The sequence below is a fragment of the Nitrospira sp. genome (assembly GCA_024760525.1).
Taxonomy (GTDB): Bacteria; Nitrospirota; Nitrospiria; order Nitrospirales; family Nitrospiraceae; genus Nitrospira_D.
In genome coordinates this window covers 3,491,207-3,606,549 of record CP060499.1, presented here as the reverse complement: position 1 = coordinate 3,606,549, position 115,343 = coordinate 3,491,207, and the positions used below count along the sequence as shown (strand labels likewise).

The 115,343-nt window shown below is 56.0% G+C and carries 91 protein-coding genes and 2 pseudogenes (2 of these 93 running past the window's edge); 46 read left to right on the top strand and 47 right to left on the bottom strand.

Annotated elements, in window-relative coordinates; all coding sequences use genetic code 11:
- The 6 genes from phoU to H8K04_16900 all read left to right on the top strand — a co-directional run.
- Nucleotides 1-189, top strand: partial view of a phosphate signaling complex protein PhoU gene (phoU, locus tag H8K04_16925; GenBank protein UVT15470.1) — the 3' portion only. Its footprint begins 483 nt before the window's first position; the window shows 189 of its 672 coding nt (coding positions 484-672); the start codon falls outside the window, past its left edge; its stop codon occupies nucleotides 187-189.
- Nucleotides 190-292: 103 nt separating this feature from the next.
- Nucleotides 293-2,713, top strand: coding sequence for a DNA translocase FtsK (locus H8K04_16920; protein UVT15469.1), 2,421 nt, complete (start codon nucleotides 293-295; stop codon nucleotides 2,711-2,713).
- Complete coding sequence (locus H8K04_16915; protein ID UVT15468.1) at nucleotides 2,710-3,417, top strand: outer membrane lipoprotein carrier protein LolA; 708 nt, start codon at nucleotides 2,710-2,712, stop codon at nucleotides 3,415-3,417. The genes H8K04_16920 and H8K04_16915 overlap by 4 nt, the downstream gene beginning before the upstream one ends.
- A gap of 106 nt (nucleotides 3,418-3,523) precedes the next feature.
- Nucleotides 3,524-4,282 carry a 2OG-Fe(II) oxygenase gene (locus tag H8K04_16910; GenBank protein ID UVT15467.1) on the top strand — a complete coding sequence of 253 codons (759 nt, stop codon included), beginning with the start codon at nucleotides 3,524-3,526 and terminating at the stop codon, nucleotides 4,280-4,282.
- 335 nt (nucleotides 4,283-4,617) lie between these two features.
- Entirely contained in the window at nucleotides 4,618-5,637 is a 1,020-nt protein-coding gene (locus tag H8K04_16905) for a hypothetical protein (GenBank protein UVT15466.1), read from the top strand.
- Nucleotides 5,638-5,885: 248 nt separating this feature from the next.
- Nucleotides 5,886-6,851 carry a hypothetical protein gene (locus H8K04_16900; protein ID UVT15465.1) on the top strand — a complete coding sequence of 322 codons (966 nt, stop codon included), beginning with the start codon at nucleotides 5,886-5,888 and terminating at the stop codon, nucleotides 6,849-6,851.
- Nucleotides 6,852-6,866: 15 nt separating this feature from the next.
- Here H8K04_16900 and H8K04_16895 read toward each other — a convergent pair whose 3' ends face one another.
- Entirely contained in the window at nucleotides 6,867-7,322 is a 456-nt protein-coding gene (locus tag H8K04_16895; GenBank protein UVT15464.1) for a hypothetical protein, read from the bottom strand.
- Between the two features lie 150 nt (nucleotides 7,323-7,472).
- Between H8K04_16895 and H8K04_16890 the strand changes: the two genes are divergently transcribed.
- Nucleotides 7,473-8,603, top strand: a complete 1,131-nt coding sequence (locus tag H8K04_16890) for a beta-propeller fold lactonase family protein (protein UVT15463.1) — start codon at nucleotides 7,473-7,475, stop codon at nucleotides 8,601-8,603.
- Nucleotides 8,604-8,755: 152 nt separating this feature from the next.
- On the opposite strand, the gene H8K04_16885 is transcribed toward H8K04_16890, so the two are convergent.
- The 5 genes from H8K04_16885 to ubiE form a co-directional block, all read right to left on the bottom strand.
- Entirely contained in the window at nucleotides 8,756-9,265 is a 510-nt protein-coding gene (locus tag H8K04_16885) for a hypothetical protein (GenBank protein UVT15462.1), read from the bottom strand.
- 44 nt (nucleotides 9,266-9,309) lie between these two features.
- Nucleotides 9,310-10,695, bottom strand: coding sequence for a radical SAM protein (locus tag H8K04_16880; protein ID UVT15461.1), 1,386 nt, complete (start codon nucleotides 10,693-10,695; stop codon nucleotides 9,310-9,312).
- A 75-nt stretch (nucleotides 10,696-10,770) separates the two neighbouring features.
- Nucleotides 10,771-12,837, bottom strand: coding sequence for a universal stress protein (locus tag H8K04_16875; GenBank protein ID UVT15460.1), 2,067 nt, complete (start codon nucleotides 12,835-12,837; stop codon nucleotides 10,771-10,773).
- Nucleotides 12,838-13,031: 194 nt separating this feature from the next.
- Entirely contained in the window at nucleotides 13,032-14,657 is a 1,626-nt protein-coding gene (locus tag H8K04_16870; protein UVT15459.1) for a radical SAM protein, read from the bottom strand.
- Between the two features lie 10 nt (nucleotides 14,658-14,667).
- Nucleotides 14,668-15,444: a bifunctional demethylmenaquinone methyltransferase/2-methoxy-6-polyprenyl-1,4-benzoquinol methylase UbiE gene (gene ubiE, locus H8K04_16865; GenBank protein ID UVT15458.1), complete on the bottom strand. Its 777-nt coding sequence runs from the start codon at nucleotides 15,442-15,444 to the stop codon at nucleotides 14,668-14,670.
- A 156-nt stretch (nucleotides 15,445-15,600) separates the two neighbouring features.
- On the opposite strand from ubiE, the pseudogene H8K04_16860 reads away from it, so the two are divergent.
- The 12 genes and pseudogenes from H8K04_16860 to H8K04_16805 all read left to right on the top strand — a co-directional run bounded on the left by H8K04_16860 (nucleotide 15,601) and on the right by H8K04_16805 (nucleotide 36,456).
- A pseudogene (locus H8K04_16860) lies at nucleotides 15,601-17,959 on the top strand (DEAD/DEAH box helicase family protein).
- A 2-nt stretch (nucleotides 17,960-17,961) separates the two neighbouring features.
- A pseudogene (locus tag H8K04_16855) lies at nucleotides 17,962-19,427 on the top strand (putative DNA binding domain-containing protein).
- Nucleotides 19,428-19,526: 99 nt separating this feature from the next.
- The gene (locus H8K04_16850) at nucleotides 19,527-21,773 is read left to right on the top strand and encodes a site-specific DNA-methyltransferase (protein ID UVT15457.1); all 2,247 of its coding nucleotides are present in this window, start codon (nucleotides 19,527-19,529) and stop codon (nucleotides 21,771-21,773) included.
- A 64-nt stretch (nucleotides 21,774-21,837) separates the two neighbouring features.
- Nucleotides 21,838-22,752, top strand: a complete 915-nt coding sequence (locus tag H8K04_16845) for a hypothetical protein (protein ID UVT15456.1) — start codon at nucleotides 21,838-21,840, stop codon at nucleotides 22,750-22,752.
- A gap of 110 nt (nucleotides 22,753-22,862) precedes the next feature.
- Nucleotides 22,863-25,370 carry an excinuclease ABC subunit UvrA gene (gene uvrA, locus H8K04_16840; protein UVT15455.1) on the top strand — a complete coding sequence of 836 codons (2,508 nt, stop codon included), beginning with the start codon at nucleotides 22,863-22,865 and terminating at the stop codon, nucleotides 25,368-25,370.
- 619 nt (nucleotides 25,371-25,989) lie between these two features.
- On the top strand, nucleotides 25,990-26,250 hold the full coding sequence (locus H8K04_16835) for a CsbD family protein (protein ID UVT18025.1): 261 nt from the start codon (nucleotides 25,990-25,992) through the stop codon (nucleotides 26,248-26,250).
- Nucleotides 26,251-26,574: 324 nt separating this feature from the next.
- Nucleotides 26,575-26,742: a DUF1328 domain-containing protein gene (locus H8K04_16830; protein ID UVT15454.1), complete on the top strand. Its 168-nt coding sequence runs from the start codon at nucleotides 26,575-26,577 to the stop codon at nucleotides 26,740-26,742.
- 342 nt (nucleotides 26,743-27,084) lie between these two features.
- Nucleotides 27,085-27,414, top strand: coding sequence for a DMT family protein (locus H8K04_16825; protein UVT15453.1), 330 nt, complete (start codon nucleotides 27,085-27,087; stop codon nucleotides 27,412-27,414).
- Between the two features lie 279 nt (nucleotides 27,415-27,693).
- Nucleotides 27,694-30,129: an ATP-binding protein gene (locus H8K04_16820; GenBank protein ID UVT18024.1), complete on the top strand. Its 2,436-nt coding sequence runs from the start codon at nucleotides 27,694-27,696 to the stop codon at nucleotides 30,127-30,129.
- A gap of 382 nt (nucleotides 30,130-30,511) precedes the next feature.
- The gene (locus H8K04_16815; GenBank protein UVT15452.1) at nucleotides 30,512-31,654 is read left to right on the top strand and encodes an FIST C-terminal domain-containing protein; all 1,143 of its coding nucleotides are present in this window, start codon (nucleotides 30,512-30,514) and stop codon (nucleotides 31,652-31,654) included.
- 6 nt (nucleotides 31,655-31,660) lie between these two features.
- Entirely contained in the window at nucleotides 31,661-34,885 is a 3,225-nt protein-coding gene (locus tag H8K04_16810; GenBank protein UVT15451.1) for a PAS domain S-box protein, read from the top strand.
- Nucleotides 34,882-36,456, top strand: a complete 1,575-nt coding sequence (locus H8K04_16805; GenBank protein UVT15450.1) for a response regulator — start codon at nucleotides 34,882-34,884, stop codon at nucleotides 36,454-36,456. The genes H8K04_16810 and H8K04_16805 overlap by 4 nt, the downstream gene beginning before the upstream one ends.
- A 109-nt stretch (nucleotides 36,457-36,565) precedes the next feature.
- Here the strand turns inward: H8K04_16805 and H8K04_16800 are convergent, their stop codons facing one another.
- From H8K04_16800 to H8K04_16780, 5 genes are all read right to left on the bottom strand, one after another.
- Nucleotides 36,566-37,141 carry a TIGR00645 family protein gene (locus tag H8K04_16800; protein ID UVT15449.1) on the bottom strand — a complete coding sequence of 192 codons (576 nt, stop codon included), beginning with the start codon at nucleotides 37,139-37,141 and terminating at the stop codon, nucleotides 36,566-36,568.
- 157 nt (nucleotides 37,142-37,298) lie between these two features.
- A complete protein-coding gene (locus H8K04_16795; GenBank protein ID UVT15448.1) occupies nucleotides 37,299-37,982 on the bottom strand; it encodes a response regulator transcription factor in 684 nt (227 codons plus the stop codon).
- Nucleotides 37,975-42,663 (bottom strand): PAS domain S-box protein, encoded by a 4,689-nt coding sequence (locus H8K04_16790; protein ID UVT15447.1) that lies wholly within the window; start codon nucleotides 42,661-42,663, stop codon nucleotides 37,975-37,977. The genes H8K04_16795 and H8K04_16790 overlap by 8 nt, the downstream gene beginning before the upstream one ends.
- 186 nt (nucleotides 42,664-42,849) lie before the next feature.
- Nucleotides 42,850-43,530, bottom strand: a complete 681-nt coding sequence (locus tag H8K04_16785) for a response regulator transcription factor (protein ID UVT15446.1) — start codon at nucleotides 43,528-43,530, stop codon at nucleotides 42,850-42,852.
- Nucleotides 43,527-44,330 carry a sensor histidine kinase gene (locus tag H8K04_16780; protein ID UVT15445.1) on the bottom strand — a complete coding sequence of 268 codons (804 nt, stop codon included), beginning with the start codon at nucleotides 44,328-44,330 and terminating at the stop codon, nucleotides 43,527-43,529. The genes H8K04_16785 and H8K04_16780 overlap by 4 nt, the downstream gene beginning before the upstream one ends.
- Before the next feature lie 220 nt (nucleotides 44,331-44,550).
- On the opposite strand from H8K04_16780, the gene H8K04_16775 reads away from it, so the two are divergent.
- Nucleotides 44,551-45,306: a GNAT family N-acetyltransferase gene (locus H8K04_16775; protein ID UVT15444.1), complete on the top strand. Its 756-nt coding sequence runs from the start codon at nucleotides 44,551-44,553 to the stop codon at nucleotides 45,304-45,306.
- A 52-nt stretch (nucleotides 45,307-45,358) separates the two neighbouring features.
- Here the strand turns inward: H8K04_16775 and H8K04_16770 are convergent, their stop codons facing one another.
- On the bottom strand, nucleotides 45,359-46,177 hold the full coding sequence (locus tag H8K04_16770; GenBank protein UVT15443.1) for an autoinducer binding domain-containing protein: 819 nt from the start codon (nucleotides 46,175-46,177) through the stop codon (nucleotides 45,359-45,361).
- Nucleotides 46,178-46,414: 237 nt separating this feature from the next.
- Here H8K04_16770 and H8K04_16765 point away from each other — a divergent pair, with 237 nt between their 5' ends.
- Entirely contained in the window at nucleotides 46,415-47,785 is a 1,371-nt protein-coding gene (locus H8K04_16765) for an outer membrane protein transport protein (GenBank protein ID UVT15442.1), read from the top strand.
- A gap of 14 nt (nucleotides 47,786-47,799) precedes the next feature.
- On the opposite strand, the gene uvrC is transcribed toward H8K04_16765, so the two are convergent.
- The 5 genes from uvrC to H8K04_16740 all read right to left on the bottom strand — a co-directional run bounded on the left by uvrC (nucleotide 47,800) and on the right by H8K04_16740 (nucleotide 52,359).
- A complete protein-coding gene (uvrC, locus tag H8K04_16760; GenBank protein UVT15441.1) occupies nucleotides 47,800-49,602 on the bottom strand; it encodes an excinuclease ABC subunit UvrC in 1,803 nt (600 codons plus the stop codon).
- A gap of 129 nt (nucleotides 49,603-49,731) precedes the next feature.
- On the bottom strand, nucleotides 49,732-50,601 hold the full coding sequence (locus H8K04_16755) for a diaminopimelate epimerase (protein UVT15440.1): 870 nt from the start codon (nucleotides 50,599-50,601) through the stop codon (nucleotides 49,732-49,734).
- Nucleotides 50,602-50,735: 134 nt separating this feature from the next.
- Nucleotides 50,736-51,134, bottom strand: a complete 399-nt coding sequence (locus H8K04_16750) for a VOC family protein (protein UVT15439.1) — start codon at nucleotides 51,132-51,134, stop codon at nucleotides 50,736-50,738.
- Nucleotides 51,135-51,169: 35 nt separating this feature from the next.
- Nucleotides 51,170-51,622 carry a GNAT family N-acetyltransferase gene (locus H8K04_16745; GenBank protein ID UVT15438.1) on the bottom strand — a complete coding sequence of 151 codons (453 nt, stop codon included), beginning with the start codon at nucleotides 51,620-51,622 and terminating at the stop codon, nucleotides 51,170-51,172.
- A gap of 20 nt (nucleotides 51,623-51,642) precedes the next feature.
- Nucleotides 51,643-52,359: a polysaccharide deacetylase family protein gene (locus H8K04_16740; protein ID UVT15437.1), complete on the bottom strand. Its 717-nt coding sequence runs from the start codon at nucleotides 52,357-52,359 to the stop codon at nucleotides 51,643-51,645.
- A 70-nt stretch (nucleotides 52,360-52,429) separates the two neighbouring features.
- Between H8K04_16740 and H8K04_16735 the strand changes: the two genes are divergently transcribed.
- Complete coding sequence (locus tag H8K04_16735; GenBank protein UVT15436.1) at nucleotides 52,430-53,593, top strand: site-2 protease family protein; 1,164 nt, start codon at nucleotides 52,430-52,432, stop codon at nucleotides 53,591-53,593.
- 35 nt (nucleotides 53,594-53,628) lie between these two features.
- Here the strand turns inward: H8K04_16735 and H8K04_16730 are convergent, their stop codons facing one another.
- The 16 genes from H8K04_16730 to H8K04_16655 form a co-directional block, all read right to left on the bottom strand.
- Nucleotides 53,629-54,984, bottom strand: a complete 1,356-nt coding sequence (locus tag H8K04_16730; GenBank protein UVT15435.1) for a hypothetical protein — start codon at nucleotides 54,982-54,984, stop codon at nucleotides 53,629-53,631.
- A 156-nt stretch (nucleotides 54,985-55,140) separates the two neighbouring features.
- The gene (locus tag H8K04_16725; protein ID UVT15434.1) at nucleotides 55,141-55,989 is read right to left on the bottom strand and encodes a YihY/virulence factor BrkB family protein; all 849 of its coding nucleotides are present in this window, start codon (nucleotides 55,987-55,989) and stop codon (nucleotides 55,141-55,143) included.
- A gap of 36 nt (nucleotides 55,990-56,025) precedes the next feature.
- Nucleotides 56,026-57,495, bottom strand: a complete 1,470-nt coding sequence (locus H8K04_16720) for an NADH-quinone oxidoreductase subunit N (GenBank protein ID UVT15433.1) — start codon at nucleotides 57,493-57,495, stop codon at nucleotides 56,026-56,028.
- Nucleotides 57,492-59,102, bottom strand: coding sequence for an NADH-quinone oxidoreductase subunit M (locus tag H8K04_16715; GenBank protein UVT15432.1), 1,611 nt, complete (start codon nucleotides 59,100-59,102; stop codon nucleotides 57,492-57,494). The genes H8K04_16720 and H8K04_16715 overlap by 4 nt, the downstream gene beginning before the upstream one ends.
- Nucleotides 59,103-59,192: 90 nt before the next feature.
- Nucleotides 59,193-61,088, bottom strand: a complete 1,896-nt coding sequence (gene nuoL, locus H8K04_16710) for an NADH-quinone oxidoreductase subunit L (GenBank protein UVT15431.1) — start codon at nucleotides 61,086-61,088, stop codon at nucleotides 59,193-59,195.
- Nucleotides 61,089-61,200: 112 nt separating this feature from the next.
- Nucleotides 61,201-61,506, bottom strand: a complete 306-nt coding sequence (gene nuoK, locus H8K04_16705; GenBank protein UVT15430.1) for an NADH-quinone oxidoreductase subunit NuoK — start codon at nucleotides 61,504-61,506, stop codon at nucleotides 61,201-61,203.
- 26 nt (nucleotides 61,507-61,532) lie between these two features.
- Complete coding sequence (locus H8K04_16700) at nucleotides 61,533-62,057, bottom strand: NADH-quinone oxidoreductase subunit J (protein ID UVT15429.1); 525 nt, start codon at nucleotides 62,055-62,057, stop codon at nucleotides 61,533-61,535.
- A gap of 88 nt (nucleotides 62,058-62,145) precedes the next feature.
- Nucleotides 62,146-62,712, bottom strand: a complete 567-nt coding sequence (gene nuoI, locus H8K04_16695) for an NADH-quinone oxidoreductase subunit NuoI (protein UVT15428.1) — start codon at nucleotides 62,710-62,712, stop codon at nucleotides 62,146-62,148.
- A gap of 14 nt (nucleotides 62,713-62,726) precedes the next feature.
- Complete coding sequence (gene nuoH, locus H8K04_16690) at nucleotides 62,727-63,803, bottom strand: NADH-quinone oxidoreductase subunit NuoH (protein ID UVT15427.1); 1,077 nt, start codon at nucleotides 63,801-63,803, stop codon at nucleotides 62,727-62,729.
- A 42-nt stretch (nucleotides 63,804-63,845) separates the two neighbouring features.
- Nucleotides 63,846-66,512 carry an NADH-quinone oxidoreductase subunit NuoG gene (gene nuoG / locus H8K04_16685; GenBank protein ID UVT15426.1) on the bottom strand — a complete coding sequence of 889 codons (2,667 nt, stop codon included), beginning with the start codon at nucleotides 66,510-66,512 and terminating at the stop codon, nucleotides 63,846-63,848.
- A gap of 18 nt (nucleotides 66,513-66,530) precedes the next feature.
- On the bottom strand, nucleotides 66,531-67,832 hold the full coding sequence (gene nuoF / locus H8K04_16680; protein UVT15425.1) for an NADH-quinone oxidoreductase subunit NuoF: 1,302 nt from the start codon (nucleotides 67,830-67,832) through the stop codon (nucleotides 66,531-66,533).
- Between the two features lie 69 nt (nucleotides 67,833-67,901).
- Nucleotides 67,902-68,441 (bottom strand): NAD(P)H-dependent oxidoreductase subunit E, encoded by a 540-nt coding sequence (locus tag H8K04_16675; GenBank protein ID UVT15424.1) that lies wholly within the window; start codon nucleotides 68,439-68,441, stop codon nucleotides 67,902-67,904.
- Between the two features lie 97 nt (nucleotides 68,442-68,538).
- Nucleotides 68,539-70,290 carry an NADH dehydrogenase (quinone) subunit D gene (gene nuoD / locus H8K04_16670; protein UVT15423.1) on the bottom strand — a complete coding sequence of 584 codons (1,752 nt, stop codon included), beginning with the start codon at nucleotides 70,288-70,290 and terminating at the stop codon, nucleotides 68,539-68,541.
- A 67-nt stretch (nucleotides 70,291-70,357) separates the two neighbouring features.
- The gene (locus H8K04_16665; GenBank protein ID UVT15422.1) at nucleotides 70,358-70,837 is read right to left on the bottom strand and encodes an NADH-quinone oxidoreductase subunit B; all 480 of its coding nucleotides are present in this window, start codon (nucleotides 70,835-70,837) and stop codon (nucleotides 70,358-70,360) included.
- A gap of 139 nt (nucleotides 70,838-70,976) precedes the next feature.
- Nucleotides 70,977-71,348, bottom strand: coding sequence for an NADH-quinone oxidoreductase subunit A (ndhC, locus tag H8K04_16660; protein ID UVT15421.1), 372 nt, complete (start codon nucleotides 71,346-71,348; stop codon nucleotides 70,977-70,979).
- A gap of 75 nt (nucleotides 71,349-71,423) precedes the next feature.
- Nucleotides 71,424-72,593, bottom strand: a complete 1,170-nt coding sequence (locus H8K04_16655; protein ID UVT15420.1) for an SAM-dependent methyltransferase — start codon at nucleotides 72,591-72,593, stop codon at nucleotides 71,424-71,426.
- Nucleotides 72,594-72,896: 303 nt separating this feature from the next.
- On the opposite strand from H8K04_16655, the gene H8K04_16650 reads away from it, so the two are divergent.
- From H8K04_16650 to H8K04_16640, 3 genes are all read left to right on the top strand, one after another.
- A complete protein-coding gene (locus H8K04_16650) occupies nucleotides 72,897-73,544 on the top strand; it encodes a sigma-70 family RNA polymerase sigma factor (protein UVT15419.1) in 648 nt (215 codons plus the stop codon).
- Nucleotides 73,545-73,657: 113 nt separating this feature from the next.
- The gene (locus H8K04_16645; protein UVT15418.1) at nucleotides 73,658-74,695 is read left to right on the top strand and encodes a FecR family protein; all 1,038 of its coding nucleotides are present in this window, start codon (nucleotides 73,658-73,660) and stop codon (nucleotides 74,693-74,695) included.
- Nucleotides 74,696-74,798: 103 nt separating this feature from the next.
- Nucleotides 74,799-77,348 carry a TonB-dependent receptor gene (locus tag H8K04_16640; GenBank protein UVT15417.1) on the top strand — a complete coding sequence of 850 codons (2,550 nt, stop codon included), beginning with the start codon at nucleotides 74,799-74,801 and terminating at the stop codon, nucleotides 77,346-77,348.
- A 246-nt stretch (nucleotides 77,349-77,594) separates the two neighbouring features.
- Here H8K04_16640 and secA read toward each other — a convergent pair whose 3' ends face one another.
- Nucleotides 77,595-80,315, bottom strand: a complete 2,721-nt coding sequence (secA, locus tag H8K04_16635; GenBank protein ID UVT15416.1) for a preprotein translocase subunit SecA — start codon at nucleotides 80,313-80,315, stop codon at nucleotides 77,595-77,597.
- 222 nt (nucleotides 80,316-80,537) lie between these two features.
- On the opposite strand from secA, the gene H8K04_16630 reads away from it, so the two are divergent.
- From H8K04_16630 to H8K04_16570, 13 genes are all read left to right on the top strand, one after another.
- Nucleotides 80,538-80,843, top strand: a complete 306-nt coding sequence (locus H8K04_16630; protein ID UVT15415.1) for a hypothetical protein — start codon at nucleotides 80,538-80,540, stop codon at nucleotides 80,841-80,843.
- A gap of 136 nt (nucleotides 80,844-80,979) precedes the next feature.
- A complete protein-coding gene (locus H8K04_16625) occupies nucleotides 80,980-81,534 on the top strand; it encodes a TlpA family protein disulfide reductase (protein ID UVT15414.1) in 555 nt (184 codons plus the stop codon).
- 9 nt (nucleotides 81,535-81,543) lie between these two features.
- On the top strand, nucleotides 81,544-81,849 hold the full coding sequence (locus H8K04_16620; GenBank protein ID UVT15413.1) for a hypothetical protein: 306 nt from the start codon (nucleotides 81,544-81,546) through the stop codon (nucleotides 81,847-81,849).
- 97 nt (nucleotides 81,850-81,946) lie between these two features.
- Entirely contained in the window at nucleotides 81,947-83,020 is a 1,074-nt protein-coding gene (locus H8K04_16615) for a transporter (protein UVT15412.1), read from the top strand.
- Nucleotides 83,021-83,066: 46 nt separating this feature from the next.
- Nucleotides 83,067-83,411 carry a hypothetical protein gene (locus H8K04_16610; protein UVT15411.1) on the top strand — a complete coding sequence of 115 codons (345 nt, stop codon included), beginning with the start codon at nucleotides 83,067-83,069 and terminating at the stop codon, nucleotides 83,409-83,411.
- Nucleotides 83,412-83,477: 66 nt separating this feature from the next.
- Nucleotides 83,478-84,959, top strand: coding sequence for a hypothetical protein (locus H8K04_16605; protein UVT15410.1), 1,482 nt, complete (start codon nucleotides 83,478-83,480; stop codon nucleotides 84,957-84,959).
- A gap of 219 nt (nucleotides 84,960-85,178) precedes the next feature.
- Nucleotides 85,179-86,117 (top strand): energy transducer TonB, encoded by a 939-nt coding sequence (locus H8K04_16600; protein ID UVT15409.1) that lies wholly within the window; start codon nucleotides 85,179-85,181, stop codon nucleotides 86,115-86,117.
- Between the two features lie 102 nt (nucleotides 86,118-86,219).
- Nucleotides 86,220-87,437 carry an exo-alpha-sialidase gene (locus H8K04_16595; protein ID UVT15408.1) on the top strand — a complete coding sequence of 406 codons (1,218 nt, stop codon included), beginning with the start codon at nucleotides 86,220-86,222 and terminating at the stop codon, nucleotides 87,435-87,437.
- Between the two features lie 11 nt (nucleotides 87,438-87,448).
- Entirely contained in the window at nucleotides 87,449-87,976 is a 528-nt protein-coding gene (locus H8K04_16590; GenBank protein ID UVT15407.1) for a TlpA family protein disulfide reductase, read from the top strand.
- A 199-nt stretch (nucleotides 87,977-88,175) separates the two neighbouring features.
- A complete protein-coding gene (locus tag H8K04_16585) occupies nucleotides 88,176-88,385 on the top strand; it encodes a helix-turn-helix domain-containing protein (GenBank protein UVT15406.1) in 210 nt (69 codons plus the stop codon).
- 90 nt (nucleotides 88,386-88,475) lie between these two features.
- On the top strand, nucleotides 88,476-88,826 hold the full coding sequence (locus H8K04_16580) for a hypothetical protein (GenBank protein UVT15405.1): 351 nt from the start codon (nucleotides 88,476-88,478) through the stop codon (nucleotides 88,824-88,826).
- A gap of 268 nt (nucleotides 88,827-89,094) precedes the next feature.
- A complete protein-coding gene (locus tag H8K04_16575) occupies nucleotides 89,095-91,374 on the top strand; it encodes a TonB-dependent receptor (protein ID UVT15404.1) in 2,280 nt (759 codons plus the stop codon).
- 191 nt (nucleotides 91,375-91,565) lie between these two features.
- Complete coding sequence (locus tag H8K04_16570) at nucleotides 91,566-92,714, top strand: tetratricopeptide repeat protein (GenBank protein UVT15403.1); 1,149 nt, start codon at nucleotides 91,566-91,568, stop codon at nucleotides 92,712-92,714.
- Nucleotides 92,715-92,807: 93 nt separating this feature from the next.
- Here H8K04_16570 and H8K04_16565 read toward each other — a convergent pair whose 3' ends face one another.
- The 13 genes from H8K04_16565 to H8K04_16505 form a co-directional block, all read right to left on the bottom strand.
- Complete coding sequence (locus H8K04_16565; GenBank protein ID UVT18023.1) at nucleotides 92,808-93,170, bottom strand: glutamyl-tRNA amidotransferase; 363 nt, start codon at nucleotides 93,168-93,170, stop codon at nucleotides 92,808-92,810.
- Between the two features lie 231 nt (nucleotides 93,171-93,401).
- A complete protein-coding gene (locus tag H8K04_16560) occupies nucleotides 93,402-94,091 on the bottom strand; it encodes a cysteine hydrolase (protein UVT15402.1) in 690 nt (229 codons plus the stop codon).
- Nucleotides 94,088-95,611 (bottom strand): ABC transporter ATP-binding protein, encoded by a 1,524-nt coding sequence (locus tag H8K04_16555; GenBank protein UVT15401.1) that lies wholly within the window; start codon nucleotides 95,609-95,611, stop codon nucleotides 94,088-94,090. Before H8K04_16555 ends, H8K04_16560 begins: the two co-directional genes overlap by 4 nt.
- Entirely contained in the window at nucleotides 95,608-96,288 is a 681-nt protein-coding gene (locus H8K04_16550) for a cysteine hydrolase (GenBank protein UVT15400.1), read from the bottom strand. The genes H8K04_16555 and H8K04_16550 overlap by 4 nt, the downstream gene beginning before the upstream one ends.
- A 55-nt stretch (nucleotides 96,289-96,343) precedes the next feature.
- Entirely contained in the window at nucleotides 96,344-97,261 is a 918-nt protein-coding gene (locus tag H8K04_16545; protein UVT15399.1) for an ABC transporter permease, read from the bottom strand.
- Nucleotides 97,261-98,253: an ABC transporter permease gene (locus H8K04_16540; protein ID UVT18022.1), complete on the bottom strand. Its 993-nt coding sequence runs from the start codon at nucleotides 98,251-98,253 to the stop codon at nucleotides 97,261-97,263. Before H8K04_16540 ends, H8K04_16545 begins: the two co-directional genes overlap by 1 nt.
- 65 nt (nucleotides 98,254-98,318) lie before the next feature.
- On the bottom strand, nucleotides 98,319-99,455 hold the full coding sequence (locus H8K04_16535; GenBank protein ID UVT15398.1) for a BMP family ABC transporter substrate-binding protein: 1,137 nt from the start codon (nucleotides 99,453-99,455) through the stop codon (nucleotides 98,319-98,321).
- Nucleotides 99,456-99,669: 214 nt separating this feature from the next.
- Nucleotides 99,670-100,620, bottom strand: coding sequence for a carbamate kinase (arcC, locus tag H8K04_16530; protein ID UVT15397.1), 951 nt, complete (start codon nucleotides 100,618-100,620; stop codon nucleotides 99,670-99,672).
- Between the two features lie 12 nt (nucleotides 100,621-100,632).
- Nucleotides 100,633-102,045, bottom strand: a complete 1,413-nt coding sequence (locus H8K04_16525; protein UVT18021.1) for a DUF1116 domain-containing protein — start codon at nucleotides 102,043-102,045, stop codon at nucleotides 100,633-100,635.
- Nucleotides 102,045-103,604, bottom strand: coding sequence for an acyl-CoA synthetase FdrA (fdrA, locus tag H8K04_16520; GenBank protein UVT15396.1), 1,560 nt, complete (start codon nucleotides 103,602-103,604; stop codon nucleotides 102,045-102,047). Before fdrA ends, H8K04_16525 begins: the two co-directional genes overlap by 1 nt.
- A gap of 127 nt (nucleotides 103,605-103,731) precedes the next feature.
- Complete coding sequence (locus tag H8K04_16515; protein UVT15395.1) at nucleotides 103,732-104,712, bottom strand: DUF2877 domain-containing protein; 981 nt, start codon at nucleotides 104,710-104,712, stop codon at nucleotides 103,732-103,734.
- Nucleotides 104,713-104,752: 40 nt separating this feature from the next.
- Nucleotides 104,753-105,466 (bottom strand): GntR family transcriptional regulator, encoded by a 714-nt coding sequence (locus H8K04_16510; GenBank protein UVT15394.1) that lies wholly within the window; start codon nucleotides 105,464-105,466, stop codon nucleotides 104,753-104,755.
- 199 nt (nucleotides 105,467-105,665) lie between these two features.
- Nucleotides 105,666-106,217: a Slp family lipoprotein gene (locus H8K04_16505; protein UVT15393.1), complete on the bottom strand. Its 552-nt coding sequence runs from the start codon at nucleotides 106,215-106,217 to the stop codon at nucleotides 105,666-105,668.
- 81 nt (nucleotides 106,218-106,298) lie between these two features.
- Between H8K04_16505 and H8K04_16500 the strand changes: the two genes are divergently transcribed.
- The 8 genes from H8K04_16500 to H8K04_16465 form a co-directional block, all read left to right on the top strand.
- Nucleotides 106,299-106,955, top strand: a complete 657-nt coding sequence (locus H8K04_16500; GenBank protein ID UVT15392.1) for a thioredoxin domain-containing protein — start codon at nucleotides 106,299-106,301, stop codon at nucleotides 106,953-106,955.
- Nucleotides 106,956-106,979: 24 nt separating this feature from the next.
- The gene (locus H8K04_16495; protein UVT15391.1) at nucleotides 106,980-107,537 is read left to right on the top strand and encodes a sigma-70 family RNA polymerase sigma factor; all 558 of its coding nucleotides are present in this window, start codon (nucleotides 106,980-106,982) and stop codon (nucleotides 107,535-107,537) included.
- Between the two features lie 216 nt (nucleotides 107,538-107,753).
- The gene (gene cadA / locus H8K04_16490; GenBank protein ID UVT18020.1) at nucleotides 107,754-110,432 is read left to right on the top strand and encodes a cadmium-translocating P-type ATPase; all 2,679 of its coding nucleotides are present in this window, start codon (nucleotides 107,754-107,756) and stop codon (nucleotides 110,430-110,432) included.
- Between the two features lie 37 nt (nucleotides 110,433-110,469).
- Nucleotides 110,470-112,290 (top strand): copper resistance system multicopper oxidase, encoded by a 1,821-nt coding sequence (locus tag H8K04_16485; protein ID UVT15390.1) that lies wholly within the window; start codon nucleotides 110,470-110,472, stop codon nucleotides 112,288-112,290.
- A gap of 80 nt (nucleotides 112,291-112,370) precedes the next feature.
- A complete protein-coding gene (locus H8K04_16480; GenBank protein UVT18019.1) occupies nucleotides 112,371-113,174 on the top strand; it encodes a copper resistance protein B in 804 nt (267 codons plus the stop codon).
- Nucleotides 113,175-113,341: 167 nt separating this feature from the next.
- Nucleotides 113,342-113,758: a hypothetical protein gene (locus H8K04_16475; protein UVT15389.1), complete on the top strand. Its 417-nt coding sequence runs from the start codon at nucleotides 113,342-113,344 to the stop codon at nucleotides 113,756-113,758.
- 102 nt (nucleotides 113,759-113,860) lie between these two features.
- The gene (locus H8K04_16470) at nucleotides 113,861-115,114 is read left to right on the top strand and encodes a TolC family protein (protein ID UVT15388.1); all 1,254 of its coding nucleotides are present in this window, start codon (nucleotides 113,861-113,863) and stop codon (nucleotides 115,112-115,114) included.
- A protein-coding gene (locus tag H8K04_16465) for an efflux RND transporter periplasmic adaptor subunit (GenBank protein ID UVT15387.1) crosses the window boundary here: on the top strand, nucleotides 115,111-115,343 show its start. Its footprint extends 988 nt past the window's final position; 233 of the gene's 1,221 nt are visible here — the first part of the coding sequence; the start codon lies at nucleotides 115,111-115,113; its stop codon lies off the right edge, out of view. Before H8K04_16470 ends, H8K04_16465 begins: the two co-directional genes overlap by 4 nt.

Below are 115,343 nucleotides of genomic sequence, written 5' to 3'. Positions count from 1 at the left end.
CAGTTATTTCGTGAGCTGCTCTCCTTTATGATCGAGGACCCACGCACGATTACCCGTGCCATCCGGTTGAGCTTTATCGCAAAATATCTTGAGCGGATAGCCGACCATGCCACCAATATCGCTGAACTGGTGGTCTATTTGGTGGAAGGCAAGATTATTCGGCACACATCACCTCCCGTTTCGTTGTGATGCCGAGAATCGTCTTTCGTTCAAAAAGTACAGCCCCCCGGGGGTGGTGATGCAGACGCGTGTTCGTTTGAAATGACCCTCCCCCTGTGCTAGCATCCGCTCCATGGGTGCCACCACCTCGGCTAAGCGGGGCGAAACCCGCCGTGCCCCTTCTCCCCCTTCTCATATTCAGCGGGAAGTGATCGGCGTGATCTTGATCGCATTGAGCTTGCTCATGCTGTTGAGCCTTCTGTCGTTTGTGCCCGGGGAAGCGCAGATTGTGGCATCCGGAACGCCGGCTGCAAGACCGCCTCAGAATCTCATTGGTTCCTTTGGCGCGTTATTGGCCGGTGGGTTCTTTTATAGCATCGGTGGAGCGGCCTACCTCTTTCCCTTGCTTTTAGGCCGGTTAGGCTTTCGCTGCTTCTCTCAGGCACCGGTGAGTATCAGATTCCGGACGGCTGCGAGTTCCTTGGCCGCAGTCTTCTTTCTGAGTGCATTTCTGCATCTTGAAATGACGGGGGTTCCGACACTGACCAGCGGAATGATTTCCCGTGGGGTGGCCGGTGGGATCGTCGGTCAGACGATCGCCGAAGGCCTTCGCGCGGTGTTTGCCGGGACCGGTGCACATATTCTTATTATTGCGGGATTCCTTGTGTCGCTCTTGCTGACAACACCTCTGTCGTTAGCCGAAGTCGTGCGTCGCATGCCGGAACGGTGGGGTTCTTTGCGTGAAGGGATGTCCGCCATGATGCCCGAGCGATCGGTTGAGGCTGAGAAAGAGGTCGGCAATCGCAGACAACGGGTCAAAACCCCTAAACCCGTCCCGACGGCGCAGGAGGAGCCGTTTGCTGAAAGCCTGGAGGAGGCAAGACCGACTCCGGCTCCTGCACCTCCAATTATTCAGCCGTTCCCTATTTCAACTCCGCCGGTACAATCAGAAGCGGCTGAGCCGGATGTGGTTGTTCCACAGACGGAGTCCGGAGCGTATCAATTACCGGATCCTGAAATTCTGTTAAGCGATCCGTCCGGGCCGATGGATCGGATGTCAGATGAAGAGCTCAAAGCGCAATCCGAGATCTTATCACGAGCCCTGATGAGCTTCGGCATTGAAGGCACCGTGACGGAAGTGAGGCCCGGCCCCGTCGTCACGATGTATGAATTCGAGCCGGCGCCCGGGACGAAGGTCGCTCGTATTGTGAATTTGGCCGATGACCTTGCGTTGGCGCTCAAGGCGACCAGTCTGCGAATCGTCGCGCCGTTGCCGGGCAAATCAGTGGTTGGGATCGAAGTGCCGAATCGGTCCCGGGAGACGGTGTCCCTGAAAGAAGTCGTCATGAGCGAAGCCTTCAGTCGGGCAAGATCCAGGCTGACACTCGCGTTAGGCAAGGATATTTTCGGTGCCCCGATCACAGCCGACCTGAAGACGATGCCGCATCTTTTGGTGGCCGGTGCGACCGGTGCGGGGAAGAGCGTCAGTTTGAACACGATGTTGCTCAGTATCCTCTTCTCCGCCAAGCCCAGTGAAGTGAAACTCCTGCTCATTGACCCGAAGATGCTCGAGTTTCAATCGTATGAGGGTATTCCCCATCTGTTGCGACCGGTGATTACGGAGCCAAAATCAGCCGCGAGAGGACTGGGCTGGGTCGTCGCCGAAATGGAGCGGCGGTACAAGCTGTTGGCTGAGGCCGGAGTACGGAATATCGATGCGTACAATCGAAAGGTCGCCGGGTTGCATGAGACCTTTGCTGAAAACAACGCCCCAGGCGTCGAACAGCCTGAGCTTCCGATGCAGTTCCTCTCTGAAGAGGATCGCCTCTCTGCCGGCGAAACCTCGATTGCCGAGGGAGAGCAAGGGTGCATGCAACCGAAACCGACGCCGCCGGAACCGTTACCCTTTATCGTCGTCATGATCGACGAATTGGCGGATCTGATGATGGTCGCTCCCAAGGATGTCGAAGATAAGATCGCCCGGCTCGCTCAGATGGCCAGAGCGTCCGGGATTCATCTGGTGCTGGCCACCCAGCGCCCATCCGTGGATGTCCTCACAGGCTTGATTAAGGCGAATTTCCCCGCACGCATCGCGTTCCAAGTATCCTCGAAGACCGACTCGCGCACCATTCTGGATGCGAACGGAGCCGAGGCTCTCCTGGGCCGAGGCGATATGCTGTATCTGGCCTCCGGTACGGGCCGCCTCGCTCGTCTGCATGGGTCCTTTGTGTCGGATGACGATGTCCGATCGGTTGTTGAGTTCGTGAAGAAGCAAGCACTCCCGATCTACAACCAGGAATTGCAATCGCTGAAGTCGGAAGAAGCGGCGGAGGAGGAGGCCAAAGACGAGGTGTATGAACAGGCCAAAGATCTGGTACTGTCGACCGGCCAAGCTTCGGCTTCTTTGATTCAGCGCCGCCTGCGGGTAGGCTATCCTCGAGCAGCGCGTATGATTGAACAAATGGAATCGGAAGGCATTGTGGGAGCGGCGGGGCGGGACGGGCGACGTGAAGTCCTTGGACGGCGCGGACCGGTTGGTGCGACGGAAGCATGATACACTGGTGGCTGGCGGCATCGTTGAGCGTGGTGTTTGTCTTGCCGGTTTGGGCCGCAGACGGACCAATTGATGAGAAGGCCTTGCAGGAAGTCCGTGGGGTCGTCAAGCAGTTGCAAACACGGTATGAAAAAACAAAAGATCTGCAGGCCGACTTTTCTCAAAAAACCAAGATCGAGGGGTTTGAACGGCCTGTGACGTCGGCCGGCAAGGTGTATATCAAAAAGCCTGGTCGTTTGAGGTGGGACTACCTTGATCCGGCCAGCGAGCAAATTTATGTGAACCAGGACGATGTGAAGGTGTACGTCCCCGAACATAAGCAGGTCTTGGTCGGGAAACTGACGCAAATGGCCGCCTCACAAGCGCCATTGGAACTGCTGCGGGGAGCGGCAAGATTGGATGAGTCGTATGAGATTGAACCCACCACCGGAACGGAGCGTGGAGTGGGTGGCATCCCGCTGATTACGCTTATTCCCAAAGGCAAGGAACATGACTCTGCCCAGGGTCTTCAGAAGATCGTCGTCGAGGTGTTCCCCAAAACCTATTTCATCCGTACCGTGGCCCTTCATGAAATCAGCGGCAATGTGGCCGTCTTTGAATTTTCGAACTTGAAACCCAACCTCGGATTAGGTAATGAGGTGTTCGACTTTAAAACACCGCCGGATGCCGAAGTGGTGAGGGCTCCGGTATTGAATGGGCCGTAGGGAGCCGGCGCCATTCATCGGGTCAATCTCAATTGTAAAAGGTTGAAAGTCTCTTGCGATTGAGGAATGCGGGCGTAACGGGTCGAGACAGAAGGTGCACCGAGTCATGATCGTTCACGAGAACATGGTAATGGAAGCTGTCGACCAGGCGGTCACTGCATTGGATTTCGCTCGTCTCCGCCAAGAGTATTGGGAGCAAGACGAGTTCTTAGTTATCAAGCAATTCTTGCCCCGCGCCTTTGTAGAGGAAGTGCTCGTTCCCCAGGCCCAGGGTGTCAAAGGGGAACTCAATCGCAATTACATTCCCGGTCATAAGAAAGGCGGGAGCGTCAGTTACTATACCGTGCAGGAGAAGGCTCCACGCTTTCTCGATCTCTACCGTGCCGAATCGTTCAGAGAGTTCTTAAATCGGCTCGTTGATGCGAAGCTCATGTTTTGCCCCGACAACGATCCCCATTCATGCGCCCTCTACTACTACACCGAACCGGGTGACCATATCGGTTTCCACTACGACACGTCCTATTATAAAGGCGCGCGTTATACGATCCTGATGGGGCTTGTCGATCGGTCTACTCATTGCAAACTTGTGTGCGAGCTCTTCAAGGACCACCCGACCAAGCAGCCGCAGCATCTTGAACTGGTCACTGAACCTGGTGATATGGTGATTTTCAACGGTGACAAGCTTTGGCATGCGGTCACGCCTCTCGGAGAGGGGGAGGAGCGGATCGCCTTGACGATGGAGTACGTCACCAATCCGGATATGGGCACCGTGAAACGGCTCTATTCCAACCTCAAAGATTCCTTCGGCTACTTCGGCTTCAAATCGGTCTTCAAGCGCGCTCTGGGCCTGAACCGCTCCAGGTGACGACTGCAGTAGGCATTTCGTCAACATCACGCCATCGACAAATCTGAAGTGCCAGTCTCTTCTCAAAAGCCATCCGGTAAGACTTGTAACTCCAAATCGCCAAGTCGAGAAGCTCGGCCACTTGATCGATCCTCTGATTGATTAGCATGGGATCTTCCGCAGTAGCGCCTCGATCCCTACTTCCATAGGTAGAGCTATTCAGCTCTATCGAGAGAATTCGGCACTATTGACAGAATCAAGCGCATAACATAATTAAGCTACAGTACTACCAAGTACTTACCTACATAACGATACGCACCATTTAATTGTAAGTAAATCACGCAAGGAGGTGCTATATGCGGCGACTATTCCTGTTGATGCTTATGCTTGGCGTTACGTTTGGAAGTGCTGCGTTTGTTTTTGCAAACAATAATTTCATTGCAGGAGGGACTGGGGGCGGTCAAGGAGGATTCTGGGAGAGACGCAATAGCAGTGGGGGGTTCCTCAATTCCGGAACCCTGTGGGCGACACGGGCCCACCACTGTACGGTCAAACTCGCCAACGGCAACATGTTCCTCGCGGGAGGAACGGCATCCGGAGGAACATGGGAAATTCACAATACAACTGGAGGTCTTGTCAGTAACGGAACGTTATGGGCAACTCGCAATTTTTCATTTACATGTACCGTGCTCAATAATGGCAACGTTTTCATAGTGGGAGGAGAGTCTTCGTCGGGAACTTGGGAGATTCGCAACAGTGCCGGTGGATTCGTGAGCAACGGAACATTGTGGGCAAACAGGCTTGCTCACAATGCGACGTTACTTTCCAATGGGAACGTCTTGATCACTGGGGGCAATTTTTCTTCTGGAACCTGGGAAATCCGAAGCGCAACAGGAAGTCTCGTGTCCGGGACGAGTACAACGGGAATCTATTTGTGGTCTGGTCGCTATGGGCACTGTGCCATTCAATTATCCAATGGCAATATTATGATGATAGGTGGTGGACCAGGCTATAACAGTTGGGAACTTCGTACCAGTAGCATGACGCTCATTAGTGCGAATTATCTCTGGGTCCAGCGTGATGAACATACATGTAACAAACTCCCGAATGGCAACATTTTCATAGCTGGTGGTGCCTGGGGTCCTGGGTCGTGGGAGATTCGAAACTCCACAGGGGCGCTTGTCTCTACTGGGACTCTGTGGGCCAGTCGTAACGGGCACAATGCAGAATTGCAAAGTAATACGGGAAATGTGTTGATCACGGGCGGCTCGGTGAGTCAAGGAACCTGGGAACTTCGTTCAGGCACCGGTGCACTAGTCAGCAGCGGGAATATGAACGGATTGCATGATCCGGGACACTCAACCACTGAGTACTAACTCAGGAGGAGCTGTTAGGGGTGAAGCGGGGCAGTGGAGTTCGGACTGCCCCGCACGGGTACCTTTATCGAGGTCTCTATGCTCTTGGAGTGATCATGCAAGCACTACGTCTTTCACCAAGATCAGGTTTCTGGTGTATAGCACTCTGTCTGTCATTCATCCAGGCCGCGTGTACCCCGGATTCGAGTTCCTTGTCAGTGTCTTCCACGGCCAATGAAAGCTCATCGGCTTCAAGCAGTGACGCAGCGATGCGCGATCCTCATTCTGATACCAGTGCGCCAAATGATCGTCTTGAAACCAATCGGAAGCGTCCAGAGTTTGCCTTGATCATCGGAGAAACAAACGATGACGGCCTGCAAGAAGAGATCTCAGCTTGTGAGTTCAATAAGATTTGCGTCACGACGCTCGAAACGAAGTCCAAGCGTGTGTACCAGAACAGCGCATGGCAGAGTGTGAGTCTCATTGCGGTACAGGATACCGATGGAGATCCCGGGGCGGAAATCGTTCTGTTAGCCTATACGCGTGAAGGGTTGCTCGCTTGTGTCTGCGTCATTCATGACAAGACCACGTCGATTGAATTCTATGGTGGTCTTGGGTGGGGTTCAGTTGACGTGAAAACCCTGGCGAATACGGATGCGATAGACGGAGATGAAATTCTTGTTCACGTCAAAACTGAGGAGGGAACATTACGCTGTTTATGTATCATTCGTGATCGTGATCGGACCGTAAGGGAATATGGTGACGAGTCGTGGGCGACCATACAGATCAAAGAAGTTGTCGATACCGATGGAGAGTCGGGGAAAGAAGTCATTTTTGAAAGTCGAGATGCGACAGATCAGCTCGTATGCGTCTGTATTCTGCGAGACCGACAACACGAAATAGGAACCTACGCCGATTCCCGATGGAGGATGGGTGAAGTCAAACTGTTCGTAGACACGGATGGCCAACCCGGTCTTGAAATCGTAGTTGCGTTTATGAATGTTGCGGATAGTGGAATTACGATCATCCACGATGTCTCGCGGACATCCAAAACCTATCTATTTGAAGGAGGTCACACGATTCAGCAGGTCCGAAATTATGATCGGTCTCAAGGGGAAGAAATTTGTGTGCTCTTGCTGAGCCGTGAAGAGTTCGTGTTAATTTCAGACCGTGTGCAGGAGCAGGAAGTCGTAGAATCATGCGGAGACGTAAGAAAGTCAACGGGTCGTAGCTAATGCACCTACGCTTACTTAAGGAATTCGTTTAACCCATCGGAGTGCTCCTTCTAATGTATGGGAGTCGAAGTTGGGAGAATAGATGACGGACACATCAATGACGACTTCGATATGTTCTCCTGCTGAAAATTCCGTCATCAGAGGTTTGACCGCTTGTCGCCTAATCCTAGGACCGAGACACTTCCCACGGTCAATAATTGGGAGTTCCCCCGTGTGGTCATCAAGGAGAAACACATAGGCATCATATGCTCCTTGCGTTTGACAGCCTCCGCCGTCCGGAATCACTTGTAACGACTTGATCGTTCCCTGAAGCCGCACTGCCCGCATGTTAAAGGCTTGAGGGTTATCAATAATCGCTCGGATTGGGATGGACTCTTCACGCACTAATTCAGTAGCCAACAATAGAGGCACGTGAAGTGACAGGACTAAGCCATAACAGATTAACGCAGCGGTTTGGCGTTTAGGTCTCATACAAGAGAATTATACCGCTAGATCTTGGCAAGTCTATACAACACTTAAATAGAAATATGGCAGTGCTTAAACTCAATCAAAGCAAGATTTAGAAGAACACCATTTAGATAGGCTTAGGTTGTCGTGGCAGGCATTTTACAGGAGGCGATCATGAAGAAACCTAGGCGCGTGCTTCTGCTATTGCCGACGGTGCTAGCTCTCACCGGGTGTCCAGACGGTGGCGGTGGTAACGGGGGATTTCAGGGTACGCCCGGCGTGATTTATACGGCAAATGGCGGATCCAACAATCTCTCAGGTTTTACCATTGGCGCAGGAGGTCTGTTGACTGCGACGACCCCAGCCACTTTCGTTACAGGTACGAATACTGAATGGGTTGCAGTTTCTCCGAATGGTCAGTTTCTATACTCGTCAAACCAGAATTCCACGAATATATCTGGTTTCACGATCAACGCGGCGACCGGAAACTTGACACCGACCCTTCCGGCCACGTTTTCAACCGGTGCGGGATCCTCTCCACGCGGGATCATCGTCACACCGAACGGGCAATTTGCCTATGTCGCCAATAGCGCCTCAAACACCGTTGCCGGTTTCTCAATCGGATCGGGAGGAGTATTAACATCGAGCACCCCGGCGACCTTTGCGACGAGTGGAACGCTAGCCAGAGGTATTGCTGTATCACCCAATGGACAGTTTCTCTATGTCGCGAATTCCGGTACTCACAACGTATCGGGCTTTAGGATTGGTGCTGGTGGGGTGCTGACCGCAACGAGCCCCACAACATTTTCAACTGGTGCCGGCTCTCCAGCCCCGGAGGGACTCGCAATCTCGCCTAACAGCGCATTCTTGTATGTTGCGAATAGTGGAACGAATGCGATCGCAGTCTTTTCTATTGGAGCAGGAGGCGTTCTCACGCCAACAGTCCCACCGACATTCTCCACCGGGGTGCTGGGATCGAGCCCTGAGAGGATGGCCATTTCACCGAACGGGTCGTTCTTGTATGTCACGAATAGCGGCATGAATGAAGTGGCAGCGTTTGCCATTGGGGCGGGAGGACTATTGACACCGACGACTCCGACGGCATTTTCCACTGGAGCGACTTCCTCACCGGTAGGGATTACGATCAATCCCACAGGACAATTCCTCTATGTGGCCAATTCAGGGTCCACCAGTATAGCTGGATTTGCGATCGGCGCCGGTGGGGTCCTAATCCCTATGAATCCTGCCACGTTTTCGACAGCTCCACATGGTCCAATTGGAATCGCCTCTCCAGGCCGACCATAGTTCCTTTCTTATCCAACCGCTACATCGTCATGTGCTCGAGAGGCCTTCCGCAATTCAATGTCGAGTGGACCGACGAGTGGGACCTATCGGATTCAGCAGACAAGCTATCGAATTGCCCCAAGGAATGTCAGGGACAACAGCGGTAACAGCTGTTACTGGTGCAGATGCTTCATGGCGGCGGCGCACAGAATGATGAAGAACCCCATCCAAAGAGCCGCGCGCTGGAAGGGAATCGCCTCATACGATTCCGTGTCGTCGGCTTCGTCTTCGGATTTGAAAATGACGGTATAGAGAAACAGCGTGAGAAGCCCCAACACGAGGAGAAGCTTAATCATGAAGACCATCAGGTACTTGGAGTGGTGCTGAACGCCGGCGCCGGTTTGCGAGATCAGGACCTGATTGACGTAGTGGAGGTTCACACCCCCGGTGAACAGCAGAACGACCAAGAGGCCACCGGCGACCTTTTTGTAGTGCTGATAAAACACGTCCGTGATGGGTTTGATCTGATCCTTCGAAACCGCCTTCTTCAATCCCGGTGTGACCGCCATGACGAGAAATGCCAGGCCGCCGATCCAAATGATTGCTGAAAGCAGGTGAAACCAGTGGTTGACGATGGGGATCAGGATGTTGAGATCAGTGGTGATGCTTTGAAGGGTATCCATAGGTGAGGGTTATGCGTGAAGGGTGAAGCGGACGAAATCCACGGCTAGAACTTAAAGACAGGCGCGTCGTTGCCGAATCGCTTCTTGCGCAGTTCCTCCATCAATTCGACGGTGATGAGCGGGATATTGTTCTCACGGGCATGCTTCTCCACACCCTTCTTGACCATGGCGCGTAGAAAGTAGGGAATACGGCTCAACCTGAGCGCTGACGCGTCATCCCAAGCCATTTCAGACTCTTCGGAAACATTGAACGCCACCTTGATTTTCTCTCCACCCTTTGGCGTGTACAGGCACCACTGATCTTCATCCAACCAGTCCCCATGGTCGACATAGGGGCGGGCGCGGCAGCCCCCGCAGATGTCACTGTATTCGCAGTCGCCGCATTTCCCCTTGAGCTGAGGGTACCGGAACGAGTTGAAGATGTCCGATCGCTCCCAGAGATCGACAAAACTGTGTTGACGCAAATTTCCGGCGGACAGCGGCATATAGGGACAGGGCGTCAATTCACCGTTGGGTGTCACCCTGGCGTAGTTCGTGCCGGCGAGGCACCCTCCCCCCATGTATCCGGTTGCCTTGGTAATCGGGGAGTTGGGGTCCTTTTCATAGGCCAGCCGTTTGAAGTGCGGCGCACACCGGGCACGCACTAACATGCCCTTGTAATTATCTTGGCATTCAACGAGATACCCGAGCACTTCTTCATACTGAGCGGGCGTGATATCCGTCAGTTCCTCGCCTCGTCCCGTACACACCATGAAAAAGACGTTCAACACGCGGGCTCCGAGCCGGTGTGCCCAGTCGATAACGTCGGGCAGTTCTTTATAATTCATCGGCTGCGCGCTGAAATGCACTTGAAATTGGAGACCGTTCCGCTTGCTGGCCTCAATACCCGCCACCGCGGCTTCCCAGGCTCCCGGCACGCCCCGGAAGGCGTCGTGTTTGGCTGCCTGCAATGAGTCAATACTGATGCCGACGCCCATCACACCGATCTCCACGAGGGTTTTGGCCAGGTGGTCGTCGATCAGCATGCCGTTTGTGCCAAAGACCACCATGAAACCGAGCTTGACGGCGTAACGGGCGATGTCGAGGATATCCGGCCGGACCAACGGTTCGCCGCCCGTGATCACGAGGAGGCACCCCTTATTCACTTCCGCGATCTGATCGATCAGCCGGTAGCATTCTTCGGTGCTTAGCTCGTCCTCTCCACCCGCAGCTTTAGTTGTCGCATCAAGATAGCAGTGGTTGCATTTGAGATTACAACGCTTGGTCAAGTTCAGCGCGACGAGATAGGGCTTGAAGTCGTCAACCGTCCGACCGTCGAATGGCCCTTCCCCCTTCGGAGCGGGGGTGAAAAACTGAGCAATTTGCTGTTGCAGTGAACTCAGGGCGCTCTGAGACGAAGGACCGTTGAAGATGGGAAGAGATTTGCCCATGGTGTCTAGTGCTGAGTGCCGAGGGTTCAATTCTGAGTTATATGTTAAGGCACACTCAGCACCACGTCTTCAGGACTAGGTACTGGTCTTACCGGTGAGGTTGGCGATCATGTCCTTGAGATTACCGGTCTTCATGGCTTCCGCCATGTATCCCTTGGCCTGTTCGATACCTTCATTCGCGACCTCAATCGTAATCACGGTCGCTCCAATTTTTTCAGCATGCTTCAGAATCAGCGCTTTGGTGCAATCACGCATGAAACCTTCCGGAGCCCGATCCAATCTGGCCTGTGCGTCCTCCGTCCAGGAATACCGTGACGCCGCTTCACTGTGGCCATTTGCGCCGTTCTCATTTGCGGCTGTAAGCGTGGCTTCCGCGGCAGGCGATGTGCCGGTGCCCTTGTTGGAAAAAATGGGGGTATAGTCTTCGGCAGCCGCGTCCTTGATCATCGGCGCTGCATATTCAAGCGTGATCGTCGTCATGCCCAGCTTCCGCGCGCTCTTCTCAATTCTGGCCTTGGCGCGCCTCCGTTGAAAGCCGGCCGGTACCGCGCGGATGGCCTCTTTCGCGTCCTTGGTCCATTGCATCGGCACGTCATCGTAGGCGACATCTGTCTCCAGATCGCCTTCAGCCGACGCGGCTACTTCGAAGATCTTCTTATCGACCTGTTTGAATTTCGTCCCATCCGCACTGCACACGGGACATCTCACCGGCGCGTCGCCCTTCCCGATGTATCCGCAGCCGTCACAGACAAAATAGTTTTGACCCATGCGGTCCAAGTAGGCCTGGGTGGAGGCATCGATCTGTTTCGGCTTCTCCTCAACGATCTGGGTCATGATCCCGCTCAAGGTCGGGCCCATGAGATCTTTCGTGACAGCCTCGTCGGCTTGCATCTTGTCGCGGTCGATACCCGCCGCATCCAGGCTCCCACCGAGGGCCCGCATGGCATCCATCGCGCCTTTGGGCAAGATGTGCCCAACCGCGGCATCCACCACGGTGTTACTGATGATCGTATGGCCTTTCTCAATGGCATATCGATGAATGGCTGTCTTGGCAACCCCTCGTGCAAACACGGGGATCTTTTCCATCCGCCGTAGAGCCTCTTCGGTCCAGGCGATCGTGTACTCGGCTTGCGTATCGATCGGTGGAACATACTTGCGGTTGGAGATCAACACGTTACAAGGCGCACTGCGGAGCAGGTTTTCCGTGTTGCTGCCGACGTCCATGTCCTCGTCGCTATGGACCCCGATGCGCCCGACAATCAGCAAGGCTGGGACATCCTTGCGGACATACTGAATGATTTTTTCGAAGGCCTTGCCGTCGAGCAACGTCGTTTTTACATCGGTTTGTTCGGCTTGGGCTATTTCACGGGAAATGTCCAGATGGGACTGATAGATCTTGGCCAAGCCGCTATCGATAATTTCTTCGTGCAGCTTTTCCTGCTCTTTGAAACGAAATACCTTGCCGGCTTCTTCGTTTAAGACTCCGGAAATGCTGTGGAACGCGGCATAGTGGAAATACGGGTCGAATGCTGAAATTGCCTCAACCGGCATGTTGAACGCTTTGCCGAGAGCGAGACCCGTCATCAGTCCGCCGAACGAGTAGGGACTGCCGTCGACAGCCACCACGATTTTGCCGCCATTCAAGGGCTGAATGTTCTTGATGATGAGCATGTCGGAGTTTCGGACTCGGCGGACAACGCGTTCGGTATTGCTGCCGATCACACTGTCTTTGACCGCTCCGACCCCCAGTGCTCCCATGATGACGAGGTCATAGCCGTTGGTATTGATATCCTCAGCCAACACCTTCCAATTTCGCCCCTCGAGCGATCGCCGCTCGATCGGGAGATTTGCCTCGGTACATTTCTTATCAACGTAGTCGAGATAGGAATCGGTGATGATTTGGAGTCCGCGGGTGATCAGCGAATCATGAATCTGGCGCTGGCGGTCGAGTTCTTTTTCATCGTGATATTCTTCCGGTAAGCCGGCTTCCATCTGTTTGAAGCGTTTGTCATGCATTTTTGCCGCATAGACATGGCTTCCCACAATCTTCGAGCCGAAGGTTTTGGCCAGGTGAACGCCGACATCCACTGCTGAATTGGAATGGTCGGAATTGTCGACCGGAATATAGATGGTCTTATACATTGCAGCGCCTCCTTAAGGCGCGATCTTGATCAGGCGAACGCGTGTAATTGTATGAAAATCCAAACGATTAACGTGCCACTCCACTCTATAAAGAAGGCAAATGATAGCACCGGCTGAAACTGGAATGCAAGGCACCGCGGATGGACAAGAGACAAGCTAAACAGTGAAATCCGACAATGGTGTCCGACGAAAGATCAACCGGCTGAGCTGGCCCGTGGTTCGGCTGACTGTGAAGGGGAGGGAACCGGTCGACGGGAGCGGAGGATCTCCTCAAGCGAGAGGAGGGCGTCGCGACCCGAATTGCCCTCAATGCCCTTGCTGAGGTTCTGATCGGCATAGGTAGGTGATTCACCGGGGGACTGAGAGAGAGATCCTGTCCATCGACGGGGGTCGCGGCTACCTTGCTTACGTTCCCAGGCTCGAAGACAAGCCTTGGCAATGATCTTGTTGAGAGGGGCGGGATTGTAGAGCAGCTTTCTGATGCTGGTCGGGGTCAACATCAAGGGATTATAGCCCGCCGACAAGTATCCCTCTTCCAACAGTCGCTGTTCCAGATCGGTATTCGGCTGGATGCCAAGGAAAAACATCAATGGAAAGACACGCTCTTCCCCGAGGATTGAGGCGACTTTCTTGTAGGCCTCGACGCTCTGGAGCAGACTCTCTTCTGTTTCCTTGGGACTGTTGAGTGAATAGTTCAGGATGACCTTGCCCTTAAAGCCGGCCTCTGCCAGGTATCGACAACCGTCGTACAGGCGTTCCAGCTTGAATCCCATGTGCAGATTGTTCAGCACCTCTTGTGAGCCTGAGGTGATCGCCACTTCCAGGTCACCCACGCCTGATCGGACCATCAGCTTGGCAAGCTCCGGGGTAATCAACGACGTTCGGATGTAGCCGGACCACTCGATCTCGAGTTTTTCAGCGACGATCCGTTCGAGGATTTCGGTGCATTGAGGATAGGCTTCCTTCCCCGTGATGAACTGGGCATCAGTGAACCAGAATCGACGGGCACCCCACTGATGGTAATGTTGGGCGATGTCCTTGACGACCATGTCGGGCGGCCGGTAGCGGACTCGTTTGCCCTCAATGTAGGGGTAGAGGCAGAAGGCGCAATCATAGGGACAGCCTCGTTTGGACTGCACTCCGATCGACTCACCGATGTATTCACCGTACTGAGGAAAGATCGAGGTGAGATAGGGTAAATCGACCGTCAGGGCATCAAGAAGCGCGGGTGAGCCCTGCCGGCCTTTCCGGATCTGTTTCCCTTCTTTGACGATATATCGTTCATCCTCAATCGAACGGCCTTCGATGACCTTGAGGATGGCGTCCTCTCCCTCACCGAGAATCCCGATCGTCCCTTCCGGGAGCTTTTCGATCAATTGATCGGCAAAGGCTGTAAACGCGCCGCCCCCGATCATGATCTGGGACTTTGGAAACTCTTTGCGGATCAGCCAAGGGTACGACAGGATCGTATAGATGTGACTGTAATAGCGATAGAGCTGCTTGACGCCTGCGATCGACGCCGTGATTCGCTTGAGTGGGTTGCTGGCAAAATAGAAGTTAAACGCGTGTTCCAGTGAGGAATCACCTTCATGCGGGGAAAAGATCTGAATGTCGCGCCAAGAAAAGCAAACCAGATCCGGCTTGAACTCCGTGGCGGCATCCCGGATGGCTTGACTCCGTTGCGAGACGGGAAACAGCGAGAGATCCAGAATTCGCTGTCTGACCTCCGGTTTCCGCCGATGGATAAAGTCCGCCAAGTAGGTGATCCCGATGGGATAGACCTTTTTGCAAGGGAGAAAAATATACAGAATCGAGTCCACTACTCAGTACTCATTTCGTCGCGACATGAATGGCGACGATTCCACCGCTGAGGTTTTTGTACGACACCTGACTGAAGCCGGCTTCACGGAGGATCTGGCACAGCCGTTCCTGATCGGGGAATGTTCGGATCGACGCAGGAAGGTACTCATAGACACCGGTGGTGTCCCGAGCGACCTTCGTGCCGACCCAGGGCAGGAGTGTAAAGGAGTACCAATCATACAGAGCCCGCAGCCAGCCGAACACCGGACGTGAAAACTCAAGACACACGAAGCGGCCTCCGGATTTCATCACCCGGCGGATTTCTCTTACGGCTTGCGGCAAATCCCCGACATTCCGCATGCAAAAGCCGGTTGTGACCGCATCGAACGTATTGTCGGCGAATCCCAAATGTTCCGCGCTTGCTTGTAGGCACGAGATCTTATCTGCCAGACCCCTGCTCCCCACCTTCTTACTGCCTTCAGCCAGCATCGCATAATTGAGATCGGACGCAATCACACGCCCCTTGCTGCCCATGCGTGGCTGGAGGAGCAGGGCGAGATCCGCCGTGCCGGACCCTACATCAAGCCCTACGCCTTGTTCGACCGGGGCAACATAGGAAGCCGTCATTTTCTTCCATCGGTAGTGCAGGCCGAAGCTCAAGAGGGTGTTGTTCAGGTCATACACGCCCGCGATGGCCGTGAACATTCGCTGCACGGCATCCTCGCGGGCTTGTCCGGACCAGGTCGAGACAACTTTTGCCGGGGCCTGAGAGTCTTGTGCCAGGGGAGGATGATCGGTTTTTACCATGCGACGGTGGTAGCACCCGGTTCAAGTCACTGTCAAGCCGCCTAAAATGGAATCTCGTTTGGCTAAAGGCGTCTGAATGGTCATTCAAGAGAGATGATTTCCCCCACAGAACCGAGTATCCTCCTCCGGCTAGATTCCTAATTGGCTGTAGGAGCTATGGCTCTTCACCCTGATTTTCCGGTATCCCCCTACGCTCCGCTTATTCCATCGCAACGCTGGTTTCCTGCTGATGAAACACTCCGCACCACGGCCTATGAGAAGCTACTGCCGCCTCTCGTAGCCAATGTTCGTGAAGAAGTTTACGACTGGCGAACTGCGCAATATCCTGGCGTGTCCGCTACTTCTGCAGCCCTGCTCAGGCATTGGTTTGAAAGCGAACATCTAATCGAAAATGCGGACGGCTCACTCTCTCCGTTCCGATACTATTTTGCCCAACGCGAAGCGGTAGAGACTGTGATCTGGTTGTTCGAGGTTCGGCGTGCACGCGATAAGTATGATTTGCTTCGGTTCGACGCGTCAGGCGCGGTCTCCTCAGGCATGTTCGACGAAGAGTGGCCTCGTTATGTGCTAAAAATGGCGACGGGAGCGGGAAAGACCAAGGTTCTGTCTCTCCTCATCGCCTGGAGCTTCTTCCACAGACTATACGAAACAGACTCTGTTCTCGCACGCAACTTTCTTGTCATTGCGCCGAACATCATCGTGCTCGACCGTCTGCGGACCGACTTTGATGGACTTAGGATTTTCTTCAACGATCCGATCCTGCCGGCCAATGGCCATGAAGGTCGAAATTGGCGGGATGATTTTCAACTTACTTTGCATATTCAGGACGATGTAGGTGTCGTTCGCGATACCGGCAATCTGTTCCTAACCAACATCCATCGTGTCTTTCTCGGCGATGTCAGCGACCCGTCGTTGGAAGATGACGACCTGCGCGACTATTTTCTCGCGCCCTTCGGTCCCAAACCTGTCGGCAAAACCACCGACAGCCAGACGGACCTCGGCGAGATTGTCAGAGAGATCGATGAGTTGGCCGTCTTCAACGACGAAGCGCATCACATTCACGATCCGAAGATGGCCTGGTTCAAGTCCATCCAGGATATTCACCATAAGCTGCTTCAGAAAGATCGTCGCTTGACTCTGCAGGTGGATGTGACCGCAACCCCGCGGCATAACAACGGTGCGATCTTTGTACAAACAGTGTCTGACTATCCCCTTGTCGAAGCGATTCATCAAAACGTGGTGAAGCATCCTATTCTCCCGGATGCTGGCAGTCGTGCGAGATTAACGGACCGAACGAGCGCCCTATTCACGGAGAAATACGACGATTACCTGAAATTGGGCATTGAGGAATGGAGAAAGAGCTTCTCTGAACACCAGACACTCGGCAAGAAAGCCGTCCTGTTCGTCATGGTGGACGATACTCGCAATTGTGACGAGGTGGGCGCCTATCTTGAAAAGATCTGTCCGGAACTACAAGGTGCGGTTCTTGTCATTCATACGAAGAATAATGGTGAGATTTCCGAGGCGGCGTCAGGGAAAAAGGAGGAGGAACTCAAGAAGCTCCGTAAGGATGCCAATGAGATAGATACCTGGCGCAGTCCTTACAAGGCGATCGTCTCCGTCCTTATGCTCAAAGAGGGATGGGACGTACGGAACGTGACGGTGATTTGCGGCCTGCGGGCCTATGCCGCACAGAGCAATATCTTGCCGGAACAGACACTAGGACGAGGTCTGCGGCGAATGTATTTCGGTTCTGATGCGAGAGAGACGGTTTCTGTTATGGGAACGCCCGCGTTCATGGAATTCGTCGAGTCCATCCAGACGGAAGGTGTCAGCTTCGAACGTGTGCCGATGGGGGGTGGTGCATTACGTGAAGACTCCCTGATCGTCGAAGTAGACAAGGAGAATCCCGCCAAAGACCTCGATAAATTAGACATTGCCCTTCCCAAACTCAGCCGACGCTTTCAGCGCGACTTCAAGGATCTGGACGCGCTCGATCCATCGGTCTTGCACAATGCACGTCTCTCTCTTAAGCCATTTACTCCGGACGAAACGCGGGAGATTGTGTTCAAAACGATGCTTGATGCCGAAGTGCATCACACCATCCAGCTTGATGGAGCCGGCCCAGCCGACTACCGATCCGTCGTCGCCTTCTTTGCACGGCAGCTGATGAAGGACTTGCGTCTTGTCGGTGGGTACGACGTGCTCTATGGAAAGGTCAAAACCTTTATGCACGAGCATCTGTTCGCGGGATCACCAATGAACCTTGAAGATCCCGGATTTCATTGTACGCACGACCGATGGAGTTGTGTGGATCGTGGAGACAAAAGGCCGCGAGGAATTGGACCTTCCCCAAAAGATGGCCAGGCTTGGGCAATGGTGCACCGACGCGACTGACGCTGAGGAAAATGGACAACGATACGATTTTGTGTTCGTGGATCAGACTGGTTTCGAAACTCACACACCTGGAACATTTGCCGCTCTAGTTTCAGGTTTCGCTGAATACAAAGGCTGATCATGCAGGGGAACCCCGCTCAGGAGTATCTATGCAGTTTAGTCGCCGAACTGTGCAAACTTCCGCGCGAGGCAGGGTGGGTGGAGTTCAAAGAAAACAATGCCAAGCCTGAGGATATCGGCGAATACTTGTCAGCCTTGAGCAATACCGCGGCCTTGCAAGGCCAGGCCAATGGGTACGTGGTCTGGGGCGTAAAGGATGAGGATCGTGAAGTAGTAGGCACAACGTTTCGTCCAGGAACAAGCAAGGTCGGGAATGAGGACCTGGAAAACTGGTTGACCCGACTCCTCAATCCAAAGCTGCCCTTTCAGTTCCATGAACTGTGTCATCAGGGAAAACCGGTTGTCATTCTGGAAATTCCTCGAGCACCTGGCCGGCCTATACAGTTTCAAGGTATGGAGTTCATCCGTGTCGGCTCCTACCGGCAAAAGCTCAAGGATCACCCCCAAATTGAACAAAGGCTCTGGCGCATATTCGACACCACGCCGTTTGAAGAAGTACCTGTGCTTCGCCATGTCGATTCGGCGGATGTATTGTCCTTGCTGGACTATCCAGCTTTCTTTGAACTGCTGGAACAACCGTTGCCAACTGATCGTGAAAACATCCTCACTCGGCTTACCGCTGATCGCATGATTGTCCAGGATGCGGCTGGGAAATGGGACATCACGAATCTGGGAGCCATTCTCTTTGCCCGCAACCTTGATGAGTTCAAGTCGCTCGCCAGGAAAGCGGTGCGCATCGTGGTTTATGAAGGCAAGGGGCGGGTGAAGACGGTTCGCGAGCAGGGGGTCCGTAAAGGCTACGCCTCAGGCTTTAAGACCGTGCTGGATCATCTCAATGCGCTGCTTCCTCGCAACGAAGTGTCGATCACGGAATCAGGCGGGAAGTTCCATTGTACCCGGAGCCGGCCATCCGTGAACTAATCCCCAATGCCCTCATCCACCAAGACTTTTCAATCACGGGCAGTGGACCGATGATCGAAATATTTTCTGACCGCTTGGAGATCACAAATCCCGGTGAGCCGTTAGTCAAAACCGAGCGGTTCCTGGACAGTCCGCCACAATCGCGAAACGAAAGCCTTGCGTCCTTCATGCGTCGACTCGGAGTATGTGAAGAGCGTGGTAGCGGTGTGGACAAGGTGGTGTCGGAAACGGAGCGGCATCAACTACCGGCACCGTTGTTTGAAAGTCCCGATGGCTTCACGCGGGCAGTCCTCTTTACACATCGTCCATTGCGGCAGATGAATCGTGCCGACCGTACTCGCGCGTGTTATCTGCACGCCTGCCTGAGATATGTGGAACGCGACCCGATGACAAATTCCAGCCTGCGGGCACGTCTGGGAATATCTGAACCCAACAAGGCGATGGCTTCCCGCATTATCGGGGATGCCTTCAAAGATGGCCTCATCAAGCCGGAAGACCCACGGCAGGGGAAAAAGTATGCTAAGTACGTCCCCTTTTGGGCGTGACTGCTTAATTGACGGGAAGGCTGAGGGATGAGAACAGACGCAGCTAACTCCTCATGTTTTCAGTCAAATCTTAATTGACGGCTAATTGACTGGAGTTATATGGCCCGTGAAACCACGCACTACGACCTCTCCGACGCCGAGAAGCGAGACCTCGTCAAGCTGATCGAACAGGGCAAGCCGCTGCCGGAGAAGTATCGCTTTCTGCTCTTTGCCGATAAGCGCGAAGTTGAGCTGGTATGGAACGGCAAGACTCGCGAAGTCTGCACGGCCGTGCTGCCGTTTCAGACGCTGGAACACATCGACGAGCCGCGGAAGGAAGAGCGTGAACAAGAAGAACTGGCCTTTGACAGCGGCGGGCGACAGATCAAGGGCTGGACTAATAAGCTCATCTGGGGCGACAACAAGCTGATTCTTTCGTCGCTCAAAGCCGGTGCACTCCGCCGCCAGATCGAGGATGCCGGCGGCCTCAAGCTCATTTACATCGACCCGCCGTTCGATGTCGGCGCAGACTTCAGCATGGACATCGAGATCGGTGGCGAGACCTTCCACAAGGAGCCAAATCTTCTGGAGCAGATCGCTTACCGCGATACGTGGGGACGCGGCGCGGATTCTTTCATCGCTATGATTTACGAACGTCTAATCCTTATGCGCGATTTGATGTCGAATTCTGGTTCCATAATCGTCCACTGTGACTGGCGGGTATCAGGCTTTATTCGCGCGGTTCTCGATGAGATTTTTGGCAAAGATAAGATCGTTGGTGAACTCATTTGGAAACACCAAATAATGGGAGGGGCACATGGAAGGCGGTTGCCTAAAGCACATGAAACATTGTTTTGGTTCAAAAAAACGGATGAATTTAAAATCAATGAAAGTGCTGCTGAGATCAGAGTGCCCTTCAGTGAATATGTACGTTCAACAATGCAACAGGATGCTGAGGGAAGATGGTTTTATACTAGGCGACGAATGAGCAGAAAGACGACGGATGCAGAGCAAGAAGCTAAGGCACACACTATAACCTACGTTGACAATCCTGAATTAGGAACCCTAGCGTCGGATGTTTGGGACGATTTTCCTTCTTACCAACCAAAGCCTGCTGACAATACGAAGTACCCGACACAGAAGCCAAATGAATTGTTGGAGCGTGTGATTGGAGGTGCAAGTAATGAAGGCGATTTGGTGGCGGACTTTTTCGTGGACAGCGGTACTACCGCCGCTGTGGCAGAAAAACTTGGGCGCAAATGGATCGCTACCGACCTCGGTAAGTTCGGCATTCACACCACACGCAAGCGGCTCATTCAAGTGCAGCGGGAGCTGAAAGCTTCCGGTAAGCCTTTCCGTGCTTTTGAAGTGCTCAATCTGGGTCGCTACGAACGCCAAGCGTATCTCAACGTCTCGGGACGGCTCACCGGTAAGCACAGGGAAGAGGCGCTGGCCCAAAAGGAAGCAGAATTCCGTGAACTGATCTTGAAGGCCTATCGCGCGGAACCTCTACCGGAAACAGGCTTTTTTCATGGCAAGTTGGCGAGCCGTCTGGTGGTCGTCGGTCCGATCAATCTTCCCGTCGGGCGACTCTTCATCGAGGAAGTCATCACCGAATGCCGTAAGCGGGGGGCTTCGCGTGTGGACGTGTTGGCCTTCGAGTTCGAAATGGGCCTATTCCCTGCCGTGCTCGATGAAGCCAAGCAGAAGGGGATCGACCTCGCGCCGAGGACGATCCCGCCGGAAGTCTTCGACAAGCGCGCCGTGGAAAAAGGCCAAGTCCGCTTCCATGATGTGGCGTATATCGAAGTCACCCCGCGCTTCGACAAGAAAGACAAGCTGACTCTGGCCATCGAATTGACGGATTTCTCCGTCTACTACTCCCAGGGCATTGCCAAGTCTATCGAAGCTGAGCTGAAAGAAGGCAAGAGCGAGGTCGTCTGCGAATCCGGCCAGCTCATCAAGATCAGCAAAGACAAGCAGGGTGTTGTCATTCGCGAAGTACTCACCAAGAAATGGACCGACTGGGTGGACTACTGGGCGGTCGATTTCAACTATGAAAGCCGGAAAGAGCTCATCAAGGTCCAGCGTGGGACCGGCCTCGGCGGCGTGCAAGGGTTTCTGCCTGGACAAGAACCGGCTCAGCGTGAGCTGGAATTGACCGCCGAGGACTTCGAAGAACGATGGACTGGTGCCTACATCTTCGAAAACGAATGGCAGAGCTTCCGCACCCGCCAAAACCGCGATCTTGAACTAAAAACTGCCACTCACACCTACGCGAAGCCGGGCCGTTATATCATTGCCGTCAAAGTCATTGATATCTTCGGCAACGATACGATGACGCTGGTACCGGTGACCGCAGGATAAAGGCACGAGGGGACGCAGGTTGAGAGTGCTAGGTTGAGTGCATCTTGGGGAGGGAGGTGACCTCATGTTTGGTTCCATGGCGCTTGAAATGGCGATCAGCCTGTCGCTGCTGTATCTGCTTCTGGGGTTGATGTGCTCCGTTCTGAACGAATGGGTCGCCGGAATCTTGAATATGCGGGCCAGGAATCTCTGGGACGGAGTGCGAAATCTGCTGTATGATTCGGAAGGGACGGGGTTGGCCAAGCAGTTGTACAATCACCCGTTGATCAAGAACCTGGCAAAGCCCGGCAAGATTCCTTCCTATGTTCCGTCTCGAACCTTCGCCTTGGCTATGTTTGATTTGGTCGCCCCTGCACACGAATCGACGAAGACGAAGACGCTGCAAGATATTCGGAATGCGGTCGCCACACTCCCCAATGAGCAAATAAAAGGTGCTCTGATTGCCTTGATTGATGATGCTGAAGGCGACGTGAAGAAAGCGCGAGAGAATGTCGAGCGGTGGTATGACGACGCCATGGATCGTGTATCCGGGTGGTATAAGCGAAAAACGCAGGTGTTCATCTTGATCTGGGCATTAGCCGTCACGTTGTCCGTCAATGCCGATACGATCTTGATCGCGAATACGCTGGCTCATGACGCGACGTTGCGCGCGTCGTTGGTGGCCATGGCAGAGACCACGGCCAAAGAGCCGCTACCTCAGGACGCGAAAGGCACAACGGAGCGAGTTCAGCAGATGTCTTCTGAAATTAAGAAACTGGGGCTTCCGATCGGTTGGTCGCGCGAAGCCGGTAACCCCAGGTCAGCTCCAGCCGAAGCCGGCGATTGGGCATTGAAGATCATCGGACTGGCGCTGACGACCATTGCGGTTTCTCTTGGCGCCCCATTTTGGTTTGACGTCTTGAATAAGCTCATCAACATTCGCTCCACTGGTAAGCAGCCGGAGCGGTCACGTGAAGAAAAAGAGCCGGCGCCCAAGTAATTGCCGGCTCTTCACGGCAACCGGAAACGCGACATGCTTCGGGGTCCAACCTTTGCCGTGGGACTGCTTTCTGCTCCTTGATTTCCACATGCTATAATCCTCGTCTCTTTATGGGCAACTCCATCATCATCAAGGGCGCGCGCGAGCACAACCTCAAGAACATCGACGTGGAAATTCCGCGCGACAAGCTGGTGGTGATCACCGGGTTGAGCGGGTCCGGCAAGTCTTCGCTTGCCTTCGATACGATCTATGCGGAAGGACAGCGGCGGTATGTGGAGTCACTGTCGGCGTATGCTCGGCAGTTCCTCGAGCAAATGGGAAAGCCGGATGTCGATTCGATCGAAGGGCTCTCTCCCGCCATCTCGATCGAGCAGAAGAGCACGAGCCACAATCCCCGTTCTACCGTCGGTACCGTCACGGAAATCTATGACTATCTCCGACTGCTCTTTGCCCGCGTCGGGCAACCCTACTGCTTCCAATGTGGCGAAGAGATCACCGCGCAGACCGTACAGCAGATGGTGGATGCCATCGCCTCCTTGCCGGAAGGTATGAAGTTCCAGATCCTTGCCCCGATCGTGCGCGGGCGAAAGGGTGAATACCGGAAGGAACTGCAGGAGATGCGAAAGGCGGGGTATGTCCGCGCTCGTGTCGACGGCAAGCTCGTCGATTTAGGTGAGGACATTCTTCTCGACAAACAAAAGAAGCACACGATTGAGATTATCGTCGATCGGCTGGTGCTGAAACCAGGCGATGCCTTGATGCGCCGACTGGCGGATTCTGTTGAAACCTCGTTGAAATTGACCAGCGGACTCGTAGCCGTCCTGACGGAGGACGGTCATACCCGCCTTTACAGTGACAAGCTGGCCTGTATCAATTGCGGTGTGAGTTATCCGGAGATCACGCCCCGGGTGTTCTCCTTCAATAGCCCGCACGGCGCCTGTCCGGCCTGTGATGGCATCGGCTATGCCGTGACGCCGGGTGGTCAGGAAGAAGAAGATTTCACTCTGTTGGAACCCTGCGAAGTCTGCCGTGGCGCGAGGCTCAGGCCGGAAAGTCTATCCATCAAATTAGCCAAGAAGTCGATCTCCGAAGTGACGAGACTCTCGGTTCGTGCTGCGGCGGACTTCTTCCTGTCGCTCAAATTTACAGACCGTGAGCTGGTGATCGCGCATCGGATCCTGAAAGAAATTCGTGAACGGCTTGGTTTTCTTGTCAATGTAGGCCTGGACTATTTGACGCTCGATCGAGCCGCAGCCACCTTGTCCGGTGGCGAAGGGCAACGCATCAGACTAGCCACGCAGATCGGCTCGGGCTTGGTCGGGGTGTTGTACATCTTGGACGAACCATCCATCGGGCTGCACCAACGCGACAATCGACGGCTGCTGCAAACGTTGCTGCGATTGCGGGATCTCGGCAACACGGTGGTAGTGGTTGAGCATGATGCCGAGACGATGCAGGCTGCCGACCATCTTCTCGACATGGGCCCCGGCGCCGGCTCGCACGGCGGGCATGTGATCGCCCAAGGGACGCCTCAACACATCATGGGCGATCCCAATTCATTGACAGGCCAATACTTGCGCGGCGCGCAGACCGTGTCCGTGCCGCAGCGGCAGCGGAAGGCGAAGGGAACGCTGTTCGTCGTCGAGGCGCAGAAGCATAATCTAAAAAACGTGACCGCGCGTATTCCGCTGGGCCTCTTTACCTGTGTAACGGGTGTCTCCGGCTCGGGAAAGAGCACCCTCGTGTTGGAAGTGCTGTTCCATTCTCTCTCGCAACTGCTCTATCACAAGAAACCCAGGATCGATGGATGTAAAGAGTTGAAGGGGGTTGACGCGCTGGACAAAGTCATCGATATCGACCAGTCACCGATCGGTCGCACCCCTCGGTCGAATCCTGCGACCTATACCGGCCTGTTCGGCTACATCCGTGATCTCTATTCTAATCTGCCGGAGTCGCGTGTCCGTGGATACAAGCCCGGGCGATACAGTTTCAATGTCAAAGGCGGACGGTGTGAAGCCTGTCAGGGGGACGGGCTCCTCAAGATCGAGATGCATTTCCTGCCGGATGTCTATGTGACCTGTGAGGTCTGCAAGGGACAGCGCTATAACCGTGAAACGATGGAGATTCTGCATAAGGGCAAGAGCATTGCGGATATCCTGAACATGACGGTGGACGACGCATTAGAGTTCTTCGAACATATCCCGTTGATCAAGGCGAAACTACAGACCCTGCATGATGTCGGCCTGCACTATGTGAAGCTGGGACAGTCGGCCACGACCCTCTCCGGCGGCGAAGCGCAGCGAGTGAAGCTGTCACGCGAACTCTCCAAGCGGGCAACAGGCCGCACGATGTACATCCTCGATGAGCCGACGACCGGTCTGCACTTCGCCGATGTCCAGCGATTACTCGATGTGCTGGATCGATTGGTCGAAGCCGGAAACACCGTGCTGGTGATTGAACACAATCTGGATGTCATCAAAAATGCCGATTGGATTATCGACCTGGGGCCGGAAGGTGGCGACCGAGGCGGTGAGATCGTGGCCGAAGGCCCCCCGAAAGAAGTTGCGAAGGCGAAGCGGTCCTATACGGGACAGGTATTAAAAGAAGCAGGGGTGTAAGGGTGGAGTTTTCGCGCGTCGCAATAATGCGAGGAGCCAAGACGGCAGCTGAACCGCTACGATAGGCCGCATGCGACTCTGAAGCGAGATGATGCATCGCATGCCGTCGCCCGCGGTAGTTTCAGCAAGATCTACCAAAACCCGCCATGGCGACTTCGAAAACTCCATCCCTTCCACCACGCTAAGAAGGGAGAAGGGGAAGTGGTGGTTGACGGCGCTCGTGGCCATCAACCTCGGATCATGTTATCCCATCCCATGCATCCGAAGGGCGCACCAGGACAACTTGTCCATTTCATCACAACACATGGTTTTCTATGAAAATACTTTAACCACCTTCGCTTTATCCTCTGACAACTTGTCAGCTCCGACCCATCTCATACCGCTAATCTCCTCTAACAAATAATTCAGCTATTCCCTATTAAATCAAAGTCTCAGCGGGTCTTTCGCACATGAACGTTTCGTGGCCCGTCCTTTGCCTAATACTTCCCGCAGGACACACACGGGAGGTTTTATGAAGATAATTCGGTCAGTTCCATTTTTCGTAGCGGCTCTCATCATGACGGGTGTTTGGGTCGGTCCCGGTTCGACGGCATCTGCCATGAGTAGTGGAAATGTGAACATGCATTCAGAGATCCCTCCGGTCGTTCTGATCGTAAATAAGGACCAATTTGAGGGAAACTGGAAACAATTCAAAGGCGATTTGAAGAAGCAATGGGGAAAATTAACCGACGATGACTTGCTCGTCATCGAAGGCAATTACGACAAGTTCGAGGGCAGGGTGCAGGAACGGTACGGCGATAGGAGAGAAGAAGTGAAACGTTGGACCGATGAATGGTTTAAGCAACACCACCCTATTAAGTCCGAGAAGACCGATAAGTAACAGGCTGAGAATGAAACGCGTACTGACATGGTCGGTGTTCTGCGATAGCCAAAAGTCAGTGTGGAGATATGGGGAATATCTCGATTCTCTGGAGAAGCTTGTGAAAGGTTCTGCGTCATCAATTGGTCCGATACAACCTGATCAAGCTATCCTTCGTTGTCACGATGCAAATGAAGCGAACGAAACGCTTACAAATCGGAAAGCATAGAGCCAGTAAATTGATTCGCAGTGTTCATAGATGACCGTATGTCCGTTCGATGAACAGTTGAGGCAGCGAAGAACCGGATCGGGATCCGGTTCTTCGCGCAACCGGAGGGGAATCGTATGCTCTACTATGCGCTGGTGTTCCTCATCATAGGATTTGTTGCGGCGGCGGTGGGGGCCGGTGGTGCAGCCGCCGTGGCCACGCATATTTCTTGGGTGTTATTTCTTATTGCGATCATTTTTTTGCTTGTACATTTGCTGACAGGTCGCAGACCTCCGGTTAACTGACGAGCACACTCATTGCTGATTCAATAGTCGCGAAAACATGAATCGAAGAAGGAGGGTTCTATGGGAACGATGGGGAAAGGTTTTATTCTATGGCTCCTCGGTGTGCCGGTCAGTCTCTTGGTCTTGCTGTATTTTCTGGGATTTCTTCGATAAGGTGACTATGTAGTTTGGCGTGACATGCAGCTAGATGTGTTCTCTGTCTGACCGCTCTCTTTTCACGTCTTATCCGCTCACCACTTGCGCCTCCATAGGTCTTTCCGGTAATTGAGCATTTGCCTTTCTGTTGCGTGAATTCAAAGGACAATATGCCAAGAGTGCTTACAAGAAGGAGGGGTGTGTCCGATGCAGACTGTCGCGTTGTTGACGATCTCGAACATATTCATGACATTGGCGTGGTACGGCCACTTGAAATTCAAGGAATATCCGTTGTTCACCGTGATTCTGGCAAGTTGGGGGATTGCCTTTATCGAATACTGTTTTCAAGTGCCGGCCAACCGGATCGGCCATGCCCAGTTCAGTGCGGCGCAACTCAAGACGATCCAGGAGGTGATCACGTTGGTGGTGTTCTCGATTTTCTCGGTCGTCTATTTGAAAGAGGCGATGAAGTGGAACTATGTGGTGGGGTTTGCGCTGATCGTAGTAGCGGTGTTCATCATCTTCAAAGAATGGTGACGATCGAGGATACGACGATGTGTTATTCTTCGAGTCATAGTCAACTTTCATACCGTATTGTCTGTTCCCCGCTAAGCTTAGGACCGTAGCTCCCTGAGAGATGAGTCCTTACCAAGCCCGCTTGCAGCACTTTCTTTAGGTCACTACAATACCGCACACATCTATCTCGGCCGTTGAGCGAGGGGGGGTATGGGTATGCCGAAATCGAAAAAGACCGACTCGAATGCGAAGTCCGAGAGTGTCGAAAGGAAATCCTCACCGGCGTCCCCGTCTGTACCCCTGACCACGGAAGATTTCGAAAAGCTCGGTGTCTTTTACCTGGGACGGCCATATGATCTCGCGGCTAAGCAAGCCAAGCCTGGTTTGCTGCTCTACGATTCCAAAGATCTCGTGACGCATGCTGTTTGCGTCGGCATGACCGGCAGCGGTAAGACCGGCCTTTGTCTTGCGCTTCTTGAAGAGGCGGCGATCGACAACATTCCCGCCATTATCATCGATCCGAAGGGCGACCTCGGCAATTTGATGCTGACGTTCCCATCCCTCAAAGGCGAGGACTTTCAGCCGTGGATCAATGAGGACGATGCGCGCAAGAAAGGCCTGTCGTCAATCGAGTATGCTGAGGCACAGGCTGAATTATGGACCAAGGGCTTGGCTGGCTGGCAACAGGATGGTGCACGTATTCAGCGACTCCGGGATGCTGCAGACATCGCGATTTATACACCGGGCAGTAATGCCGGACTCCCGGTCTCTATCCTCAAATCGTTTGCCGCGCCGGCTGCCGATGTCCGTGAAGACAGTGAACTTCTACGTGAACGGATCAGTACGACTGTGACCAGTCTGCTGGGCTTGCTTGGGATCGAGGCCGATCCGATCCAAAGCCGAGAGCACATTCTCCTTTCGACGATTCTGGATCAAACGTGGAAGAAAGAGGAGGATCTCGATCTTGTGGCACTGATTCAAGCCATCCAATCGCCGCCGGTGTCGAAGATCGGTGTGATGGATGTGGAGTCGTTTTTCCCGTCGAAGGACCGCTTTGCACTCGCGATGAAGCTGAACAATCTTTTGGCTGCTCCGGGTTTTCAGGCCTGGCTGGAAGGGGAAGCGCTCGATATTCAGCACCTGCTCTACACCTCGGCAGGCAAGCCGCGTCTGGCGATCTTTTCAATCGCGCATTTGAACGACGCAGAACGCATGTTCTTCGTGACGCTCTTGCTCAGTCAGATCGTCGGTTGGATGAGGGCTCAATCGGGCACCACGAGTCTGCGGGCCCTCATGTATATGGACGAGATCTTCGGGTATTTCCCGCCCGTGGCCAATCCTCCATCCAAGCTGCCGCTGATGACCTTGCTCAAGCAGGCGCGGGCGTTTGGTTTGGGTGTCGTACTCGCGACGCAGAATCCCGTCGATCTCGATTACAAGGGATTGGCCAATACGGGCACGTGGTTCATTGGGCGATTGCAGACTGAACGGGATAAAGCCCGAGTGTTGGAGGGGTTGGAGGGGGCTTCGACCAGCGCCGGGAAGAAATTCGACCGTGGCCGCATGGAACAAACCCTGGCAGGTCTCGGCAATCGGATCTTCCTGATGAACAATGTGCATGAGGATGAGCCGGTCGTGTTTGAGACGCGGTGGTGCCTCTCCTATCTCCGTGGCCCTCTGACAAGAACACAGATCAAGCAGCTGATGGATCCAGTGCGCGGTGCTCAATCGGAAATTGGTGCGCCTCGTGCTGCCGGAAAACCAGCCAAGTCGCCCAAAGGCAGCGCACGTCCCATCGTCCCGCCGGATGTCCCGCAACACTTCGTGCCATTGCGCGGGACGCAGCCTGAAAGCCGCGAGTTGATCTATGCGCCCATGTTGCTCGGCTCGTCGCAGGTCCGCTTCTCCGATACGAAAAGCGGGATCGATACGATCCAAGATGTGGTCGTCCTGGCACCCATGGGCGATGGCCCGGTGGCTGTCGACTGGGACCGTGGAACACCAGTTGATGTGGCGGTGGCCGATCTCGAACAGAACCCAGAGGAGGGCGCGCAGTTTCTTGCCTTGCCGGCAAGTGCCGGCAAGGCCAAGAGTTATACCGACTGGAACAAGGAGTTCGGCGGTTGGCTCTTCCGGACGCAGAAAATAGAGTTGTACAGGAGTTCCATTACCAAGGAAGTGTCGAAACCGGGTGAATCTGAGCGCGACTTCCGAGTGCGGCTACAGCAGACCGGGCGAGAACAGCGCGATAAGGGCGCGGAGGCGCTTCGCCAGAAATACGGTTCCAAGATTGCGACACTTCAAGAACGAGTCAGGCGTGCGGAGTTGGCGAAGGAAAGGCAGCAGACCGAATCCCGTTCCAGCCAGATGCAAGCGGCGATTTCCGTGGGAGCTTCCATTCTGGGGGCCTTTCTTGGACGGAAAGCGATCAGCGCGTCGAATATCGGACGAGCCACGACTGCGATCCGGAGTGCCGGCCGCGTCATGAAAGAGTCGCAGGATGTCGGAGTAGCCGAGGAAAATGTCGCGTCGCTTCAACAGCAACTGATGGATCTCGAAGCGCAGTTCAAGTCGGAGAGCGAAGCGTTGGCTGCCGCATCCGATCCGTTGAACGAAAAACTCGAAACCATCTCTATCAAACCCACCAAGGCTAACATTGCTGTCAAACTCGTGACCCTCGCCTGGACACCCCATTGGCGTGATGCAAGGGGAAGCCTTACTTCAGCCTGGTCATAAGTTTCATATGAGCAGGGCCATACCATCGCCTCAAGGCGCTGCTGGCTGATATCCACCACCTCCACAAAGGGTAATAGTGCGGTACGATCTGGGTTCTCACCGGGACTCCCTACTGGCAGGGCTTGAATGGCGGCCTCACTCGGAACCGAATTAATTCAAGGTTTCCCCTGCTCCTAGCACGATCCGGTGCCTTATCAAGCACGTAGGTGTACATCTGTAGGATTTAGAATTCACCTAAGGTATCGATTGGTTGCCATTCCCGTAGCCCTCATCCCCAGTCTTATCAAGTTTTTTGATTGACCTACCGAAACACTACCTAGTTGGTTTGCCGCAAGTGCTGATCGGTGTCCTGTTTGCCTTTGAACATAAAGGAGAGTGCAAGATGGAGGCGCATACGCTCCAGTATGATCGTAGTGAAGGGTGGTCCATCAAGAATCGGCCTCAGATAGATTCCCATCGGACACTGATCGTGCTGTTCGGTTCTTCCGCTTTTATCGATGCTGACAACCCGATCCGCGAGTTGGTCGATGAATATCCCCATTCGACGGTTATCGGCTGCTCGACCGCCGGCGAGATTTTAGGGACGCAGATCTTCGACGAGAGCGTGAGCGCGGCGGTTGTCCGATTCGATCATACGGAACTTCGGATGGCCAGTGCGCCTGCTCACTCAGCGGAAGATTCGTTCTCCGCTGGACAGCATATTGCAAGACAGCTGAACGACCCACGACTGAAAGGCATCCTCGTCCTTTCGGACGGCCTTTGTGTGAACGGGAGCGAACTGGTACGGGGCCTGAATTCAGAGGTATCCCCTTCCGTCGTGGTAACCGGCGGATTGGCCGGCGATGGTGATCGATTTCATCGGACCTGGGTGCTGCAGGACCGCCGGCCTCAATCGGGTTTTGTGACGGCTGTCGGTTTCTATGGAGATCGCATCAGGATCGGGCACGGAACAAAAGGTGGCTGGGATCGGTTCGGCCATGAGCGGCGTGTTACCAGATCAAAGGGGAACGTCCTGTTCGAGCTCGATGGGCGTCCTGCCCTTCAGCTGTATAAGGAGTATCTTGGTGATCGAGCCTGCGGTTTGCCGGCAACCGGCCTCCTCTTTCCGCTCGCATTACGTGCCCATCAAGAAGATTCCAAGAGCCTGGTTCGAACGATTCTCGCGGTGAACGAAGAGGAACAGTCTCTGACCTTCGCCGGCGATATTCCGGAAGGATCTCTCGCGCAGCTGATGAAGGCCAATTTTGATCGGCTCGTCCATGGGGCGTCCGAAGCGGCGGTTTCCACCAAGGCAGCAGCCGACGCCAACTCCTGCACCTTAGCCGTGGCCATCAGTTGCGTCGGCCGACGACTTGTACTCGGAGAGCGGACAGAAGAGGAAACCGAGGCCACTCTGGATGTGTTTCCCAAAGGGACGCAGCAGATCGGATTCTATTCTTATGGAGAGATTTCTCCGCATACGGCGGGAACCTGCGATCTTCACAATCAGACGATGACGCTGACGACGCTGAGCGAAGCGGCGTGATTCCTCATGCACCCTCTACTGGCGCGACAACTGAGGCGATTAGGCCTAGATCAAGAGCATCTCCCACCGTCGCCGGAGGTGTGGAGTGATCTGCTGGAGAGGATCAGCCGGAGCTATATGGAAGCCGATCAAGGTCATGCGCTCCTGGAACGATCGCTGGCCCTCTCTTCAAAGGAGATGCAGGATCTCTATGCACAACTCAAACAGACCAGCGAAACTCAGCTCGCACAGGAGCGAAACAAACTCCAGGCGGTTTTGCACGCCCTGGGAGATGGACTGTGCGTCGTGGATGCGGCGTGGAAGATTCAGATGATGAATCCTCACGCCGAGCAACTGTTGGGAGAAGCCGCGCATGCCCTAGGCGATCGTCCTGTCTATCGGATGATCTCTCCGGGACCCGAAGCATACCGAGAACACTGCCTCATCACCGATGCCACGCTCCCGACGCTTGCTTCCGGTGAACCGTACCGAACGGACGATGGTTTGTTGGTGAGAATGGACGGTCAGTTTGTGCCCATCTCGCTGGTCGTGACCCCCATGCTCTCGAATGGCACCGTCACCGGCGCGGTGCTCGTATTCAGAGACATCAGTCAGGAGAAACGAGTAGAGCGAGAGCGGCAACAGACCGAAGGCCTTCTTCGTCGAATCCAGGCGGGATTGTCGGAAGTGGCCAAAAGTCCACAAGTCTACGGGGGCAATCTTCAAGAAGCATTCCAAACCGTCACACGCGTGGCAGCGGAGTGTCTTCATGCCGCGAGAGTCAGCATCTGGTTTTTTACGGCGGATCGCTCCGCTATTCAGTGCGGCAATCTTTATCAATTGACCACCCGAGAACATTCTCAAGGCCTCGAACTGTCGGCAGCCGCGTATCCGCGGTATTTTCAGGAGCTGGATACCGAGCGAATCGTATCGGCCGATGACGCGCAAGCCGATCCGAGGACTGCTGAATTTACCGAAGGGTATTTGGCGCCGCTGGGAATTACGTCCATGCTCGATGTTCCGATTCTCTCGGAAGGCAGGATGATCGGTGTGATCTGTCATGAGCACATCGGCGCCATGCGGCGTTGGACGCGCGAAGAGCAACATTTCGCCGCGTCCATCGCGAATGCGGTGGCCTTAGCCATCGAGGCTGCCGATAGAAGGAAGGTTGAGCAGGCATTGCGGACCAGTGAAGAACGGCTGACGATGACGGTACAGAGCGCGAACATTGGGATTTGGGACTGGGATCTGAAATCGAATATTGTGTATCTCTCGCCTGAATGGAAGCGGCAGCTTGGGTATGAGGATCAGGAGTTGGGCAATACATTCACGGAGTGGAAAAGCCGGCTGCACCCCGACGACTACGACCGCGTTTGGAATACCATCGAGGCATATTTGCTCACGCGACCGTCTCGATTTGAACTTGAACATCGCCTTCGTCATAAGGACGGCTCCTATCGGTGGATTCTCGGGCGCGGGACTGCGATCAAGAGCGATGCTGCGTTGTCGAATCGTATGGTTGGCATCAATATCGATGTCACTGATCAAAAATCGGCCGAGGAAGCGCTTCGGCATGCCAAGGAAACTGCCGAGGCCGTCAGTCGCGCCAAGAGTCAGTTCCTGGCAAACATGAGCCACGAAATTCGCACTCCCATGAACGGAGTGTTGGGGATGGCGGATCTCTTGCTGCGATGTGAGCTTAGTGAGAGAGAGCGCTATTTGGCGGAATCGATCCACCGATCCGGCACGGTGTTACTCGCCATCATCAACGACATTTTGGACTTTTCGAAGATCGAGGCCGGGAAGCTGCAGCTTGAGGCGATTCCCTTTGAAGTTCGTCGGACGATCCAGGAAGCGGTTGATCTGTTAGGACCGGCTGCTCAGAAGAAGCATCTGAAACTATCCTGGCAGATCGACCGTGCTATCCCCGGGTATCTGATCGGCGATCCGATCCGGTTGAGACAAATCGTCGTGAATCTGGTCGGAAATGCGGTCAAATTCACGGAACAGGGAAGCATTAAGGTATGTGTTGCTCTTGAGGGTCAGAGAGTGAATCTGCACGGACTATCCATTACGGTCCATGATACCGGCATCGGCATTGCTCCCGAAGTTCAAGCCCATATCTTCGACGCATTTTCCCAGGCCGATGGTTCGACCACCAGGAAATACGGTGGGACCGGCTTGGGCCTCGCAATCGTCAAGCAGCTTGTCACCTTGATGGATGGAAACATCGAGCTCTGGAGTCATCCGGGTAAGGGGTCCATCTTCAGGTTTACCGCCTATTTCGCGCAATGTAATTCCGTTCCCAGCCCTGTGTCATCTCCCATCTTAGGCCATGAGGGTGAGTCTGAACACATCGATCACCAACCGGTCGGATCCGCTGAAGTGCGCATTCTGCTGGTTGAGGACAACCCGGTGAACCGCGAGGTCGCGTACGGCATGCTGGAAGCGTTCAACTGCCTGATCGATACGGCTGAAAACGGGCGAGAAGCGGTCGAGGCCACAGCTACGACGGACTATGCGCTCGTCTTCATGGATTGCCAGATGCCTGAGATGGACGGTTGTGCCGCAGCCCGGTTGATCAGAGAACATGAAGCCCAACGAGTGGGGGATACAGACATCCGCCGGGTGCCGATCGTGGCTCTGACGGCACACGCGATGCAGGGAGACCGGGAACTTTGCCTTGCCGCCGGCATGGACGATTACCTCACGAAACCCTACACAGTTTCACAACTTGAACAGGTATTGGCTCGTTGGCTGCCGAGAGGACAAACCGCCCTGGTAGAAGGGTGTGGCGCAACGCCGAGCTTACCACCGCGGCAGACTCGTGACCGACACCAAACCGTTCCTCAGCGGGTAGGGACGCTTGATGACACACGTGTCGAAGCGACGATCATTGATCAATCGGCATTGGTTGCCATCCGCGAATTGCAACGACCTGGCCACTCGGACATCTTAGCTCGCATCCTGTCTGAATATATCGAAACGTCACCAGTGATGGTTGATCGGATACGCCGCGCCGTCCTGTCAAAGAATGCGGATGAGTTGCGGGCTTCCGCACATTGTCTGAAGTCGAGCAGTGCCCAACTCGGAGCCTCCGTTCTGGCTGCCGACTGTCGAGAATTAGAACTGATGGGTGCCGGCCAAGACCTGGGTCGTGCTCACGAAATCTTGAGCGAACTCGAGCAACATTACACGGCTGCGTGTACTGCCTTTCGGCAAGAGTTGAAGAAAGAGAGGCCCGCGGCATGACGGAGGAGCATCGCCCGACCGTTCTGATCATCGACGATGATTCCGTCGCGCGATTGCTGGCCCGTGAGGCGCTTGAACAGTCGGGCTGGTTGGTTGAAGAGGCCGAACATGGTCGACAAGGGCTTAAGATGTTCGTCGGGGTCCATCCCGATCTGGTGCTGCTGGACATCATGATGCCTGAAATGAATGGCTTTTCCGTCTGTGCGGAGTTGCGGCGGTTGCCGGAAGGCATGCATACACCAATACTGATCATGACAGGACTGGAAGACTATCAGTCCGTGACGCAAGCGTATGATGCGGGAGCGACCGATTTCATCGTCAAGCCGATCAATGGCCTGTTGCTGAGACACCGGGTGCGATACATGTTACGAGCGGGTCAAGCCATACAAGAGTTGCGGGACAGTCAGGACAAGCTGGTTCAGGCTCGAGACGGGGCTCTTGAAGGTGCCCGGTTGAAGTCGGAATTTCTTGCCACGATCAGCCATGAGATTCGTACTCCGATGAACGGCATTATCGGGATGGATGAATTGTTGCTTGATACCGAACTGACGCCGGAGCAGCGGGATTGTGCCGAGACGATTCGGATGTCTGCCAAAGCATTGCTCGAAATCGTGAACGATATTTTGGACTTTTCCAAATTGGAATCAGGGCGAGTCATGCTCATCCGGGAGGAATTTGTGTTGAGTGCGGTGATCAACGAGAATCTCGCGCTGTTCCAAGAGCGGTCGGAAGAGAAAGGTATTCTCCTTCGCCATGAAATCGCATCCACGGTGCCGATGAAACTCTGGGGCGATCCGGCCCGCATCGGCCGTCTTCTTTCGGTGTTGCTCAGTAACGCTGTGAAATTTACCGAACGGGGAGAGGTGTGGTTGCGCGTCCAACTCGTGGCTCCATCATCCGGCGAGCCGTCGTCCGGGCTGCAACCAGGGGCCAGCCGTATCCGATTTCTCGTCAGCGACACTGGGATCGGAATCAGTAAGTCGGCTGCCTACCGATTGTTCCAGCCTTTTGTGCAGGCAGACGGGTCCGATCGACGCAGGTATGGCGGGACCGGGCTGGGATTGGCACTTGCCAAACAGCTCGTCGAACTGATGGGCGGAACGCTGGAATTCGAAAGTGAGCCTGGGAAAGGAAGCCAATTTTGGTTTGATTTATCGCTTGCTCGAGCCAGTGATAGTCGGAAGCCGACTTTCGAGTCTGGGAATGCGCTGGTCATGATGAAGGATGTGGTCAGTCAGACAGTCCTGGTGAGAACGTTAGAAAAGCTCGGCTGTCGAGTTCAAACGGTCATCTCCGTGGAGGAACTGAGGAGTCTACGCCCCATGCCGACCCCGCTGCTGCTATTCGCGGATTTCGACCGGCTGGTCGATGAGACGGAACGCATGACCGTGTTGCAACTCAAGGAACGTTCACCGAGCCTTCACATAGTCGCCCTCGGGCGCGTGCTATCCGGCAGAGATCTTCCTGCCAATAGGACGTGTCACATCGACGGATATCTCGATGGACCACTCACTGTCGAAGCGATCAAGTCCGTGGCTCTCTCGTGGGTTCCTGAAGCACCCTCACGCTAGTGTGGCCTCGCTCCTGCACGCTTTTCGTGATGATTGGCCGGGTCGGTCTTGATTGGAATGGAGACCGGCCATGCGTACCTACCGGCGACGACTTGGTTGCATGCAGCGTTCAGTGCTTCTTGTCTTTCTGCATGATCTTATCGGTCCAGGCCAAGAGGATGGCCGAGGCCAAGAACGTCATGTGGATAAAGATTTTCCACTTGATGTGTTCAGGGTTCTCGTTCGCCACGTCGACGAAGGCTTTCAGGAGATGAATGCTGGAGATTCCTATCAGCGAGGCCGCGAGTTTGATTTTGATCGTACCGGGATCGACGTGTGTGAGCCAATCCGGGCGGTCCGGATGCTGTTCCAAATCCAGCTTGCTGACGAACGTCGCGTATCCGCCGATCACGACCATGGTCAGCAAATTGGCCACCATGGTCACGTCGATCAAACCCAACACTCCTAGCATGAACACGGTTTCATTCATTCGGTTGATGTGGATCACCATTTCCCAGAGCTCGAGAAGAAATTTGTAGGCGTAGAGCAGCTCCGCGACGATGAGGCCGGCATAGAGCGGTGCTTGAATCCATCGACTGGCGAAGACGACTGCCTCGAACACCGCCTCGACCTGATTGCTGGCTGAGTGAGAGGGCTTAGGTGATGAAAGGGTCTCTCGGGATTCGGACAGACGAGCGTCGGACATTAACACCTCCTCACAGTCGATGACACATCTGGGGAAAAATGGAATCGACGGTGAGGTGTATCCTAGTCAGTGACTTCTAAGGTGTCAATTCTATTGCCTAACCGTGCTGCAACGTAAAGCAGGTGCCACCGTCTCCACTTGGCCGGCCCTGTTTGCCTTAGTGAGTATCTACGGGTAATTGCGAACCAGAGCCTTTAAAACTTCCGGCATAGAAGGCGGCAATCTGCGACCGTCGTCCGATACTCAGCTTTGAATAGATATTTGAGAGGTAGTTTTTGATGGTCTTTTCGCTCAGCCGTAGATCATGCGCGATCTCTTTATTCGTCAGGCCTCTCGCGACCAAGGGCAGAAGCCGTTGCTCCTGAGGAGAAAGGAGCGGGCGCTTCGATTGCCCCGGCTCACTGTACAGATTCTTCAGCCATTCCAGCGTATGTTTTGTCAACCGCGGGTCAATGAGCGCTTGTCCGGAAGCCACGGTCCGAATGGCACGCACGAGAGCCTTGGAAGCGATGTCTTTGAGGATGTATCCGTGAGCGCCGGCAAGAATCGCTTCCAACACGGTATGATCATCCGCAAAACTCGTCAGGAACAGCACACGGGTTTGGGGACACGTCGTAAGAATTTCTCGGGCGGCGTCCACTCCGCTCCCGTCCGGTAGTCGGATGTCCAGCAACACGAGATCCGGCTTGAGCCGGAGGCAGAGTTTTTTCGCTTCCTCCATTCGCTTTCCCTGCCCCACGACCTTCATCCCGGGTGTGAGATTGAGGACAGCGCAGAGACCGATGCGCACCACTTCATGATCATCTACGATGACCAGCCGAATCAGTGGGGATCTATTCATAGATAGTGCCCTTTTTCAATGGAATATCCACGGTAATAGTTGTGCCCAGCCCCGGCGCGCTATCGAGAGCAAACGTGGCAAGGAGGCGTTTGGCGCGGGCTGCCATATTGCTGAGTCCGTGACCTGTGCGACGCTTGCGCTTGGAAGCAAAGCCGACGCCGTTGTCGCCGATAATCAAGCGGATCGTATTATCCATCAGACTCAGATATACCCATCGACGGGAGGCACGGGCGTGGCGCATGCTATTGCTGAGAGCCTCGCGCGCGATACTGAGGAGTTGCTCTCCCAGTTGGGGAGTGATGAAGGACAGGACAGGAGTCTTGATGTCCAGCTCAGGTGTGGAATGGTCGGCGCCTGTCATCGAAGCGGTCAGTTGTTCCAGCGCTTGTCCGAAGTCCAACTTCGCGGGCGTCCGTTGGGTCAATGGGGCAATGAAGCGCCGAACATCGACCATCAGGTTGTTGAGTTGGGTGACGGCTTGAGTCATATGCGCTTTCGACCGGCGCGTGGAGCGTCCCAAGGAGAGCTTGCCGGCCTCCAATTGCATACCGACGGCATAGAGCGCTTGCAGAATGTTATCGTGCAGATCCCGGCTCAATTGCTCTCGTTCCTCAGTCGCCAGCTTTCGCTCGGTGATATCCTGAATTGCGGCAAGGAGAAAGGGTCCGGTCTTGTCCGATAGCTCGATACGAGTCGCCTTGACTGAGACCCAAATGATTTCACCTGATTTCCTAATGTACCGTTTTTCATAGGCGTAGCTCGATCGGACTCCCCGAAAAAACTCATCCGTCAATACGATGTTGGCCGAGAGATCATCCGGGTGCGTATACAGGGCGTACGTGCTTCCGACGATTTCATGCTCTTCATATCCCGTCAACTCACACAGGGCTTTGTTGGCGCAGATCGTGCACCAGTCCTGATCCAGAATACACAGCCCGACCGGAGCTTCCGCGACAAAATGCTGGAGCCTCAGCTCGCTATCACGCAGCGCTTTCTCGGAACGTTTCTGTTCGGTAATATCACGAAAACTCCAGACACGGCCGACGATTTCCCCGGCGAGAATCTGGGGTCGCGAAAAGCGCTCGAAGACGCGCCCGTCGCTGAACTCAAGCACATCGAAGCTTTCTTGTTCACGATATGTGTAGAGCTCGCGAACCTTCCGCAAGAAGGCTTGAGGGTCCCGAAGCTGGTCCGCCATAAACGCCAGCAATGCCGTATCGTCTCGGTTGTCGGCCAGTGTGTGTGGAATATTCCATAGATGCAGGAAGCGCTGGTTGACACTCGTCACCGCGCCGTGTCGATCGATGACGAGTAAACCGTCGGCTACTGAATTGATGGCGGCTTGCAGGAGTGAATACGAGCGTTTCCGCTCGGAGATGTCGCGAACGAAGGCGAAGTTGTATTCACGGCCTTCGACGGCAACGAAATTGGCGACAACTTCGACGGGATAGGTTTCTCCCGATTGAGCACGGTGTCGTGATTCGAAGCGGAGACGGCCTGACCGGCGCAGCTCTTCCCAATGTTCCGGCCACCGGTCCATCTGATGATCGGGATCGATATCGGCAACGGTCATGCGGAGGAGTTCTTCATGTGTGTACCCCAGCCGCTGACAGGACGCGTCGTTGACGTAGAGAAAGCGCGCTGATTTGTCGATCCAAAAGACGAGGTCGGCGGACCGGTCGACAGCGATCTGGGTTAGACGCAGGGCTTGCTCAGCACGTTTGACGTGGGTCATGTCACGTGACACGCCGACCAAGCCGACGATCCGGCCGGTCCGATCTCGGTGAGGGGTTTTGATCGAATAGAAAGTCCGAGATTCTCCCTTCATCGGGAGAATCTCCTCAAATCGTCGTTGCACAGCTCCAGAAAAAACTTTTTGATCATCGGCCATCAGACGCGTTGCGATGGCTGGAGGAAAGATTGCGTCATCGCTCTTTCCAATAATTTCGGTTGTGGACTTTCCAATGACCAGCGCTCCGGCTGAATTGATGAACCGGTAGCGTCCATCACCATCCTTCATGAAAATCGCGTCAGTCGCCGTTTCGATGACCGCCCGCAAAAGTGCTTCTTGTTCTTTCAAGGCTTGCTCAGAATCTCTGCGCAGGAGTTCTCCACTGACCCAGCGCGCCATGAGTTGTAAGAAATCCTTGTCGGCTTGGCTAAAGCGGTTAGGAGAAGGCGCGGGTCCCATAAAGCAGATGGTGCCGTGTGGACGCTGTTGATCGATCAATGTGGTGCCGATGTAACATTCAAGTCCGAGGCTCATATAGCCGGGATGATTGGACCACCCTGAGGCTCCGACACGGCTAAAACATACGACGTCATTCGCCTTCAAAGTCTCACCGCAGCAGGTCTGAGACAACGGCATGCGCATGCCGGGGGTGAAAGAGCCATTTGATGGCCAAATGTGCGTCAGCTCCAGTTGATCGCCGCGAACACTGGTGACGAAGCCGATGGGCAGGTGAAAACGGCGACAGCCGATCTCCAAGACGGTTTGAATCCGCTGGTCGAAGGTGAGCCCAGGATGTGACGTGGCTTCATGCAAGGATCGGATTGCCTGTTCGCTTTCTCGCAAATGGGTTTCTGCCTGCTTTCGATCATCGATATGCTGAACAACGGCGATGAAATAGGCCGGATTGCCGGAGGCAGTCCGGACCAGCGAGACGGTCAAGTCGACCCATGTCCAGGTGTAGTCGCTCCGACGGTACCGCTTTTCCATCGAGTAGGAAGGACGTTTGCCGGCGAGCAATTCGTCGAAATAGTCAAGATTGGCTGCAAGGTCATCGGGATGGGTGAGGTCTTGAAACTTTGTCCGGAACATCGTCTCGGATGAAAAACCCAACAATTCGCACAGGTGCGAATTGACTCGGAGGAATCGTCCGTCTAACTCGAGCTGGGCAATTCCGACTCCCGCATGTTCATAGAGCGCTCTCCAGCGCATCTCGCTCTCCCGAAGTTGCTCTTCGGCGAGGCGACTTTCGGTGATGTCGCGCACGATACAACCCACTGTGGCCTGGTGCTCCCCACTCGCCGGGATGAGTGTTAAGGTCCCGGCAAAGTGTCGTAACGCCCCTTCCAATGGTACGATATATTCAACTGCGGCTGTTTCGCCTGTATCGACGACCTGACGAATCGCAGTGAGATAATGCGTCCCGGCTTCGGGTCCAAAGACATCCGTGACGTGTCTGCCGATGAGATCGTGTTTGGGAAGGAGAAGTTTATCTTCGTTCCGGGTCCACACATTGAGATATCTGCCGTCCCGGTCGAATTCAAACGCCAAGTCGTCCAGAGCGTCCAGGAATGAGCGGAGGCGAGCTTCGCTCTTGACCTTGGCCTCCTCGGCTCGCCTCAGGTCCGACAGATCGACATACAGGCCGACGGCCATCGAGAGCTGTCCGAACTCGTCATGGACGCAGACGGGCCAGAGGAGGAGGTCGAGTATCTGACCGTCTTTTCGTCGGCGTCTGAGCTCCACCGGGCCGGCCAACTCTCCGTTGATCCCCGCTTGCCATAATGCATCGGCCGTTGCTTCCTCACCCGGAGGAACATAAGGGAGCTCACGCCCCAACACTTCCTCTTCAGACCAACCGAACAGGCGTGTCGCAGCATGGTTCCAGCTGATCACCCGTCCTTCACGATCAAGACGGACGAGTGGGAATGCCGATTCTTCGACAAGCCTATAGAGCAAACGGGAGGCTTCATGCAGCTGAGTTTCAGCCCGTCTGCGCTCTGTAATGTCTTCACAGACGACGAGCACAAGGATCCGGCCGTTTTGGTCGTGTATCGCGCGCGCCCGCTCCTTGACCCACAGCCGCGTTCCGTCGCTCCTGATCTTTTGAACTTCCCATTGTAAAGGCGAGTATGGAGTGGCCGCACAGGCTTTGAGCTGTGACAGCACGGTCTGCCGATCTTTTGGGTCGAGCACGTCCAGGATCGATTGGCCGATGAGATCTTCTTTGGGATATCCGAGTTGATCGGCACAAAAGCGGTTCACGGATAACACGGTCCCGCCGGGAGTCAGCGTGAAATACATGAATGGGTTCTCTTCATAAAGCGATTGGTAGCATCGCTCACTGGCCCTGAGCGCTGATTCTGCCTGTTGTCTCCGCTCGATTTCCTTCTTGAGATCGAGCACGGCCTGTTCCGATCCTGTGGCGCGTTCACGGACATGTGCTTCACGAGTTTCTTGAATGCCTTCTTGGACCGGTTCCGACTGTTGACACGCAGTGATATCTTCAATAGTGCCGACCATGCCTGCCACGGCTTTGTTCCCGTTGCACATGGCCCGGCCGCGGCACGCAACCCACCGGATGGTTCCACGCGGAGTCATAATGCGATGTTCGATGCGGTAGAACGTCCGGTCTTCCACTGCCGTCGCCATGGCGGCGCTGAACGGTTGACGGTCTTCTGGATGGACGAGGGCGATGAATCCTTGATAGGTGCCGTCGAAGGATCCGGGAAGAAGACCGAAGATTCGTTCGGTTTCCAAGGACAAGATGACACGATTCGTCCTGGCTTCCCATTCCCATGTTCCGACCTGGGCAGCCCCAAGTGCCCACGCTTGTGCGAGGAGATGGTCTTGCCCTGCAGTGGCTAATGCCTGCTGCAGTTCGAGGACTTGATGCCGTAATTGGGCAAGTTCGACGGACAGTGCCCTATCAGTATTCGATGGCGAACCCATAGAGACGAATCTCGGTGTTTAGGTCGGATGAAAGTGTGAGGCGAGCCCGTTCTCCTTCACAGGTGGACCAATCCTGGAACAACAATTAGGGAATAGCATAGAGCCCGTCGATCCTACAAGAGCAGAAGGGGGCGGAGTAAAGAAGTTTTCACGAGGACAGGCGAGCGCTAGAGGCTCACAAGAGCCCTAGAATTTCGGACTTCGGGCGGCCCCGGGCACGTGCGTTTCCTTCATAAACCAGGCGACGGCTTCCGTTCGACGTTTGACATGCAGCTTATCGAAGATATTCGCCAGGTAGTTTTTCACGGTCTTATCGCTCAAACGAAGCTGGACCGCAATCTCTTTGTTTGTTTTCCCTTCCGCCAGGAGAGGCAGAATGAGGCGTTCTTGCGGGGATAATCGGGAGACTCCTTGGGGAGTCACGCCCAGATGTGAACTGGTCCGAATCCAGTGGAGCGCCTGCTGGGTTACGCGTGGGTCCAGATAGCCCTGACCGGTGGCGACGGTGCGAATAGCGCGGATGAGGTCATCCATGCGGACATCCTTGAGCACATATCCATGCGCCCCGTTCTGAACGGCAGCCATCACCGTGGTATCCTCGGCGTAACTGGTGAGGACGAGAATCCGAAGCTTCGGTGCAACGGCCAGAAGCCGTCGGCAGGCTTCAGTGACTGAAGCGTCGGGAAGTTTCACATCAAGCAGGACCATCTGAGGGTTGAGCCGCTCAACGATCGCCACACCGTCCGCGATAGTCCCGGCCTCTCCCACGATCGTCATATCCGGTTCAAGGTGTAGCAGGGCGCGCAGGCCCCTGCGGACCATCTCATGGTCATCCACAAGCACGATGCTGGTCGATGGTTGTTTCATACAGGGGTGAGAAGGGGTTCCAATGAAAACTCCGCAATGACTTGCGTGCCTCCTCCGCTCTTCGACTGCACCCACAATCTCCCGCCGAGTTTCTTGGCTCGCGCTTCCATGTTGGTAAGCCCGTATCCACGTGGTTGCCCTACAGCCGTGGAAAACCCAATGCCATCGTCGGATATGCTGACGCGAATTCTCGTTTCTTTCATACGAATCGAGACCACGGCTCGGGTCGCCTGAGCGTGGCGAGCGCAGTTACTGAGAGCCTCCCGTACGATATTCAAGATCTCGCGCTCTTCCTCATTCGTCAACACCTCAATGGCGCTGCGCTGAAGATCTAACTTCATGTGCAACCGGTTTGTTTGCTCATAGGTCGTGCATAGCGTGTCGAGTTCCGAAGACAAGTCAAACTCTTGGACGGTGCCGGACTCCAATTCGTGAATCATCCCGCGGATTTCATGAATGAGTTGATTGATCTGCCAGATCATCCGGCTGTCGGATTCTTTGGTTTCCACTGAGTGACTACTCCGGGTCCGTTGAGAGGTTTCAATAGTAAGGCCAATGGCATACAGCGATTGCAACACGCAGTCATGCAAGTCTCGACCAATCCGGGTACGATCTTCCAATAGTTTGTGCAATCGGCGTTCGGTCGCTTTGAACGCGATCGTCAGTTCACCTGCGCAAGGTTCCAATTGACACATGCCGAGGGATTCCTTGAGCGGTCGAACCGACTGGGTGATTGACAGGGCTGGGCTTGGGCGGAGTCCCCCGTCCAACAGTTGAAACTTTGTCCTGCCTTCTGTCACGCGTACCTCCTTTTTCCGGTCTTCTTGCTCAAGTTCCACCATAGCCGCCGAAACCGCAGCATCTAGTTGTAGCGTCATTATCTACGTGATCGAGATCGGAAAATCACCTGGCGGGTCCGCCAGGTGACGTGTCCTTAGTTGAAATGGTTCCATTCGCCTCCCCTACTAGACAATCGGCCCTATATGGGCTCCGCATCAGGCCATACTGAAAGGAGACAGTATGCAAGCATTCGCGGCCGGAGAGGAAAAGGGAATTGCCTTCTGCGAGGGAGAGTTTCTCGTCAAGACGCTCGAAACCAAGGAGGACCTCACTCAGGGGTATCGATTGCGGCATCGCGTATTCGCTGAACGGCTGAAGTGGGTGCCTGAGCGGGCCGACCGGCTCGAAGCCGATGTGTACGATACTTGGAGTACCTCAATCGGGGTATTTGCGGATGAAGCCAGACTGCTTGGATTGGTCCGCATGACCCATGCGCCTGTCCCGTTCATGCTGGAGAGTGAATTCAGCGCCTGTCTTGTGGGGAACCATCGTGTTCGAAAACAAACCGATACGGCGGAAATTACTCGACTGGCCGTTGATCCAGCGATCGAAGATCGTGGCCTTTCTGCAAGGCTCATGAAAGTGATCTTCAAAGGGATGTATCAATGGTGCCTGCTTCATGAGGTCCGCTATACGTATATGGTAGTGGAGCACAGACTTTTGCGGGTTGTTCAGCGCATGGGGTGGCCATGCCGGGCCATAGGGGAGCCAGTAGCTTTACCTCCGGCTCAGGTTTTCTCAATTGGAGGGGTGCTCGATCTGGACGAGTTTCGCTCTCAAGCCTCAATGTGTCGTCCTGCCATGCTGGATTGGCTGACCACGACAACGCCGGTTCCCAGCCAGGAACACGGATGCCGACCAGTGCTGGGTCAAGAAAGAGATGTGGCGGAATATGCTCAATTGGCAGAAGACAGACTGCTGGTACGCGCAGCCTAGCTGCTTCGGCGCTAAGGGAGGGGTTGGGACTCAGCCAGTGCGAATTGAATGCCTAAATGGCGGTTGGCAACCCATGGAGGGCGGGTAGCCCGTGCTCGATGGCGGTTGCAACTGCTTGGGAGCGGGAAGTCACCTCTAGTTTGGAGAAGATGCTCTCAATGTGAAATCGTATGGTTCGCTCACTGACTCCCAGAATTTTGCCGATTTCCCAATTGGTTTTTCCGTTCTTCATCCAATTGAGAATCGTGACTTCTCGCGAGGAAAGCTCTTTGACGCATCGATCTGTTTGCGACACAGATTTGGGAGCGGTTCTGAGCAGGGCCATATGAATGTAATAGCCTGCGTATTCGACGAGTGGAACCAATCGTTTCGCGTCGAGAGCATGTTCACTGGCGAATGAACAAAAAGTAGCAACTCCACAGGCTTGATCGACTGAACCTGTTGTGATGCCATCACAGAGACCAAATTGCCGCGCCGTGGCGATAAACTCATGTTCTTTCTCGGAAGACATGTGTTGATAGATCTCTCGCCAATGTTGCGTGCCTGGTGATTTCAACGCCGACTTGAATACCGGGTCGACATCAGCAAAGCCATTTTTCCAGTACATGTAGAGCCATTCATCTGGATAACTGGCGTTGACGACATTACTGAATCCAGCAAAGGTGCGATCCGGCCCCAGGCGAGCAAGCCCCCCTAAGGCTCTCGTGAAGGAGAAATGGTTTTGGAATAGAACGAGCACGTCCCGCACGTGATCCGGAGTTTCTGCCTGCATCGCGTAGTGGAGGACCTCAAGAAAGTTCCGGCACTCAGACTTGGAGAGCGCGTCGAAGGCGGTCCGCGGGAAAGGTTGTTTTGATGACGTATGAGCCATAGAGACCCTCCTGCCCTTTGGGGACGTGACTATATACCATACGAGTTATCCGAAAATCAGATGAAAACCGTGATAGGGCCTTTTTAATATCATGACTAGGGCCGATTGTCCCCCTACGCACGGCTCATCTCCCTATTTACTTTTGTCTGTCATGAGAAGATCATCCCTAAAAGTGAAGGTCAATTGTTGTAAGCCCGCTGGACAGGGCAAACAATTTAGCAGGGTGCCAAGATCCGGATGCAAGCATGGCTCATTGGTAGGCTCGTCGTTGCATTCATCCTATCCTGTGCGCTCCTGGATCCACCGGTAGCCGGGGCCCAAGCCCTTCGTTTTCAGCCTCAGGGAGCGCGCGCCGCAGGACAAGGCAACGCATTCGCGGCGGAAGCCGATGATCCATCAGCGATCCACTACAACCCGGCCGGGTTGACCCAAGTGGCAGGTGTCCAAAGCATCGTTGGGCTAAATTTGCTTGGGGGATCCGTCAAGTTCAAAAGCCCGACTGGTCTTGATAGCCGTGGCGACTTCAACGGAAGCGTGAACTGGCCTCCTCCCAGTAATTTTTATCTCAGTGCCAATCTTGCATCTTCTGGATTGCCCATTCTCTCGCCGGTGACGGTCGGGATCGGGTTAACGTCGCCGTTTGGCTTGAATACCCGTTACCCGGTCGATGGCCCGTTCAACACGGCTGTGACCTCGGCAGCACTCCCGCTGATCGCTATCAAGCCCACCATTGCGTACAAGGTAAGCGAAGATCTGTCAGTAGGTGTGAGCGCGGATATTTATACGTTCGCGAGCTTTCTCGGTGAAGGACATGTGGAGCAGAAGCAGGTAAGCGCCGGAGGCTTGGGGATTCCAGCTGGAGCGTCTATGGAACTGAACGGGAATGGGACTGCAGCAGGCGTGACGGCCAGTTTGCTGTATAGCCCCATGAGAAACGAGGCCGGTAAGCCCGTCCTGTCCATCGGGCTGGTCTATCGCAGTCAGGCGGTTTTGCCGTTACATGGGTCCCTGTTAGTCAATGGAGCCAAGGTGACCGATGCCTCCACCGATCTTGTGTTGCCTCATATCTTTACCGGTGGCATCGCAGTCTGGCCGGTGCGCACCAGCGAGCGAGAGTGGAAAGTCGAGCTCAATGTCGAATATGTCGGTTGGAGTTTGAACAGGAATCTTGATGTCCGCCTGTCAAATGGACCCACGATTCCCCAGCCTCAACAATGGAACAACGTACCGGTGATTGCACTGGGCACCGAACATAAGTGGCTGAATCCACAGTGGCTACCGCACTGGGAGGTCGCGGTGCGTTCCGGTTACACGTATACAGAAGATCCCGTCCCCGGTCGAACGTTCAACCCCGCAACCATCTCCTTGACGGCTCATACTCTGTCCCTTGGCACCGGTTTCCTTTGCAAGGGAGCCGGGCGATTTCTAGGTGTCATTCCTTGCAGCGGAGAGTCGGTTCTGTGGCCGAAGGGCATGGGACTGGATCTCGCCTATCAGGAATGGTTCTATGAATCACGCACCGTTGTCGACAATTTGAACCCGACTGTCGACGGCACGTACCACGCCTTCGTGCACTTAGGTACGCTCAGTTTGCGGACTCTCTTCTAGATTGCGGATGCCCATTACTTGGCCAGTGCCCGACGGAGATCCGAGACGGTCTCCGCGTTGAGACCGGCCTCCCGCAGCGCTTCGTCGCTGGCTGAGGCCAACTGGTCTAGACTGCCGAACCGGCTCAAGAGCTGAGTGCGCCGAATCTCCCCAATCCCGATCACCTGGTCGAGTTTGGAGCTCACCAGCGACTTGCCGCGCAGTTTTCGATGAAACGTAATCGCGAAGCGATGGGCTTCATCGCGAATCCGCTGCAAGAGATGGGTGGCCGGCGCGGTGGCGGTGAGAATGATCGGGTTTTTTCGACCGGCAAGAAAGACCCGCTCCTCTTTTTCCCTCCTTGCTTTGGCCAACCCGAGAATGGGCAGGCCTTGCTGCCCAACCTGCTTCAGCCCGTCCATTGCGGCGCCCAGTTGCCCGAGCCCTCCGTCTATGAGGATCAGGTCCGGTCGGGCTAAGTCCTGCGTCTCGCCGTAGCGCCGTGTGATGACTTCCTTCATGCTGGCAAAGTCGTTGGCCCCGACCACCGTCTGGATCTTGAATCGGCGGTAGTCTGCCTTCTTCATCCGCCCATCTTCCCACACGACCATCGAGGCAACGGATTGGTTACCCATGGTATTGGAGATGTCAAAGCCTTCGATTCGACGAGGAGCGCGATCCAGACGCAGCAGCCGTTTTAGTTCCTCACCGGCTTGTTGATCGAGTTCTTCGTTGCGTAGATGGTCGGCGACGGCCGAGGCCGCGTTTTCCTCAGCCAGGAGCACCAGCTGATGCTTGGCACCACGCTCAGGCACCAGGACGCGGACGGATTCTCCGCGTTTGTCAGAAAGCCATTGCTCGATCAGTGCGATATCGTCCAGGTCGGTCGGGACCAAGACCTCTCTCGGCGGCTGGCCATCCTTGTTGTAAAACTGCTCGATCGCGGATCGGACGAGTTCATTGTCCGGCGCATCAGCCGACTGTGGCCAGAAGAAATCTTTCCGCCCGATCAGCAAGCCGCCGCGGACGAACAAAATTTGAAGATCGACTGCCGCACCTCGCCGCGCAAGCCCCAGCACATCCTGATCCATGGCCGAAGTCTGCGTAATGCGCTGTTTCTCCAGTATCCGCTCGATCTTGAAGAGGCGGTCCCTCAAGCGGGCGGCTTCTTCGAATTCTTCGCGCTTCGCCGCCGTCTCCATTTTGGCTCGGAGATCGTCGAGCAGCTCGTGGTCCCGTCCCTCCAGAAATTGGCGGACCTGTTTGACGATCTGATGGTAGTCTTCCTTCGACTGGTTGCCCGTGCACGGCGCCATGCAGCGCTTGATCTCGAACTCGATGCAGGCTCGTTCGGCTGTGCCGTCGATGTCGATGGAGCAAGTGGCGAGAGGGAAAACATGCTTAATCACTTTCAAGGTCTCGCGCAAAGCGTTCGCCGGCGTATAAGGGCCGTAGTACAGCGCTCCGTCTTTTTGGACACGGCGCACGATTGAAAGCCGCGGGAAATCATCCTTGATCGGCAGCCGCACATAGGGATACTGCTTGTCGTCCCGCAGGACGATGTTGAACCGGGGTTTGTGGCGCTTGACCAGGTTACTCTCAAGAATCAGGGCTTCGAGTTCGGACCGGGTCACCATCGTTTCCAAGTCGGCGACTTGGCTGACGAGTAGGCCGGTTTTCGGGCTGTGATCTGTTCCTTTCTGGAAGTAGGAGCGGACCCGGTCAGCCAACACCGCCGCCTTCCCAATGTACAGGATCTCCCCGTGAGCACTTTTGAACAAATACACTCCGGGATTGGTGGGTAGGTGCGCAAGTTTAGACTGAATGGAAGTAGTCATAAAGCCGTCAGCTTTCAGCCATCAGTCGGAGCGTGACCAACCGAAGGCCTTGACATTCTACGGTGCGGGGGTGAGGGGAGCAACCGGGCAACGACAATCCCGGCCAAGGAACAGAGACTGAGAGCGTCTCTATCTCAGTGATCGCACAAACGAAGGGCTGAGCGAGCCTCGGGCGACTTCGGCCACCGGCCCTTTCATGGTCAGGCTGAAGTCGGGGGTTACATCGATATTCAGCATGCCGCCCGGCATCTTCACGGTGACGGGACTTTTGACCAATCCGAGGCGAACCGCCGCACTGGCTGCTGCGCAGGATGATGAGCCGGAGGCCTGTGTCTCTCCGGCGCCTCTTTCCCAAATAAGGATGAAGATTTCTTTGGACCCGGTCGGAACGGCCAATTGCACGTTGGTCCGTTTGGGGAACAGGGCATGATTCTCCAAGGCCGGGCCGAGCGCCAACAGGTCTTCCCGCGACCAGGAAGCGCCAGCAGGCTTGAAGACCACGCAATGAGGATTGCCCACACTGACGCCGGTGAAGACCAACGAATGCCCTGCCGCTTCGATCGGATGCTGAATCAATTCGGGTACCTTGAGCGAGCAGGGGAGGGCGCTAGGCTTGAACGTGGCTCTTCCCATCTCGACGGTTACGGCACTGGCGTCCTTATGCCGGTCCACATGTAGATCAATGGTGACCACTCCGCCTTTTGTCTCCACGGTGAAATGCGTCTTCTTGGTCTTGCCGGTGGCGTGGAGATAGCGGGCAAAGATCCGGAGGCCGTTCCCTGACTTTTCCGCCTCGCTGCCGTCCGGGTTGAAGATGCGCAGGCCGAAATCGGCCTTCTTTGATGACACCAGCGCCAAAATGCCGTCGCTGCCCACCCCCCAGTTGCGGTCGCAGACCGATGTGATGTTCTTGGGAGAAAGTTTGAACGTCAGCTCGCGAGGATCCATCACGAGATAGTCATTGCCAAGGCCATGACCGCGGAAAAAAGCATTCTTCATCCCAAGGCTCCTTCGGTATTAGGTGGTGCGTGAAGGGGGGAACAATACTGTGAGTGTCCCGGAATCGTCAATGGGGTGAAGCAGGCCTGACGACAACTCAGTCTGGTCATTATCGTGAGCGATGACTCACGAAATCAGACGATCTTGACACCGGCCGGCCGTTCGATGAGCTCGATCTCGTAGCCGTCAGGCGCATCGAGAAAGATAAATCGACTCCCCGAGGACGTTCTTGTCGGACCATCGGTAATCTTGATCCCCTGCGCATTGAGGGATGCGATCGTGTCGTCGAGGCTTTCAACTTGGAAGGCCAGATGGACAAGATCTTCCTGAACTTTCACGGGCCCGCTCGGGGGAAAACTGGTCAGTTCGATCAGCTCCTCGCTGTCGGGCACTTTTAAGAACGCCAGATGTGATCCGCGGGGAGAGGTCTTCTGCTCGACGACCTCAAGACCCAACACGGTGGTATAGAATCGAATGGTCTCGTCCAGATCGCTGACTCGCATTCTCGTATGGAGCAGCTTTTTGACCTTCATGACTTTCGTCCTTCCTCCTGGCGACGGTTGACGAGTTACCTGGACGCCCTTGTCGGTCCTGCCGTCTTGCGTAGCAGCATTTCGGCACTGCCCGGAATCAGGAAGTTGGGCATGGGGCCGATCTCCTGATAGCCGTGTTTCTTGTAGAAGGCCCTCGCTGGTTCGTTGAAATCCGATACACAGGCAAAGAGATTCTTGGTTCGTTCGAAGACGAGCTGTTCGATGTGGCCTAAGAGCTGGCCGCCGATGCCTTTGTGTCGGACCCACCCGGCCACGCCCAAGAGCTCGAGATAGTCGCCCAGCAAAAATTTCTGCTTCACGATGGCGATGCCCGCCACGTGGCCATCGAGGTCGACCACATAACAATCACGACCTTGAGGGATTGGGCAAAAGATGCGGTTCCAATCATCCTTTGTGTAGCCGAGTGTCTTCCATGGATCGGATTCTTCCAGCAGTCGGACCACCGCTTCCCGATCGTCGGAATCCATGGCTCTGATCGTCTGTATTGTCATGGAGTCGAGGGCGTACAATTCAACAACTCGCTGACGGTCATCGGTTGTAGTCCCTTCTTGGGAAAGATGTCTGCGGTAAGTCGTTCAATCACCTGACGGGTTTGCTTGCCCTTCCCGTTCGCATGAAAGACGATAATGCTGCCGGGCTTCGCGCGTGTGGCGACTCTGGTGAGAATCTGCTCGGCTGAGAGCGTGGGGTCCGGGTCGCCTGATTCGATGTTCCATTGGATGAATCGCAGGCCGAGCAGGTTCACCACGGCGACGGTCACATCGTTGTACTCTCCATACGGCGGCCGGAACAACGTCGCATCATGCGCAAAGTGCTCGCGCAGCGCTTTGATTGGGCCGAGTATCTCCATCCGCTGCTCATCCGCATCGTGCATGGGAAGATGAGCATGCACTTCCCCATGCGTCCCGACTTCGAAAAAGCCCATGCCCAGCAGATGATCCACTTCCGCCTCATGTCTGGCGATCCACTTGCCCGACATGAAGAAGGTCGCGGGGATATGGTGCGTGACCAGATAGTCGATCAATGGCTGATCGTAGCCCGGTCCTTTTCGCACTGGGCAGAGATCGAACGTCAGTGCCACCCCCGGGCAGCGAGGCGGACCGGACTTGATGACTTGCGCGACACTTTCTGCCGGAGGCACAAGCCCAAAGTATCCTGCCGACAGGACGACGAGCCACACGAATCGGCAAAATTGTCGCTGCATGAAGGTAGTATACCTGAACTGATACGGAAGAATTTGACCCTCTGTGTAGTCAGCTGTTACGGTGTTGTCTATGCATCTGCCGTCCTGGGAGATCGGGCGTGCATTGGGAATTCCCATCCGCGTCCATGCATCATGGTTCCTGGTCTTTCTCTTGGTGACCTGGTCTCTGTCGACTGGATATCTCCCGGAAAGTCTGCCCGGCCTTCCTCCGGAACGCTATTGGGCGATGGGCGCCGTGGCGGCGGTGCTCTTGTTTCTCTCCGTGCTGCTGCACGAGCTGGGCCATTCCTACGTGGCATTGTACTATCGCATTCCGATCGAGCAGATCACCCTGTTCATTTTCGGGGGCGTGGCTCACATGCGGAAAGAAGCCCCTACCCCGCGGGCTGAGTTTTTAATCGCGCTCGCCGGACCCGCCGTGAGTTTTGTGATCGGTGGCGCCTGTTTTGTGCTTGTCGTGCTGGCGGAGGCTATCCAACGGCAGCACGGCTTACAGGGGTTGATCATGCTCGGCGCCTTGCTGGGTATGGTCAATATGCAACTCGGGCTCTTCAATCTCATTCCCGGGTTTCCGCTCGATGGCGGACGTGTGTTGCGGGCAGGCCTCTGGGCGTGGGGAAAAGATTTCTATCGGGCCACGAAACAGGCGGCGGTGGTCGGACTCGCGTTTGGAATCATGCTTGGACTACTGGGCTTGGGCGTCCTTTATGGGGCAGTAAGCGGGGAATTGCCTTCTTCGATGCTCTCGAACGGAGGATGGGTCCTCCTCATCGGTATGTTTCTCTTCGCCGCTGCATTGGCGAGCCGCCGCCAAGCCGCAACGCGGGAGTCATTGGCCTCCATCCCGATCCGCGACCTGATGGTGACGGCGGTCACCACGGTGCCGTCGCATTGCACGCTTGAAGAAGCGGTGAACCAATATTTCCAGCCCTATGGATATGGAGGCTTTCCAGTGTTGGAGGATGGGCGGCTCGTAGGGCTTGTTACAGTATCGGAGATTCAGACCGTTCCGCCCGCACTCTGGACCTGGCGCCGAGTCGACCAGGTGATGAGCCCTCTCACTCAATCCTTGGTGATCGAACCGGATGCGTCCGTGATTCAGGCTCTGGAACGGATGGCTCGTGAGGGGCGGGATCGGCTGATCGTCATGCACGATGGAGAGATCGTCGGCCTTGTGACCCATTCGGCCATTGTGCATTTTCTGCAACTGAGAGGGTCCTCCGGCCGCAGGTAAGATCACGTTCAATCGGCGATTCGGGAAGGGTTCGATCAGTCGGCCCGCGCGACGGAAATATTCTGCGCGATGGCGACACGAATGAGGTGGACGACGAGCAGGAACCCGTAGACGACGCAAAAGAACTTGAACGTGACGCGATAAAAATCCATCAAGAGCATCGGCAAGCAGAGCGCGAAAATCAGACTCGCAATCAGCGTTGCGAACGTCAGCCGACGGCAGAATTCGTAGGATGGTTCTTTCCCGACCGGTTTGAGCGCTCGTGCGTACCGCTCGGCTCGTTGCAAACGAGCCACACGGATCGACTCGTCCGGTGATCCGCAATAACGGATTCTAAAGTAGCCATACAGAATGAACAACCAGGGTACGGACCATAGAGGCCAGAAGAGGTGGCCGGTGTAGTCTTCTTGGCTGATGAGAGATGCATAAGATGGAGCATAAATCAGTCCGAGGACGAGCGGTAGGATTCGCTCATCTTCGGGGCGTTCTCCCTCCGGACCACCGTGGATGAGTTCCCGTTCGAACAACGGATATCCATATTTCAGGATGACCAGCGCAATTGCCGCACTCATCGTCTTGTCGGGTATGTACCGCACGCAGTTTTGAAACCAATTGACCACGTACCAGCTGATGCTTTCGCTCCAACTCACCCCGAATGCCGACTCGAGGTACGACTGGACGACAGCTTCCCAGTGCGAGACCCGAATGCTGAGGGATTCGGCGACTTCAGGATTCAAGGCAAAGATGGCACGTTCATGAAGCGCCGATTGCACTAGGGTGCCGGGCACACTCATGACGACAGCGCCCACCACACCGAAACTGAGCAAGAACCAGGTATGAGCCAACCCGGAACTCTTGCCGGTACGCACGTACTGTAAAAAGCTCGGCTGCCGTGCCAACATCCCCCAAAACAAGGCCCCCGTCATGTTGACCAGAGACCAGGGGAAAATGATGACATCTGCTCCCGCTTCGGGGTAGAGGAGCCAATTCACGACCGAATTTGAGAGCAATGCCGCGATAGCCCCCCACCATGGACCGAGTAAGATTGCCACGAGCGCGGTACCCGTCATGTCGAGAAATAAAATGCTTTCCAGATGCCGGCTGAGCGTCAGGCCGATGTAGTTGAGGAGCACCCCCGCTGCAACAATGACGCCGGTTTCGTACAACAGCAAATAAGACGACCCGCGCAACGGCTTCGAGGAAAAACAATCGACAGTCGGCGCAGGGTCTACAGCCGGGCGCTCTGGTTGGTTCGATGATTTCCGTTCCTTCTTGGAATAGGCGCGCTGTTGAATGTCCAGCAGCTTTTCCATGACGGTCAGGAGCGCGGCGAGAAATCCCGCGAGCGTCCCTCCTAGCATCATGAGTTCTTTGCCGTATTCTTCGACCATCAAAATGGCTCCAAGCCTTGCCGGAAGCCATTTTATCGAGGAAGCACACGCCTCGCCAGGAAAAGACCGGAAGTTGCAGGGAGGGGTGAGAAACGTTGATGGAACGAGATAAAACGCGTTGCAGCAATCCGGAAGGAACCTGTCGGGGTGACTGATCTAGGTGTGCTCGACCGGTATCGTAGGGGAGATGCGGGCAAGTTGTTGCAGTTTGTGGGCGATGATTCCACCGAACAGTAAAAGTCCTGCTGAATAGTACACCCAGAGGAGTAAGAGCACGACTTCCAGCAACGATCCGTAGAGTCGCGCGTAGACCGTGGCGTAGTCGCTATAGCTGACGAACACCAACTTTGCCGAGACCCAGAGCAGGCCGAAAATCAGCGCGCCGGCCATGGCGTGGCGCCATCGAGGGCGGCGACGAGGCACAAGACGGTACAATAGGCTGACCGTCAGGAATGCGAGGGCGAAGGGCAACGTATAGGACAGGTGAAAGTCATGCGCAGCCAGCGCGACGAGATCGAGACGCCAGATCCGAGGCGCGTAGGCGGTCAAAAAGGTGATGGTTTGTGTGGCCACGTAGGAAATGACCAGCAGAAGTCCGGTCGATCCCAGCAGGGCGATGGAAATCGCCGTGGAAATCAGCGGATGCCGCTTTTGCGTACTCTCAAACACCACGTTGAGCGCGTAGTCGAGCTCGTAAAACACGAGCCCTCCAAACCAGAAGAACGATAGAAACACAAGCCACCGCACACTCTCCAATGCACTGATCCGATGGAGCTCGACAGCCAGCCGCTCGCCCAGCGACGGGAGAAATCCTTTGAGGAAACTGAGCATGAACTGTTCACCGATGACATTCTGACTTACGAGGAAACTGATTCCATACAGGAGAAGAAACACGAGCGGAAACAGCGAGAGCAGTGAGAAAAAAGCCAGGGCCGCCGCCAGACTGGGGCAGCCTTGACGCAGGAATGCTTTCAAAGTCTCAAACAGAAAGCGGAGAACATTCATAGCGCTCCGCATGCGTATCGATACAACACGGTGGTCTTACTTTAGCGTCAACACCGCCTGCATGGCGAGGTTCACGAGCGGGTTGGGGTAGATCCCGAAGATGACCACCCCGGCCACCGTGCAGGCCAGCACGATGGAGAGGGTCGGTGACATGACCAACTGAGGGACGGTGCCTGCGCTGTCGCTCGGCTCGCGCATGTACATGACCATCACCACCCGAAGGTAGTAATAGGCAGAAATGACGGCAAAGATCAGCGCAACGGCGGCCAGCCATGTCATGCCGGCTTCCACCGCCGACATGAAGACATACAATTTTCCGACAAATCCGGCAGTCGGAGGAAGTCCCGCCAATGAGACCATGAAGATCAACATCAGCAGCGAAGCCAACGGGTGGCGTCTCGCCAGACCGGTGAAGTCTTCGATCTCTTCTCCTTCGATGCCGCCTTTACGCAGCATCGCCACGATGGCGAATGCGCCGAACGTCATGAACGTGTACAGGGCAAGGTACAGCAGGACGCTCGCAATGCCGGAAGAACTCCCTGCGCGTCCCGCGGCCACCACGCCGATCAACGCATAGCCTGCATGGGCAATGCTGGAATAGGCTAACATCCGCTTGATGTTCGTTTGTACCAGCGCCACGATGTTGCCCAAGACCAACGTGGCGATACAGAGCAAGAGAAAGATTGCGGACCAGTCGGCTTTGAGCCCCCCTAAGCCTTCCACGAACACGCGGAGGAACGCGCCGAAGCTGGCGGATTTGGAGGCCACCGCCATAAAAGCGGTTACGGAAGTTGGAGCGCCCTGATAGACGTCGGGTGTCCACATGTGGAACGGTACCACGGCCAACTTAAAGCTGAATCCCACCGCCAACAAGATCGTGGAGAACAGCAGCAACGGATCATCAAAGCCGCGGCCTGCGATGGCCGCAGCGATCTCGGGAAGTCTCGTGCTGCCGGTCGCCCCGTAGAGAAGCGAAATGCCGTAGAGGAGAATGCCGGAGGAAAATGCCCCCAACACGAAGTATTTCGCCGCAGCCTCAAGGGACCGAGGCTCGGATCGCTTGAGCCCCGCCATCACGTACAACGAAAGGGACATGAGCTCGGTGCCGAGGTACATCGTCAACAAATCGGCCGCCGACACCATGACCATCATCCCGGCAAGGGCGAGCAGGATAAAGCCATAGTATTCTCCGAAGTACAGCCGTTCTTCCTTTAGATACGAATAAGAAAGAAGAATCGTCAGGCCGGTGACGAAGTAGAGAAGCAGTTTCCAAAATGCTCCGTAGGCGTCCATCACGACGAGTCCGCTGAAGATCGTTGCCGGAACGCTCATTTGGGACGCCGTCAGCCCCATGCAAATGGCGAGCGTTCCCAAACTCAACCAGACCAGGCCGTCCTTGTCGGAGGCGCGCAGCACCGGGTCGAGCACCAGCACGACGCACGCCGCGGTGATCACCAACAACTCAGGCAGGATGAAGAGCAGATCGCCGGCGGAAAAGGAGGTCATGGCTGTCGTTCCTCCGGCGCGAGGCGTGTGAAAGGTGCAGCATCATTCGTGCGCTGAACAAGGGTTGTGTCGGCCGTTGAGCGGATACCGTCGGGAGAAGGAAACGCCGGTTCAAGGCGCCCTGCGGCAGAAGCCCGCTCTTGAGGAGGGGGGGCAAGGCGCGCGATGACTTTCTCAACGCTGGTGTGCATGCGGCTGAGTATGGGGTTCGGGAACAGCCCGATCAAGAAGATCAAGACCACAAGCGGCACGAGTGTGACCATCTCACGCAGGTTGACGTCGCGAAGTTTCGGGAGCATATGAGGCGAGGGGACTCCGAAGGCGACACGTTGAACCATCCAGAGTAAATACGCAGCGGCCAGGATAATACCCAATGAGGCGAACGCCGTCGCGATCTTGCTCCAGAGGAACGTCCCTATGAGCACCAAAAACTCCCCGACGAAACTGTTGGTGCCGGGGAGTCCCAACGAGGACAACGCGAAAATGACCAGGAATGTCGCATACCGAGGCATCGGCTTCGTGAGGCCGATATTGTCCGCGATCTGCCGGCTGTGCGTGCGCTCGTAAATCATGCCTACGCAGAGGAAAAGCCCCCCGGTGGTGATGCCGTGGTTCACCATCTGCATGACGGCGCCTTCGATTCCCTGCAGGTTGAAGACAAAGAGGCCGAGGGTCACGAATCCCATATGGCTGACGCTCGAATAGGCAATGAGCTTTTTGAGATCGGTTTGTGCCAGGGCCATGTAGGCTCCGTAGATGATCGCCACAATCGAGAGCACGACCATCAGCGGAGTGAACAGCCGTGACGCATCCGGCAACATAGGAAGGCTGAAGCGTACAAACCCGTAGGTTCCCATCTTGAGCAGCACACTGGCGAGCAGTACGCTTCCGGCCGTCGGAGCTTCCACGTGCGCGTCGGGCAGCCAGGTGTGAAATGGGAACATGGGAACCTTCACGGCAAATGCCGCAAAGAAGGCGAAAAAGAGCCAGATCTGAAGGGCCAGCCCGTAGGTGCCTTGGGTCAACTGAAGAATGTCGAAGGTATGGCCGCCCTGGAAAAACAGAACCAGGATTGCAACCAGCAGCAAGACGCTGCCGGCGAGGGTATAGAGAAAGAATTTAATCGCGGCATAGAGACGATTGGGTCCACCCCAGATTCCGATCAACAGGTACATGGGGATCAGCATCGCTTCCCAAAACACATAGAACAGCACGAAATCCAGAGCTGAGAATACTCCGATCATGGCGGCTTCCATGATCAGGAGCATGGCCATGAAACTTCGAACCCTCATTTCGATCGCATGCCAGGAGATCAGGACGCAGAGCGGCATCAGGACCGTCGTCATGAGGACCAGCGGAAGGCTGATACCATCGAGTCCGAGTCGGTAGTTGATCGACAGAGACGCGATCCATACCGCCGACTCCGCGAACTGCATGTGACCGGAAGAGGCATCAAACAGCCACCAGAGAGGGAGCGAGAGCAGGAGATCAGCGAGCGCAATGGCCAAGGCGGTGAGCCGAACAGCCGTGTCCTTCACCGCGAAGACGGCAATCGCTCCGGCCAACGGGAGGAAGATCAATATTGTCAGCCAAGGAAAGCCGGTCATGAAGACCCCACCCTGACACACGCAACGTGCAGCGAATAACGTTTGCAACCCATCATGCCGAATCCGTTCTCGTTGATTGTCTCATCACCATCAAAGAAGAAGGTACGCCGTTAAAATCACGAGACCCATCGCCATGGCCAACGCATAATGCTGGGTTTGGCCGCTCTGAACCAGCCTCAGCAGCCACCCGCCCCACGTGATCGTCCGTGCGAGGCCATTGACGGCTCCATCGATGACATCGATATCGACCCGCTTCCAAAGTTCCGAGGCAGCCGTAAACGTCGGCCGTACGAACAAGCGATCGTACATTTCATCGACATACCACTTGTTCAAAGAGGCTTGGTACAAGCTCTTCCATCGTTCGGCAAAGCGCACGGGGAAATCGGGGTTCAGCACGTAGACATAGTAGGCTGCGGCGATGCCCAGTAAGCCCATCGCAGTCGCGGCAACCATGATGACGATCCCAGCCGAACCATGGGGAGCGGGGGCTTCCTGCCCGGTGGAAAAGACCGGGTCGAGAAATGATGGGATGCCGAAGTAACCCGTGAGAATACTGAACCCCGCCAGAATGAGGAGCGGGGTCGTCATCGTCCGTGAGGGTTCGTGGATATGCGCCGCGTGGTGCGGATCGACATGGGAGGGTCCCCAAAAGGTCACGAATACCAACCTGAAGCTGTAAAAGGCGGTCAGGAGAGCCGTCAGCAAACCAAAGAGTGTCAGCACCTGGCCAAGACTTCCGGACGACCAGGCGGACACGAGAATATCGTCTTTGCTGAAGAAGCCCGACGTCAGGGGAAAGCCGGCCAGGGCCAACGAGCCGATCACAAACGTCCAGTACGTGATCGGCAATTTATCCTTGAGGCCGCCCATATGCCTCATGTCCTGCTCATGATGCAGGGCAATGATCACGGAGCCACAGCCCAAAAAGAGCAACGCTTTGAAGGCACCATGCGTGAGGAGGTGATACATGCCGGAGGCATACGCGCCGAGGCCGCATGCCATCATCATGTAGCCGAGCTGGCTGACGGTTGAGTATGCGACCACACGTTTGATGTCGGTCTGAGTCAATGCGATCGTCGCTCCGAGGACCATTGTCGCGGCACCGGTGATCGCAATGATGCTCATGGCAGTCGGAGACAGGTCGTAGATCGGCGCGAGCCGTGCGACCATAAAGACTCCGGCGGTGACCATCGTGGCGGCGTGAATGAGGGCCGAGATCGGAGTGGGACCTTCCATTGCATCTGGCAGCCAAACGTGGAGCGGGACTTGCGCTGATTTTCCCACCGCACCGGTAAACAGTAAGAGCCCGATAAGGGTGAACACGGACACGTCCCACGTTCCGCCAAACGGGCCGAGAATATTCATGGTCAGCTCCCCCGCTTCATGTGCGGCGGGAAAGATCTCGTGATAGTTGAGCGAGCCAAAACTGTACCAGACGAGTAAAAGGCCCAGGATGAACCCGAAATCACCTACACGGTTGACGACAAAAGCCTTGGTGGCTGCCGCGCAGGCGGAAGCGCGCTCGTACCAGTGTCCGATCAACAGGTAGGAGCACAGTCCGACGGCCTCCCAGAACACGAACAGCTGCAGCAGATTGTCGGCCAACACCAGCATCAGCATGGAGAAGGTGAACAGGGCGATATAGCCGAAGAAGCGGGCATAGCCCGACTCGCCGTGCATGTAGCCGATGGTGTAGACGTGCACGAGTGAACTGACGCCGGTGACCAGCAGGAGCATGACGGCAGTCAGCCGGTCGATATAGAGGCCGATATGAATGTCGAGATGGCCGGAGGTGAGCCATGTATAGAGGGGAACAGAAATGACGGCACCGGAAACCACTTCGAAGAATGCCGACAGCGACAGCGCGAGCGACAGCAATACCGCCGGAACCGCGATCAAGTGGGCCCGGTCCTTGATGTGCGAACCCGCTAAGCCTAAGACGAGAAAGGCGGCCAGGGGAAGGAGAGGGATGAGGGCGTATAGCATCAGAGTTCGTTCCTGGTCGTTTGTTGCTCGCGCAGCGCGATGAGAACGAACGCTTGCAAAGCTCCGTAATTCTCTGCGAGTGACGCGTCACGCTTCACGAGAGACGATTCCCTTACCATTTGAGCAGGTTGAACTCTTCGACGTTGATCGTGGATCTGGATCGGTGAAGGGCGATGATGATTGCGAGCCCGACCGCGACCTCCGCCGCGGCTACCGTCAGAGCGAAAAAGACGAATACTTGACCGCCGAGATCTTGCAGCTGGTCGGAGAATGCGACGAAGTTGATGTTGGTCGCGTTCAGCATCAGCTCGACGGACAGAAGAATGGCGATGATATTGCGTCGGATGAGCACACCCACGACGCCCGTCAGAAAGACAATGGCGCTGAGGATGAGATAGTAGGAAATCGGAACTGTCATTCGTCAACCGTCATCCGGGCCATGGATTATGTTTCATTGCCGCCGATGTCCCGCTTCGCAAGGACGATGGCGCCGATCATCGCCACAAGGAGAACCAAGGAGGCCACCTCGAAAGGGAACAAATAGGTCGAGTACAGGGTTTCACCGATGGCCAACGTGTTTTCGACAGCGATGGCGGCATGCGGTTCCGACTGGAGCACGCGACGGCTGGCGTCGGTCGCTCCGGTCCCGCCGGAGAGCAGCACGACGGTCTCAATCAACAACGGAACGCAGACACACGCGGCGATCCGCCATTGGCTGTGGTACCGGTCGTCTTGCTTTACGTTGAGCAACATGACGACGAACAAATACAACACCAGAATAGCCCCGGCATACACGATGATCTGCACAGCCGCCAGAAATTCTGCATGGAGCGTGATGAAAAGTCCGGCGACATGGAAAAACATGACGAGCAAGGAAAGCGCGCTATAAACGGGGTTTCTCAATACCACCACTAGAATGGAGGTTATGGCAATCATTCCCGCAAAGTATCCAAAAAACAGGTGCGCCATGAGACGGTTCCTGAACTAGAAGTCGACCGGATCAGATTAAGACAACGGTGTTGCGGTCATCGGACTCTCGATGAGTGATCCTTCGGGGTCAGTTCGGTTTCGGTGGCACGTGCTTGAATGCCACGTTGAAAAACGCAACGTTTGGATGCTGAAGTTCCAAGCGTTTCTCGCGGACCGGAAACGAGCGGTCACCGATCGCGAGCAACTGCTGTTTATTCAAATGGAGTTGCCGCTTGTCGTACACCGCCCATTCAAATTCCCTTGTCATGCCCAGCGCGTCGACGGGACAGGCATCCACACACATCCCGCAGAACAAGCAACGGGTCATATCCATGTAATATTCTTTCGAATAGCGCTTGGTCGGTTCATCCGGCACTTCGGCGCTGACGACCCGGATGACGCGCGACGGGCACGCCGCTTCACAGAGATCGCAGCCCACGCATTTCTCCGTTCCGTCGTCGTATCGCAACAGCGCAAGCATGCCGCGATAGTTGTCGGGCAATGTGCGTTTTTCATGAGGATATTGCAACGTCACCGGACGGTAATTGAGGAGGTGGGACAGTGTCGCCTTCATGCCGACGAGAATTTCGTAGAACGTGACGGTCTTGAACCACTCGGAAAGGCTCGGACGCTTGCTGGTTGTAGTCGTGGCCATATCGGATCTCGTGCCTACTTCATCTGGTTGTAGAAAAACACGGCCAGGGACGTCACGACGATGTTGCCCAAGGCGATGGGCAGCATCACCTTCCAGCCGAATCTCATCAGTTGATCGTATCGCAGTCGTGGCAACGTGGCTCTGAGCCAGAAAAAGAGGAACAAGAACGAGTACGTCTTGACCGCAAACCACATCGTGTTCTCCACCCAGGCCAAGGATGGCACGCCGAGGAGCGCCATAATAGTTCCTGGGTACGGAGCATTCCAACCGCCGAGAAACAGCGCAGCCGCCACACAGGACACCAGGACCATATTTGCGTACTCGGCGAGGAAGAAGAATGCGAATCGGAGGCCGCTGTACTCGGTGAAGAATCCGGCGACAAGTTCGCTTTCCGCTTCCGGCAAATCGAACGGGACGCGGTTGGTTTCGGCCACGGAGGAGATGACGTACACGACGAACGCAAAAATTTGTGGGGCCGGTAACGCGAACAGGTACCAATTCCAGAACCCTCCGGCTTGGGCATCGGTGATTTTCACGAGGCTGAGCGAGCCGGCCAGAAGCAACACCCCGACAATGGACAGTCCGACGTTGAGCTCATAGCTGATGATCTGTGCGGCCGACCGCAGGCCTCCAAGCAACGAGTATTTGCTGTTGGATGCCCACCCTCCCAGGATGATGCCATAGGCGCCCAGTGAGGCGAAGGCCAAGATATAGAGAATTCCGATGTTGATATCGCTGATCACGAACGGCGTCACGGAAATGCCGTTGACTTCGAACTTCCAGTTCGGTCCCCACGGAATCACGGCAAACCCGATGAATGCGGGAATCAAACACAGAATCGGTGCCATCGTGAAGAGAAGCTTGTTCGCGCCGGCAGGGACGATGTCCTCCTTGAAAAACAGCTTGATGGCGTCGGCAAATGGTTGAAGAATGCCGTAGGGGCCGACTTCCATCGGGCCCATGCGGTCCTGCATCCATCCCAAGACTTTGCGTTCCGCAAGAGTCAGGATGAGAACCGTCACGATCACGATGCCCATGACCGCGGCGATCTGAGTAAGGGATATGGCAAGGCGTAACCCGAATTCACTCACAGCAAGACTCCTGGATTAGCACGATCATCATCAGCGAAAGGCTCATGCGACCTTCATCATGGACACCGTCGCTGTCCGGAACGAGGGAACATGGGTGACCGGATCGATGGCGCACTCAAACAAACCGATGGCGGCTTGGCCGAAGTGATCTGGAAACCATGCCGTTCCTTGCGGAACCCGCTCCACAATTTTTACCTCAGTCGTCATTTCTCCGGATGTGCTGGAGAGGCGGACCCGATCGCCATCCACGAGCGCAAAGCGCGCCGCGTCATGCGGATTGATACGGAGCCGTCCGCTGCCCTCCACTTGTAACAACCCTTTCGCGCGTGTGGACAGTTTCCCGGAGTGAAACAAGCTCTGTACTAACTCTAACCGGACGGTTCCATCCGGCCTGGATTTCGGCGCCACGAATCGATACCGCGTTGCGAGATCAGGCTGATAGCCTTCGGCGAGATAACGTTCCATGGCCCCCTGATCGACTTTGGGGGGCAACGGTGCCGGTCCCAGCGAGCCATAGCCGGGAATGAGGCTGCGAATTTCTTTGAGGATGTCTCTGCTCTCGGCGTATTCCATCGGTGAGTCCAACAGAATGGAAAGAGCCGAGAAGACTTCCCAGTCAGGGCGGCTTTCTCCAATGGGCTCAATGGACGGACGAACGGCTTGAACATGCCCTTCGGTGTTTGTAAAGGTCCCGCTCTTTTCCATCGAAGAAGCGGCCGGCAACACGACGTGGGCTATGGAGGCCGTTTCCGTCAGAAACAGCTCCTGACAGACCAGCAGATCCAGCTTGCGCAAGGATTCCTCCGCACGTACCGGTGCCGGAAGGCTTCCCACGGGATTTTCCCCGACGATGAACATGGCTTTGAGGGATCCGGCCTTGGCGCGAACCAACATTTCGACGAGAGACGCTCCAACGGTGGGCGGAAGATCCCCGTTCCATTGCCTCATGATCCGATCGCGGTCCGCGCTGCTGGTCACAGAGCAGGCACCGGGCAGGAACTCGGCCGCAGCCCCCATTTCGACGGCACCCTGGTCATTGTTTTCTTCTGCGAGCGGCGCAAAACCGCATCCAGGATGATCCAGTTTTCCTGTAAGAACAAGCAGATCGAGCAGGGTCAAGGATGCGCCGTATCCACGCTCGCTGCGCAACAGGAGTTGTCCGGTCAGTACGATCACTCGCCGTCCGGCTACGAGTGCCTTGGCGGCCTTGACGAACGAATCAGCCTCCACACCGGTCGCTGCGTGAAGGTCCTGCCAGGAAAATGCGTGCACTGCCTGTGTGACGGCGCTGACATAGGCAGGGTGACGTTGTGCAACGTCCGGCTGTATCAGGTTCTGCTCCGCCACGGCCTTCAGGAGGCCGAGAATGGCATTGGGCATGTCGCTGGGCGGAATACGGAAATGATGGTGCGAAAGATTGGCGATATTACTGATCGTGTCGATGACCGGTTCCAGCGATTCGATCGTGATCAACGTCGCATGACGTTTCTTGACCGCCTCCTTGACCTTGAGGCCCGTGATAGGATTCGTTTCGGTGATGTTCGTGCCGACGAGTAGCAAGACATCGGCTTCCAGGATGTCGTCGAAGGTGACGGTCCACCGATAGGTACCCTGCACAAGTCGCATAGCCTGGAGGCCGTTGATGTGGCCGTAGCGGGCGCTGCTGTCGATGTTGTTGGTGCCGATCGCCACGCGGAGAAATTTCTGAAAGAGATACAATTCTTCGTTGGTGCAGCGGCCTGAGATCAACCCTCCGAAACTCTCTCCCCCATGAGCCGCTTTAATCTCGCCGACACGGCCGGCAACGTATTCGAGGGCTTCTTCCCATGTGGCTTGCACGAGGACGCCATCGCGCCGAATCAGGGGGTGGGTGAGGCGATCCGGATGGCTGGCGGCATGGAATCCGAAAAATCCCCGGGCGCACAAGTCCCCATTGTTGCGTCCCGCTCCATGCGCCGAGTTCACTTCTATTAGTTCCTGCTCCTTGGTCTGGACGGTAATCTGACAGCCATCTCCGCAGTATCCGCAGATGCTCTCGGCTCGTTTCAGCATCCAGGGCCGATATTCATACATGGACAGCCGGCTGGTAATCGCTCCGACCGGGCAGATCTGCACGCAGCCGCCGCAGAACTCGCAATTCAGCGGGTGTGGGCCGAAGGACTTGATTTCGGTCATCGTGCCGCGGCCGACCGGCGCCAGCGCTTTGACGTCCATCACCTCGTCGCAGTATCGGACGCAGCGGAGACACTGCACGCAGCGATTCATCTGGGTCTCGATGAGCGGACTGAAATACTCCTTTTGGAAGATACGCTTGGTTTCGACGAATCGGCTGGTCGCTGTGTACTGGTGGGAAAAATCCTGGAGGTCGCACTTTCCTCCTTGATCACAAACCGGACAATCGAGCGGATGGTTGGCAAGGATGAACTCGAGCACCGACCGATGGGCGTCGTTGACCACGGTCGTGGCGGTGCGCACGCTCATCCCTTCGTCGACCGGTGTGCTGCAGGCCGTTTGAAGTTTGGGCATCTTTTCGATTTCGACCAGGCACATGCGGCAATTGGCGTCCGGTTTGAGCTTCGGGTGATAGCAGAAATGCGGAATCATGACGCCGACGCGGCGGGCCGCTTCGATCACCAAAGTCCCTTTCGGGACGTTGACCGTCATCCCATCGATCGTCATTCGAACCATCTGTGTCGTGGTCTCAGGCATGCTTGTATACAGAGACGATTAATGTCTCACTGGTTCAGGTCTGATGAGATTCGCTGCTTCCGCTTCGTTGATAAGTTCGACATACTCCTGACGCCAGTGCTTCAGCGTGCTCTGGATCGGAGCGACCTCCGCATCGCCAAAGGCACAGACGGTGCGGCCTGCGATGTTTTTGCATAGATCCAACAAGGTTTCAAGGTCCTCCATCCGGCCGCGCTTCGCCAGAATTCTACGGAGCGTCTGGACGAGCCACGAACTGCCTTCCCGGCACGGACTACATTTCCCGCAGGACTCATGATAGAAAAACTCCATCAGCCTAAGCGCCGCCCAGACCATGCTGGTGCCTTCTTCCATCACGGTCACGCCGCCGGATCCCAACATGGAGCCCGCCGCCGCAACGTGTTCAAAATCCAGTTTCACGTCGAGATGGGCCGGTGTGAGAAACGGTGCCGACGCTCCGCCGGGAATAATAGCTTTCAACGGCTTATCGGACCGCATGCCACCGGCATACTCATACACCAATTCTCGGACCGTCATCCCCATTGGAACTTCATAGTTCCCCGGTCGCTTCACATGTCCACTGACACAGAACACCCTGGTGCCGGTGCTCTTCGGCGGCGAACCGATCGCCGCAAACCATTCGGGGCCTCGGTTGATGATATGCGGGAGGTTTGCCAGCGTCTCGACGTTGTTGACGACGGTCGGTTTGTTGTAGAGCCCATGCGTCGCCGGAAACGGGGGCTTGATTCGAGGAAGTCCACGCTTCCCCTCAAGTGATTCCAAAAGAGCGGTTTCTTCCCCGCAGATGTACGCGCCCGCTCCCCGATGCACCCACACGTCCGCGTTGACGCCCGTGCCGAGAATATTCTTCCCGATGTAGCCCGCCGCTCGTGCTTCGTCGATGGCTCGTTCGAGAATCTTCGAAGCCAGGACCATTTCGCCGCGAATGTAAATGTAACCGGTTTCCGCGCCGATGGCATAACAGGCCAACACGATGCCTTCCAAGACCTGGTGAGGGTCTCGTTCCATGAGTTGACGGTCCTTAAACGTACCGGGTTCGCTCTCGTCGGCGTTGCAGCAGAGGTAACGGGGACCTTGATAGTCTTTCGGCAGAAATCCCCATTTCACACCGGTCGGAAAGCCGGCGCCGCCGCGACCACGCAGCCCGGACTTTCGGACCATGGCAGTCACATCCGTCGGGACGATCTTGCCGAGCGACATGCGTAAGGCTTGATACCCCCCCGTTTTTTCATAATCCGCCAGCGACCCGGTATAGCCGGGTCGCATCATGTTTTTCAGCAGAATGAGCTCGTGTTTGGGCATCACTCAATCTCGTGAAGTGTCAGGCCACTTCACACTCTTTCTTGCCGGCGACAGGATACGCCTCATACGTCACACGCCCTGTTCCGCGGACGCCGGTTCCGGCCACATGAAGGGGCCGCTCTTGAGCGGACTGGTCCCGGTCGAACGAAGATCGGACAATATCCTGTCCAGCTTTTCTTCGGTCAGTTGCTCATAATAGTCTTCATTGACCTGCATCATGGGACCGGTCCCGCAAGCCGCTAAACATTCCACCACGCTGAGGCTAAACAGTCCGTCGGCCGTGGATTCGCCCGGCGCAATTCCCAGCTTCGTCTTAATCCATTCGATCACGGTATCCGACCCGACGAGGGCACACATGAGGGATTTGCACACTTGAAGGTGGTACTTGCCCACCGGCTTCAGGTTAAACATCGTGTAAAACGTAATCGTCTCGTAGACCTGCGGGGGGGTCAGTTTGAGAATTTGTGCGATGTCCTTCATGGCCGACTCGGTCACATAGCCCTGGTCCCGCTGGGCGACGTAGAGCAGCGGGATCAGGGCGGAGCGCTTGACCGGATAGCGCGATAAGATCTCGGCGATTTCGTCTTTATATGTTTCTGAAAAAGTCATGCCGTGTTCGTTCCATGTCATTCGACAGGCGTCAATCGCGCGAGGGGATTACTCTCCCCGACTTCATGTCTGACGGTTGGCACGCTCCGTGATTCGTTCACCGGTCGCACTCTCCCATGACCACATCATAGGTGCCGAAAATCGTGATGATGTCGGAGATCAAGTAGCCCCGCGCCATATGGTCGAAGGCGCCCATGTGGATGAAGGAGGGAGAGCGAATCTTCAGCCGATAGGGACGGGGGCTTCCGTCACTGATGATGAAAAATCCCAACTCACCCTTTGGGGCTTCGGTCGCGCAATAGGTTTCTCCCCTCGGTGGTTTGAATCCTTGCGTGAAGATGATGAAATGATGAATCAAGCTCTCCATGTCGCGCATGACTTGCTGTTTCGGCGGTGGAATGTATTGGGGTATATCGGCGATAATCGGTCCTGGCGGCAGCTGGTCCAGGCATTGCGAAATGATCCGGGCGCTCTGGCGCATCTCTTCGACGCGAATCCAATAGCGGTCGTAGGTGTCGCCGCTTTTCCCCACCGGCACTTCCCAGTCCACCTTATGGTACACCCCATAGGGTTCGAGTTTACGGACGTCATAGGCCACCCCGGACCCCCGCAACGCCGGACCGGTGAGGCCAAAATTGATGGCATCTTCCGCGGATATCACGGCGATATGTTTTGTCCGTCCCAGCCAAATCCGGTTGCCTGCGAGTAGTGAATCGTACTCGTTGACCTTCTGCGGGAATGTTTCCAGGAACGCTTTGAGATGGCCCACCAACTCCGGAGTGAAGTCGCTGTCTACCCCGCCGATCCGATAATAATTCAAAGTCAGCCGGGCCCCGCAGAGCTTTTCGAACATGTCGAGCAGGATTTCCCGTTCGCGAAACGTCCAAAAGAAGATCGTCATCGCTCCGATATCCAACGCTTGCGCGCCAAGCCAGAACAGATGTCCAAGAATACGCTGCATCTCCGCGACGATGGTGCGGATATACTCGGCTCGCTCCGGCACGGTGATGCCGAGCAGTTTTTCAACGGCCCGCACATAGGCGTAGTTGTTTGCCATCGCGCAGACATAGTCGAGCCGATCGGTATGCGGGATGATCTGCATGTAGGCAAGGCCTTCGGCCAGCTTCTCGACTCCCCGATGAAGATAACCGAGGTCCGGCGTCGCTTTGATGATCCGCTCTCCGTCCAATTCCAGCACCACCCGCACCACGCCGTGCGTGCTCGGATGCTGCGGACCCATGTTCAACAGTAATTCTTCCCGTCGGCCCGCTGAGGATGGGTTCGGCTCGGAAAGGAACACCTTCCTCTCTTCAGCGGGAACCTCGCCTTCACTCTGCTCAGCCGGCGGTTCATCGAGACGCGGGATAAAATCGAACTGGCTGCGCCAGCCGCGGCCCTCCGTCGGAAAATCCTTTCGGAGCGGATATCCTTCCGCATAGTCTTCAGGCAGGAGGATACGACGCAGATCCGGGTGGCCGGAAAATCGGATTCCCATCATGTCGTAAACTTCGCGTTCCAAGAATGCTGCACCACGCCACACGCTTGTCACCGACTCGAGAGCCGGGTTGTCTTCAGTGACCCTGGCCTTCAGACGAATACGTCTGCCGTGTGGGAGCGAGAGCAGCTGATAGATGACTTCAAATCGTTGCTGATCGGTCGGATAGTCGGCGGAACAGATATCGGTGATGTGGTCGAAGCACGCTTCAGGATCGTCATGAAGAAAACGGGCGACTTCCAAGATTCGGGGTGCGGCGACGTGGACCGTTGTTTCCGACCGAGCCGTGTCGACATCGACGGACAGCACCGCCTCCGGAAACTTCTTGAGTAAGGTTTCGATCAGAGATTCCATGAGTTCGCCAAGTGTCAGACGTCATTCAAATGATGCCCACTCGTTTTCCGAGTGACGCGCCACATCGCTACTTCACGAAGACTTTCTCGCGTTGGATCTTTTCCTGTAATTTTAAAAGCCCGTCCAGCAATGCCTCCGGCCTCGGCGGGCAGCCGGGGACGTAGACATCCACCGGTACGATTTGATCCACGCCCTGTACGACGGCGTAGCTGTTGTAATGATTGCCCGACGTCGCGCACGAGCCCATGCAGATGACGTAGCGAGGCTCGGGCATTTGATCGTAGATTCGTCGAATGACCGGGGCCATCTTGCGCGAGACCGTTCCTGCGACAATCATGAGGTCCGATTGCCTGGGCGACGCTCGGAAGACGCCGGCGCCGAAACGGTCAAGATCGTACCGGGAGGAGACGCTGGCGATCATTTCGATCGCGCAGCAGGCCAATCCAAAGGTCATGGGCCACAGCGCCGACTTTCTGGCCCAATTGACGACGGCGTCCAGATTCGTCGTCAGGACGTTGGCATCAAATTGTCGTTCCAACAAACTCACGGTCTTTACACCATTCCTAGATGAAGAGCGGTGGGGCTGTCATGCACTGCGCGCATCCACCGAGCACCGCCCGTTACATATTCCTTCAATAGATCTTGAGTGCGCGGTGGGCGAGCAAGAAGGATAGTCCCACCGCTCTTCAATCCCATTCCAGCGCTCCTTTCTTCCATGCGTACCAAAACCCGACCACGAGAATGGCGATGAACAGCACCATCTCCACCAATCCAACCAGCCCAAGACTCTTGAATGCAACGGCCCAGGGAAACATGAAGACGATCTCGATATCGAAAATCACGAAGAGCATGGCGATGATGTAGTACCGAATCGGAAACTGGACACGGGCGTCCTGAAAGAGCGGACTCCCGCTTTCATATGGCGATAACTTGGCCCGATAGGGCTGGTTGGGACGGACAAAGCGGCCGACCAAGAGGGTGATCGTCCCCAGGGCAATGCCCACACCGATAAAAAGGAGGATCGGCAAATAGTTTTCCGGAACAGCAGGATTGCTCATGGGGAACACCGTGAAACGTAAAACGTGAAATGTGAAACGTCGCCGAACGTCTTAGACGTCATCATCTCAGAGCCTTCATGCGGCGGATTGCGCTATGAGCGCGGAACGAAAGAACGGTTTGTACTTTAAGCCATCGAGTTCAGGATCAAGGGTTCCCTTGTGCTGGACGAGGACTTTGAATGTGGTGCCCATGCCGTTTGGTTTCAACAGATGAATCGCCGCGTGGAACTCCGCGCTATCCGGTTCCAGCTCCTCCATCATCTGTTCGACACCGAGTCCCATGAGAAAACTCAGTTGATTCGTAAAACCGCTCGTCCGAAGTCCCCGCTCCTCGCCGGCGGCAGCCAGACTTGAGAAGTCCACATGGGCGGTCATGTCCTGGTCACCCACGCGCGTGAATGGATCCTCATGTACGGATTGTCGTGAGTAACAGAGGAACGTGCCGTTCGTTCGGTCGGACTGATAGAGATCCTGCATCGTGTGACCGTAATCGATGGTGAGCACGAATCCACGGTCCAGATGCCGAGCCACTTGGTCCATCCATGCCAACGCATGGAGGTTGATCTCGGACCGATAGCCTTCCGGCCAATCGGTCCGCATGCCGCGAAGGTGAGAGGCGAGCACGTCCGACGACAGCGGTTTCAGGCATTCCACGAACCGACCGTCCCGATGGTCTACCCAGAGTTCTTCAATCCCTTGCGAAGTCACTTGAACTCGGTGCACCGGAAACGAATCGACGAGTTCATTACTGAAAAACAGTCCGGTGACGGGCGCGAGACCTTCAAGATCTTCCCTCCAGGTCAGAAGATCCGGTTGAGTGATCCAGGAATCGAGGTTCTTGCGCTGCACCTCCCGCATGGCGGGGCTTCGTTCAATCAGGACATACCGAAGCTGCCGGAACAATGAGCTGAAGTTACGCCGGCAAGCCGATAAGAAGTGTTTCGCCAGCAACCCTTTGCCGGGCCCCATTTCAATGATGGTAAACTGCCTTGGTTGGCCGAGCAACCGGTGCATCTGTTCGGCTTGCTTCGCCAGGGCTTGTCCAAGGATCGGATGCACGTCCGAACTTGTGTAGAAATCGCCATGCCAACCAATCCGTTCCGTCGTGTGTTCCGGTGCGCGCATGTAATAGCCGAACCGTGGGTGGTAGAGGGCCAACTCCATGAAGCGAACAAATGGAATCGGACCGGAAGCGGCGATCTCAGAGGCAATGGCAGCAACCAATTCCGGATGCCCTGTGCTCACGGGGAACTCCAATTTCACCGTTCACAATAGAAAAAAGCGACACCCCTAGCCTATGGGCAGCGCCTGCCCATCTTCAGGTATCGAAAGGTGCATAGAGTAGCGTTCGGAACACGCTTAAGTCAAGGTGAAATCAGGGGGAATATGGCTGAGGTCGCTTTGTTTATGCATGCACGCGACAAAGGAAAACTCCAGGGTTGGGGGTCGACCAGCGGCATTACTTGGTGCGTTCAAATTCTCGGGAGTTCTAGTCTACTTAGGTGAGGGTTGAGTGGGCTCCAACGTCTTCTACGATGAGGACCCAGGATGCCTGGCATTGTCCTGCGCCGCAGGCAGGCACCCGGTATACGCTGGATATTGATAGGATTTTTGCGGCCAGCGTTCTTGACGAACGGAGCCCACGGCATCGCCCGCGATGCGCGTGGGCTTCTTTATTTCCGCAACATGACGCTCTCGTACGCACAGATAGAAGCGCTCTTTCATAAGCATCGCGATGAATTGACTCGCCGTCTTATCGGGATCGTCAACTCGCGGGATACGGCGGCGGACCTCGTCCAGGAGACGTACCTCAGATTGCTTGGGTTGGTGAACCAGCAAGCCATCGAACACCCTCGCGCGTTCCTGTTCAAGACGGCGGCCAATCTCGCCATCGATCACCAGCGCAAAGCACGCTATCGAACCACCATCAACAATGACGGCGAGAACCCGATTGAGATCGTGGACCCTACTCCATCGGCCGAAACCATGGTCCTCAACAGACAACAGATCGATTTGTTGATGCTGGCAGTCGGTGAACTGCCTCCAAAGTGTCGAGAGGTCTTCATCCTGCACAAGTTCAAACATCTGAGCTATGCCGACGTTGGGGAACAGCTTGGGATTTCCCGGAGCACGGTCGTCAAGCACATGGTCAAGGCCTTGGACCATTGCAAGCAGCGCGTCGAAGGTGTTTCATGATAAACAACGATGACAGCTGGCTCTCCCGTCCTCCTCATACGTCATACGTATATGGAAGAAACGCATCGAGAGACACGTGTGAACGGATGGGCTGAAACAGTGATTTCTTCGTTATGACGAATGGAACGGAACAAGATCGATGGCGTGAGGCCTCGAGTGAAGCCTCGTATTGGGTCGCGCTGTCCGCGGAAGAAATGAGCGTGGAAGACACCGTCCGGTTCACCGAGTGGCTGTCCGCCGATCCCTTGCATCAGCGGGCCTATCAGGATGCCGTCAGGTTCTGGCAAGCTCTGGACAGCATACCAGGCGACGAGGTTCGCAAGCTTGACCGATACCTGGCAGCATCGGCCGATGTTGACCCGCAAGTCATACCCGAACAGATACCGCCGACTCCCAGCATATTGAAACGAAGGCCCGTGATTGGCCGCACGCAGATCGGTGCCATTGCAGCGTCACTTTTGCTGGTGGCGGGAGCGTGGTGGTTCGGGAGCCTGTTCCATCTGACGGCGGATCATCGCACTGCTTCCGGAGAAGTGCGCACCGTCACCTTGCCTGATGGAACCCACATCGAACTTGGCCCGCGGACATCGCTTTCTGTCGCTTTCGACGCCGAACATCGTAGGGTCGTATTTCACGAGGGCGAGGCGTTTTTTCAAGTCGCTTCTGATTCCACAAGGCCCTTTGAGGTTGAGGCAGGGGAGGGAACCATCAAAGCGCTTGGGACGGCGTTCAACGTCCACCAGCATTCCGGCCACGTCACGGTGACCGTGGCGGAACATGCGGTCCAGGTAAGTCTTCCTTCAAATCAACCCACTCTCCGCCTCGAAAACGGGTATCGTGTCCGCTACGATGGTCACGGCCTTCGGGGGGCGGCGGAGGCGGTCGACCTTCGTCGCGACCTGGCGTGGAGGCGTCAACGTCTGCTCTTCGATAATCAGCCGTTGGAAGACGTGATCGACGAATTGAATCGGTATCGGGATGGCTGGATTGTCATTCGAGATGCCGCACTCAGCCGTCTGCCGGTGACCGCCTTGGTCGATACACGCTATCCGGACCGAACGCTCCGAATGATCGAGGAAACCCTGCCGGTCACCTCCCTGCATCTAACGGATCGGGTTGTCCTCTTGTCTCGCAAGACCTTCCTTCCCTGAGCCGCCAAGAAATATTTTCTGTTCGACTAGACCTCCCGGGGCGTCCATCCGTCTCAGGTTGTGGAACTCTTCAGAGTTATTTTGGACGAACGGGAGGTTGAGCATGATCGATGGATCGGCGACGAAAGTATGGAAGAGCAGAGTTCGATCGCTCGCACGGGGGACGGCGAACTGGCTGTTGGCGCTTGCCGTCATGACGTGGAGTACTGTGGCATCCGCGCAATCGTTCGGCAATCAGGCACCGCGACCATTCGACATCCCTCCACAATCGGTCTCATCGGCCCTCTTACAGTACTCTGAAACGATGAATCAGGAATTGATGGTTGATGATAGGCTGACACACGGAAAACAAAGTCAGGGGGTCAGCGGCACATATACGCCTGAGGCGGCGCTGGCGGCCATTCTGGCGGGAACCGGATTGACGTTTCGTCTGACGACCGGCGGAGCCGTGACGGTGATCGAGGCACCGGCTGCCGCACCGAAATCGCCCTCATCTTCTCAACCCGCCGCCGACACTCCCGTGAGCGTGGATCAGAAGCCGATCAAAGTGCCGGAAGTCGTCGTGAAAGAAGTACGCGATCGAGAAAATCAGGCCTACACCGTCGACGACACATCGAGCGCCATGCGAATCCCAGTGTCTATCCACGACATCCCTCGCTCCGTTGAGGTGGTGACCAGGCAGGTGATGGACGATCAACGAGTTATCCGATTCGATCAGGCGCTGCGGAATGTGAGCGGAGTGTCGCTAGACAGCACACAGGGGGGCCGAGCTGGATCGGTGATGATCCGGGGATTTTCATCGAGCGTCAATGTCTTTAAGAACGGCTTTCGCGATGACGATGTCTTCGGCACAGATGCCACGCGAGACATCATCAATCTGGAACGCATCGACGTTGTGAAAGGTCCCCCGTCCTATCTCTATGGCCGATCTGACCCAGGGGGAGTCATCAACCAGATCACAAAAGCGCCGTTGAAGAATCCGTACTATTCCGCGGAGATGCTCATCGGCAATTACGGGTTATATCGCCCGCAGTTCGACATCGGTGGCCCGCTGAATGCCAGCAAGACGTTGACGTTTCGGTTCACCGGCCTGTTCGAATCTGCCGGCAGTTACCGGGAGGGGGTCGAATCGACCCGCACGTTCCTGGCTCCGACGATCGGATGGGAAATCGGGCCTCGGACGACCTTAAAATTCGAAGGTGAATACCTCTACACTCGCGCCCCCATCGACCGTGGATTGGTCGCCATCGGCAGCAGCGTCGCCTCTATCCCAATCGGCCGCTTCCTGGGCGAGCCAACATTACGAAACGATACGCACAGTGGGAAGGCCACGATGACCCTGTTGCACGATTTCAACGATCTGTTCAAATGGCGTACGGCCTTCAGATCGGCAGTAAACCGCACCCAATACTCCAGCAGAGAATCGTGGTTCCTCGTAGGAGATGAAAGCGATGGCATTCTGAATCTGGCACGGTTTGAGATTCCGCAGACCACGCAAAGTCACATCTTGCAAAACGAATTGCACGGGAACTTCGCCACCGGCACTCTCAAGCATAAGAGCATCGTCGGAATTGAACTGGGGCGCGAAGTCCGGAGGTCGTCGACAGCGAGTGATAACCCAGGGCAGGATACCAGTACACCAGGCGCCTTCAGCTTTATCAATATTTTCAACCCTGCCGACCGGCTCTTTCTGAATACGCCGCTCACGACATCCGACGATAGCAAGGAAGTGAACAATTTTCTCGGTGTGTATTTCGGCGATCACGTGAGCCTCACGGACACGCTCCACCTGCACGGCGGCGGTCGATTTGATTACTATAAGCAGAATATCACCAATTTTCCGACCGTGGACGCGCCGACTCAGACGAACGACAGCCAGTCCGACACGGCGTTCAGCCCATCCGTGGGGCTGACCTACCAACCCTGGAAACCCATCGCGCTCTTTGCCAACTATACGGAGTCGTTTCTGCCCCAATTGGCCGGAAATAGAAATTTCGCCGGGGCGCTGTTCGATCCGCAGAGGGGCAAGGCCTATGAGGGTGGCATCAAATTTCAATTCTTCGAGGGGCGGCTGCGGGCGAGCGTCGCCGGCTTTCGCATCACCAAAACGAATGTCTTAACGCCTGATCCGATCAATGGATTCCCAAATCTCGTGGCAACGGGTGAACAACGCAGCCAAGGTGTCGAGTTCGACATAGCTGGAAAAATCATGCCCGGATGGGACATGATCGCCAACTATGCCTATGTCGATGCGCGGATCAGCGAGGATAATTCGTTTCTGGTCGGAAGCCGTGTCCCGAATTCAGCGTTGAACCAGGGCAGCCTCTGGACAACCTATTATATCCAGAACGGTTCGCTCAAAGGCTTTGGAGCCGGAATCGGCATGTATGCGCAGAGCAAGCGGAACGGAGTGCCTCAATGCCAAAACCCAGATGATTGTCAGGTATCGTTCGACCTGCCGGGATTTGTCCGTATGGATGGCGCTCTGTATTACCGAAAGCCTGAACTATTTACCCGAACTAATTTGCTGGCTGCGGTGAACTTCACGAACATCTTGGATCAGCGCCATTTTACGGGTGCAGATTTTCGAGAGATCATCTACACGGGCGCGCCTTTCACCGTGATCGGCTCTATAAAGCTTGAATATTATTGATGTTGGGCGAGGCCACGCTAGCGTACAAGCCTGGTGTCAGTTTCCGTCTCCTTGAGCGCATATCAATTACTTGACCTTGAAAGCAATCCGAGTACCGGATGCTTAAGATTCGCGTTTCGCGAGATCAGAAGTGGTGAGGTTTGGAAACCTGTTGGTGCTCACATCCAGCGAAGTTAGTTACCAAACGGGTTCCAGAACAATCGAATTATTGACGAACAGGGAAAAGGCAGATGCAGCAATCCTAATTTACGCCCCGTGACACTTCTTGTATTTCTTTCCGCTGCCGCAGGGGCAGGGATCATTACGACCGACCTTGTTGTCGGCACGGTGAGCGGGGGCCGCTGCGGCCACTGGCTCGTCGCCACGGTTCAAGGTGAGCTTGGGCTGCGGGCGTGAAATGACAGGCTGAGGCGGGAGCTCCGGCTGTTCGCCTTCGTGGCGGACGGCCTGCACATGGAACAGCCGATCGAGTGTGTCGGATTTGACCCGTTCCATCATGCCGGCAAAGAGATCGAATCCCTCGCGTTTATACTCAATCAACGGATCTTTCTGCCCGTAGCCGCGAAGACCGATGCCGTCCCGCAGGTGGTCCATCGCCAGCAGGTGATCTTTCCAATGATGATCGATGACTTGGAGCATGAACGTCTTCTCGAGAAAACGCATCAGCTCCGGTCCCAGTTCCTGTTCTTTTTTGGCGTAGGCGTCTCGAACGTGGGTCCGAAGGTCCTCCAGCACCGCGTCGCGTCCGACATCGCGGAGTGAGTCCCCGCCGTCGTTCTTCCCCTGAGTGATGTCGAGACCGAACTGACCCTGCATGACTTCGGTCAGACCTTTGACGTCCCATTCTTCGGGGTATTGTTCCGCGGGGCAATACACGTTGAGAGACGATTCGACTGAACTATCCATCATGTCATGGAGATCGTTGGTGAGGCTTTCTCCGCTCAGCACGGCCCGGCGGTGGCGATAGATCACTTCGCGTTGCTTGTTCATGACATCGTCGTATTCGAGCAGCTGTTTGCGGATTTCAAAGTTATGCGCTTCGACCTTCTTCTGCGCGTTCGCGATCGCCCGGGTCACCATGCCATGTTCGATGGGGACGCCTTCCTCCATGCCGAGCTTGAGCATCAACTGCGAAACTCGTTCGGACGCGAAGATCCGCATCAGATCGTCTTCGAGCGACAAGTAAAATCTCGATGTGCCGGGATCGCCCTGGCGGCCGGCCCTCCCGCGAAGCTGATTGTCGATCCGGCGGCTTTCATGCCGTTCCGTACCGAGGATATGAAGCCCGCCGAGCGCGATGACCTCCTGTTTGTCCTTTTCGCAGTCGGATCGGATGCCTTCATAGATTTCGAGTTTCCGGTTCTCCGGGAGGTTTTCTTCCCGATAGAGCACCTGCTTGTACATGAATTCCGGATTGCCACCCAGCAGAATGTCCGTCCCGCGTCCCGCCATATTCGTGGCGATCGTCACTGCGCCTTTGTGTCCGGCTTGGGCGACAATTTCGGCTTCCCGCTCATGCTGCTTGGCGTTGAGGACGTTGTGCTTGACGCCGTTCCGGTTCAAGAGTCCGGAGAGTTTCTCGGACTTTTCGATTGAAATGGTTCCGACGAGGACCGGCTGCCCACGCTCATGGCATTCCTTGATCTCTTCGACGATCGCCGCAAACTTTTCCTTCTCCGTCCGATACACGACGTCGGCATAATCCTGCCGAATCATTTGACGGTTGGTCGGCACGACATTGACGTCGAGGTTATAGATCTTGGCGAACTCCGCAGCTTCCGTGTCGGCCGTGCCCGTCATGCCGCTGAGTTTCTTGTACATGCGGAAATAGTTTTGAAAGGTCACGGACGCGAGCGTCTGATTCTCATTGGCGATCTTCACACCCTCTTTGGCCTCGACGGCTTGATGCAGCCCGTCGCTCCATCGACGGCCCGGCATGAGCCGGCCGGTAAATTCATCGACGATGATGACTTCGCCGTCCTTCACCACATAATCCACGTCGCGCTTGTACAGCGTATGAGCTTGGAGCGCCTTGACCACGTGATGGACCATGTCCATGTGGGCCGGATCATAGAGGTTGTCCACGCCGAGCAGTTTTTCAACGCGCGCGTTACCGTCTTCGGTCAGTGAAGCGGTCTTGGTCTTTTCTTCGATGGTGTAGTCTTCGGTTTTGAGCTGGGGAATGATCGCATTGATTCGATAGTAGAGATCGGTGGTCTGATCGGTTGGACCAGAGATGATCAGCGGTGTCCGGGCTTCGTCGATCAAAATGCTGTCGACCTCGTCGACGATGGCGAAGTTCAACTCGCGTTGGACACACTGGTTCAAATCGGTGACGACGAGATTGTCGCGGAGATAGTCGAATCCATACTCGTTGTTGGTGCCGTAGGTGATATCGGCACGATAGGCTTCGGGCCTGGTACACGGTCGAAGGTGCTGTAATCGTTTGTCGGACGCGTCATAGGTCGGGTCGTACATGAACGACGCATCATGCTGAATGATCCCGGTGGACAGACCCAGCGCATGGTAAAGCTGGGCCATCCATTGGGCGTCACGCTTGGCGAGGTAATCGTTGACGGTGACGAGATGGACGCCCTTGCCTTCCAGGGCATTCAAATAGATCGGCAACGTCGCGACCAGGGTTTTCCCTTCGCCGGTTTTCATCTCGGCGATACGCCCTCGGTGCAGGATCATGCCGCCGATCAGCTGGACATCAAAATGCCGCATGTTGAGCTTGCGGCGCGACATTTCCCGGCATACGGCAAACGCTTCCGGCAAGATATCGTCGAGTGTCTGGCCTGCCTCAAGGCGCTTCTTGAAGTCCTGAGTCTTGTCGGCAAGAGCATGGTCGGAGAGTGGAGTGAGGCCCGCTTCCAAGCCGTTGATTTGCTCCACGATCGGCCGCAGAGTCTTGATTTCACGATCGTTTTTGCTGCCGAAAATCAGGTTGAGTACTTGTGTAACCATAGGATAGTGAGATGTGTCGCCCCTTAATGAGAGTGGATTCCTACCATAGAAATAGGGGTTGCAGTATACAGTATCTTTTCAATGAATCCTACTCGACTGTCTGTGCGCATATCGGCGGCTTGACAGGCATTACCAGGTCTTCTAGTATTCGCTGCCTGTTGCATCTGTAGCATCGAGTGCATTAGACTGGAAATGCTACAGTTATCATAAACAGAGCCTTCGATGGATAACGCGTTCCGCAAGTTTCTTTCAATTGCACTTGTCCTCTGTGTTCTCGCCGTCGGCGGGTTGGCTCAAGCTCAATCCGCGGAACATGCCGGACACCACGCCCAGCATCAAACTGCCACACATGGAACCGTACTCTGCTCATGGATGTGTGCCGCAGGCACCGTGCTCGATACCGCGGTCGTGTTGATTCAACCTGAGCGTAGCCCTGTTGCCGTGGTCTCGCTTACGCATTCGGTGCAGATCTTCTCCGATCCACCTCGGATCTCTTCAAGCCGGGCGCCACCGTATTTGCCATCATAAGCCGCTGATTCGTCTCCCGTTGGGCTAGGGAACCCCCCATTCGTTCATTGCCGGTCTCCGTCGGCAGGAAGGCGGAAGCCCGATCAGGAATTTCAGGTCAATGCAACGCACTGATAGGTCGTGGAGGAGTCAGAACATGAATCGGACCAACAAAAGCAACCTCCTATTCAAGTTATTGATCGCAAGCGTCATGTTGGTAACCAGCGGGGGTCTGGTGTGGGGCATGGGCTCACGCGTTCCGGCCGTGGGCACGGCTGCCGAGGACTTTCGTTTGGTTGATTTGGAAGGTAAGTCGCAAAGCTTGAGCCAATATCGCGGCAAGGTCGTGCTTGTGAATTTCTGGGCGACCTGGTGCAAGCCGTGCACGACGGAAATGCCCGCGATGCAGGCCACGTACGACAAACTTCGGGATAAGCGATTTGTGGTGTTGGCCATCAATGAACTGGAAGACGATGCCAAGGTGCGCGAGCACATCAAGCAATATGGCCATACGTTCCCGGTGCTGATGGATCGGGACAACAAAGTCGCCAACCAGTTCGGGGTCTTCGGGCTGCCTGTGAGCGTGTTCATCGATGAGAAGGGCGTGGTTCAAGAGTATATCAAGGGCGGACTCTTGACCGAGCAAGTCATTCTGGATGTGGTTGCCCGGATTCAAAAACAAGAACCGGTAAAGGCCGCGTCTTTGCACTAGGCGATCCGTATGACGGTGACCGTAAAACAGCCGGTAGTAGTCTGGGCATTGCTGCTCGTCATCGTATTGATGAACGGGTTCATGACTGCGCCCAGTGTCAGCCATGTCGAACATCATACCGGCCACCAGGCAGCAACTCATTCCACCGGCATCTGTGCGTGGCTGTGCGCCGGAGGCGTGGGAATCGAGTCGTCCGTCGTGCAGTTCGTATCAGGGCTTCAACTTCTCGAATGGGCGAACATTCCTTCGTTCCACACAGTCTTCAGTGTGATCTTGGTCTCGTATTTCTTCCGCGGGCCTCCCAGCCTTACCTAGCCCCGATAGTCGCAGACATTTTTCTTAACAACCCTGTCTCACGGTGGGATCCGATGCGCGGATTCCATCGTATGACAAACAGAAAGATCGTGGAATCATGACGCGCAAGATCCGGTGCTGTGCCTTTGCAATCTGTGGTGTCGTCGCAATGACCGTCTCGATGCTCTGGCCTTCCCACGTCGCGGCGTCCTGTGGGTCCGTCAGTTGCTTTGTGGTCATCGGCTCTCAACAGCAAGTGCCGATGAAAGGTCTGTTGACCATCAATGCCATCTACAACTATACGCCGATGGAGGCCGCACCGGGTGACGGCGGGCGCATCCCCTTTGCCAATCAGGGTGAACGGACACTCACGTTAGCAAATTTGAACGTCAACAGAATCGAGACCACGACCCGCACCGCGACCCTTGATCTCAACTACGGACTGACCGATCGTCTCGGCATCCAAGTGGCCATCCCGTACAAGCATGTAGAGTCAAATGCGCAGATCGGCGGCCTCACGCCGGTTCCCTACAGCGAGCGAGGGCTCGGCGATATTCGCGCGACGCTGAAGTACAACGTGTTGCCCACTCTCCGCAGCATGGTCGTCCTGGGAGTGGGTGTCGATTTTCCGACGGGCAGCTACGGCCGGTTTGCTCAGGGAACCACCTTGGCCGAATCGACGCTTCAAATCGGACGGGGAAACTTCGGTGTGATCCCGATGATCTATCAAACCTATGAGCTGATTCCCCATCGGCTCAATCAGTTTGCCTCGGCAAGTTACCGGCACACGTTCAAAAACAGCGATGGCTATCAGTTCGGCGACGAAGTCAATGTGAGTCTAGGAGCCAATATCATTCCACTCGAGCAGACGCCTTGGTTGGTGCTGATGCAGCAGTTCAATTTCCGGTATATGCAGAATGATGCCATGGACGCGGCGCTCTTTCAGTTCAATCCAGGGACCGGCTCGGCGATCTTGCTCGATCCAGCCATCAAGTTTCGGGCGGTACCGACCACCGGCTCGACCTATGTCGCGTATTCACCGGGAATCATGTTGAATGCATTTAACTTTGCCTCGTTCTATTTCATCGCTCAAATCCCTATTCACCGGGATTTCAACGGCAATCTGGAACAACAGATCAGCTACATCTTTGGGATGACCAAGTCATTTCAACTCTTAGGCGGGTCGTCCTAGGAGACGGCAAAGCAATGATCGGCTGATGATGGATAGTGGATCACGAATGTGGAGGGTAAGGCATAGAGCGCGGTTCATTCGCGCGCTGGCGGGCTGCTGTGTCGCTCTCTGGCTCGCCGGTTCTCTGTCGGTTACACAGGGAAACCTCTCGGCGCAATGGACCACCCCGCATTGTCCGCAAGGACAAACGCCGAACGCTCAACATGGTCATAGTCATTGCGTTTGGCATTGTGGCGGCATCGATGTGCAGGGAACCAGCGGCCGGGGTGGAGCCTCCGTCGATGCTCCTATCGGGCGCGTCTGGAATCTCGGCGCCGATACTCTGCTTGTCGGTATGTTTCATGCGGAGATCGTCCCTCGAGGGCCACCACTCTCATGCCGTGTCACATAGATCATGCGAGGAAACCGGCAGCGCTCCCCGGTATGAGAGCGACAGCTAACGAGGAAGGAACGATCCATGGAAGCCATCACGAAGAAACCACTCTTGTTATCCTATGCCAAAACGGGTGTGCTTGGACTCGCACTGATGAGCCTGGCAGCCTGCAATTCCGGAGAGTCCACTCCCACCACAGGGATACCGGCGTCCGGCGGCAGCGCCGGCCTCAGCGGACCGATCGCATTCATCAACAACACCGGTGACAAGACGTTGACCAGTGTGGCCATCAAAGGTGATTCAGGCAATGCCGTGATCAATACGATCGATGCGGCGAAATTCGAAAATGTCGCCTTGGGGGACATGCAGTTTTCGAACGAGGATTGGTTATTTATGACTCTTGCGGCAGCGAATAAGGTGGCCACAATCGATCCGTTGACTGCCGCAACTCCGGTTCATGAAGTCAACCTTCCTGCCGGGACCAGACCAGTCCATCTTTATCGTGATAGAAACGATGGAGAAGTTGTCTGGATTATGAATGATGGCGACAATGCCCCGGGGACCACGACTCCAGGTGATGATTTGATCAACTGCGCGGCTCAGGGTGGGGGATCCGTAACCGTGATTCATAACTCCCATCTCGGGCCGGGGGGGACCATTCCCAAAGTAATTAAAACCATTTGTCTCTTGGCTGACGGCCATAAAGTGACCGCTTTCTCCGGAGATGGCGTGCCGAAGCGTGCGTTCGTATCGAGCGAAGTCGGCGGTGAAATTGCAGTCATCGACGATGACGAGGCCTCTGCCGGTTATCTCACGGTTCTTGGACGAGTTGATCTGTGCAATTCATCCAAGGAAACGACGCCTTGCAATGATGAGTCTGCAACGCCGCTTACAACCGCATTTACCCCGAATGCCGCTGGGCCACATGGGATTCGGTGGTCCAAGTTCACAAAAAAGGTGTACAGCATTCAAGAGGGATACGGACAAATCGCGGAGATCGATCCGACGACATTGGCGATCACCAAGACTTTTGACTTGGCAGGGACGCCATACACCTCGTACGGGATATCTGCCGACGGCAAGTATCTCCTGCTGCGCGGTGAAACGACCGCCCCGCAAGCGACCAAACTGGGGGTGATCGATTTGAGCGCTGCGGTGCCGGCCATCGCGGATTTGACCACACCGGAACTCGATGGAACCTCACCCGGGGCCTTCAAATTCTCGCCGGACTCGAAGCGGTTCTACATTCTGGCGGGGAATGGGGCCACGGCGACGAAGAAAGACCGGTTGTTTGCGTATGATTGGGGGACACTGGCTCCTCCCGCACTGACGCTGCTGAGAGAAATCCCGTTAGTGTCGACCGGTGCGCACAGCTTCGATGTGTTGGCCCGGGGAGCAGGCGAAGCGAAGTTTCTGGTTGTATCTAACGGCGTAGACAATTCGGTCTCGATTATCAATGCTACCGACAATCTGAAGAAGCAGGACGTGACTGTCGGGCCAAACCCCACAGGGGTGATCGTTTTCGAGTCTGGATTTGCGCAAGCAGGTAACCAGGCGACCAATTAGTTCATAGATGGAGAGGGCAGTCCATCGGAATAGAAGGATCTCCGATGGACTGCAAACGAGTTGGCGAGTGATCCTTAGACTGGGTTTTGTCCGAGCGAGCTACCTCCCGCTCGGATCAGCGCGGGGCGAGGGTTGCCTCCCTTGGCCTCCGCCCCGCACTTTTTCCAAAGCAATGCTTTGGGGGACTTCCGTCCGCAAGATAAAGAGTCATAAAGAAACGTGAACTCAAGTGACGACAATCGATTCTTTCTTCCTTCATGGGGCGCTTCACTGACCCTGCATGGAGTCGCTCTTGGCTTGGCGTTCGCCCTCGTCGCACAGGTCAAACCTGTTTTGCCGGAGGACGTGTACAAGTGGGATGTGGCCTTGGTGGAAACGGCGAAATCCGAATCCAGACCGGAACAAGTCCAATCGGCTGTGACACCGGAACAGCCGCCACCGAGGGTCGTGCCGCCGTCACGAATGAAACGAGTGCCGGAGACGTATCAAGCGGTAAGACCGGTGGCGCAGCAGTCCGAACCGCTTTCACCGACGTTCGAGCCGGTACGACCGATTGAGCAGAAGGTGGAAATTCCGCAACTGCGTGATGAGTCGGTTGAACAACGTATAGCCAAAGTTGTTGAGCCAATAACTGAACCGGTTGTTGAGGCGAAGGAGCCTGTGCCAGCCATGGCTGCGGTTACTCCTGAACCGATCGAATCCCAATCTGTTCAAGATGGGCCGGTCGCGGTCGCATCAGCTTCTACAGCTTCACCACAAAGTCCTGTCTCACAAGAAGCTATTGCGCCGGCGTCCGCGCTTGATAGCCCTGTGGATGTCGCTCCGCTCCAGGCGGCCAAGACTTCATCGCCTACCACGGAAGGAAAAGACGATCATCGGTGGCTGGCCGAGTCACTGTGGCGGAGAGTCGCAGAACTCAAACGCTATCCGAATTCAGCCCGCATGAACGGCCAGGAAGGGAAAGTGGTCTTGAAAGCGGTCATTCGATCCGATGGGCACTTGGCCGATGTATTTGTCCAGAAAAGTTCCGGATACAGTGCGCTCGATGCCGCAGCGATCGAGGCGGTGAAGCTCGCCTGTCCGCTCCATATGAAGCAAGCCATAGGGAAGGCGCAAATCGTGGTGAGTCTTCCGATTGTCTACAGCTTGGCAAACTGAGGAGTGATGACAATGCAAGTTGGTTATCAAAACCAGAGAGAGAGTGGCCGACGGTGGTTCCTCTTGGTCGTGATGATTGCATGCTCGCTTGGTGCATCACCGATGGAATCATTGTTCGCCGATACATCCGATCCTGCCGTCCTGCGGACGGCCAAACAGACAATCGTGGAAGGGACCTACCAGTTGTCGCCGCCGGCCATACAGTTCGATGAAGCAGGTATGCTTCATCTGGCCTGGTTTGAGAAGAGCAGTGCCCAACCGACGCTCAAGACAGTGCGAATCTCCAGCAGTGGAAAAGTTGTCGGGGAGGCCGTTCAGGTGAATCCGGTGGGAGTCGAGCCGGATGCGCTTCACCAGGCGCCGGGTTTAGCGGCGGGCGTGAGCGATCAAGTATTCATGACATGGTCTTCAGCAAAAAAAGACAGCGGTGCGATATTCGCAGCCGACCTGTTATTGGCGCGATCGACGGACGGAGGTGTGACTTTCGAACGGCCGGCCTCGGTCAACGACGACGGCCAACCGATCAATCACTCTTTCGAGAGCTTGGTGGCTGACCGGCAGGGACATGTGTTCTTGGCTTGGTTGGACAACCGGAGTAAGGAGAAAAGCGGAGCCGGCGCAATCTTCGCCTGTTCCCCCGACAGTGGCAAGAGCGTCGGGGCCAATCTCACGATCGACGGTATGGCCTGCCCGTGTTGCCGTCCAATGGTCACACTGGCGCCGGACGGAAGCCTCTGGGCGGCCTGGCGCAAGACCTTCGACGGAAACATTCGAGACGTCGTGTTGGCCAGATCAACTGATCAGGGTCGGACCTTTTCTGCTCCGATTCGTGTCCGCCGGGACGGCTGGGTGTTCCCAGCTTGTCCTCACCGCGGTCCCGCGATAGCGTTCGATCAATTCGGGCGTCTGTACATCGGCTGGTATACGGAGGGAACGGATGAGCAGCCGCGCCTGCTGTTTGCGATTTCCGATGATGCGGGAAAGACTTTTTCGACGCCGATATCGCTGCACACTTCGGCAACATCGTTGCCGGACCAATTTCGGATGGCGGTGCACCCAGACGGCGCGGTGGTCGCGGTCTGGGAAGAAGTCACCGGTGTCCGTAAACGGACGGTCATGCGAGTGTCCCTCGATCGTGGGCACACATTTGGATCGGTGCAGACTCTAAGCGACGGAGCAAAGGCGGAGACACCGGCTGTTGCCGTCCATTCAAACGGAACGGTGGCTCTAGCTTGGAGTGAACATGCCTGGCCGAACAATCGGCTGGTCGTGCAGATTGGTATGCTTGGCCGCACGCAAAAGCAACCGCCATCCCCATGATGTGGCTATGCATGAGTCTGCTTCTCTGGAGCGTGGGCCTTATCAGTTCGCAGTCGGCGGCAGCCGGCATCCACGATCTCTATGCTGCAGCGGGTGTGAAGGAAGTTGTCGAGCCACTCACCTCGCCGGGGTTTGCATTGACGACAATCGAAGGACGGACGATCGATTTTGGCCATCTTCACGGGAAAGTCGTGCTCGTGAATTTTTGGGCCACCTGGTGCGGGCCTTGTAAAGACGAAATGCCTGCTTTGAGGCGATTGAAGGAAAGCTTTGTCGGAAAGGATTTTGAGTTACTCGCTGTCACGACCGATCAGCAATTGGAAAGTATCCGAAAGTTCGTCAAGGTCTTAGGCCTCGAATTTCCGGTTCTCTTGGATGAGACCAAAGACATCAGTGCCGCATTCGGGGTGCGAGGACTGCCGACCACGGTCTTGATTGATCGGCAGGGTCGTCTCGTGGGTCGTGCGGTTGGACCACGGGCATGGGACAGCGAGGAGTCGGTCGCGTTGGTACGAGAGATCCTCGAAGGAACGAAATGAACGCGAGGTGGGGTTGCATCCATGCTGTTCAAGACGCAGCAATATCACGCCGAGAACCAGAGACGATATTCAATCGAACGATCCGCGAATTCAGCAACGACAGACCTCCGGGTGTCATCGGAAACCCGATGAATCAACCTCTAATGCGGAATGTCCTCTGCCTTCAACCGTGGGTCCTAACCGAGCGTTGAAAAGCACCATGGAGAAGAACCTGTTGAGAGTCGGCGAAGCGGCGGAACTGCTCTCAGTCAGCCGGTGGACGATCTATCGATGGGTCGAGGAAGGACGGCTGCGCGGGACGAAAATCGGCAAGGGCAGTTTGCGAATCTTCCGCGAATCTCTAGTTGACCTAATTGAAAGCAATGAGAGCGACGTGACGAGCACGTCTGCGAGTGCCAGACGGTCGTAGTAAAAATATATTCGTACGATATGCCCGATTGTAGCAGCGGTGAGCAAACATCGGTAGACAGGATGTCGGGGGTGCCGTATAGAGACAGTCATGATTAGATTCACGACGCGATTCCGTAGTGTGGCTCTCATCGGGCTTGTGACGCTGGTCTACAGCGTGCTGCTCGTGCTGGCCGCGGGTTGCGCGCTGGCTCATACGGATCCGTCTCAGAGTCATCACCACCATCATAGCGAGCAAGAATCATCCGGTCTGAACTCGCTCTGCACATGGGGCTGTCAGGCAACAGCGGATGCCACGGTAGCGATTGGGCCTCCGACAACCGTCACGGAAATTCTTGTCGGCTCAATCGATCTCACCCACTATCGGTTCATTCACTCAGCGGTCTTTTCCGCCGTTCACACGCGTGCCCCTCCATCGATTCCCCTCGTTAGGCTCGGATAAGCGATAGCCGGTACGTTCATTCTCGAGACTCGTGCGTATTCGGCCTCGGCCTGTTTATTTACAACGGATATCAATGTGCGTTGTCCGATGCCGTGATCCTCCGGCTCGGACCGACGCGGGAAGAAGGATTCTGCCCCCCTCCTTTGCCCCGCTCTCCTTGGCATGAAGAGGTCTTTGGGGATCAAAACCGTACCGGAAGGCACCCGTACGTGGGAAAGCCATGATGAGTAATCGCAATGAGAAAGTACATCGTCGAGGAGGATCGAACATGGTGAGGCGGGAGAGCCGTAAGACATTTTGTCGGCTGCGGGTATTCACGGGAGTTATTTGCTCCGTGATCGTTGGCCTAAGTATGCCGCCGGTGTGGGCTCAAGACGGTTCAGAAAAGAAGGCAGACTCTGAGGTGATTGAGTTAGAGCCCATTCAAGTCGAAGGTCAGCGGATCGAAAGTATCGAATCGGTAAAGAAGGAACTCGCCAGACGGCCCAGCAGTAGCATCCTCATCCAGGAGAAGGAGATTGTGCAGTCGCGGGCACTAAATCTCCAGGATGTGCTGCAATTCGCTCCCGGCGTCCGATTTCAGAGCAGGAACGGAGCAGATGAGGGGCAATTTCAAATCCGCGGCACGTCGTTGCGGAACAATTTTCATCATCGCGGCATCAATATCTTGATCAACGGCATCTATTTCGGAGATGCAGACGGCTTTTCGGATTTTGAAGCGATCGATCTGCTCGCTTATGAGCGGATCGAAGTCTATAAGGGTGCGAATGCCCTTCGATATGGTGCCAACACGATGGGAGGCGCGATCAATTTTGTTCCTCGAACCGGATACAACGCGTCCACCCTCCAAATGAGGGCGATCGGCGGCAGCTTCGGATTTGTCAGCGGCCAAGTGTCCAGCGGGAGAGTCAGCACGCCGTTCAAGATCGGAAATATGGACGCGACGGCGGACTATTACATCAGCGCGTCCGGGAATCGGCAGGATGGGTTTCAAGAGCACAGCGAACAGGCTCGGCAGCGGGTCAATGCCAATGTGGGACTGCAGCTCGGCACGCATCAGGAAATCCGCGCCTATTTTCTCCAGGCCAACGTGTCCGAATTCCTTCCCGGCACGCTCACCAATGAGCAACTCTTCGCCAATCGAAGGCAGGCGGGAAATCAAACTCCTGGGGCGGATCCGTCCGGGGGAAACTTTTTCGCGTGCGTCCTCGATAGTCAGACCTGTAAGTACGGGCGATACTACAATCTCCAACGGATAGGCATCGCCTACCGGAACGAGTTTGCCACCAATCAATTCATCGAGATCATCCCCTACTATTCGTACCAGTACCTCGACCATCCTATTTTCCAGGTGCTTCGACAGAACAACCATAACGTCGGAGGCGAACTCCGCTATTCCAACGCGAACCCGGTCTTCGGTATGGCCAATTCGTTTGTCGTCGGCGTTCAGCCGCGGTATGGCGACCGCAATCAGAGACGGTTCGTGAATGTCCGAGGAAGTGCCGGCGCGCTCACGCAGCATGCGGCCCTCCAAACCTTCTACGTCGGCGTGTACGGTGAGAATGCACTCGATCTGACCGACAAATTCACATTGGTGCTCGGCGCACGGTGGGATTATTCGACTCGACAAGGAACCATTCAGAATTTCGCCCCGGTTGGAATCCCGACACAGAACGCCGACTCGACGTTGGCCAATACCCAACAGGGACTCAGGCACTTCGATGCGATCAATCCCAAGCTTGGGTTCGTCTATAAGGCGACCCCCGCGTCTCAAGTGTATTTCAACGCCAGCCGAGCGTATGAGCCTCCGCTCGATCTGGAATTATTGTCTTCGGTCAATGCAGACGGCTCTCCCAACAGAGGGTTTCTGAATCTCGACGCCCAGCGAGGTTGGCAGTTTGAACTAGGATACCGTGGTGCCACGGAAAGCAAACGCTACCTCTGGGATTTGACGGTCTATGATTTGGAAATGCAAAAAGAATATCTCGCCTCGAACATCAACAATCAAAGCACCTTTCAAAATGCGAACGGCACACGCCATGTCGGCGTCGAAGCGGGCGGAGTCATGGTGCTGGCCAAGGGATTGTTCACGTCCGGAAGCGGGATGAACAGCGACAGCTTACAGGTGCGGGCGGCCTATACGTGGTCGCATTTCAGATTTACGGAGGATGTCCGAGCTGGTGGCGTCGGTGGTCCCAATGTGCTGATTGCCTCCGCGGGAAACACGATCGCCGGCGCGCCCGAGCATAATCTGGCCGGGGAACTGCGCTATGACCATCCTCAGGGATGGTGGCTTGCGCCGAATATGGAATGGGTGATGACCGGTATTTACACCGATTATCTCAATACACAGAAGGCCCCGGCCTACTTCATCGTCAACTTCCGGTCGGGCTGGAATATCACGAAGAATCTGACGCTCTACGCGGAAGGCCGTAACCTGACCGACAAAACGTATGCCGGTGCCGTGACCGTCAATGATTCACTCAGACGGTTCGCCAATGTCGGGCAGGGTATTAGTGCATTTGGCGGCGTGGAGTATCGGTTCTGACAGGCATGCTACGCAAACGAGGGTTACACAGAACCAAGGTATGTGCGTGTTGTCCGAGCAGGCACCCTCCGGCTCGGACCAAGCGCGGGGTGAAGGTTGCCTGCCTCCTCCTTCGCCCCGCCCTTTTTTTTGGATCTTGTTTCGAACTGAATAGCCAGCGGAGATGATTTGTTTGATCAGTGGGGGGAACCATGAGGTCATGTAGGTTTCACGGTTGGGATTGTTCCTATCCTCTTGCGATGTTGCTGCTTGTATTTCTACTTCCAACGGATCCGTTGGAGGCCAGTTCCACTGATCGATGGCAGCGACTGACAGACGCAGGAACCACCGCTCGCAACCAGGCAAAGTACAAAGAGGCGGAACAGCTGTTTCATGCTGCACGTCAGGAAGCAGCACAATTCGGGGCCACCGATGACCGCGTGGCGATGACTCTGAATAATTTGGGACTGGTCTTTCATGAACAACACCGTTACGAACAGGCGAAGTCGTACTATGAGCAAGCGTTAGGTATTTGGGAACAAATCGTTGGGGAAGAGCACGCCAACGTAGCGACCGCGCTGCACAATCTGGCGGAAATCTATCTGGATGAAGGGAAGCTTGAGCAGTCGGAGGCCTATTATCTTCGGTCACTCGCAATCAAGGAGCGAGCATCAGAGCCTAGCTATCCAGAGTTGGCGATTGGATATAACGGCTTGGGACTCCTCTACAAGGAGCAGGGACGACTTGTTCAGGCGGAAGCTCGGTTCCATCAGGCTTTGAACATACTGGAGGAGCGCGATGGGACCGATTCCGCCGATCTCGCACCGATCCTTAACAATCTGGCATCGGTCTATAAGAAGAAGGAGCTGTACGCGTTTGCTGAACCGCTCTATATACGGGCGCTGGCCATTCGCCGTGCATGGCTGGGGGATGATCACCCTTCGGTCGCCATTTGTCTGAATAATTTGGCGAATTTGTATCATGTGCAAGGATTGTCGGAACTCGCAGACCGGCGATACCGTAAAGCGCTTGCCAGTAACGAAGCGGCTGAAGAACCAGCGGAAGGGCTCACGGGCAGTATTCTCGGAAATTGGGCCTTGCTCGCGCATGAGCGTGGTTTGTTGGAGGAGGCGAAGCTGCGCTACGAGCGGGCGTTGGTGATTCAGCAGCAGACACTGAGCCGAGACCACCCTCAGCTGATTGTGATCCTCGAAGAGTACAGTGGTTTGCTGAGGGATATTGGACAATCGCTGGAGGCATCACATTTCCGCGCCCGTGCCGCATTCATACGAGCGCGGCAGAATCTCGCAGTACTGCTGGAGGCGCCGACGCCGGCTATGACGACTACGACTCATGAGTGAAGAAGCCTTGAGAGGAAAAATATCCACGCGCCATGGCTCATGTTTTATCTGCGAGCGGTTTCGTCTGAAGTCATGGCACTTGTCTATCGAAAGTTAACGCGACTTCTGAGGGTGCTTTGCCATATATGATCGCCAGCCACCGTATGCGGTGATCTCTCGGTGCTTTTCGACGAGCGCGGGTTCGCCCAATACACCCAGGACGATGGTTCCGTCTTCCAGCCGCACCTTTCCGATGCACAGACCGGGTGGTTCACTCAGCAGGATTCCGGCCAACCCTTCGGCTGGCACTGACCAGACTTCGACCGCCACTTTGACGCCTGTCCCATCGGTGACACGCAGCATCGCAGGATGCTCGTCGTTGATCGTCCAAAGACGGTACGTGGGCTCGGTCATCGTTTCACGGACAAACGTGGCCTTGGCGGCCACCATGTTGGGGTTGAGTTCGAGTCCTCGCATCAGCGTGCCGTTTACTGCGAGCAGCACTTCGCTCTGGTTCACGCGGCGCTCCCTATGATCGGCGGATAGGTTGTTTGGATGAAAGACATCGAGGCTACTTCGTGGTGCCGTTCCTGAACAGTGACATGGCGCACACTGCTGTGATGAGGAGACCATGTCGGTAACGATTCCTCCATTTCTATTCTCCGAAACGTTCCTAATCCTGAATTGGTATTGGCTCAGTTATTCAATTCATGAACCATAGGTGTTACGGAGGGCGTCTGTTAGGCGATCCGCCGTCGTTACCCAGCCGACGATGCCGCCCTGCGATTGAATCATGCGGACTGTCGCTTGCTTAAACTCTGGGAAATAGCTTTCGGTTCCGTCCTCGACCAGGAGACAGTCATAGCCGCGGTCGTTGGCTTCTCTCATGCTGGTTTGCACACAGACCTCGGTGGTGACTCCCGTAAAGACCAGATGAGTGATGCCGAGCTCTTTGAGACGTTCCTGTAAGGCGGTGGCGTAGAATGCCCCCTTACCCGGCTTGTCGATGACGAGTTCGCCTGCCTGAGGACGCAGCTCCGGGACAATGTCATTTCCCGGCTCGCCCAATACCAGGATGCGCCCCATGGGGCCTGGGTCGCCGATGCGAAGCGTGGAATCGCCGCGCCGCCTCTTGGCCGGCGGGCAGTCCGACAGATCGGGTCGATGGCCTTCTCGTGTATGAATCACGGGCAATCCCAATTCCCGAAACGTCTTGAGGAGTTTCGAGACTGTCGGCACGATCTTTTGCAGGAGTTCAACCTTGTTGCCCAGCGCAGCGCCGAAGCCGCCCGGTTCCACGAAATCGCGCTGCATGTCGATGATGACCAGCGCAACCTTTTCGCCCGAGGCTCGCGACGGCAATGGATAGGGATAAGGAGAGGCCGGTACGGTATTCATGTTGAATGTCCTGTCATATGCCGTCCGATGATGCCGAGATCGGCGTCGGACGACGTGGTTTCGTATACGAGTTGGCCGTTGAACATCACCACCACACGGTCGGATAGTTCCAAGATTTCATCGAGGTCTTCGCTGACCAGCAGCACCGCCGTTCCGCGATTGCGTGCGGCGACGATCTGCATACGAATTTCCTCCATGGCCAGAAAGTCCAGCCCGAAGCAGGGGTTGGCGATGATCAAGATCTCGACATCCCCCGACAGCTCACGCGCCAAGACCGCGCGCTGGACATTGCCTCCCGAAAGCGACTGAATGGGCGTATCGGGAAAAGGCGGTTTGATGTTGTAGCGTTGAATCAGTTCGTGCGCGCTGCGACGGAGCGCAGGTCGGCTGATGAGCCAACCGCCCACCGCGTGAGGCTCGACATCGAAGTTGCGAAACGCCAGATTGTCCGCCACGCTCATCCGCCCGACACACGTGTTCTGGAGCGGTTCTTCGGGAAGACAGAACATTTTATGGCACATGATCTGCTCTCGGGTCGGTTGATAGGATTGATCATGTGCCTGGATCGTGCCCGCAGCGGCTTGACGCTGCCCTGCCAACACCTCGACGAGTTCTCGTTGTCCGTTCCCCGATACGCCGGCTACCCCGACGATCTCGCCCTCATGGATGGTGAGGTGCAGACCCCGCACGACTTCCACGCCGCTCTCATCCTTGACGCGGATATCTTGCAGCACCAGCTTGGGGACTTTGGTTGATCGCACGTTTCGTTGTTTCGGCTTCGCCGTGACTTCAGATCCCACCATCATCTCCGCCATCTTCGGGATGGTGAGCTCCGAGACTTTCCCGGACCCTACGAATTGTCCCTTGCGCAACACCGTCACTTCGTCCGCGAAAGCCGCGACTTCTCGAAGTTTGTGCGTAATGATCAGGACGCTCAATTGTTGCGCCAGCGTCATGGCTCTGAGGTGCCCCAGCATTTCGTCGGCTTCTTGTGGGGTCAGAACGGAAGTCGGTTCGTCCAGAATAAGGATTCGGTTCTGCAGCGCGAGTTGCTTAAGAATTTCAACTTTTTGTTTTTCACCCGCGGCGAGCGAGCTGACCCGAGCGGTAAGCGACACCTTGAACGGCATCTTCTCCATGAACTCCGACAATTGATGCTCTTCTTTTTTCCAATCGATGAGCGAGTCCAATTTCGCTTTTGAGATGACCAGGTTTTCCAGCACCGTCATGTTGGGGATCAGCGTAAATTGCTGATAGACCATCCCGATGCCGAACGTCTGCGCGTCACGAGGGCTGCGAATCGTGACCTGCTCCTGATTCAACGAAATTTTCCCCTCATCAGGGTGGTAATACCCCATGATGCATTTGACGAGGGTGCTTTTGCCCGCGCCGTTCTCGCCGAGCAGGGCATGAAACTGGCCGGACCGCAATTGAAGATTCACGTCCTTCAAGGCGGTGAGCGGACCGAAGCGTTTGGTAATGCCTAACGCTTGCAGATCCGGAGGAACTCCGTTGGTCATGACAGCGCTTCCAGCAAGGCGTCCGATTTTGCCACGGCGCCGAACACTCCGCCCTGCATTTTGACCATCTTCAGCGCAGCCTGATGGTTCGTGTAATCGGTTGCCCCGCAACAATCCTCCAGCAGAAGACATTCGAAGCCCCGATCATTGGCTTCCCGCATCGTGGTGTGGACACAGACATCGGTGGTGATTCCTGCCAAGATCACATTCTGAATACCGCGGAGCCGCAACAACATCTCCAGATCGGTCGCCCAGAACGAACCCTTGCCGGGCTTGTCGATGATCGGTTCGCCCTCCTTCGGAGCCAATTCAGGGATGATGTCCCAGCCGGGCTCGCCCCGTACCAGAATCTTGCCGCAGGGACCTGGGTCGCCGATGCCGGCTCCGATCTGCCTGCTGCGCCAGCGCTTGTTCTCGGGTAGGTCCGACAGGTCGGGCCTGTGTCCTTCCCGGGTGTGAAACACATGCATACCGATGGTTCGGGCTTTCGACAGCACTTTGAGGATATGCGCGATCGGCGCGCGAGTGAGAGAAATGTCATAGCCCATCTTGTCGACATAGCCGCCTTTGCCGCAAAAGTCGGTCTGCATATCGATGATGAGAAAGACCGAATTGTCCGGCCGGAGATCGCCGTTATAGGGATAAGGGTAGGGGTCGGATGTCACGTATCGACTCATGGCTCACCTCTCCTGAATGTCTGGGTTAGGGTTCGTTCGAGTCATCCTGTGTCGACTAACGAGTTACTGTGAGTTCATGGGGCACTCCTACAAGCGTGCGTTTTGGAGAACAGGTGATGATCATGACGGCCAAGGTCATGATGTACGGGATCGCGTTGAAGATGTAGTAGCCGCCTGTAATGCCGACGGATTGCAAGGAAGGTCCTAACGCGGCGGCCCCTCCCCACAAAAGAGAGACCCAGAGGCAGCCTACCGGATGCCAACGAGCGAAAATCACCAAGGCCACCGCCATCAGTCCCTGTCCGCTCGAGAGGCCTTCACTCCAGTTGAACGGGTAGTAGAGGGATAGATATGACCCGCCGATCCCTGCCAAGAATCCTCCTTGAGCCGTGCTGAGAATCCGTATGCGATCGACCGGCAATCCCAGGGCGCGGGCCGCATCCGCGCTTTCGCCGACGACTCGTACTTTTAATCCCCATGCGGTGTTCTTCAACATCCATGCAAGCGCAATGGCCACGACGATTCCCATGAGGAACAGCGCATTGATCTGCAGAGCCGCCTTCAGTTGGGGGATATCACTCCATGCGCCGAGATCGATCGAGGGCAGCCGGGGCGCAGATGGCTGGATGTACGGCTTCCCCAGAAAGAAGGCCAATCCCGTGCCGAACAGCATCATCGCGATCCCCACGGCGATATCGTTGACTCGTTTGAAGCTGCAGAGCCAGCTGTGCAGGGCGCCGAGCACCATGCCGGCCAATCCGGCGCACAGGACTCCCAGCCAGGGGGACCCGCTGTGCAGCGAGACGGCATAGCCGGTCATGGCGCCCATGACCAGTGTGCCTTCCAGACCCAAGTTGATGCGCCCGCTTTTCTCGGTCAAACACTCGCCCAGCGAGACAAAAAGAAACGGCGTGCCGATTCGAATCGCGCCGCCCAAGACGGCGATGAGGACTCCCCACCATCCGATTTCCATCACGCTCCTTGTTTCTGCAACTTCGAAAAGCGGCCGTATAGGGTTTCACTGAAGAGGATGACGAGAAAAATAATTCCCTGCATCACGAGCACGGTCGCATCGGGCAGTTCGTGCGCGCGTTGCAGCAATCCGCTGCTCGCGCGGATGCCGCCCAGCAAGATGGCAACAGGAATGATGGCCAACGGATTATTGCGCGCCACAAAGGCCACGAGAATGCCGGCATACCCATAATTGGCATTGAGGGTGTCATTGGCCCGGCCATGAATGGCCGCCACCTCTACCATGCCGGCCAGCCCGCCGGCCGCGCCTGCCACGAAGCAGATGATCAAGATCAGTCGCCCGACCGGCAACCCTGCGATTTGAGCCGCCCGAACATTGCCTCCGGCAACTTGGGATGCAAAACCGAATACGGTGTGATGCATGAGAAACCATGCGATGATGCACGCCACGACCCCGAACACTAATCCCCAGTGGAGGTCCGTTCCAGGAATGGCGCCGATCATATTGGCTTCTCCGATATGATGCGTCGAAGGATGATTGAGACTTTCCGGATCCCGAAAGGTACTGGTCACGAGATGGTTCAATACCGCGATGGCGATATAGTTCAGCAACAGACTGCTGATGGTTTCATTGACGGCGCGATAATGCCGCAATGCTCCTCCGATGGTCAGCCACAGCCCGCCTCCCACCATGCCCACGAGCGCCATGGTGGTCAAAACGACCATCGGGGGAGCAGTCGGCATGGTGAGCGCCGCAATCGCCGCGAAGAGACCGCCCATGACCACTGCACCCTCGCCCCCGATGATAATCAACCCGAGGTACCCGGGCAGCGCGGTGCAGAGCGCCGTCAGCATCAGCGGCGCGGCTCGGATCAGCGTATTCTGCCAGGAAAACGAGGTGCCGAAGGCGGCACGATACATGGTCTGATACACCTCGAACGGATCTGCTCCTGCCGAAGCCACAAAGATGCCGAACAACACCATCGAGACCATCAACGACCCGACGATGATGAAGAACGGTTCCAGCGCTTTGTTCAGCGTTTGCGGCACGGTTCTGCTCACGACTTCGTTGAACCGATGACTCCCTCTACCAGCCAATCCATGCTTTCCAGCCACATATCGGTCTGGACATGTTCCGTTCCCGCAGCAACGACGACACGGCCTGTATTGTCTTTGATCGGGCCCTTGTACACGACCATCCCCCCGCTCATGAATTTATCTTTGGCCGCATCGGCTTGTTTGCGAACGGCATCCGTCACCACTTGGTTATAGTCCGATACCTTGACGATGCCTTCCTTCAGCCCGCCGCGCACGAGATGCGGAACGGTCTGCCCTTTTCGAATCATGTCGGCGTAATCCATATAGACCTTGGCCCAGTTCCATTCTGCTCCCGTGAGATACCCTTTGGGGGCCAGCTTCGATTGATTGCAGTGATACCCGGTGCAGTAGATGCCACGCTTTTCTGTGGTCGTAATAACGACCTTGGGGCTGTCGACGTGGCAGGTGACGACGTCGATGCCTTGGTCGACCAAGCTGTTCGTCGCCTCGGCTTCACGGACCGGCAAGGACCAGTCTCCTGTGAAAATGACATGGGTCGTGCACTTCGGATTGATGCTGCGGGCGCCGAGCGTATAGTTGTTGATATTGCGCAAGACCTGTGGAATCGGCTTTGCCGCCACAAATCCCAGTTTCCCGCTCTTGCTCATCCCACCGGCGACTATGCCGGCCACATACTGGGATTCGTCGATATAGCCGAAGTAACTGCCCACATTCTTGGGGTGTTTTCCTTCCTGATACAGTCCTCCGCAGTGTAAGAACTGAATATTGGGGAATTGGGGTGCGACCTTGAGAATATGAGGATCGAAATACCCGAAGGAGGTGGGAAACAAGACCTGCGCTGCGTCCAGTTTGACCATGCTCTCCATGGTTTTTTGAACCTCGATCGTCTCCGGGACTTTTTCTTCGTCAAAGGCTTTGACCCACTCAAGCTTGGCCACCGCCGCTTTCCCCTCGAAATGGGCCTGATTGTATCCATAGTCATCTCGCGGCCCTACGAAGATGAACCCCATCTTGACCTTGTCGGATGCGCCCCAGGCTTCGCCGATCCACTCCAAGTTCCCCAACATGCTCAACGCCCCGGCAGCTGCGGTTCCTTGTAACACTTGGCGTCTTGTCAGTTTGCGTGATTCGGACATATATGTCCTCCCTACGGGTAAGATGTGTGTGGCGCCTACCAGGATGCTGAAAAAGTCCGCCGCCGGCGTTCTCGCATCGCTCAAAGGCTCAACGTACCACCGGGAAAGAGCTGCCAAAGCAGCTCGGGGTGGTGGGTGAAAAGGATTACGCCTTGCCTTTTCGCTTGCTGCGGCCTTGCTGGACAGCCTTTTGAGCATCCTGATGCCTACTATATTATTTCACGATGAACGTTCCCGTTTTACCGGCCAAGGCGCGACCGATATTCTCAGGATTGGTGATCAACCCGGTCTGTCCACCTCCTTCTATGAATTCGATCAGGGCTTGGATCTTCGGTCCCATGCTGCCTTTATCGAATTGATCGTCCGCATAGTAGCGCTTCGCTTCGGCCACCGTCATGCGATCCAGCCACCGTTGGGTGGGCTTATTGAAGTCGATCGCCACCTTCTCCACACCGGTAGAGACCATCAACAGATCGGCGCCGATGCCGCGGGCCAGCAGGCTCGAGGCCAGGTCCTTGTCGATGACGGCCTCGACTCCGTTCAGATTTCCTCCGTCATCTTCCACCACCGGGATTCCTCCTCCGCCGCAGGCAATCACGACGAACCCTGCGTGAGCCAATGTCTTGATCGCCGCCAACTCGACGATGGTCTTCGGCAGGGGAGAGGGCACCACGCGTCGCCACCCGCGTCCGGCGTCTTCCTTTACGATCCAACCCTGACGGGACGCGAGTCGCTGCGCCGTCTGCTCATCCATATGAGACCCGATGGGTTTGGACGGATCGGCAAAGGCGGGATCGTTGCGATCTACCAGCGTTTGCGTGATGATGGCCACGGCCTTTCGATCCAATCGGCGCTGCTGAAATTCGTTATGCAGTGCCTTGAGGAACATGTAGCCGATGCCTCCCTGTAGATCGGCATCGGCGTAGTCCATCGGCACGGGTGGGACCTCTTCCAATGCCAACTCGGAGCGGCGCATGATGAACCCGACTTGCGGGCCGGTCCCATGCGTGATGACTACGTTCCATCCGGCTGCAATCATGTCGGCGATGTGGTGTGAGGTGAGGGCCGCTTCCCGGCTCTGATCGGGGATCGATTCGTGATGTTTGTCTCTGATCAATGCGTTGCCGCCGACCGCCACCACCGCCAGTTTGTTCGTCGCGCTCATGACGCTGCCTCCTTACTCGCTCCGTTCTACGGCGCGGGCCAGCGCGGATACCGCCTGTGTGAAACAGGCCAGCGGGGCGCGCGTAATGCCGGCTCCGATCTGGCCGACTCCGGCCTCGCGGTGGGCGATCCCCGTATTGATGATCGGTTGAATGCCGGTATCGACGACTTTCCGGATGTCGATGCCTGCCGGTGAACCGGCAAAGTTCATCGGCGGCAGTGTAAACGCGTTGTTTCGACCGAGGGTGATATGGGTCATGGACATGGTATTGTCGATCGCGTCCTGCGGAGTGCCTCCGACGAACTTGACGATGGCCGGAGAGGTCGCCATCGCAAAACCGCCGATACCGGCTGTCTCGGTGATCGCACTGTCGCCCAGATCGGGCGCCGCATCCGACGGAGCATATCCTGGGAAAAGAAGCCCCTCGACGATCGGCGCCGGCGCCGTAAACCATTGCTCGCCGGTCCCGCTGACGCGAATCCCGAACTCGACGCCGTTGCGCGCCATGGCCGTGACCATGCTGCTGCCGGGCACGGCGTGCGCGGCATCGAGCATGGCTTTACAAGCAGCCATGGAAAGATTGAGGAAGAAGTGATCGTTGCCGGCGATAAAGTCGACGGCCGCGGCGATCTCGTTCGACGGCGTGCGTGTCTTCAAGAGCGCGGGGACCAACTTCTTCAGGAACAGCGAAGACGCCGCGACATTGCGATTGTGGATCTCGTCTCCCATGTGCAGCGCCTGCGCCATCAAGGTCTTCAGCTCGAGCCCGCCCAGCGTCTCGATGCCCCCCCGTAACGCCGGGGCAAGGACCTGGCCCATCCACTTGAGACGGTTGATCACTTCCGGACCGTTGGCGCCGAATCGAAGCGCCTTTCCGATCCCCTCGTTAAAATTGCAGAACGCCTGGTTGCCCTGGGTGGTATTGTCCACGATCCAGACCGGCATGGAGGGGCTGATGATGCCGGCCATGGGGCCGACCGCGCGATGGTGATGGCATGCTTCGAAGACAATCTCGCCACGGGAAACAAGCGACTCCGCCTTGACCAGATCCTCGGCCCACCCTTCGTAGAGAATGGCGCCGACAATCGCTCCTTTCATCGGGCCACACATGTCGTTCCAGGCAATGGGAGGACCACTGTGGAGAATCATGCGCTCCGCCATGTTGGGAATGACTTGCCCCGCAATACCGACTCCGCGAAGCACCGGCTGGGCCGATTGGTAGGCGTCGAAGGCTGTCTGGTTCGCTGTTTCAACAGAGGAAAGGTTGACCAGTCTGGCCAGGTCACGGCCCACTTCCGCCTGCCCCTGCGCGGGAGGAGCCCATTCGATCTGGAGAGCGGAACCGCCTGCCATGACGATGGAATCAGCGAAGGAAGAAAGCCCGACATTCAATACCTGAAGCTTCTCTTGGAACATGGCCTGCATCATGATCGCCCTCCGACAGCCCCTGCTCCTACTGCCACGGCGGTTGCCATGCGCACCGCTTGAGCGTTGCTCTCAGCAAGGATGACGCCGGCCTCTCGCAAGGCCGCTTCTTGCCGAGCGAGATTCTGTGGATCTCCGGCAGTCCCGCACACGAAGCCTATGATCACCAGGTCTCTTCCGGCCTTGCCCGCCACCTCGCGCGCCTTTTGAACGACCGGCACGATTTCACCCGCGGGATCGGCATGAGACCCATATCCAAGGACCACGTCCAGCAGGATGACCGCCGTTTCGGGATCGGTCGCCTCTTTGATGAGGCGTTCATTCCTCAGTCGGTGATCGATCATCGGATGCGGACGTCCGCGGGTGAACAGATCGTCACCCAAATCGATGACGGTGTGCGCACGACTCGTCCAGACATCGCCTAAACGGTCTCCGGGCTCTACCGGCGTGTTGGAAGAGACTTGTCCTAACTCTTTCTTCAGCAAGAGGGTCGCTTCGTAACAAAAGGTCCCCCCACTGTACAGACCGCGGATGTAGTGCTGTCCGGGGGACAGTTTGGACGGAATGGAGACAGGTGGGCATTTCGGTTTCGCATCATCAGGGTTTCGGCCTTCAGCGAGGGCCACCGCTGCCGCTGCGGCATCCTCCAGAGTTGTGGCGGCGAACACATTGCCGCGCCTGACGCGCGCAGGATCGGCGCCGAGAAAATTCACCACGACCGGCTTCCCGGCGCGCGCAGCCGCTTCCAGCACATGTCCGGCCACGTCCGGCGATGGAGGTTTGGAGATCAGCACGATGACCGAAGTGGAGGAGTCGGCCACGAGGGCATTCAGTCCTTGGAGCATGGAAATGCCGCCCACGTCGCGATGCAAATCGTGCCCGCCCGTGCCGATCGCTTGTGAAATGCCGCCCCCCCATCGATCGACCAGGCAGGTGACCTGCTGTAAACCCGTGCCGGATGCTCCGACGACACCGATGACCCCGCGGCGCACCACGTTGGCGAAGGCGAGCGGGATGCCGCTGATGATGGCCGTTCCGCAATCCGGGCCCATCACGATGAGATCGCGGGATTGGGCGAAACGTTTGAGGGCGATTTCGTCCTTCAACTCGACGTTGTCACTGAACAGCATCACGTTGAGGCCGAGACTCAAGGCCTTGAAGGCTTCGGATGCCGCGTACTCGCCGGGAGTGGAGATCAGGACAAGGTTCGCGCCGACCATATTCCCCAGACCCATTTCGATGCTTCGGGGGGGGAGGCCGCGTGACGGTCCGCTTCCCGAAGACGATGGAGGCGGCTGTTTCAATGCCGACTCCGCGGCTGCCAACGCTGATTCCAGTGCATCGGCGTCGCCTTGCAGCGCGATCAGCAGGTCATTGGCGCTGGCGTCGACGGATTCGGTCAGCAAGCCGGCTTCCCGGAGCAAGCTCATGTTGTTGGGAGAGGCCATGATGGCCGAGGCTTGCTCCACGCCCGGCAGCTTGGCGAACGTGGAGGAGAGTTGCATCAGCGAGACGGAGTCACGATAAAAATTCTTGAGTACTTTGGTAGCCGTGGCCATGTGGTCGGTCCTTGGTGAGAGCTACGGGCCCAAATGGAACACAACATTGTATACAATGTCAAGAGCAAATCTGGAGCTCTAGCCATACGGCAAATCAACTCGTGGATCAGGTCTCATCGCTCCTTCATCATTCCAGCTGCATGTCACGGTCGACAGACCTATCGAAGAGCACAGACGCATAAGGAAGATCAGGGGCCGGGCTTTGCCAGGCGAGGCAGCCCAACAACAGACCCAACACCCCGTCGGCGCCGGACGTATGGCCGACTTGCAACGCGCCTTGTGTGGCCATCCTGACACTTCTCATGTCACTTGCCTGTCTCAGCTGCTGCGCTAACTTCGCGATGGGTTCAGAGACATGGCCCGTGGCTGCTGATCGGAGATAGGCGCCGCTGATCTCATTGGTGTTTCGCGCTGCTGCGGATATTTCAACGCCGAGGGCGGCCACGAACTGCGTTCGCGATGGGCTGTGACCCGCCGTGGCCCATAAGCCGGCCAAATAGCCCACAAGAAAATCGTCGCCGGACGGAGTTAGGCCGGGCCCTAGGCCGATCAATGACCTACTGGAAGCCTTGGCATCTTCCAGCTGAAAATCTCTCGTTGCGTGCAACAGGGCAGGAATTGCATGAGCCATCGGGTGTAGAAGCACTTCAGTGGCGGCTGGAGTATCCGACTGCCCTGTTGAGGGAGAAACAGGTTTCAGAATCTTCCATAGGCCGCCTCTGCGCCCTGAGCGCTGCAATTGCGACCAGGCGATCGCCCAGGAGTGGGCTTGGGCGCGGTGCCGAAGATCAATGCGCAACTCTTGGAGATCGATATGCCAAGGACGGGCGGGTCGCAGGTCAACGGAAAAATCGAGTCCGCTGGCGCGGAGAATACCTCCCCGGCAGGCGACCGGTTGGCCGACTCGGAGGTGATCCGAGAAGACAGGCCGGGACGAGGTATTCAAGCGAATACCCTGTGGAACATTGTCTTTCTCGGAGGGAAGAAGAGTCAGCAGGCCATCCGGGTCGAGTCGTATGTTACAGGCCTGGTGGAAGACGCTATGCACGATCCCGCTGAAATGATGGGTCGGGACCTGAATGCCGACGGAAAGGGCGTGCACATGCATGCGTGGCACTCCATTGCCCGGCGAGATGAGAAAACCTTCGTTACGTTCTCAACGAGTACGCTTTGGCCAACGCGTCCTTAATCGCGGTGTGAACGTTGTTCCGTCCTTCCTCGATGTTGCGTTGCATCGCCGCCCGTGCTCCTTGAGCATCCTTGGATACGATGCATTTCAGAATTCTGAGATGCTGACGGCATGTGCTTTGCGCTCGGTCCGACTTGTCGAAGTCGATCATCCGAAACAGCATCAACCGCTCATTGATGGTGCGGAGGTGCTGCAAGAGAGGCTTGTTTCCCAAGGCATGGGCGAGTGTCTCGTGAAACAGCGTGTCCAGTCTGGCGAGTTCATCGGCCTTCTTGGCGGATCCGTTCAACAACTCGGTCCATGTGTTCTTGAGTTTATTGATATCCTCTTGATCGTTTCTGTGGAGAGGACCCTTTGTCGCTAAGCGTTCGACGGTATAGAGCTCCAACGCTAAGCGAAGCTCGTAGAGCTCCTCGATCTCACCGAGACTGTACTGTCGGACGACGTAGGCCCGATTCGGCAATTTTCTGACAAATCCTTCGGACGCCAGCATGCGGAGCGCTTCACGCACCGGACTTCGGCTCACGCCGAACTCCTTGCAGAGTTCGGCTTCGGTCAATCGATGTTCCGGAGGGTAGTGCCAATGGATGATTTGTTCCTTGAGTGCGGCCACGATCGATGCGCTAAGGTTGGAGCGTTCTTGTTCTCTCATCCGACTGTTTGATGTTCCCATGGTTTCTGTATCCAATCGATCAAGAAGCACGTCGGTGTTCAGAGGTACCGCTTCCGGGAGACAAGACTCCAGAATTGTATACAATCTAGCGTACCAAGTGCAATCTAGTTGAGTGCTGTTCGTGCTCAATAGCTACAGGAAGGAAAATGTCGAGCGTTAAGAGAGGTGGGAGAAGACTCGACCAAGGATGCAGACGGTCTTACCAATAGTAAGGCCAGGGACTCCAGTAGGGGGACCAATAGGGTCCCCAATAAGGGCGGTAGCCCATATAGGGATGGGGGCGCATTCGAGGCGCTTCATCCTCGTTTTCGCTCCAGACACGCAGATTATTGATCCGTATGACAGGGTAACTGTATTGCATTTCGTCGAGCGGTAAGGTGACGGAGCCGGCCATTTCTCCTGTAACGGTGAGAAACGTGCCGGGTGGCACCGTCGCAGGGTCCAAAAAGTCCTTCTGCATGGCGACAAAACGGCCTTCGGACTTGCTGAGATCCATCGTCGGTTGGAGGGAAGCAGTCAGCGGCAATTGCAGGATCTCGATTCTAGTCCCCTCCTTCAGCCTCCTCGCAGCCAACACTTTTCCCCCGAATGTCACAGGTTGTCCATCATACGATTCCGGAGTCGATTTAACCTGGGCGTAACTGATCCGAGGCGTTCCTGAGGGTAGAGTATCTCCCTGATCACCGGTCAAGGCACAGCCGGAAAGGATTGCAAATGCGAAGGCGGCACACACATATCTTGACCTTCTCATGCCGCAATTATAACAAAGCGCAAGTATAGGCTCCATCCGCTATAATGAACGCCGGACGCTTACCTGTGAAAGGAGTATGAGATGAACGGTCGTATCACGTCGATGTGGACGCTTGCATGTGTGATGGTGGGAGCGATCGGGCTGTTCGCTGTCCCGTTCGGTGCGCAAGCCGCCAAGCCGGAGCTGAAGGGCAAGTTCGAAGTACTCAACGACGAACCCTCGACCCATCAGCCGGGTAAAGTGAAGGTGGTCGAGTTTGCCGACTTCTACTGCCCGCATTGCCATCACTTCGAGGAAACCGGGGTGCCTTTGCTTCTCAAAGAATTCGGGAACAAGGTCGAGCTTACCATGGTCGGATTTCCCGTCATTCCAGGCAAACTCCCCACCGCCTTTGACATGTACGAGCAGGCGAAGCTGATGGGCAAGGGAGACCGCATGAAGGCCGTTCTGTTTCGCACTATTCACAAGGACAAGCTTGATGGTGTTCTGGATCGTTCAATTCGTTCACTGCTGATCAAAGAGGTCGGCCTCGACATCGATACATTCGAAGCCGGGATGGAAAGCGGAAAGCCGGCCAAGCTGTTCGAGGATGGGCGCCGATGGGGCGAACGGATCAAGGTGTCGTCTACGCCGTCGCTCCTGCTGGATGGGAATATCAAAGTTGATGGCGCCAACATGGTTCCCGAGAATGTCGTCACCATCATCCGCAGCATTCTCGAAGCGGACTCGAAGAAGTGATGTGGTGATGATATTGTGATTGTGATGGATGAGGCAAGAAAGAGCGGAGTCATTGAACGACTGCTTGAGCACGAGTCGGCTTTCAAGCAGTTTGTCCGGCGGCGAGTCGGCGATCAAGGTATCGCGGACGATATCCTCCAGCAAAGCCTCATCCGAGCCGTCGAGCATTCCCGCTCATTGCACAACGAGGACAGTGCGCTGGCCTGGTTCTACCGCATCCTTCGCCATACCATCATCGACTATTATCGTGCCCAGGGAGCTGAGGTTCGTCGTAACCAGGCCCTACAGCAGGAATCGATCGTTCTGGGCACTCATCAGGAGCCGCCACCGGATGAAGTCAAGGCAACCGCTTGTGCCTGTCTTCACGGTCTCCTTTCGAGTCTTCGTGGGAACTACGCAGAGCTGATCGAACGCATCGATCTCGATGGCGAATCGCCGGCACGTGTCGCAAAGGAGTTAAAAATATCACGGAACAATCTCACGGTTCGTTTGCACAGAGCACGCCAAGCGCTGCGTACGTCTCTCGAGGACGCTTGCGGCATCTGTAGCAGACATGGTTGTCTCAACTGCACGTGCGGATAATCATCTGGTCTGTTTGCCTATCTTTCATCTGATTTCCCAAGCTTTTTCGATACGTTCTTCCTGCCCGTCAGTCGCTCTGTAATATTTCGCTGCCGCTTCCGTCTATCATTCTGAACGGGACATTACGGGACCATACCGGATAAGATGAAAGGAGTCGGACACATGATTGGACCATCGAGCGGCTGTTGTGGAACCACGCATGCAGACGGTAATCGCATGAGCGAGCATATCTTAAGACCCCATGCGCCTGGGCACGATCGCGCGACGGTTGAGATCGATCCGATCTGCGGCATGAGGGTCGATCCGGCCACAGCCGCGGGCCGCTATGAGTATAAGGGGACGACCTATTATTTCTGTGCCGTGTCTTGCTTGGAACGATTCCGTGCAGATCCCGAAGCAGCGCTCAGCAAAAAACCGCTGAATCTGATCACGATGCCTACTCCGCGGAAATCGCTTCCCATGATGAGTCAGGCTCCGCAGGGTGAAATCGATCCCGTGTGTGGGATGACGGTTCAGCCGTCTACGGCGGCAGGTTCGTATGAGTATCACGGCAAGAAGTACTACTTCTGCGCCTCGAGGTGTCTCGAGAAGTTCCGCACAGATCCCGAGTATTATCTGACTCCGCCCGAACAGCGAATTTCCAAGCCGGTGCCCATTAAGGCCCAGGCCGGCGTCAAGTACGTCTGTCCAATGGACCCCGAGGTTTTGGAAACCAAGCCAGGTGCCTGTCCCATCTGCGGGATGGCCCTGGAGCCGGCCGACGTGACCGCGGAGTCGACTCGAACTGAATACACGTGCCCAATGCATCCGGAGATTGTGCAAGCCGAGCCCGGCAGCTGTCCGATCTGCGGGATGGCGCTGGAGCCGCGCACGGTAGTCGCAGAGGAAGTGAATCCTGAGCTGGTCGACATGACCCGCCGGTTTTGGCAGAGCGTGATCCTGGGCTCACCCATTCTCGCGCTGATGATTTCCGACATGTTGCCGGGCCATCTGTTGCAGCAACTTGCTTCGAGTAGGGCCTTGGTCTGGTTCCAGTTCGTGCTGGCCACTCCGGTTGTGCTCTGGACCGGTTGGCCGTTGTTCGAGCGCGCATGGGCCTCGATCGTCAATCGCCATCTCAACATGTTTACGCTGATCGGTCTCGGCACCGGCGCCGCCTATGTGTACAGCGTTGCCGCCACGCTGGTGCCTGGACTGTTCCCCGACTCATTCCGCGTCCATGGTGGTGAGCTTGCCGTCTATTTCGAGCCGGCGGTCGCCATCATAGCCCTGGTTCTATTGGGGCAGGTGTTGGAGCTACGCGCCCGCAGCCGGACCAGCAGTGCGCTCAAGGCGCTGTTGGGGCTTGCGCCGAAAACGGCTCGAGTAGTTCGCTCCGATAGCCGTGAAGACGATATTCCCTTGGAGCACGTGCAGATCGGTGATCGGTTACGAGTCCGGCCGGGTGAAAAAATTCCCGTGGATGGCGTGGTCATAGAAGGGACCAGCGCCGTCGACGAATCCATGGTCACCGGCGAGTCGCTTCCCGTGGAGAAGCAGCCCGGCCACAAAGTCGTCGGGGCGACGGTCAATGGAACGGGCAGCTTCGTGATGCGCGCAGAGCGAATCGGTCGGGAGACACTGCTGTCGCAAATCGTCCGTATGGTCAGCGAGGCGCAGCGCACGCGGGCTCCGATTCAACGGTTGGCCGATGTCGTGGCGGCGTATTTCGTGCCGATTGTGATTTTGGTCGCCGCTATCACGTTTGTCATCTGGGCCATCTATGGTCCAGAACCGCGGATGGCGTATGCCCTGCTCAACGCGGTCGCGGTCTTGATCATCGCCTGCCCCTGTGCCTTGGGACTCGCGACGCCCATGTCGATCATGGTGGGAACAGGCCGCGGCGCAACGGCCGGTGTGCTGATCCGTAACGCCGAGGCACTGGAAACCTTGGCGAAGGTGGACGTGCTGGTCGTGGATAAGACCGGCACGTTGACGGAAGGCAAACCGCGCTTATTGACCGTTACTCCGGCGCCTGGCTTCACTGAGGCCGATCTTCTTCGGCTCGCGGCCGGTTTGGAGCAGAGCAGTGAGCACCCCTTGGCGGCAGCCATCGTGTCCGGTGCTCGGGAGAAGGGTGTTGTTCCGGCCAAGGCGCAGGATTTTCGTTCAGTTACCGGAAAAGGAGTTAGGGGTACGGTAGAGGATCATAGGGTCGCCGTGGGCACGGTGCCGTTTCTCAACGAATTGAACGTTGAGACTGAGTCGCTATTGGCCCAGGCTGAACCGCTCAGGCGGGAGGGCCAGACGGTGATGTTCGCCGCAATCGACGGGAAACCGGCCGGGTTGTTGGGCGTGGCTGATCCAGTCAAGTCATCCACACCGGAGGCGATCGCTTTGTTGCATCGCGAAGGGCTGCGGCTCGTGATGCTGACCGGCGACAACCGAACAACCGCCGAGGCGGTGGCGCGTCGGCTCCAGATCGACGAGGTGCAGGCCGAAGTCTTGCCCGAGCAAAAGGCGGCGGTCATCAAGCGGCTCCAATCAGAAGGTCACGTCGTGGCCATGGCAGGCGACGGGATCAACGATGCGCCGGCCTTGGCACAGGCGCAGGTCGGCATCGCCATGGGGACGGGAGCTGACGTTGCAATGGAAAGCGCGGGGGTGACGCTGGTCAAGGGAGATCTCCGAGCCATCGCACGCGCGCGGCGGTTGAGCCGCGGGACGATGAAGAACATCCGGCAAAATCTCTTCTTTGCGTTCATCTACAATATGCTCGGTGTTCCCGTAGCCGCCGGCATACTCTATCCGTTCGTTGGGGTTCTCTTGAGCCCAATGATCGCCAGCGCCGCAATGACGTTCAGTTCCGTGTCGGTCATCGCGAACGCGCTCCGTCTGCGTAAGCTGGCCTTATAGCATTATCCTACGTGCAGTGCTCTCCTGGATTGCGGCGATGAGTGATGAACTGATTTCGAGACGCTTCCTGTTGAAGCGTCTGGGGGAGTTTGGGCTATCGGTCGCAATGCTACGGTTGATCCCCGGGTGTGCTTCTGCCCCGCCCGTCCGTATGACCCAGCGAGGTGCACAAGCCTCAATACTGAGCGGATCCGTCATCGACCTCACTATTAGTGAGACAGTCGTTACGCTGGAGGGGAGGACCGGCGTGGCGATGACGATCAACGGGACGATCCCTGGTCCGCTCATCCGTTTGAAAGAAGGGCAAGAGGTGACACTGCGCGTCAGGAATCAGTTGAAGGAAACTTCCTCGATTCACTGGCATGGATTATTGTTGCCCTCTCACATGGACGGAGTGCCGGGTGTCAGCTTCGGCGGCATTGAATCAGGAACGACCTTCACCTATCAGTTTCCCGTCAAACAAAGCGGCACCTACTGGTATCACAGCCACTCCGGTGGCCAAGAGCTGCAAGGCATGTACGCACCGCTGATTCTAGACCCCATCGAACCGGAACCGTTTCAGTATGACCGGGAGCATGTCGTGATGCTCTCGGAGTGGAGCTTTGAATCATCCGAAGTCATATTCAATAACCTCAAGAAATTATCGGGCTACTACAACTTCCAGAAACGTGACGGTCGGGAATTTCTCTCAGACGCAGCGCGCTGGGGACTGTGGCCGGCCATGCAGAGCTATCTGATGTGGGACCAGATGCGGATGGATCCAACCGACTTTGCCGATGTGACGGGATCCGCCTTCACGTTCCTGATGAACGGTCTGCCGCCTGCCGGTAACTGGACCGGAATTGTTCGACCGGGAGAGCGGGTGCGGTTGCGCTTCATCAATGCTGCCGCAATGACGTTTTATGATGTGCGCATCCCTGGATTGACCATGACGGTGGTACAGGCCGATGGCCAGAATGTCCAGCCGGTCAGAGTCGAGGAGTTTCGCTTTGGGCCCGCAGAAACGTATGACGTCATCGTCCAGTCCAATGAGGATCGCGCATATACAATCTTTGCCGAAACCATGGACCGGAGCGGGTACGCTCGTGGAACCCTCGCTCCCAGGACCGGCATGGAGGGAGAGATTCCTGAGCGGCGGGCCCGTCCGCTTCGAACTATGGAAGATATGGGGATGACGGACCATGGCACCGGCCACACCATGGAAGACTCGAATACCACGCCGTCCCATGAAAGCGTAACGGATCATGGCAAGACGCACGGAGAAGCAAGACATACGATGCCGAGTGAGGAGATGATTTTCCCGCGCAGTTCTCCTATCCCTGGCACTACGCCGGTCAAGCACGGTCCTGACCATCATGGCACCGGCAATCAAACAGTCGCGGAGTATTCCCACAATCGTATGCACGAACCGGGCAGAGGGTTGGATCAGAACTCCAGGCGTGTATTGCTCTACACTGACTTGAAAAGCCTCGTTCCCTATCAAGATCAACGAGCGCCGGAACGGGAGATCGAGATCCATCTTACCGCCCATATGCAACGTTACATGTGGTCGTTCGACGGCAAAAAGTTTTCGGATGCGCCGGAGCCGATTCGTGTGCGCTCCGGCGAGCGCCTTCGGCTCACGTTTGTCAACGACACGATGATGGAGCATCCGCTCCACATGCACGGAATGTGGATGCACCTGGAAAATGGTTCAGGCGCATATCTGCCAAGAAAGCATACGGTGGTCGTCAAACCAGCTGAACGGCTGTCCGTCCTGATCAGCGCCGATGCCCCTGGGCCGTGGGCCTTTCACTGCCATCTCCTCCTGCACATGGAAGCGGGTATGTTTCGCATCGTCGAGGTCGCTACATCATAAGCGGGAATGCGCCGGTGAATTTGCCTCTCCGGAACTGTTGTGTGACGCTGGCGGTCTGCACGTTGGGTGCAGCGCTTAGCGTGACAATCGCCTTGGGGGAAACCGCACAAGATGACAGGGCTACCGCCTCAGGCCACCCTCCAATCGTCGAGCCTCTGCCGGAGCAAGGCCGGCCACAGACAATCTATGCACTACGACAGGATTGGCCTAGCCCCGTGAACGATCGGGAACGCCGACTGTTCACCCTCGTCGACGTCCTCGAATATCGCCCGAGCACCGGCGGAAACGGAAGTAACAGTGATTACCGCTGGGATGTCGAAGGTTGGTACGGCGGGGATTACCACCGTCTCTGGTTCAAGAGTGAAGGACAGCAGGATACCGCATTCAAAGCGGACTACGACGTAGATTTCCAACTGCTCTATGGACACTTCATCGGGAAAAACTACGACATTCAAGTCGGCGGCCGAATGGAAACACAATCGTTCCGTGGCGGCAATGTCGCGCGTGGACTGGGAGTGATCGGCATTCAAGGCCTGGTGCCGTATAACTATGAGTTGGAATCGGCTTTATTCATCGATCAGAGCGGCGGCGTTTCGGCCCGCCTTTCCTACACCAAAGATTTTCTGCTTACGCAACGGCTTATCCTGCAAGGTCGTTTCCAAACCAACCTGGCTATCCAACGGGTCGAAGAATTTACGACCGGTTCGGGGCTGAACAATCTGGAATTCGGCGTTCGCCTGCGCTACGAAATTCGTCGTAAGTTCGCTCCCTACATCGGCATGTCATTCGACCGAAGCTTCGGTGAAACCGCCACGCTGGTGCGCCAACAGGGAGGAGATCCGCGCCAGATCCGATTCGTGGTTGGGTTACGAATGTGGTTTTAGCCGGTGCTCCCTTGCAACAGGTAACACCCGCTGAAGCGTTGGGCGAAACGGGGAGGGCATGCGATTGATGGTCCTGAAGATTCGTGCTACGCTGATCTGAAATGCGACCAAGGCGTCGAGCATATTCTTGGTGTCGGGTGGCTGTTCTCGTCTGGGCATCGCTTTGGATGCTTGCAGCGCCTTTGTTCCATGTTCATCCCGAAGCGGATCATCAGCATGGAGAAAAAGGGCATCACCACGGCGGGACAGTTCACGTGGCGTGGTCGCCGGACCTCGACTGCGAGTACGACGGCCACCGGCAAGTCGATCGAATCGAAGAATCCGCACAGGGAGGTGTCGGCCAGTTTGCACAGCTCTCGCACGTAGGCGACAGGCATACAGAGTTCAGCTTGTCGCTCCTGAGCGATTCAACCGATCGAAAGTCGCTCAAGCCGTTTTGGGCGCCGGTTCTCGGATCTTCGACTTTCATAGCGCCCGGCGCAGCGCAGTATGCCCGGATGCAGAAAAGTCCCGGCATCGTCTTGCCGCCGATGCCTTTTGTTGATGCGATTTCCTCTCGTGCGCCGCCCAGTCTCTTCGTCTAAGCCCCGTACTCGTTCACACCACATCGTGCCGTTCTAGACACCTGATGGTGCATCCTACTGTGAGGAACCACCAGGAATAGGTGTCTATCGAGGAGACTCGCTATGATTCTGCATAGGATCGCCATTGCGTTCGTCGTCTATTGCCTCCTTTACGCCTTGAGTGGCCACACGAGAGCGGACGACTCCCGTCCCACGCCCTATTCACTGTCCGAAATCCTGACCCTCGCGCTCAAGCACAGCCCGGCGATGACCGGGGTAGCGGCGGCGCTGGAAGAAAGTCAAGGCAGACAGATCGCGGCCGGTGCGTATCTCAATCCTACCGTGAGCGGCGCGGCCGGCCGGGGTTCGATTCGAGATCCGCGTACCGGCGTCTCAATTGCGGAACGGACGATCACGGTCGAGCAGCCGCTGGAATGGCCGGGAAAGCGGATGGCTCGGCAACGAGCCGCTGATGCAGGACTCTCCGGCGCGCTCGCCGGAATAGAAGAGGCCAAAGTGGCCGTCTCGGCGGAGGTCAAGGCCGCATTCTATCAATTGCTGTTTGCCCAGCAAGATGTGCAGTTGGCCAAAGAGAATCTCAGGACCGTCGAGGAATTTGTCGAGCTCATTCGGGTCCGGGTTGAGACGAAGGAATCGCCGAAATTCGAGCTCGTCAAAGCGACGGTGGAACTGCAAAAGGCCGATAAGGATCTGGCGCGAGCGGAAAACACGTTGCTGGTTTCGCGTGCAAATCTCAACAAGATCTCCGGAAAGGCTCTCGGGGAGCAATTTGTCGTTCAAGGGGAGTTTGAGGTGCCGAGGTCGGATCTCAATCTCCGCATCTTGATGGAGCAGGCCATGGCTCGCCATCCCACGCTTCGCCGACAGGAGAAAGCGGTGGAGCAGGCCCAATTTGCGCTGGAGCAGGAACGCGCGGCGCGCATGCCAAACGTGTCGGTGATCGGACAGTACCATCGGGAAGCCGGTGATGAATCCGTCATGGCGGGACTGAGTGTGCCCGTCCCCATTTGGTATCGGCGACAAGGAGAAATCGGTACAGCCATGGGAATGCACCATCGTGCGCAAGCTGAACGTACCCGAATCCAGTATGAGTTGGAACAGGCAGTGACCCAATCTTTCCAGGAGATGCAGACTGCTCAGCGGCAAATCCAGGTCTTTGAAAAGGGGCTTCTCTATCAAGCGAAAGAGGCCCTCGGCATCGCGCAATTCAGTTTTCGGAACGGCGTAGCGAGCCTGCTCGAAGTGATCGATGCACAGCGCGTCCACCGCCAGACGCTCCTTGAGTTTGCCCAGGCCAGAGCCTCTTACTCTCTCGCATTGGCAAAGCTGGAACAGGCGGTAGGAGGATTGCCATGACGCATAGTCAGGGGCTCTTCTCATCCGAGGTTCTGCGACGCCTGGTCGCGATCGTGATGATGACGACCGCGCTAGCGGCTTGTCAGTCCAAACAAGATGAAGCCGTGAAGCCGGCTGCTTCACCGGCCAAGCCATCGGCTCAGTCCGGTGTGATCGAATTGCAGGAAGGGAGTTCGACGCTTACAGATCTTCAGACGGAGCGAGTGGGAGTCCATTCCGTCCGGACGTC

What these genes read in the sequence shown, in the direction of transcription:
- H8K04_16920 (UVT15469.1), top strand. Translation starts at nt 293, where the DNA reads ATGGGTGCCACCACCTCGGCTAAGCGGGGCGAAACCCGCCGTGCCCCT.
- H8K04_16915 (UVT15468.1), top strand. Translation starts at nt 2,710, where the DNA reads ATGATACACTGGTGGCTGGCGGCATCGTTGAGCGTGGTGTTTGTCTTG.
- H8K04_16910 (UVT15467.1), top strand. Translation starts at nt 3,524, where the DNA reads ATGATCGTTCACGAGAACATGGTAATGGAAGCTGTCGACCAGGCGGTC.
- H8K04_16905 (UVT15466.1), top strand. Translation starts at nt 4,618, where the DNA reads ATGCGGCGACTATTCCTGTTGATGCTTATGCTTGGCGTTACGTTTGGA.
- H8K04_16900 (UVT15465.1), top strand. Translation starts at nt 5,886, where the DNA reads ATGCGCGATCCTCATTCTGATACCAGTGCGCCAAATGATCGTCTTGAA.
- H8K04_16895 (UVT15464.1), bottom strand. Translation starts at nt 7,322, where the DNA reads ATGAGACCTAAACGCCAAACCGCTGCGTTAATCTGTTATGGCTTAGTC.
- H8K04_16890 (UVT15463.1), top strand. Translation starts at nt 7,473, where the DNA reads ATGAAGAAACCTAGGCGCGTGCTTCTGCTATTGCCGACGGTGCTAGCT.
- H8K04_16885 (UVT15462.1), bottom strand. Translation starts at nt 9,265, where the DNA reads ATGGATACCCTTCAAAGCATCACCACTGATCTCAACATCCTGATCCCC.
- H8K04_16880 (UVT15461.1), bottom strand. Translation starts at nt 10,695, where the DNA reads ATGGGCAAATCTCTTCCCATCTTCAACGGTCCTTCGTCTCAGAGCGCC.
- H8K04_16875 (UVT15460.1), bottom strand. Translation starts at nt 12,837, where the DNA reads ATGTATAAGACCATCTATATTCCGGTCGACAATTCCGACCATTCCAAT.
- ubiE (UVT15458.1), bottom strand. Translation starts at nt 15,444, where the DNA reads ATGGTAAAAACCGATCATCCTCCCCTGGCACAAGACTCTCAGGCCCCG.
- H8K04_16850 (UVT15457.1), top strand. Translation starts at nt 19,527, where the DNA reads ATGGCCCGTGAAACCACGCACTACGACCTCTCCGACGCCGAGAAGCGA.
- H8K04_16845 (UVT15456.1), top strand. Translation starts at nt 21,838, where the DNA reads ATGTTTGGTTCCATGGCGCTTGAAATGGCGATCAGCCTGTCGCTGCTG.
- uvrA (UVT15455.1), top strand. Translation starts at nt 22,863, where the DNA reads ATGGGCAACTCCATCATCATCAAGGGCGCGCGCGAGCACAACCTCAAG.
- H8K04_16835 (UVT18025.1), top strand. Translation starts at nt 25,990, where the DNA reads ATGCATTCAGAGATCCCTCCGGTCGTTCTGATCGTAAATAAGGACCAA.
- H8K04_16830 (UVT15454.1), top strand. Translation starts at nt 26,575, where the DNA reads ATGCTCTACTATGCGCTGGTGTTCCTCATCATAGGATTTGTTGCGGCG.
- H8K04_16825 (UVT15453.1), top strand. Translation starts at nt 27,085, where the DNA reads ATGCAGACTGTCGCGTTGTTGACGATCTCGAACATATTCATGACATTG.
- H8K04_16815 (UVT15452.1), top strand. Translation starts at nt 30,512, where the DNA reads ATGGAGGCGCATACGCTCCAGTATGATCGTAGTGAAGGGTGGTCCATC.
- H8K04_16810 (UVT15451.1), top strand. Translation starts at nt 31,661, where the DNA reads ATGCACCCTCTACTGGCGCGACAACTGAGGCGATTAGGCCTAGATCAA.
- H8K04_16805 (UVT15450.1), top strand. Translation starts at nt 34,882, where the DNA reads ATGACGGAGGAGCATCGCCCGACCGTTCTGATCATCGACGATGATTCC.
- H8K04_16800 (UVT15449.1), bottom strand. Translation starts at nt 37,141, where the DNA reads ATGTCCGACGCTCGTCTGTCCGAATCCCGAGAGACCCTTTCATCACCT.
- H8K04_16795 (UVT15448.1), bottom strand. Translation starts at nt 37,982, where the DNA reads ATGAATAGATCCCCACTGATTCGGCTGGTCATCGTAGATGATCATGAA.
- H8K04_16790 (UVT15447.1), bottom strand. Translation starts at nt 42,663, where the DNA reads ATGGGTTCGCCATCGAATACTGATAGGGCACTGTCCGTCGAACTTGCC.
- H8K04_16785 (UVT15446.1), bottom strand. Translation starts at nt 43,530, where the DNA reads ATGAAACAACCATCGACCAGCATCGTGCTTGTGGATGACCATGAGATG.
- H8K04_16775 (UVT15444.1), top strand. Translation starts at nt 44,551, where the DNA reads ATGCAAGCATTCGCGGCCGGAGAGGAAAAGGGAATTGCCTTCTGCGAG.
- H8K04_16770 (UVT15443.1), bottom strand. Translation starts at nt 46,177, where the DNA reads ATGGCTCATACGTCATCAAAACAACCTTTCCCGCGGACCGCCTTCGAC.
- H8K04_16765 (UVT15442.1), top strand. Translation starts at nt 46,415, where the DNA reads ATGCAAGCATGGCTCATTGGTAGGCTCGTCGTTGCATTCATCCTATCC.
- uvrC (UVT15441.1), bottom strand. Translation starts at nt 49,602, where the DNA reads ATGACTACTTCCATTCAGTCTAAACTTGCGCACCTACCCACCAATCCC.
- H8K04_16755 (UVT15440.1), bottom strand. Translation starts at nt 50,601, where the DNA reads ATGAAGAATGCTTTTTTCCGCGGTCATGGCCTTGGCAATGACTATCTC.
- H8K04_16750 (UVT15439.1), bottom strand. Translation starts at nt 51,134, where the DNA reads ATGAAGGTCAAAAAGCTGCTCCATACGAGAATGCGAGTCAGCGATCTG.
- H8K04_16745 (UVT15438.1), bottom strand. Translation starts at nt 51,622, where the DNA reads ATGGATTCCGACGATCGGGAAGCGGTGGTCCGACTGCTGGAAGAATCC.
- H8K04_16740 (UVT15437.1), bottom strand. Translation starts at nt 52,359, where the DNA reads ATGCAGCGACAATTTTGCCGATTCGTGTGGCTCGTCGTCCTGTCGGCA.
- H8K04_16735 (UVT15436.1), top strand. Translation starts at nt 52,430, where the DNA reads ATGCATCTGCCGTCCTGGGAGATCGGGCGTGCATTGGGAATTCCCATC.
- H8K04_16730 (UVT15435.1), bottom strand. Translation starts at nt 54,984, where the DNA reads ATGGTCGAAGAATACGGCAAAGAACTCATGATGCTAGGAGGGACGCTC.
- H8K04_16725 (UVT15434.1), bottom strand. Translation starts at nt 55,989, where the DNA reads ATGAATGTTCTCCGCTTTCTGTTTGAGACTTTGAAAGCATTCCTGCGT.
- H8K04_16720 (UVT15433.1), bottom strand. Translation starts at nt 57,495, where the DNA reads ATGACCTCCTTTTCCGCCGGCGATCTGCTCTTCATCCTGCCTGAGTTG.
- H8K04_16715 (UVT15432.1), bottom strand. Translation starts at nt 59,102, where the DNA reads ATGACCGGCTTTCCTTGGCTGACAATATTGATCTTCCTCCCGTTGGCC.
- nuoL (UVT15431.1), bottom strand. Translation starts at nt 61,088, where the DNA reads ATGCTATACGCCCTCATCCCTCTCCTTCCCCTGGCCGCCTTTCTCGTC.
- nuoK (UVT15430.1), bottom strand. Translation starts at nt 61,506, where the DNA reads ATGACAGTTCCGATTTCCTACTATCTCATCCTCAGCGCCATTGTCTTT.
- H8K04_16700 (UVT15429.1), bottom strand. Translation starts at nt 62,057, where the DNA reads ATGGCGCACCTGTTTTTTGGATACTTTGCGGGAATGATTGCCATAACC.
- nuoI (UVT15428.1), bottom strand. Translation starts at nt 62,712, where the DNA reads ATGGCCACGACTACAACCAGCAAGCGTCCGAGCCTTTCCGAGTGGTTC.
- nuoG (UVT15426.1), bottom strand. Translation starts at nt 66,512, where the DNA reads ATGCCTGAGACCACGACACAGATGGTTCGAATGACGATCGATGGGATG.
- nuoF (UVT15425.1), bottom strand. Translation starts at nt 67,832, where the DNA reads ATGCCCAAACACGAGCTCATTCTGCTGAAAAACATGATGCGACCCGGC.
- H8K04_16675 (UVT15424.1), bottom strand. Translation starts at nt 68,441, where the DNA reads ATGACTTTTTCAGAAACATATAAAGACGAAATCGCCGAGATCTTATCG.
- nuoD (UVT15423.1), bottom strand. Translation starts at nt 70,290, where the DNA reads ATGGAATCTCTGATCGAAACCTTACTCAAGAAGTTTCCGGAGGCGGTG.
- ndhC (UVT15421.1), bottom strand. Translation starts at nt 71,348, where the DNA reads ATGAGCAATCCTGCTGTTCCGGAAAACTATTTGCCGATCCTCCTTTTT.
- H8K04_16650 (UVT15419.1), top strand. Translation starts at nt 72,897, where the DNA reads ATGCCTGGCATTGTCCTGCGCCGCAGGCAGGCACCCGGTATACGCTGG.
- H8K04_16645 (UVT15418.1), top strand. Translation starts at nt 73,658, where the DNA reads ATGACGAATGGAACGGAACAAGATCGATGGCGTGAGGCCTCGAGTGAA.
- H8K04_16640 (UVT15417.1), top strand. Translation starts at nt 74,799, where the DNA reads ATGATCGATGGATCGGCGACGAAAGTATGGAAGAGCAGAGTTCGATCG.
- secA (UVT15416.1), bottom strand. Translation starts at nt 80,315, where the DNA reads ATGGTTACACAAGTACTCAACCTGATTTTCGGCAGCAAAAACGATCGT.
- H8K04_16630 (UVT15415.1), top strand. Translation starts at nt 80,538, where the DNA reads ATGGATAACGCGTTCCGCAAGTTTCTTTCAATTGCACTTGTCCTCTGT.
- H8K04_16625 (UVT15414.1), top strand. Translation starts at nt 80,980, where the DNA reads ATGAATCGGACCAACAAAAGCAACCTCCTATTCAAGTTATTGATCGCA.
- H8K04_16620 (UVT15413.1), top strand. Translation starts at nt 81,544, where the DNA reads ATGACGGTGACCGTAAAACAGCCGGTAGTAGTCTGGGCATTGCTGCTC.
- H8K04_16615 (UVT15412.1), top strand. Translation starts at nt 81,947, where the DNA reads ATGACGCGCAAGATCCGGTGCTGTGCCTTTGCAATCTGTGGTGTCGTC.
- H8K04_16610 (UVT15411.1), top strand. Translation starts at nt 83,067, where the DNA reads ATGTGGAGGGTAAGGCATAGAGCGCGGTTCATTCGCGCGCTGGCGGGC.
- H8K04_16605 (UVT15410.1), top strand. Translation starts at nt 83,478, where the DNA reads ATGGAAGCCATCACGAAGAAACCACTCTTGTTATCCTATGCCAAAACG.
- H8K04_16595 (UVT15408.1), top strand. Translation starts at nt 86,220, where the DNA reads ATGGAATCATTGTTCGCCGATACATCCGATCCTGCCGTCCTGCGGACG.
- H8K04_16590 (UVT15407.1), top strand. Translation starts at nt 87,449, where the DNA reads ATGAGTCTGCTTCTCTGGAGCGTGGGCCTTATCAGTTCGCAGTCGGCG.
- H8K04_16585 (UVT15406.1), top strand. Translation starts at nt 88,176, where the DNA reads ATGGAGAAGAACCTGTTGAGAGTCGGCGAAGCGGCGGAACTGCTCTCA.
- H8K04_16580 (UVT15405.1), top strand. Translation starts at nt 88,476, where the DNA reads ATGATTAGATTCACGACGCGATTCCGTAGTGTGGCTCTCATCGGGCTT.
- H8K04_16575 (UVT15404.1), top strand. Translation starts at nt 89,095, where the DNA reads ATGGTGAGGCGGGAGAGCCGTAAGACATTTTGTCGGCTGCGGGTATTC.
- H8K04_16570 (UVT15403.1), top strand. Translation starts at nt 91,566, where the DNA reads ATGAGGTCATGTAGGTTTCACGGTTGGGATTGTTCCTATCCTCTTGCG.
- H8K04_16565 (UVT18023.1), bottom strand. Translation starts at nt 93,170, where the DNA reads ATGCGAGGACTCGAACTCAACCCCAACATGGTGGCCGCCAAGGCCACG.
- H8K04_16560 (UVT15402.1), bottom strand. Translation starts at nt 94,091, where the DNA reads ATGAATACCGTACCGGCCTCTCCTTATCCCTATCCATTGCCGTCGCGA.
- H8K04_16555 (UVT15401.1), bottom strand. Translation starts at nt 95,611, where the DNA reads ATGACCAACGGAGTTCCTCCGGATCTGCAAGCGTTAGGCATTACCAAA.
- H8K04_16550 (UVT15400.1), bottom strand. Translation starts at nt 96,288, where the DNA reads ATGAGTCGATACGTGACATCCGACCCCTACCCTTATCCCTATAACGGC.
- H8K04_16545 (UVT15399.1), bottom strand. Translation starts at nt 97,261, where the DNA reads ATGGAAATCGGATGGTGGGGAGTCCTCATCGCCGTCTTGGGCGGCGCG.
- H8K04_16540 (UVT18022.1), bottom strand. Translation starts at nt 98,253, where the DNA reads ATGGTCTCGATGGTGTTGTTCGGCATCTTTGTGGCTTCGGCAGGAGCA.
- H8K04_16535 (UVT15398.1), bottom strand. Translation starts at nt 99,455, where the DNA reads ATGTCCGAATCACGCAAACTGACAAGACGCCAAGTGTTACAAGGAACC.
- arcC (UVT15397.1), bottom strand. Translation starts at nt 100,620, where the DNA reads ATGAGCGCGACGAACAAACTGGCGGTGGTGGCGGTCGGCGGCAACGCA.
- H8K04_16525 (UVT18021.1), bottom strand. Translation starts at nt 102,045, where the DNA reads ATGCAGGCCATGTTCCAAGAGAAGCTTCAGGTATTGAATGTCGGGCTT.
- fdrA (UVT15396.1), bottom strand. Translation starts at nt 103,604, where the DNA reads ATGGCCACGGCTACCAAAGTACTCAAGAATTTTTATCGTGACTCCGTC.
- H8K04_16515 (UVT15395.1), bottom strand. Translation starts at nt 104,712, where the DNA reads ATGCATGTGCACGCCCTTTCCGTCGGCATTCAGGTCCCGACCCATCAT.
- H8K04_16510 (UVT15394.1), bottom strand. Translation starts at nt 105,466, where the DNA reads ATGGGAACATCAAACAGTCGGATGAGAGAACAAGAACGCTCCAACCTT.
- H8K04_16505 (UVT15393.1), bottom strand. Translation starts at nt 106,217, where the DNA reads ATGAGAAGGTCAAGATATGTGTGTGCCGCCTTCGCATTTGCAATCCTT.
- H8K04_16500 (UVT15392.1), top strand. Translation starts at nt 106,299, where the DNA reads ATGAACGGTCGTATCACGTCGATGTGGACGCTTGCATGTGTGATGGTG.
- H8K04_16495 (UVT15391.1), top strand. Translation starts at nt 106,980, where the DNA reads ATGGATGAGGCAAGAAAGAGCGGAGTCATTGAACGACTGCTTGAGCAC.
- cadA (UVT18020.1), top strand. Translation starts at nt 107,754, where the DNA reads ATGAGCGAGCATATCTTAAGACCCCATGCGCCTGGGCACGATCGCGCG.
- H8K04_16485 (UVT15390.1), top strand. Translation starts at nt 110,470, where the DNA reads ATGAGTGATGAACTGATTTCGAGACGCTTCCTGTTGAAGCGTCTGGGG.
- H8K04_16475 (UVT15389.1), top strand. Translation starts at nt 113,342, where the DNA reads ATGCTTGCAGCGCCTTTGTTCCATGTTCATCCCGAAGCGGATCATCAG.
- H8K04_16470 (UVT15388.1), top strand. Translation starts at nt 113,861, where the DNA reads ATGATTCTGCATAGGATCGCCATTGCGTTCGTCGTCTATTGCCTCCTT.